Annotated in this window: 90 protein-coding genes, 1 tRNA gene and 6 pseudogenes (1 of these 97 running past the window's edge); 44 read left to right on the top strand and 53 right to left on the bottom strand. The window is 70.7% G+C overall.

Annotated features, from left to right (window positions below; all coding sequences use genetic code 11):
• The first annotated feature begins 258 nt into the window (after window positions 1–258).
• A complete protein-coding gene (locus ACRAS8_RS07415) occupies window positions 259–2,694 on the top strand; it encodes an MFS transporter (RefSeq protein ID WP_438485016.1) in 2,436 nt (811 codons plus the stop codon).
• Between the two features lie 98 nt (window positions 2,695–2,792).
• On the opposite strand, the gene ACRAS8_RS07410 is transcribed toward ACRAS8_RS07415, so the two are convergent.
• Window positions 2,793–3,533, bottom strand: a complete 741-nt coding sequence (locus tag ACRAS8_RS07410; protein WP_438485014.1) for a Clp protease N-terminal domain-containing protein — start codon at window positions 3,531–3,533, stop codon at window positions 2,793–2,795.
• Between the two features lie 118 nt (window positions 3,534–3,651).
• Window positions 3,652–5,334, bottom strand: a complete 1,683-nt coding sequence (locus ACRAS8_RS07405; RefSeq protein ID WP_438485013.1) for a glycoside hydrolase family 13 protein — start codon at window positions 5,332–5,334, stop codon at window positions 3,652–3,654.
• 339 nt (window positions 5,335–5,673) lie between these two features.
• Between ACRAS8_RS07405 and ACRAS8_RS07400 the strand changes: the two genes are divergently transcribed.
• The 4 genes from ACRAS8_RS07400 (at window position 5,674) to ACRAS8_RS07385 (ending at window position 10,649) form a co-directional block, all read left to right on the top strand.
• A complete protein-coding gene (locus ACRAS8_RS07400; protein ID WP_438485012.1) occupies window positions 5,674–6,180 on the top strand; it encodes a PadR family transcriptional regulator in 507 nt (168 codons plus the stop codon).
• 220 nt (window positions 6,181–6,400) lie between these two features.
• Window positions 6,401–7,234, top strand: a complete 834-nt coding sequence (locus ACRAS8_RS07395; RefSeq protein WP_438485010.1) for a M55 family metallopeptidase — start codon at window positions 6,401–6,403, stop codon at window positions 7,232–7,234.
• The gene (locus tag ACRAS8_RS07390; protein WP_438485008.1) at window positions 7,227–8,618 is read left to right on the top strand and encodes a M20/M25/M40 family metallo-hydrolase; all 1,392 of its coding nucleotides are present in this window, start codon (window positions 7,227–7,229) and stop codon (window positions 8,616–8,618) included. Before ACRAS8_RS07395 ends, ACRAS8_RS07390 begins: the two co-directional genes overlap by 8 nt.
• A 237-nt stretch (window positions 8,619–8,855) precedes the next feature.
• Window positions 8,856–10,649, top strand: coding sequence for a CocE/NonD family hydrolase (locus ACRAS8_RS07385; protein WP_438490371.1), 1,794 nt, complete (start codon window positions 8,856–8,858; stop codon window positions 10,647–10,649).
• A gap of 132 nt (window positions 10,650–10,781) precedes the next feature.
• Here the strand turns inward: ACRAS8_RS07385 and ACRAS8_RS07380 are convergent, their stop codons facing one another.
• The 3 genes from ACRAS8_RS07380 to ACRAS8_RS07370 form a co-directional block, all read right to left on the bottom strand.
• Window positions 10,782–10,976, bottom strand: coding sequence for a ferredoxin (locus ACRAS8_RS07380; RefSeq protein WP_438485007.1), 195 nt, complete (start codon window positions 10,974–10,976; stop codon window positions 10,782–10,784).
• Between the two features lie 50 nt (window positions 10,977–11,026).
• Window positions 11,027–12,214, bottom strand: a complete 1,188-nt coding sequence (locus tag ACRAS8_RS07375) for a cytochrome P450 (RefSeq protein WP_438485005.1) — start codon at window positions 12,212–12,214, stop codon at window positions 11,027–11,029.
• Window positions 12,215–12,391: 177 nt separating this feature from the next.
• The gene (locus ACRAS8_RS07370) at window positions 12,392–13,072 is read right to left on the bottom strand and encodes a TetR/AcrR family transcriptional regulator (protein ID WP_438485003.1); all 681 of its coding nucleotides are present in this window, start codon (window positions 13,070–13,072) and stop codon (window positions 12,392–12,394) included.
• Between the two features lie 46 nt (window positions 13,073–13,118).
• Here ACRAS8_RS07370 and ACRAS8_RS07365 point away from each other — a divergent pair, with 46 nt between their 5' ends.
• The 4 genes from ACRAS8_RS07365 (at window position 13,119) to ACRAS8_RS07350 (ending at window position 16,692) form a co-directional block, all read left to right on the top strand.
• Window positions 13,119–14,027 carry a DUF2867 domain-containing protein gene (locus ACRAS8_RS07365; RefSeq protein ID WP_438485001.1) on the top strand — a complete coding sequence of 303 codons (909 nt, stop codon included), beginning with the start codon at window positions 13,119–13,121 and terminating at the stop codon, window positions 14,025–14,027.
• A 59-nt stretch (window positions 14,028–14,086) separates the two neighbouring features.
• Complete coding sequence (locus ACRAS8_RS07360) at window positions 14,087–15,529, top strand: CoA transferase (RefSeq protein ID WP_438484999.1); 1,443 nt, start codon at window positions 14,087–14,089, stop codon at window positions 15,527–15,529.
• A 147-nt stretch (window positions 15,530–15,676) separates the two neighbouring features.
• A complete protein-coding gene (locus ACRAS8_RS07355) occupies window positions 15,677–16,291 on the top strand; it encodes a GNAT family N-acetyltransferase (protein ID WP_438484997.1) in 615 nt (204 codons plus the stop codon).
• Complete coding sequence (locus ACRAS8_RS07350; RefSeq protein ID WP_438484996.1) at window positions 16,288–16,692, top strand: glyoxalase superfamily protein; 405 nt, start codon at window positions 16,288–16,290, stop codon at window positions 16,690–16,692. Before ACRAS8_RS07355 ends, ACRAS8_RS07350 begins: the two co-directional genes overlap by 4 nt.
• A gap of 21 nt (window positions 16,693–16,713) precedes the next feature.
• Here ACRAS8_RS07350 and ACRAS8_RS07345 read toward each other — a convergent pair whose 3' ends face one another.
• A complete protein-coding gene (locus ACRAS8_RS07345; RefSeq protein WP_438484994.1) occupies window positions 16,714–17,049 on the bottom strand; it encodes a DUF6204 family protein in 336 nt (111 codons plus the stop codon).
• 139 nt (window positions 17,050–17,188) lie between these two features.
• Here ACRAS8_RS07345 and ACRAS8_RS07340 point away from each other — a divergent pair, with 139 nt between their 5' ends.
• The 3 genes from ACRAS8_RS07340 (at window position 17,189) to ACRAS8_RS07330 (ending at window position 21,305) form a co-directional block, all read left to right on the top strand.
• Window positions 17,189–18,094 carry an arginase family protein gene (locus tag ACRAS8_RS07340; protein ID WP_438484992.1) on the top strand — a complete coding sequence of 302 codons (906 nt, stop codon included), beginning with the start codon at window positions 17,189–17,191 and terminating at the stop codon, window positions 18,092–18,094.
• A gap of 108 nt (window positions 18,095–18,202) precedes the next feature.
• Window positions 18,203–20,245: a DUF5107 domain-containing protein gene (locus ACRAS8_RS07335; protein ID WP_438484990.1), complete on the top strand. Its 2,043-nt coding sequence runs from the start codon at window positions 18,203–18,205 to the stop codon at window positions 20,243–20,245.
• A gap of 139 nt (window positions 20,246–20,384) precedes the next feature.
• Complete coding sequence (locus ACRAS8_RS07330) at window positions 20,385–21,305, top strand: NADP-dependent oxidoreductase (RefSeq protein ID WP_438484989.1); 921 nt, start codon at window positions 20,385–20,387, stop codon at window positions 21,303–21,305.
• A 201-nt stretch (window positions 21,306–21,506) separates the two neighbouring features.
• Here the strand turns inward: ACRAS8_RS07330 and ACRAS8_RS07325 are convergent, their stop codons facing one another.
• The 3 genes and pseudogenes from ACRAS8_RS07325 to ACRAS8_RS07315 all read right to left on the bottom strand — a co-directional run.
• The gene (locus ACRAS8_RS07325) at window positions 21,507–21,860 is read right to left on the bottom strand and encodes a VOC family protein (protein ID WP_438484988.1); all 354 of its coding nucleotides are present in this window, start codon (window positions 21,858–21,860) and stop codon (window positions 21,507–21,509) included.
• A gap of 119 nt (window positions 21,861–21,979) precedes the next feature.
• Window positions 21,980–22,795, bottom strand: a complete 816-nt coding sequence (locus ACRAS8_RS07320; RefSeq protein ID WP_438490370.1) for a methyltransferase domain-containing protein — start codon at window positions 22,793–22,795, stop codon at window positions 21,980–21,982.
• A 702-nt stretch (window positions 22,796–23,497) separates the two neighbouring features.
• Window positions 23,498–24,055, bottom strand: a pseudogene (locus ACRAS8_RS07315) (phosphatase PAP2 family protein); the annotation flags it as partial.
• A gap of 349 nt (window positions 24,056–24,404) precedes the next feature.
• On the opposite strand from ACRAS8_RS07315, the gene ACRAS8_RS07310 reads away from it, so the two are divergent.
• From ACRAS8_RS07310 to ACRAS8_RS07285, 6 genes are all read left to right on the top strand, one after another.
• Window positions 24,405–24,953, top strand: coding sequence for a GNAT family N-acetyltransferase (locus ACRAS8_RS07310; RefSeq protein WP_438484987.1), 549 nt, complete (start codon window positions 24,405–24,407; stop codon window positions 24,951–24,953).
• 232 nt (window positions 24,954–25,185) lie between these two features.
• Window positions 25,186–26,586 carry an aminotransferase class I/II-fold pyridoxal phosphate-dependent enzyme gene (locus ACRAS8_RS07305; RefSeq protein ID WP_438484986.1) on the top strand — a complete coding sequence of 467 codons (1,401 nt, stop codon included), beginning with the start codon at window positions 25,186–25,188 and terminating at the stop codon, window positions 26,584–26,586.
• Window positions 26,587–27,191: 605 nt separating this feature from the next.
• Window positions 27,192–28,232: an MBL fold metallo-hydrolase gene (locus ACRAS8_RS07300; RefSeq protein WP_438484984.1), complete on the top strand. Its 1,041-nt coding sequence runs from the start codon at window positions 27,192–27,194 to the stop codon at window positions 28,230–28,232.
• A 448-nt stretch (window positions 28,233–28,680) separates the two neighbouring features.
• Window positions 28,681–30,063: an amino acid permease gene (locus ACRAS8_RS07295; RefSeq protein ID WP_438490369.1), complete on the top strand. Its 1,383-nt coding sequence runs from the start codon at window positions 28,681–28,683 to the stop codon at window positions 30,061–30,063.
• Between the two features lie 457 nt (window positions 30,064–30,520).
• A complete protein-coding gene (locus ACRAS8_RS07290; RefSeq protein ID WP_438484982.1) occupies window positions 30,521–30,961 on the top strand; it encodes a hypothetical protein in 441 nt (146 codons plus the stop codon).
• 898 nt (window positions 30,962–31,859) lie between these two features.
• Window positions 31,860–32,261, top strand: coding sequence for a nuclear transport factor 2 family protein (locus ACRAS8_RS07285; RefSeq protein ID WP_438484980.1), 402 nt, complete (start codon window positions 31,860–31,862; stop codon window positions 32,259–32,261).
• A 45-nt stretch (window positions 32,262–32,306) separates the two neighbouring features.
• Here the strand turns inward: ACRAS8_RS07285 and ACRAS8_RS07280 are convergent, their stop codons facing one another.
• A complete protein-coding gene (locus ACRAS8_RS07280; RefSeq protein WP_438484978.1) occupies window positions 32,307–33,128 on the bottom strand; it encodes a helix-turn-helix domain-containing protein in 822 nt (273 codons plus the stop codon).
• A gap of 225 nt (window positions 33,129–33,353) precedes the next feature.
• Here ACRAS8_RS07280 and ACRAS8_RS07275 point away from each other — a divergent pair, with 225 nt between their 5' ends.
• Window positions 33,354–33,665: a 4a-hydroxytetrahydrobiopterin dehydratase gene (locus tag ACRAS8_RS07275; RefSeq protein ID WP_438484976.1), complete on the top strand. Its 312-nt coding sequence runs from the start codon at window positions 33,354–33,356 to the stop codon at window positions 33,663–33,665.
• 67 nt (window positions 33,666–33,732) lie between these two features.
• Here the strand turns inward: ACRAS8_RS07275 and ACRAS8_RS07270 are convergent, their stop codons facing one another.
• Window positions 33,733–34,653, bottom strand: coding sequence for a YihY/virulence factor BrkB family protein (locus ACRAS8_RS07270; protein WP_438484975.1), 921 nt, complete (start codon window positions 34,651–34,653; stop codon window positions 33,733–33,735).
• A 188-nt stretch (window positions 34,654–34,841) separates the two neighbouring features.
• On the bottom strand, window positions 34,842–35,918 hold the full coding sequence (locus ACRAS8_RS07265) for a DUF1266 domain-containing protein (RefSeq protein ID WP_438484973.1): 1,077 nt from the start codon (window positions 35,916–35,918) through the stop codon (window positions 34,842–34,844).
• A 131-nt stretch (window positions 35,919–36,049) separates the two neighbouring features.
• Here ACRAS8_RS07265 and ACRAS8_RS07260 point away from each other — a divergent pair, with 131 nt between their 5' ends.
• Entirely contained in the window at window positions 36,050–37,012 is a 963-nt protein-coding gene (locus tag ACRAS8_RS07260; RefSeq protein WP_438484971.1) for a class I SAM-dependent methyltransferase, read from the top strand.
• Between the two features lie 30 nt (window positions 37,013–37,042).
• On the opposite strand, the gene ACRAS8_RS07255 is transcribed toward ACRAS8_RS07260, so the two are convergent.
• The 4 genes from ACRAS8_RS07255 to ACRAS8_RS07240 form a co-directional block, all read right to left on the bottom strand.
• Window positions 37,043–37,828 (bottom strand): VOC family protein, encoded by a 786-nt coding sequence (locus tag ACRAS8_RS07255; RefSeq protein ID WP_438484969.1) that lies wholly within the window; start codon window positions 37,826–37,828, stop codon window positions 37,043–37,045.
• Between the two features lie 254 nt (window positions 37,829–38,082).
• Entirely contained in the window at window positions 38,083–38,916 is an 834-nt protein-coding gene (locus tag ACRAS8_RS07250) for an aldo/keto reductase (protein ID WP_438484967.1), read from the bottom strand.
• Window positions 38,917–39,016: 100 nt separating this feature from the next.
• Window positions 39,017–40,843: an AMP-dependent synthetase/ligase gene (locus tag ACRAS8_RS07245; protein WP_438484965.1), complete on the bottom strand. Its 1,827-nt coding sequence runs from the start codon at window positions 40,841–40,843 to the stop codon at window positions 39,017–39,019.
• A gap of 343 nt (window positions 40,844–41,186) precedes the next feature.
• Complete coding sequence (locus ACRAS8_RS07240; protein WP_438484964.1) at window positions 41,187–42,050, bottom strand: LysR family transcriptional regulator; 864 nt, start codon at window positions 42,048–42,050, stop codon at window positions 41,187–41,189.
• Window positions 42,051–42,207: 157 nt separating this feature from the next.
• On the opposite strand from ACRAS8_RS07240, the gene ACRAS8_RS07235 reads away from it, so the two are divergent.
• Complete coding sequence (locus tag ACRAS8_RS07235; protein WP_438484962.1) at window positions 42,208–43,293, top strand: bile acid:sodium symporter family protein; 1,086 nt, start codon at window positions 42,208–42,210, stop codon at window positions 43,291–43,293.
• On the opposite strand, the gene ACRAS8_RS07230 is transcribed toward ACRAS8_RS07235, so the two are convergent.
• Window positions 43,234–45,171, bottom strand: coding sequence for an exo-alpha-sialidase (locus ACRAS8_RS07230; protein ID WP_438484960.1), 1,938 nt, complete (start codon window positions 45,169–45,171; stop codon window positions 43,234–43,236). The two genes, ACRAS8_RS07235 and ACRAS8_RS07230, sit on opposite strands and share 60 nt — an antisense overlap.
• Before the next feature lie 201 nt (window positions 45,172–45,372).
• A complete protein-coding gene (locus ACRAS8_RS07225) occupies window positions 45,373–46,314 on the bottom strand; it encodes a quinone oxidoreductase family protein (RefSeq protein WP_438484959.1) in 942 nt (313 codons plus the stop codon).
• Window positions 46,315–46,464: 150 nt separating this feature from the next.
• Between ACRAS8_RS07225 and ACRAS8_RS07220 the strand changes: the two genes are divergently transcribed.
• Window positions 46,465–46,908, top strand: a complete 444-nt coding sequence (locus ACRAS8_RS07220) for a MarR family winged helix-turn-helix transcriptional regulator (protein ID WP_438484958.1) — start codon at window positions 46,465–46,467, stop codon at window positions 46,906–46,908.
• 36 nt (window positions 46,909–46,944) lie between these two features.
• On the opposite strand, the gene fdhD is transcribed toward ACRAS8_RS07220, so the two are convergent.
• Window positions 46,945–47,799 (bottom strand): formate dehydrogenase accessory sulfurtransferase FdhD, encoded by an 855-nt coding sequence (fdhD, locus tag ACRAS8_RS07215; RefSeq protein ID WP_438484956.1) that lies wholly within the window; start codon window positions 47,797–47,799, stop codon window positions 46,945–46,947.
• A gap of 168 nt (window positions 47,800–47,967) precedes the next feature.
• Between fdhD and ACRAS8_RS07210 the strand changes: the two genes are divergently transcribed.
• Complete coding sequence (locus ACRAS8_RS07210) at window positions 47,968–48,651, top strand: GntR family transcriptional regulator (RefSeq protein ID WP_438484955.1); 684 nt, start codon at window positions 47,968–47,970, stop codon at window positions 48,649–48,651.
• A gap of 172 nt (window positions 48,652–48,823) precedes the next feature.
• A complete protein-coding gene (locus ACRAS8_RS07205; RefSeq protein WP_438484954.1) occupies window positions 48,824–49,189 on the top strand; it encodes a chorismate mutase in 366 nt (121 codons plus the stop codon).
• Between the two features lie 143 nt (window positions 49,190–49,332).
• Here ACRAS8_RS07205 and ACRAS8_RS07200 read toward each other — a convergent pair whose 3' ends face one another.
• The 6 genes and pseudogenes from ACRAS8_RS07200 to ACRAS8_RS07175 all read right to left on the bottom strand — a co-directional run bounded on the left by ACRAS8_RS07200 (window position 49,333) and on the right by ACRAS8_RS07175 (window position 55,478).
• Window positions 49,333–49,617, bottom strand: coding sequence for a hypothetical protein (locus ACRAS8_RS07200; protein ID WP_438484952.1), 285 nt, complete (start codon window positions 49,615–49,617; stop codon window positions 49,333–49,335).
• 184 nt (window positions 49,618–49,801) lie between these two features.
• On the bottom strand, window positions 49,802–51,259 hold the full coding sequence (locus ACRAS8_RS07195) for an OFA family MFS transporter (protein WP_438484951.1): 1,458 nt from the start codon (window positions 51,257–51,259) through the stop codon (window positions 49,802–49,804).
• Window positions 51,260–51,375: 116 nt separating this feature from the next.
• Window positions 51,376–52,029 (bottom strand): annotated as a pseudogene (locus tag ACRAS8_RS07190) (acetate--CoA ligase family protein); the annotation flags it as partial.
• A complete protein-coding gene (locus ACRAS8_RS07185; RefSeq protein WP_438490368.1) occupies window positions 51,945–52,316 on the bottom strand; it encodes an acetate--CoA ligase family protein in 372 nt (123 codons plus the stop codon). The gene ACRAS8_RS07185 and the pseudogene ACRAS8_RS07190, both read right to left, overlap by 85 nt.
• A gap of 11 nt (window positions 52,317–52,327) precedes the next feature.
• Complete coding sequence (gene frc / locus ACRAS8_RS07180; RefSeq protein WP_438490367.1) at window positions 52,328–53,566, bottom strand: formyl-CoA transferase; 1,239 nt, start codon at window positions 53,564–53,566, stop codon at window positions 52,328–52,330.
• Between the two features lie 37 nt (window positions 53,567–53,603).
• Window positions 53,604–55,478 carry a thiamine pyrophosphate-binding protein gene (locus ACRAS8_RS07175; protein WP_438484949.1) on the bottom strand — a complete coding sequence of 625 codons (1,875 nt, stop codon included), beginning with the start codon at window positions 55,476–55,478 and terminating at the stop codon, window positions 53,604–53,606.
• A gap of 403 nt (window positions 55,479–55,881) precedes the next feature.
• Between ACRAS8_RS07175 and ACRAS8_RS07170 the strand changes: the two genes are divergently transcribed.
• Window positions 55,882–55,966 (top strand) — tRNA-Leu (locus ACRAS8_RS07170).
• A gap of 140 nt (window positions 55,967–56,106) precedes the next feature.
• Here ACRAS8_RS07170 and ACRAS8_RS07165 read toward each other — a convergent pair.
• Complete coding sequence (locus tag ACRAS8_RS07165; RefSeq protein ID WP_438484947.1) at window positions 56,107–57,621, bottom strand: recombinase family protein; 1,515 nt, start codon at window positions 57,619–57,621, stop codon at window positions 56,107–56,109.
• A 666-nt stretch (window positions 57,622–58,287) separates the two neighbouring features.
• On the opposite strand from ACRAS8_RS07165, the gene ACRAS8_RS07160 reads away from it, so the two are divergent.
• Genes ACRAS8_RS07160 through ACRAS8_RS07150 form a run of 3 tightly spaced genes read left to right on the top strand, consistent with a single transcriptional unit; the run spans window position 58,288 to window position 63,388 of the window.
• Window positions 58,288–59,022, top strand: coding sequence for a WXG100 family type VII secretion target (locus ACRAS8_RS07160; protein ID WP_438484945.1), 735 nt, complete (start codon window positions 58,288–58,290; stop codon window positions 59,020–59,022).
• A complete protein-coding gene (locus ACRAS8_RS07155) occupies window positions 59,019–62,867 on the top strand; it encodes a DUF6531 domain-containing protein (RefSeq protein WP_438484944.1) in 3,849 nt (1,282 codons plus the stop codon). The genes ACRAS8_RS07160 and ACRAS8_RS07155 overlap by 4 nt, the downstream gene beginning before the upstream one ends.
• Before the next feature lie 29 nt (window positions 62,868–62,896).
• On the top strand, window positions 62,897–63,388 hold the full coding sequence (locus ACRAS8_RS07150; protein WP_438484942.1) for a hypothetical protein: 492 nt from the start codon (window positions 62,897–62,899) through the stop codon (window positions 63,386–63,388).
• A gap of 126 nt (window positions 63,389–63,514) precedes the next feature.
• Here ACRAS8_RS07150 and ACRAS8_RS07145 read toward each other — a convergent pair whose 3' ends face one another.
• Together ACRAS8_RS07145 and ACRAS8_RS07140 are read right to left on the bottom strand one after the other, a co-directional pair.
• A complete protein-coding gene (locus tag ACRAS8_RS07145; protein ID WP_438484940.1) occupies window positions 63,515–64,894 on the bottom strand; it encodes a recombinase family protein in 1,380 nt (459 codons plus the stop codon).
• A pseudogene (locus tag ACRAS8_RS07140) lies at window positions 64,810–65,211 on the bottom strand (recombinase family protein); the annotation flags it as partial. The gene ACRAS8_RS07145 and the pseudogene ACRAS8_RS07140, both read right to left, overlap by 85 nt.
• A 290-nt stretch (window positions 65,212–65,501) precedes the next feature.
• Between ACRAS8_RS07140 and ACRAS8_RS07135 the strand changes: the two are divergent.
• Window positions 65,502–66,320 (top strand): hypothetical protein, encoded by an 819-nt coding sequence (locus ACRAS8_RS07135; protein ID WP_438484938.1) that lies wholly within the window; start codon window positions 65,502–65,504, stop codon window positions 66,318–66,320.
• A 116-nt stretch (window positions 66,321–66,436) separates the two neighbouring features.
• Here the strand turns inward: ACRAS8_RS07135 and ACRAS8_RS07130 are convergent, their stop codons facing one another.
• Genes ACRAS8_RS07130 through ACRAS8_RS07120 form a run of 3 tightly spaced genes read right to left on the bottom strand, consistent with a single transcriptional unit; the run spans window position 66,437 to window position 71,248 of the window.
• Window positions 66,437–68,539 carry a hypothetical protein gene (locus ACRAS8_RS07130; RefSeq protein ID WP_438484936.1) on the bottom strand — a complete coding sequence of 701 codons (2,103 nt, stop codon included), beginning with the start codon at window positions 68,537–68,539 and terminating at the stop codon, window positions 66,437–66,439.
• 31 nt (window positions 68,540–68,570) lie between these two features.
• On the bottom strand, window positions 68,571–70,541 hold the full coding sequence (locus ACRAS8_RS07125) for a hypothetical protein (protein ID WP_438484934.1): 1,971 nt from the start codon (window positions 70,539–70,541) through the stop codon (window positions 68,571–68,573).
• A complete protein-coding gene (locus tag ACRAS8_RS07120; protein WP_438484932.1) occupies window positions 70,538–71,248 on the bottom strand; it encodes a hypothetical protein in 711 nt (236 codons plus the stop codon). The genes ACRAS8_RS07125 and ACRAS8_RS07120 overlap by 4 nt, the downstream gene beginning before the upstream one ends.
• A gap of 1,375 nt (window positions 71,249–72,623) precedes the next feature.
• Between ACRAS8_RS07120 and ACRAS8_RS07115 the strand changes: the two genes are divergently transcribed.
• Window positions 72,624–74,489, top strand: a complete 1,866-nt coding sequence (locus tag ACRAS8_RS07115; protein ID WP_438484930.1) for an NAD-binding protein — start codon at window positions 72,624–72,626, stop codon at window positions 74,487–74,489.
• 39 nt (window positions 74,490–74,528) lie between these two features.
• On the opposite strand, the gene ACRAS8_RS07110 is transcribed toward ACRAS8_RS07115, so the two are convergent.
• The 7 genes from ACRAS8_RS07110 to ACRAS8_RS07080 all read right to left on the bottom strand — a co-directional run bounded on the left by ACRAS8_RS07110 (window position 74,529) and on the right by ACRAS8_RS07080 (window position 83,199).
• Window positions 74,529–77,075, bottom strand: a complete 2,547-nt coding sequence (locus ACRAS8_RS07110) for an ATP-binding protein (protein ID WP_438484928.1) — start codon at window positions 77,073–77,075, stop codon at window positions 74,529–74,531.
• Window positions 77,076–77,123: 48 nt separating this feature from the next.
• Window positions 77,124–77,807 carry a response regulator gene (locus ACRAS8_RS07105; protein ID WP_438484926.1) on the bottom strand — a complete coding sequence of 228 codons (684 nt, stop codon included), beginning with the start codon at window positions 77,805–77,807 and terminating at the stop codon, window positions 77,124–77,126.
• 78 nt (window positions 77,808–77,885) lie between these two features.
• On the bottom strand, window positions 77,886–78,497 hold the full coding sequence (gene kdpC / locus ACRAS8_RS07100) for a potassium-transporting ATPase subunit KdpC (protein ID WP_438484924.1): 612 nt from the start codon (window positions 78,495–78,497) through the stop codon (window positions 77,886–77,888).
• Window positions 78,498–78,502: 5 nt separating this feature from the next.
• A complete protein-coding gene (kdpB, locus tag ACRAS8_RS07095; protein ID WP_438484922.1) occupies window positions 78,503–80,656 on the bottom strand; it encodes a potassium-transporting ATPase subunit KdpB in 2,154 nt (717 codons plus the stop codon).
• Complete coding sequence (kdpA, locus tag ACRAS8_RS07090; RefSeq protein WP_438484921.1) at window positions 80,653–82,317, bottom strand: potassium-transporting ATPase subunit KdpA; 1,665 nt, start codon at window positions 82,315–82,317, stop codon at window positions 80,653–80,655. The genes kdpB (ACRAS8_RS07095) and kdpA (ACRAS8_RS07090) overlap by 4 nt, the downstream gene beginning before the upstream one ends.
• A gap of 9 nt (window positions 82,318–82,326) precedes the next feature.
• The gene (gene kdpF, locus ACRAS8_RS07085; protein ID WP_018542562.1) at window positions 82,327–82,416 is read right to left on the bottom strand and encodes a K(+)-transporting ATPase subunit F; all 90 of its coding nucleotides are present in this window, start codon (window positions 82,414–82,416) and stop codon (window positions 82,327–82,329) included.
• Between the two features lie 453 nt (window positions 82,417–82,869).
• Complete coding sequence (locus ACRAS8_RS07080) at window positions 82,870–83,199, bottom strand: universal stress protein (protein WP_438484918.1); 330 nt, start codon at window positions 83,197–83,199, stop codon at window positions 82,870–82,872.
• A gap of 623 nt (window positions 83,200–83,822) precedes the next feature.
• Here ACRAS8_RS07080 and ACRAS8_RS07075 point away from each other — a divergent pair.
• The gene (locus tag ACRAS8_RS07075; RefSeq protein ID WP_438490366.1) at window positions 83,823–86,393 is read left to right on the top strand and encodes an ATP-binding protein; all 2,571 of its coding nucleotides are present in this window, start codon (window positions 83,823–83,825) and stop codon (window positions 86,391–86,393) included.
• A gap of 175 nt (window positions 86,394–86,568) precedes the next feature.
• Here ACRAS8_RS07075 and ACRAS8_RS07070 read toward each other — a convergent pair whose 3' ends face one another.
• The 4 genes from ACRAS8_RS07070 to ACRAS8_RS07055 form a co-directional block, all read right to left on the bottom strand.
• Window positions 86,569–87,396 carry an alpha/beta fold hydrolase gene (locus ACRAS8_RS07070; RefSeq protein ID WP_438484916.1) on the bottom strand — a complete coding sequence of 276 codons (828 nt, stop codon included), beginning with the start codon at window positions 87,394–87,396 and terminating at the stop codon, window positions 86,569–86,571.
• Window positions 87,397–87,626: 230 nt separating this feature from the next.
• The gene (locus ACRAS8_RS07065) at window positions 87,627–88,862 is read right to left on the bottom strand and encodes a serine hydrolase domain-containing protein (protein ID WP_438484914.1); all 1,236 of its coding nucleotides are present in this window, start codon (window positions 88,860–88,862) and stop codon (window positions 87,627–87,629) included.
• Between the two features lie 409 nt (window positions 88,863–89,271).
• The gene (locus tag ACRAS8_RS07060; protein WP_438484913.1) at window positions 89,272–89,631 is read right to left on the bottom strand and encodes a DUF1048 domain-containing protein; all 360 of its coding nucleotides are present in this window, start codon (window positions 89,629–89,631) and stop codon (window positions 89,272–89,274) included.
• 1 nt (window position 89,632) lies between these two features.
• On the bottom strand, window positions 89,633–89,962 hold the full coding sequence (locus ACRAS8_RS07055; RefSeq protein ID WP_438484912.1) for a PadR family transcriptional regulator: 330 nt from the start codon (window positions 89,960–89,962) through the stop codon (window positions 89,633–89,635).
• A gap of 717 nt (window positions 89,963–90,679) precedes the next feature.
• Here ACRAS8_RS07055 and ACRAS8_RS07050 point away from each other — a divergent pair.
• The gene (locus tag ACRAS8_RS07050; RefSeq protein ID WP_438484910.1) at window positions 90,680–91,003 is read left to right on the top strand and encodes a hypothetical protein; all 324 of its coding nucleotides are present in this window, start codon (window positions 90,680–90,682) and stop codon (window positions 91,001–91,003) included.
• 12 nt (window positions 91,004–91,015) lie between these two features.
• Window positions 91,016–91,195: pseudogene (locus ACRAS8_RS07045) on the top strand (GNAT family N-acetyltransferase); the annotation flags it as partial.
• Window positions 91,196–91,312: 117 nt separating this feature from the next.
• Here the strand turns inward: ACRAS8_RS07045 and ACRAS8_RS07040 are convergent.
• From ACRAS8_RS07040 to ACRAS8_RS07020, 5 genes are all read right to left on the bottom strand, one after another.
• Entirely contained in the window at window positions 91,313–92,089 is a 777-nt protein-coding gene (locus ACRAS8_RS07040; protein ID WP_438484909.1) for a GNAT family N-acetyltransferase, read from the bottom strand.
• Between the two features lie 211 nt (window positions 92,090–92,300).
• Window positions 92,301–93,110, bottom strand: coding sequence for an SDR family NAD(P)-dependent oxidoreductase (locus ACRAS8_RS07035; protein WP_438484907.1), 810 nt, complete (start codon window positions 93,108–93,110; stop codon window positions 92,301–92,303).
• Window positions 93,111–93,684: 574 nt separating this feature from the next.
• A complete protein-coding gene (locus tag ACRAS8_RS07030; RefSeq protein WP_438484906.1) occupies window positions 93,685–94,380 on the bottom strand; it encodes a hypothetical protein in 696 nt (231 codons plus the stop codon).
• A 63-nt stretch (window positions 94,381–94,443) separates the two neighbouring features.
• Window positions 94,444–94,650, bottom strand: a complete 207-nt coding sequence (locus tag ACRAS8_RS07025; protein ID WP_438484905.1) for a hypothetical protein — start codon at window positions 94,648–94,650, stop codon at window positions 94,444–94,446.
• 885 nt (window positions 94,651–95,535) lie between these two features.
• A complete protein-coding gene (locus ACRAS8_RS07020) occupies window positions 95,536–96,459 on the bottom strand; it encodes a hypothetical protein (RefSeq protein WP_438484904.1) in 924 nt (307 codons plus the stop codon).
• 398 nt (window positions 96,460–96,857) lie between these two features.
• On the opposite strand from ACRAS8_RS07020, the gene ACRAS8_RS07015 reads away from it, so the two are divergent.
• The 6 genes from ACRAS8_RS07015 to kdpC (ACRAS8_RS06990) all read left to right on the top strand — a co-directional run bounded on the left by ACRAS8_RS07015 (window position 96,858) and on the right by kdpC (ACRAS8_RS06990) (window position 104,539).
• Window positions 96,858–97,154, top strand: a complete 297-nt coding sequence (locus ACRAS8_RS07015; protein WP_438484903.1) for a hypothetical protein — start codon at window positions 96,858–96,860, stop codon at window positions 97,152–97,154.
• Between the two features lie 18 nt (window positions 97,155–97,172).
• Window positions 97,173–99,692: a DUF4118 domain-containing protein gene (locus tag ACRAS8_RS07010; RefSeq protein WP_438484902.1), complete on the top strand. Its 2,520-nt coding sequence runs from the start codon at window positions 97,173–97,175 to the stop codon at window positions 99,690–99,692.
• Window positions 99,693–99,945: 253 nt separating this feature from the next.
• Entirely contained in the window at window positions 99,946–100,035 is a 90-nt protein-coding gene (gene kdpF, locus ACRAS8_RS07005; RefSeq protein ID WP_397803476.1) for a K(+)-transporting ATPase subunit F, read from the top strand.
• Window positions 100,036–100,047: 12 nt separating this feature from the next.
• Window positions 100,048–101,712, top strand: a complete 1,665-nt coding sequence (gene kdpA / locus ACRAS8_RS07000) for a potassium-transporting ATPase subunit KdpA (protein ID WP_438484901.1) — start codon at window positions 100,048–100,050, stop codon at window positions 101,710–101,712.
• Window positions 101,712–103,838, top strand: coding sequence for a potassium-transporting ATPase subunit KdpB (kdpB, locus tag ACRAS8_RS06995; protein WP_438484900.1), 2,127 nt, complete (start codon window positions 101,712–101,714; stop codon window positions 103,836–103,838). Before kdpA (ACRAS8_RS07000) ends, kdpB (ACRAS8_RS06995) begins: the two co-directional genes overlap by 1 nt.
• Before the next feature lie 35 nt (window positions 103,839–103,873).
• Window positions 103,874–104,539: a potassium-transporting ATPase subunit KdpC gene (kdpC, locus tag ACRAS8_RS06990; protein ID WP_438484899.1), complete on the top strand. Its 666-nt coding sequence runs from the start codon at window positions 103,874–103,876 to the stop codon at window positions 104,537–104,539.
• A gap of 2 nt (window positions 104,540–104,541) precedes the next feature.
• Here kdpC (ACRAS8_RS06990) and ACRAS8_RS06985 read toward each other — a convergent pair.
• Window positions 104,542–104,836 (bottom strand): annotated as a pseudogene (locus ACRAS8_RS06985) (transposase); the annotation flags it as partial.
• Between ACRAS8_RS06985 and ACRAS8_RS06980 the strand changes: the two are divergent.
• Window positions 104,835–105,029, top strand: coding sequence for a hypothetical protein (locus ACRAS8_RS06980; RefSeq protein WP_438490365.1), 195 nt, complete (start codon window positions 104,835–104,837; stop codon window positions 105,027–105,029). The pseudogene ACRAS8_RS06985 and the gene ACRAS8_RS06980 sit on opposite strands and share 2 nt — an antisense overlap.
• A gap of 37 nt (window positions 105,030–105,066) precedes the next feature.
• Here the strand turns inward: ACRAS8_RS06980 and ACRAS8_RS06975 are convergent, their stop codons facing one another.
• Both ACRAS8_RS06975 and ACRAS8_RS06970 read right to left on the bottom strand, forming a co-directional pair.
• Window positions 105,067–105,969 (bottom strand): serine hydrolase, encoded by a 903-nt coding sequence (locus ACRAS8_RS06975; protein WP_438484898.1) that lies wholly within the window; start codon window positions 105,967–105,969, stop codon window positions 105,067–105,069.
• Entirely contained in the window at window positions 105,966–106,877 is a 912-nt protein-coding gene (locus tag ACRAS8_RS06970) for a LysR family transcriptional regulator (RefSeq protein ID WP_438484897.1), read from the bottom strand. Before ACRAS8_RS06970 ends, ACRAS8_RS06975 begins: the two co-directional genes overlap by 4 nt.
• 169 nt (window positions 106,878–107,046) lie before the next feature.
• Between ACRAS8_RS06970 and bla the strand changes: the two genes are divergently transcribed.
• From bla to ACRAS8_RS06955, 3 genes are all read left to right on the top strand, one after another.
• Window positions 107,047–107,976 (top strand): class A beta-lactamase, encoded by a 930-nt coding sequence (gene bla / locus ACRAS8_RS06965; RefSeq protein ID WP_438484896.1) that lies wholly within the window; start codon window positions 107,047–107,049, stop codon window positions 107,974–107,976.
• A 137-nt stretch (window positions 107,977–108,113) separates the two neighbouring features.
• Window positions 108,114–109,358 carry a sensor histidine kinase gene (locus ACRAS8_RS06960; RefSeq protein ID WP_438484895.1) on the top strand — a complete coding sequence of 415 codons (1,245 nt, stop codon included), beginning with the start codon at window positions 108,114–108,116 and terminating at the stop codon, window positions 109,356–109,358.
• On the top strand, window positions 109,355–110,011 hold the full coding sequence (locus ACRAS8_RS06955; RefSeq protein WP_438484894.1) for a response regulator: 657 nt from the start codon (window positions 109,355–109,357) through the stop codon (window positions 110,009–110,011). The genes ACRAS8_RS06960 and ACRAS8_RS06955 overlap by 4 nt, the downstream gene beginning before the upstream one ends.
• A gap of 89 nt (window positions 110,012–110,100) precedes the next feature.
• Here the strand turns inward: ACRAS8_RS06955 and ACRAS8_RS06950 are convergent, their stop codons facing one another.
• The 3 genes from ACRAS8_RS06950 to ACRAS8_RS06940 all read right to left on the bottom strand — a co-directional run bounded on the left by ACRAS8_RS06950 (window position 110,101) and on the right by ACRAS8_RS06940 (window position 112,549).
• Complete coding sequence (locus ACRAS8_RS06950; RefSeq protein ID WP_438484893.1) at window positions 110,101–110,361, bottom strand: hypothetical protein; 261 nt, start codon at window positions 110,359–110,361, stop codon at window positions 110,101–110,103.
• Between the two features lie 354 nt (window positions 110,362–110,715).
• Window positions 110,716–111,537 carry an ABC transporter permease gene (locus tag ACRAS8_RS06945; RefSeq protein WP_438484892.1) on the bottom strand — a complete coding sequence of 274 codons (822 nt, stop codon included), beginning with the start codon at window positions 111,535–111,537 and terminating at the stop codon, window positions 110,716–110,718.
• A gap of 94 nt (window positions 111,538–111,631) precedes the next feature.
• A complete protein-coding gene (locus ACRAS8_RS06940; protein ID WP_438490364.1) occupies window positions 111,632–112,549 on the bottom strand; it encodes an ABC transporter ATP-binding protein in 918 nt (305 codons plus the stop codon).
• A 711-nt stretch (window positions 112,550–113,260) separates the two neighbouring features.
• Here ACRAS8_RS06940 and ACRAS8_RS06935 point away from each other — a divergent pair.
• A pseudogene (locus tag ACRAS8_RS06935) lies at window positions 113,261–115,343 on the top strand (bifunctional polysaccharide deacetylase/glycosyltransferase family 2 protein); it runs 141 nt beyond the window's last position.

Raw genomic sequence — 115,343 nt, 5'->3', positions numbered from 1 at the left:
AGTGAGAAAGGGGCGTCCCGTAAACCGGGCGGGGTGCTTTCATGCTCACCGGATCGGGTGGTTTTCCTCGCGCGGAGCCGTCCGGCCTCCGGGCGGCCCGCCGGCCGGAAACCCCTGATGGGAGCCCAAGAGCCGCCCCGCGTAAGGCACTTGACGTCCGTTCCCGCCCACCCTGCGCCGATCCTCCTTGGTTGATCGCTGTTGTCGCCCAGTGCGAGAAATGGGCGCCCGCAGCAGCGTGACGAAGGGGAGCAGGACGTGGGCGGGACCACCCTGAGCGAACGCGACCGGCCCACCGAGGCGCCCGCCGTCGAAGCGGCCACGGCCCCGGATGCCGCTGTCGAGGCGACCGCGGTCCCGGATCACGAGCCGGAGCCGGCCGGACCGCCACCCCACGACGACCCGCCGGCTCCACCCGGCCCCCGCCCGGTACGGCCGGCCCGGCCCGTCCTGCTGGCGGCACTGCTGCCCGCGGCCCTCGGCCAGACCGCCGTCGTCCCCGCCCTCCCGGCGATCGCCGGAGAACTCTCCGGCGGCCCCGCGGCGACCTGGGTGGTTGCCGTCCACATCCTGGCGTCGGCCCTCGGACTGCCGCTCAACGGGAAGCTCGCCGACCACCTCGGCCGGAAGGCCGGTTTCCTCCTCGCGCTCCTGGTATTCACCGCCGGCTCCGCACTGGCCGGCACCGCGCACTCCATGTCCGCGCTGGTCGCCTACCGGGCCGTCCAGGGCTTCGGTGCCGGCGGACTGATGGCCTGCGTCCACGCGATCCTCGCCGAGACCGCCCCGCCCGGGGCGCGCGCCCGCCGCACGGCCGCGGCCGGCGTCACGTACGCGGCGGGCCTCCTGGCCGGCCCCCTGGTGGGCGGCTACTGCGCCGACCACGGTGCCTGGCGCTGGTGCCTCACCCTCAACGTCCCGATCGGGCTCCTGCTCCTCTTCGTGGCCGCGGTCGCAGTCCGGCTGCCCCGCCCCGCCGCCCGCCCCCGGCCGGACCTCGCCGCCGCACCACTGATCCCGCCGCACCTCCTCCGCGCCACGTTTGCCGGCCCCACCGGCCTCGTAGGCGCCGCCCTCGCCCTCGCTCTCTACGGGGCGGTGCGCCACCTCCCGTCCTTCCTCCAGGCGGCCGGCGGCACCACGGCCACCGCGTCCGGGCTGCTGATGCTGCCCCTGACGGGCGCGCTGGTGGCGGCCGCGCTCACCACCGGCCCGCTCGTCCGCTGCACCGGTCACGGCACAGTCCTGCCGATCCTGGGCTGCGCGGCGGCCGCGGCGGGCCTGTGGCGCCTGGGCGAGCTGCGCCCGGACGCCGCGCGCCCGGCCCTCGGCCTCTGGACCGGCGTCCTCGGGCTGGGCCTCGGACTGGTGCTGCCGGTGCTGGTGCTCGCCGTCCGCACCGCCGTACCCGACCCGGACCCGGCCGGCGCGGTCGCCTGCCTGCGGCGACTCGCCGGCACCGTCGGCGCCGGCCTCGCCGCCGCGCTGCTCGCCGGCCACCTCGTCGCCCGGCTGCCGGCCTCCGCGCCGCTCCTCCCGGTGGCAGCGGCCCTGCCCACCGCGCTGCGGGACGGCTACGCCGCCGCCGCGACGGCCGTGCCGCGGAGTTCCCTCTTCCTCGCGCCGGTCCTCGTCCTGGGCTTCCTGCTCGCCCTCTTCCGGCTCGCCCTTTTGTGGAAACGGGGCCCCCTGATGCCCCACGCTCGACAGGCCCCGCAGGCCCCGCCACCGCCGTACGACGCCCCCGCAGCCGCCGCGGTGCCACCGGCCCGCTCCGCCGCCGACACCACGGCCGGCAGCACCGACGGCGGCACCGTGGACGCCACCGCCGGCATCACCCTCGACTCTGCCGTTCCCGGCGGGAGTTGGGCCACCGGCCGGGCCGCCCACGCCACGTCGTCCGCGGCCGCCGCGCCCAACGGGCCCGCCGCGTCCGGCGTCCCGGTGTGCGGCACCGTCCGGCACCACGACGGCAGCGTCGTGCCGCGCGCCGCGCTCACCCTCATCGACGCCGCCGGACGGCAGGTCGGCCGCGGCGCCACCGGGGAGGACGGCCGGTACGCGCTGAGCACCCCCGGGGCCGGCGGCTACGTCCTGATCGCGGCGGCCGGCGGGCACCAGCCGCAGGCCGTCGCGGTGGCCGTCGGCGAACGCCCGGTGGAGCTGGACGTGGTCCTCGGCGGCGCCGGGCGGCTCGCCGGCACGGTCACCACCGCCGGCGGCGCGCCGGTCCGCGAGGCCGCAGTCACCCTCACCGACGTCCGCGGCGAGGTCGTCGCCAGCACCCGCAGCGGACGCGAAGGAACCTATGTCCTCGGGGAGTTGGTGGCCGGCGAGTACACCCTCGCCGCCAGCGCCCCCGCGTTCCGGCCGGCCGCGCTGTCGGTCACCGTCCAGGCGTCCCGCGAGACCCGCCAGGACGTCGAGCTCGCCGGCGGCGCGGTGCTGCGCGGCACCGTGCGGGCCGGCGGCGGGCGCCCCGTCGAGGATGCCCGGGTCACCCTCCTCGACGCCGGAGGCAGCGTCGTCGACACCGCGACCACCGGCACCGACGGGCTCTTCCGCTTCGTGGACCTCTCGGCCGGCGAGTACACGGTGATCGCGGCCGGATATCCGCCGGTCGCCACCGTCCTGCGGTTGGCGGGCGGCGGACGGACCGAACGGGATCTGCAACTGGGACAGGACGACGACTGACGGGCCGTCAGTCCTGAGGTGTAAAAGAGGCGTAGAAGAGGAGTGGGGGCTCCACAGTTCCCACCGCAGAGCCCCCCCGGACTACCTGGACGGTACGGCTACTGCTCCTTACGGGCGGCGAGGATCGCGGCCAGCTCCTTGGTGATGAACGCCTCGGCGGCTGCCTTGTCGATGCCCAGGCCGTTGAGCGGACCGGAGCCGTTCTCCTGCTCCAGCAGGGCCAGCAGGAGGTGTTCGGTGCCGATGTAGTTGTGGCCCAGTCGCAGGGCCTCCCGATAGGTGAGCTCCAGGGCCTTCCGGGACTGGGGGTCGAACGGGGTGAGGGCGGGCAGGGTGTCGGCCGCGGGCGGCAGCGCGGCGGTCATCGCCTCGCGGAGCGCCTCCCCGGTCACGCCCTGGGCGGCGATGGCCCGCATGGCGAGCGCCTCCGGCTCGCGGAGCAGGCCGAGCGCCAGGTGCTCGGGGCGGATCTCGTCGTTGTGCGCCGCGTGGGCCTCGTTCTGCGCCGCCACCACGACGTTCCGGGCCCGCTCGGTGAACCGGCTGAAGCCCTGGCCGGGACTGAGGTCCGACCCGCCGGCCGGGTCCTTCGGGACGAAGCGCTTCTGGGCGGCCTGTTTGGTGACGCCCATGCTCTTGCCGATGTCGGTCCAGGACGCGCCCGAGCGCCGGGCCTGGTCCACGAAGTGCCCGATGAGGTGGTCGGCCACCTCGCCGAGGTGGTCCGCGGCGATCACGGCGTCGGAGAGCTGCTCCAGTACGTCCGAGCGGTTGTTCTTGATGGCCTCGATCAGGTCGTCGAGGCGGAGTGGATGCGTCGTACGGACGGGTTCTGTCATGCGTCAACCATAGGTTGACGATCTCCTGGACGTCAACCGTTAGTTGACGATGAGGTGTCATGCTGTGCACCCGCCGGCCCCGGCGCCACACCGCGCCGGGGCCTGAACTGCCGTGGCCCTACGGCAGCAACGGCCGGACCGGGGCCATCCACCACGCGGCCGTGGCCCCGGGGAGCGTCCCGGCCGGGCAGTCCCCACTGGCCAGCAGCGGCACGCCGGGCACCGGGGCGGGCACCGGGGCGGTGTCGAAGTTCACCGCGCACACCAGGCCGTCGCCGCGTTCGAACGCCAACACCTGCGGCGCCGACTCCATCCAGCGCAGCGTGCCGTCGCCGAGCTGGGGAAGGCCCCGGCGCAGCTGGAGCGCCTCGCGGTAGAGATGCCAGAAGGACCCGGTGTCGGCCACCGCACGCTCCGCGGTGTGCGCGGCGAACGACGTGGGCTGCGGCAGCCACGTCCGCGCCGCCGTGCCCGCGCTGAAGCCGTACGGGGCGGTCTCGCCCGACCAGGGCAGCGGCACCCGGCAGCCGTCCCGGATGTGCTGCCGGCTGCCCGTGCGGTGGAAGATCGGGTCGGTGAGCACCTCGTCGGGCAGGTCGTCGACCTCGGGCAGGCCCAACTCCTCGCCCTGGTAGACGTACGCGGCCCCGGGGAGGGCCAGCATCAGCAGCGCCGCGGCACGGGCCCGGGCCGGTCCCGACGCGGCCTCTACGGTGCCCGGTTCGCCGGCGTAGCGGGTGACGGTCCGTACCTGGTCGTGGTTGTTGAGGACCCAGGTGACGGTGGAACCGGTGTCCGCGATGTCGGTCAGCGCCTCGGAGATCACCCTGCGGAAGAGGCCGGCGTCCCAGCGCGCGGTCAACAGGTGGAAGAAGAACGCCTGGTGCAGCTCGTCGGGCCGGACGTACGCGGCCTGCTCGCCCGGGGTGCGCACCGAGACCTCGCCCACCAGCAGCCGGTCGTGGCCGTCCCGGGCGGTGTACTCCTCGCACAGCGCCCGCCAGTCGCGCCACACCTGGTGCACCTCGGGCTGGTTCCAGGCCAGCGGATTGACCGAGTCGCGGGTGCGCTCGTCGGCCGCCGGGTCGGGGGAGTCGGGGAGCTCGGGGTGCTTGAAGAGCCCGGCGGCCACGTCGATGCGGAAGCCGTCCACCCCGCGGTCCAGCCAGAAGCGCAGCACCTTGTCGAAGTCGGCCGCGACATCGGGGTTGCGCCAGTTCAGGTCGGGCTGCTCGGGCGTGAACATGTGGAGGTACCACTGGCCGGGAGTGCCGTCCTCCTCGGTGACGCGGGACCAGGCGGGCCCGCCGAACATCGCCCGCCAGTTGTTGGGCGGCAGTTCACCGCTCTCCCCGAGGCCGTCCGCGAAGTGGAAGAGCGCACGGGACGGGCCGCCCGGTCCCTCCTCCAACGCCGCCTGGAACCACGGGTGTTCGCTGGAGCAGTGGTTGGGGACGATATCCAGCAGTACCTTCAGGCCGAGTCGGTGGGCGTCGGTCACCAGGTGGTCGAACTCGTCGAGATCGCCGTAGGCCGGGTCCACCTCGCGGTAGTCCGCCACGTCGTAGCCGTGGTCGTGCTGCGGGGACGGGAAGAACGGGCTCAGCCAAATCCCGTCCACGCCGAGCTTCTTGAGGTAGGGGAGGCCGCCGCGGACCCCGGCGAGGTCTCCGGTACCGTCTCCGGTGGTGTCGCGGAAGCTGCGCACGTAGACCTGGTAGATGACCGCATCGCGCCACCAGCGCTGAGCCGTGTCCTGGGCGGGGGTCGGTTGGCCGCGTTCTGCGGTGGCTGTGAACATCTGCCGGTTCCACTTCGTACGGCGCAAGTCGGCGTGGCGCCTTGCGAGTTGCTGTTATGCATGCATGTTAGGTAGCCGCATCTTTTCGGTGTCAACTGAATGACGAAAGTCGAACGATACGTGCCCGGATTTGTGGGGTATGACATCGGGATTCTGCACCGAACGGCCCCGGTTTCTTTCTCGCTTTCCCCTGCTCACGACCTCAACTCCCGTACGTGGCAAGCGAGTACGGGAGTGTGCCGGCTCCATGGACGCGACGATGTATAGCCGTTGGCCATGCAGGGGAGAGGGACAACGGGCATGGACAACAGGCGACGACGGCACAGGGAGAGGGAAGGCGTGCGGTTGCCACTCCTGGCGCTGCTGGTCAGCGGACCCGCGCACGGCTATGAACTCAAACAGGCCCTGGAGGCACTCCTGGGCACGGCCTACCCCCGGCCCAACGTAGGGCAGGTATACGTCACCCTGGGGCGGTTGGAGAAGGCGGGCCTCATCGAGGGCGAGGAGGTCGAGCAGCCGGACCGCCCGAACAAGCGGACCTACCGGATCACCGCGGCCGGCCGGGAGACGGTGGCCGTGTGGTTCAAGGAGGCCACCGTCGCACCACGGGTCCGCGACGAGTTCTTCATGAAGCTGGCGCTCGCCACCCGCGCCGGGGCCGCCGACCGGACCTCCCTCATCGACAGACAGCGCCGGCACTACCTCAAGAGCCTGCGGGAGCTCTCCCGGATGGCGGCGTCCGAGGACCGGGACAACCGGGTCGCGCACCTGCTCATAGAGGGCGCGATGCTGCACCTCCAGGCGGACCTGGAGTGGCTGGAGCGGTGCCAGGAGGAACTGGAGTGAGGAAAAAGGCACTTGTGGTGCGGTGGGGCGGGGCGCGCGGTACAGGGGCGCCCACGTGGTCGGGTGTGGCCTGAAGCGTACGGCCGTGTGCCGTGGATGATCTCCAGTGGTCTGGTCCGGTGGAGTTTTCCACAGCCCTGGCAGGGGGCGTCGGGCGCCGCGTAGCGTGATCGGTCGAGGGCCGCGCCAAGCCCTCTCACCTGCGAGGGGACTGATAGCTGTGAAGATCCTCATCTCCGCGGACATGGAAGGTGCCACGGGCGTGACATGGCCCGCCGACGTCCTGCCGGGCACCCCGCAGTGGGAGCGCTGCCGCCATATGTTCACCTCCGACGTGAACGCGGCCGTCGCCGGTTTCTTCGCCGGCGGAGCGGACGAGGTGCTGGTCAACGAAGCCCACTGGACGATGCGCAACCTCCTGCTGGAACAGCTCGACGAGCGCGCCGAGATGCTGACCGGGCGTCACAAGGCCCTGAGCATGGTCGAGGGCGTCCAGCACGGAGACGTCGACGGCATCGCCTTCGTCGGCTACCACACCGGAGCCGGCACGGAGGGCGTACTGGCACACACCTATCTGGCCAACACCCTCACCGGCGTCTGGGTGAACGGCACGCGCGCCGGCGAGGGCTATCTGAACTCCCTCGTCGTGGCCGAGTACGGCGTGCCCGTGGTGCTGGTCACGGGCGACGACCGGACCTGCGAGGACGCGCAGGGGTACGCCCCGCGGGCGCCCGCCGTGGCAGTCAAGGACCATGTCTCCCGCTATGCAGCGGTGTGCCGCCCACCGGCCCGTACGGCGGCCGAGATCCGGGACGCGGCCCGCGAGGGCGCCGCGCTCGCGGTGCGTCACGAGCCGGTCCGCGGTGGCCCGTTCCGGTTCGAGTTGGAGTTCGACGCCGAGCATCTGGTGGGCGCCGCGACATGCGTGCCCGGCGTGGAGCGCCGCGGCGAGCGCCGCGTCGCGTATACCAGTCAGGAGATGTACGACGCCATCCGGTGTTTCAAGGCGGTCACCACGGTCGTCTCGTCCGCCGTGGAGGAACAGTATGGCTGAGATCGCATGTGCAGAGCACCCGTCCGCCCCGGAGACCGGGACGGTCGATCAGCAGGCGCTCGACGAGGTGGTGCGGTTCACCTCGGAGCTGATTCGTATCGACACCGCAAACGCCGGCGACGGCACCTGCCGGGAGCGCCCGGCCGCCGAGTACGTCGCCGAGCGGCTGGCCGACGTGGGCGTCGAGCCGGTCCTGCTGGAGCGCACCCCGGGGCGCACCAACGTCGTCGCCCGCATCGAGGGCACCGACCCGTCCGCCGACGCCCTGCTGGTGCACGGGCATCTGGACGTGGTCCCCGCCGAGCCCGCCGACTGGCAGGTCCACCCCTTCTCGGGGGAGGTCCGCGACGGCGTGGTCTGGGGCCGCGGCGCCGTCGACATGAAGAACATGGACGCGATGATGCTCGCCACCGTCCGGCAGTGGGCCCGCAGCGGAGTGCGTCCCCGGCGCGACGTGGTGCTGGCGTTCACCGCCGACGAGGAGGCCAGCGCCGCCGACGGCTCGGGATTCCTGGCCGACCAGCACGCCGCCCTCTTCGAGGGCTGCACCGAGGGCATCAGCGAGTCGGGCGCCTTCACGTTCCATGCCGGCGGTGGAATGCGGATCTATCCGATCGCGGCCGGGGAGCGCGGCACCGCCTGGCTGAAGCTCACGGCCCGGGGCCGGGCCGGGCACGGCTCGAAGGTCAACCGCGACAACGCGGTCAGCCGGCTGGCCGACGCGGTGTCACGGATCGGCGCGCACGACTGGCCGGTGCGGCTCACCCCCACCGTCCGGGCCGCGCTGCGCGAGCTCGCCGCGCTGCACGGCATCGACATCGACCCCGAGCGGCCCGACGTCGACGTCGACACCCTGCTGGAGAAGCTGGGCCCGTCCGCCAAGCTGGTCGAGTCCACGGTGCGCAACAGCGCCAACCCCACCATGCTGACGGCCGGTTACAAGGTCAATGTGATCCCGGGATCCGCCGTGGCGCATGTGGACGGCAGGGTCGTCCCCGGCGGCGAGGCGGAGTTCCGTACGACCCTGGACGCGCTGACCGGGCCCCATGTCACCTGGGACTACGAGCACGGGGAGGTCGCGCTGCAGGCCCCCGTCGACTCATCGTCGTTCGCCGCGATGCGGGCCGCGATCGAGCGCTTCGACCCGGACGGCCGCACCGTCCCGTACTGCATGTCCGGGGGGACGGACGCCAAGCAGTTCTCCCGGCTGGGCATCGTCGGCTACGGCTTCTCCCCGCTGAAGCTGCCCGAGGGGTTCGACTACCAGGTGCTCTTCCACGGCGTGGACGAGCGGGTGCCGGTGGAGGGCCTGCACTTCGGCGTGCGGGTGCTCGACCACTTCCTGCGGACCGTGCCGGGGCGCGGCCGGCACTCCGCGGGCTGACGCCGGGCGCGTGGAAGGACGCCCGTCAGCGGCCGTTCGAACGGGTTCTTCGTCCACGTTTTCCCACGGACGACCGTGAACTGACGTCCTATCAGCGACGCGTGTCAAGAGCGTTGACATGTCCGTTACGCGTGTCATTAACATGAACGCGCCGTTACCGACTGGTTGGTACGACGTGTTCTGTGGAGGTCTTGCGTGCCCAGCGTGTCCCGACTCGCATCCCGCCCCGTACTCCGCATGTCACTCGCCCTGCTGACCGGCACCGCCCTGACCGCTCCCCTCGTCCTGAACGCCCCCGCCCCCGCCGCCGCCACGGAAGACGCCGATCCGTACACGGTCACCGCGCTGAAGGCGACCGTACGAGCCGGCTCGTACAAGTGCACCGTGGACGCGGACCTCTACCGCCCGCGGGGCGTCGACTCCGCGCACCCGGCGCCCGCCGTGCTGACCACCAACGGCTTCGGCGGCAGCAAGGCGGACGGCTCGACCGACGCCATCGCCCGGACGTTCGCCGCCCGCGGCTATGTCGCGCTCGCCTACTCGGGCCTGGGCTTCGGCAAGACCGGCTGCCCCATCTCGCTCGACGACCCCGGGATCGACGGACGGGCGGCGAGCCAGCTGGTCGACCTGCTCGCTGGGACACGGAGCGACGACGACGGCACCCGGGTCGACTTCGTGGCCAAGGACGGGCCCGGCGACCCCAGCGTCGGTATGATCGGCGGGTCCTACGGCGGGGCGGTCCAGATGGCCACTGCCGCGGTCGACCACCGCGTCGACGCACTGGTCCCGCTGATCACCTGGAACGACCTCTCGTACTCCCTCACCCCGAACAACGCCGACCGCCCGCACGGCGTCAGCGGCCCCGTCCCGGGGGCGTACAAGCACCAGTGGACGAACGGGTTCTTCCTCATCGGCGAGGCGCAGGGGCTGCTGCACCCGGGCCTCGACCCGTCGCGGCTCGGCGGCGCCGGCTGCCTGCACTTCGTCGCACCGGCCTGCCGCACCAAGCGGCTGCTGGACTCCCGCAGTTACCCGGCCGACGAGACCCGGGAGATGCTGCAGTACGCACGGAGCGTCTCGCCGGTGTCCTATCTGAAGTCCGTGAAGGCGCCCACCCTGCTCGTCCAGGGCCAGGCCGACACCCTCTTCAACCTCAACGAGGCCGCGGCCACCTACCGCACGCTCGCAGCCCAGGGCACGCCGGTCAGGATGATCTGGCAGTCCTGGGGCCACAGCGGCGGGATGAAGAACCCGGAGCCGGGCGAACTCGACCTGGCCAAGGGAAACTTGGAGAGCAGCTATGTGGGGCAGCGGATCCTCGCCTGGTTCGACCGCTATCTGCGGCACCGGACGACCACCGCCACCGGACCGGCCTTCGCCTACTACCGCGACTGGGTGACCAGCGGCCCCACCTACGCCACCTCGTCCGCCTTCCCCGCGGCCGACAGCCGCCGGCTCTATCTCTCCGGGGACGGCACGCTCGTCGACGACCGCGCCGGCGTCGCCCGCGGCAGCCGTACGTACCGCAATCTGCGGCTGCCCACCAGCCATTCGGAGAGCTCGCTGGCCGGCCTGGTCGGACTGCCCGACCCGCATGCGTACGACATCCGGGGCACCTGTCTCGACTGGACCTCGGCGCCGGTGGCGGGCGGACCGCTGGACGTGGTGGGCGCGCCCACGGTGACCCTGAGGGTGGTCTCGCCGCAGGCCGAGGAGGACCAGCACTCCTCGGACGCGGCCGACAAGCTGGTGCTTTTCGCCAAGCTCTACGACGTCGCGCCGGACGGGGGCGAGACGCTGGTGCACCGGCTGGTGGCCCCGGCCAGGGTGCCCGATGTGACCCGTCGGTTCACCGTGGAACTCCCGGGCATCGTGCACCGCTTCCAGCCGGGGCACCGGCTGCGGCTGGTGATCGCCGCGAGCGACTCCGCGTATGCGGGAAATCGCGGGGTGAAGCGGGTGACGGTCACCAGCGCGCCCGAGGACACCGGGGTCCTCGAACTCCCCGTCACTCAGGGGGTTGTGCCGTAGCGGGCGGGGTGGATGCCGTAGGTGGGGAAGTCAGGGGCGGTACGTACCGAGGCGCCGCGGTCGCCCGGTGCCGGTTGGCCGGCCGGGGGCGGGCGTCGTCCGTGACGTCCCGCGAGCGGAGCCGTTCCGGCGTCAGTCCTCGGTGACCGCGATGGCCTGTACGGGGCAGGCGCGGACCGCCTCGGGCACCATCGGGTCGCCGCCGCCGTCCTCGCGGCCCGGCAGCAGGGCGCTGAAGCCGTCGTCGTCCTGGGTGAAGACCGACGGGGCCGTCAGCGCGCACTGGCCGGAACCGATACAGAGCTTTGTGTCAATGGTGATCCGCATCTCGGGACCCCTTTCGTTGGCGGTGCCGCCTCCGGTGGTGCCGATCGGCGCTACCAGGCCAGCGGCAGTTCGATCATTCCCTGGAGAGTGTCTCCCGGCTTGAACGGAATCTCGGCAGCCGGCACGGCGAGTCGCAGATCAGGGATGCGCCCGAAGAGCGACCGTAGCGCGATCTCCATCTCGGCACGGGCCAGATTCTGGCCGAGGCACTGGTGGATCCCGAAGCCGAACGCGACGTGATGGCGGGCCGAGCGGCCGACGTCCAGCTGGTCCGGTGCCGGATAGGCCGCCTCGTCGCGGTTGATCAGCGAGGTCGGGAACACCACGCCGTCCCCGGCGCGGATGGTGCGGCCGCCGATCTCGATGTCATCGGTCGCCACCCGCAGCATGCCGTCGGCTATGGACAGGAACCGCAGCAGTTCCTCGACCGCGGCCGGCATCAGGCTCTCGTCGGTTCTCAACTGCGCCAGCTGATCGGGGTGTTGGAGCAGGGTGAAGGTGCCGAGCGAGATCATGTTGGCGGTGGTCTCGTGGCCGGCGACGAGCAGGATCATGGCCAGCCGGACCAGTTCCTCGCGCCGCAGCGCGCCGCTCCGGAGCCGCTCGGCGATCAGCTCGTCCAACAGGCCGTCGCCGGGCTCCGTCTCCTTACGGGAGATCAGTTCCCCGAGATATCCCTCCAGTTCGAGCCGGGAAGCCTCGCTCTCCTGCGCCGAACGCCCGCGGAGCATGCGGCGGGAGCAGTCCTCGAAGAACTCGTGGTCCGCGTACGGGACGCCGAGCAGCAGACAGATCACCATCGAGGGGACGGGCAGGGCGAAGGCGGAGACCAGTTCGGCGGGCGGGCCCTGGGCCAGCATCCGGTCCAGGAGTTCGTCGACGATCCGCTGGATCCGCGGCCGGAGGGCGGCGGTCCGCTTGAGGCTGAAGCTGGGGATCAGCATCCGCCGCTGGGCGTTGTGCTCGGGATCGTCCACGCCGAGCAGTGGGGTCCGCACCCGACGGACGGTCTCGAAACGCTTCAGCGTGATGGGGAATGCCGGATTCTGCCGGTCGGACGACAGGCGCTGGTCGACCAGCAGGGCCCGCGCCGCGGCGTGGCCGGTCACCGCCCATATCGTGCGGCCGTCGTAGAGGGAGACGTGGGAGAGCGGGCCGGACTCGCGCAGCGGCCGGTAGTTCGCCGGGGGGTGATAGGGGCAGCTGCGGTCCTGGGGGAAGGAGATGGTGTGGGTCACGGTTCCTCCCGTGCGGGTGGCGTGAGGTACTCGTCACCGGGACGTCACCGGGGTCCGCCGTGTGACATGCCTGGGCGAGCGGGGTGTGCCGCGCTGATCTCCGTGGGGGGCGGTGGGCCGGGCGCCGCTCCGGCGCCTGCGGTCAACGCGGTGCGACGGCGGTCCCGTTGGGTGCGCTCACCTCCCCTCGACGGCGGTTTCCGCCGCTCGGTGCGGCGGGTTCGCTTGTCGAACGTCCGGACCCGCGCCGGGTGTTCCCGCCGGGCGCAGGAGAGTTTCCAGCACTCCGTCCACGTGCCGTTCGCGGGCCGGGCCGGCCGGCAGGGAGCGCGGGACCGAGTGGCTGAGCTGGGTGTGGCCCAGATAGGCGGTGTACGCGAGCAGGCCGCGGTGGCGGGCCTCGTCCTCCGGGAAGCCCAACTCGACGAAGAGGTCGGCGATATGGCCGATCCGGCGGTCGGTGACCCGGGCGAGCGCGGCGGCCACCCGCGGATCCGTCGCGGAGGCCAGCAGCGAGACCTCCAGGGGATCCTCGGCGGCCCGGCGGGTGGCGCGCCGGAAGAGCAGGCGGAGCCGTTCGCCGGGGTCGGGCTCGTCCGCGAGCTCGTCGATCACGGCTTCGGTGCGGGACTCCGCCCAGCGGTCCAGGGCGGCCTCGATCAGTGCGTCGCGGTTGGCGAAGTGCCAGTAGAAGCTGCCCTTGGTGGTGCCCAGGCGGGCCGCCAGCGGTTCCACGGCGACCGCCGCGAGGCCGCCCTCGCCCATGGCGGCCAGGGCCGCCTCGGCCCAGTCCTGCACGGTCAGCCGCTGCCGCGCACCACCGCCGGTCTCCTTCGTCCGCTCTCGCGCCATGACCATACGCTACCGTACGGTAAAAACATACGCCACCGTATGGAGGTGTCCTGTGCACACGGTCCGCGACGTCCACACCCGCACCATCCAGGCCCCGGCGGAAGCAGTTGGGGCCCTGATCGACCGGCTCGGCGGCGAGCCCGACCCGCTCTTCCCGACGCCCGTCTGGCCGCCCCTGCGCCTCGACCGCCCCCTGGGCGTCGGCGCCGACGGCGGCCACGGATGCGTCCGCTACCACGTCGCCGCCTACGAGCCGGGCCGCCGCATCCGCTTCGCCTTCACTCCGGACCCCTCCGGGGACGGCCCCGGCTACCACGAGTTCACCGTCCACCCCCTGGGAGCGGACCGCTGCCGCGTCGAGCACGTCCTGGAGTCCCGGCTCCCGCTCGCCCGCCGGATCGTCTGGCACCTGGCCGTCCACGCCGTCCACGGGACTGTCGTCGAGGAGCTCTTCGACAACCTCGAACGGGCGGCCACCGGAAGCCTCCGCACCCCCGTCCGCCGGTCCCCCCGGGTGCGGCTGCTCAACCGCCTCCTGTGGGACCGGCCGACGGCCGTCGCCCTCCCGGAGGCCGCACTCCTGGCACGCGGTGCCTTTCCCGGTACGGATTTCCAGGACGCCTGGCAGCTGGCGCTGCGGCCCGGTATGCCGCGCGAACCGGAAGCCTGGGAACGGGCGTTGCGCGCCGCCCCGATTCCGGTGCTCGCCCGGCGTGGCGGGGAGATCCTGCTGGGCAAGGACGCCGGGCACCTGGATTTCCGCGCGTCGCTCCTGGTCGCCGACGACCGGGTGACGCTCGGCACGGTCGTCCGCACCCACCACCTGGGCGGGCGCCTCTACTTGGCCGCCGTCCGCCGCATACACCCCTTGATGGTCCGCGCCGTGCTGCGCAGGGTCCACCGCGCGATGGCCCTGGCGGCGCCCGGAGCGGCGGAGCGGTGGCAGCACGCCGCCCCGTAGGGAGGCCGGGAAACCCCGAACCGCTGGCTATGGATGGCACTCAGCGCCACACTCGGTGCATGGTGCAACGAGACGACACCGGCCAGCGGCAGACCCTCGGCACGGACCGGGCATGGGCAGCCCTCGGCGGCGATCCCGGGCTCACCCGGCGGATCTCCTACGGCGGCCCGCCCGGCCTGTTGGCCGCCCGCCTTCCGGTCATGGCCCTGGCCCGCGCCACAGTGGCCGTTTGCGGGCTCGCCGCGGCCGAGCTGACCGCCCAGCGAGACGGCGGCCCGCTGCCCGCCGTACGGGTCGACGACGGCGCGGTGGCCACCGCCTTCGGCAGTGAACGCCACCTGCGGATCGACGGCCGCGCCCCGTCGAACTTCGCGCCGCTGTCCCGCTTCTGGCGGACCGCCGACGGCTGGCTGCGCACCCACGCCAACTACCCGCACCACCGCGCCCGCCTGCTCGACGCGCTGGGCCTCCCGGACACCGCCGGCCCCGAGCAGGCCGAGACCGTGATCGCCGCACGGGGCGCCGAGGAACTCCAGGAAGCCGTCCACGCGGCGGGCGGACTGGCCGTCGCCGTCCGCACCCCCGAGGAATGGTCCGCGCACGCACAGGGCGCCACCGTCGCCCGGCACCCGCTGCTGACCCGGGAACTCCTGGCCGCCGGCGCCCCGCCGCGCCGGCTGCCGCCCCGCGCCGGCCACCCGGTGCTGCCCGCTGCCGGACTGCGCGTCCTGGACCTGACCCGGGTACTCGCCGGCCCCGTCGCCACCCGTACGCTCGCCCTCCTCGGCGCCGACGTCCTGCGCATCGACGCCCCTCAGCTCCCGGAGACCCAGGACACCCACAGCGACACCGGATTCGGCAAGCGCTCCACCGCGCTGGACCTCGGGTCGGCCGCCGGCCGCGCGTCCTTCGAGGCGCTGCTCGCGGAGGCGGATGTGGTGGTGACCGGCTACCGCCCCGGCGCCCTCGACCGCTTCGGACTCGCCCCCGAGGCCCTCGCGGAACGCCGCCCCGGGCTGATCGTGGCCCGGATCTCCGCCTGGGGCGACGACGGCCCCTGGGGCGGCCGGCGCGGCTTCGACAGCCTCGTCCAGGCCGCGACGGGTATCGCCGCCGTGGAGGCGCACGCCGACGGCACCCCGGGCGCACTGCCCGCCCAGGCACTGGACCACGGCAGCGGATACCTGCTCGCCGCCGCGGTGCTGCGGGCCCTCACCGAGCAGGCCCGGACGGGCGGTTCGCATCTGGCGACACTGGCGCTGGCTCGTACGGCCCGCTGGTTGGTGCACGACCTCGGGAACAAGCCCGAACCGCACGCGCCCGAGGACACATCGGACCCCGCGGCCCCAACGGGCTACAACCCCGCGCACCACCTCCGCGAAACCGACAGCCCCGCAGGACGGCTGCGCTACGCCCTGCCCCCGGTGTCCTTCGAGGGCGGCCCGGTGAACTGGGCGACGCCGCCGGGACTTTGGGGCACCGACGCACCCACATGGCGCTGAACGGGCCCGCGGGGCCACCCCCTCGTACGGGGTCGGCCCCGCGGGCCCCGGGCCGGTCAACCCCGCACCCGGCGCGTCCCAGGGCGACATACCACGCGCACACAGGGACGGTTGGCCCACCGCACCCGCCCCTCGTACGATCTGCTGATGACGAGCACCGAGCGTTATCTCGCGCGTGGCCCCCGGGTGGGCATCCGGCACTTCACCGCCGACGACCGGCAGGAATTCACCGCCCTCGCCCGAAAGAGCGCCGAACTGCACCGACCCTGGCTCTTCCCTCCGGATACCGACGACGCGTTCGACGGCTATCTGGCGCGACTTGGGGAACCGCTCCGTGAGGGCTTCCTGATCTGCGAGCACGACAGCGGCCGGATCGCGGGCTACCTCTCCATCAACAACATCGTGCACGGCGCCTTCCTCAGCGGCGCCATCGGCTACGGCGTCTTCGCACACGCCGCCGGACGGGGCCTGATGAGCGAGGGGCTGCGGCTGGTGCTCCGCCACGCCTTCGGCCCCCTGGGTCTGCACCGCCTGGAGGCCAACATCCAGCCCGCCAACAAGCAGTCGATCTCCCTGGTCGAGCGCGCGGGCTTCCGCCTGGAGGGCTTCTCCCCGGACTTCCTCTTCGTCGACGGAGCCTGGCGCGACCACGAACGGTGGGCCATCACCCGCGAGATGCTCCCGGAGGACGAGGACGACCCGGCGGACCAGGAGGACGACGGCGCGGCCCCGGACGCCCGGAGAGGTGGCGAGACGCGGTGAGCGCCACCGAGGAGCGGGGAGATGTCGTCGTCCGGCGCGCGGTACCGATCTTCCGGATCTTCGACGTGGCCACGGCACACGCCTTCTACGTCGACTACCTCGGCTGCACCGTCGACTGGGAACACCGCTTCGAGCCCGGTATGCCGCTCTACACCCAGGTCTCCCGCAGCGGCCTGGTCCTGCACCTCTCGGAGCACCACGGGGACGCCACCCCCGGCTCCACGGTGTACGTCGAGCTGACCGGGGTGCGCGCCCTGCACGCCGAACTGGCCGCCAAGGACTACCCGTACCTGCGCCCCGGCCTGGAGGAGGACGAGTTCGGCACCTGCCTCACCCTGACCGATCCCTTCGGCAACCGGATCCGCTTCAACGAGCCTCTCCCGGAGGGAAAGAGAAACTAGCGCACGCCAACTGGAGGGCCACTACCGGCCCTTCCGGTTGATCTTCATGGTGTCCATGTCGGTTGCGGTGGCCCGCAGCTCGCGGTAGCCCAGGCCCGCCGCCCGCAGCGCCTCCTCCGCCTTCTCCTCCCCGAGCGCGGCGGCCATCTCCTCGCCGTACTCCGCGTCCGAGACGATGACGTAGCGGTAGCTGAAGGCGTGCAGCGCGGTGTCGTAGGCCAGCGAGCCCTCGGCGGTGAACCGCATCCGGGCGAGCCCGTGCTCGTCGGCCTCCGCGAGCAGCGTCGCCCGGGCCTCCTCGGTGAGGTTGTCCCACTTGCCGCGGACGATCACTCGGTAGGTGTGCTGCGTGGCCATCTCCACCGCTCCCGTTCTGCCATGCCGTTGTGGTGTGCAGCAGTAGAGGCTATGCGCCCGTGCCCCCGGCCGCCCGGGCATTTTCGTGCAACCCCCTGCAACCACGGGCTGTTTGCGCACCGCCCGATAAGATCGTCGTATGCGCCGGAACGTGCTGATCGATGCCCCGTCCAACCTGGGACTGCGGCCGCCCGCCCCGGGTGCGGTGCCCGGTTGCTACAAACTCGCCGGAGCACTGCGGGAGCAGGGGCTGCTGCGGCGGCTCGGAGCACTGGAGGGCGGCGTGGTGGTGCCGCCCCGTTACGGCCTGGGGGACTGGCGCGAGGGAGACGGGGACTTCCACGCCACGGCGATCGCCGGATACACCGTGCGGCTCGCCCGCCGGGTGCAGGGCCACGTACGCAGCGGTGACTTCCCCGTCGTCCTCGGCGGCGACTGCAGCATCCTGCTCGGCGCGGTGCTCGCGCTGCGACGCCTGGGACGGTACGGGGTGGCCTGTCTGGACGGGCACACCGACTTCCGGCACCCGGGGAACACCGAGGTGTGCGGCCCCGTCGGCGCCGCGGCAGGAGAGGGCATCGCCCAGATCACCGGCCGCGGTCAGGCCGATCTGACGGACATCGAGGGGCTCCGCCCGTATATCCGCGACGAGGACGTAAGCCTCCTCGGGGCCCGCGAAGCGGAAGCGGGCCAGGAGGAGTTGGCCCGACTGGGCATCAGCTGCGCCAACGTGGCGGAGATCCGTCGGCGCGGCCCGGAGACGGTCGCCCGGGCGGCCCTCCGGCACCTCCAGAACTCCCCGCTGGACGGCTTCTGGATCCATCTGGACGCCGATGTGCTGGACCCGTCCGTGATGCCCGCGGTGGACAGCCCCGACCCCGGCGGCCTGTTCACCGACGAACTGCGGGCGCTGCTCGCCCCGTTGGCCGCCTCCCCGCGCTGTGTGGGCATCACCGTGGCGATCTACGACCCGGACCGTGACCTCGACGGATCCGGGGCGGTCCTGCTGGCCGATCTCCTCGAAGGCGTCTTTGCGCGACCCTGACCCCACCTGGCCGACAGGAGCCCTGTTCAGACGGGCGATCGCGTTGTTCCATGGTCAACAGGGGGCCGCCGCAGCCGAGGGGGTCCGGTCCGAACCTGCGAGGCAACCGTGGCCACGAGTGTGCGACGCACCACCCTGACCCTGCCCCTGGCCGCCCTCGGCCCCGACAACCCGCTGCCCGCACTTCAGGCCCCCGGGGACGTGCACCGCGTCGAGATCCCCGGGGACGCCGAGCTCCCCGCCGACATGGCGCGGCAGATCGGCCGGCAGCCGCTGTGCTCGCTCCTCCCGGTCCGGATGCGGGACGGTTACGGCCGGGACCGCCACAGCACCGACCTCGACGCACTGGTCATCGAGAACGACCGGCTGCGCGCCACCGTCCTGCCCGGCCTCGGCGGCCGGGTCCACTCCCTCCACCACAAGCCCACCGGTCGCGAACTGCTCTACCGCAACCCGGTGGTGCAACCCGCCGCCTTCGCCCTCAACGGGGCGTGGTTCTCCGGCGGCATCGAGTGGAACATCGGCGCCACCGGGCACACCACTCTCGCCTGCGCCCCTCTGCACGCCGCCCGGGTCCCGGCCCCCGACGGCGGCGAGATGCTCCGCCTGTGGGAGTGGGAGCGGCTGCGCGACCTGCCCTTCCAGGTGGACCTGTGGCTGCCCGACGGCGCCGACTTCCTCTACGTGGGCGTGCGGATCCGCAACCCGCACCACCACACCGTCCCGGTGTACTGGTGGTCCAACACCGCCGTCCCCGAGGACGAGCGCACCCGCGTACTGGCCCCGGCCGACGCCGCCTGGCACTTCGGATACGAGCGCACCTTGCGGCGGGTCCCGGTGCCGGAGTCCGACGGGGCAGACCGCACCTACCCGTTGGAGAGCGAGTTCCCCGCGGACTACTTCTACGAGCTGCCCGAGGGCGCCCGCCCCTGGATCGCCTCCCTCGACCGCGACGGCCGCGGCCTGGTGCAGACCTCCACCGCCACTCTCAGCGGCCGCAAGCTGTTCGTGTGGGGCGCCGGGCGGGCCGGACGGCGCTGGCAGCGCTGGCTCACCGAACCGGGCACCGACGGCTACGCCGAGATCCAGGCCGGGCTGTCCCGCACTCAGCTGGAGCACGTCCCGCTCGACGCCGGTGGGGAGTTCGCCTGGCTGGAGGCGTACGGGCCACTGGCCGCCGATCCCGCGACCGTGCACGGCGCGGACTGGGCGGCGGCCCGCGCCGCCGTGGAGACAGACCTGGCGGCGGCGCTGCCCCGGGACGATGTCGACGCCGCGTACGCGGCCTGGCTCCCGTATGCCGACGTGGAACCGAAGGAGAAACTGGCCACCGGCTCCGGCTGGGGCGCCCTCGAAGTGGCCCGCGCCGGCCTGGAACTCCCCGGGACGCCGTTCGACCCCGGCACCATGGGCGCCGAGCAGCAGCCCTGGCTGGCACTGCTCAGGACGGGGCAACTGCCGGCCGCCGGCCCCGTCCCCGGACCGGCGCCGGTCGCCCCGGCCTGGCGCGACCTCCTGGAATCCGCCCGTCCAGGGCCGGCCGTCGAGTACCACCTCGGGCTCGCCCAGTGGCACGTGGGAGACCGCGCGCAGGCCGTGCGCAGCTGGGAGCGGGCGCTCTCGCACGGCGCCGGGTGCCTGCCGCTGTACTGCCTGGCCGTCGCCGAGTCCGTCGCGGGCGAGACCGCGCACGCCGCCGACCGGTTCACCGAGGCGTTCGACTGCGCCACCCGGTCGGCCGGCTCCGACGACCCGGCCGCCGCCCGCGCCGGGCGGGACGTGCTGCCCGCCCTCGCCCGGGAGGCGGTGCCCGCGCTGCTCGCGGCGGGCCGGGCCGAGACCGCCGCCGGGATGCTGACGGCGCTGTCCCTCGCCGAACGCGCCGGCGGCCGCTTCCGTTTGCTGACGGCACAGGTCCTGCTGGCCCAGGGGCAGCCGCGGGCGGCGCGCGAGATCTTCGACGAGGGTTTCGAGATTGCCGATCTCCGGGAGGGCGACGAGACGTTGAGCGATACCTGGTACGCCATTGCCGCGCGGCTGCTGGCGGGGGACGGCCCGGTCACCGCGGAGACCGCAGCGCGGGCCCGCGCGGAGCATCCGCTGCCGGAGCGCTACGAGTTCCGGATGCGACCGACGGAGGGCGGCACCTAGCGGGTTCGGTGCCGACCGGGCGGCGCGGATGCACCGCCGGCGACACCCCGTGACACGCCCCGAGTGATCTGGCATATGCCACTTCGAAAAGATCGCCGGACCGCGGAATCACCGTCGACCGTCACGCGTTGTGACGGCCATGAAAGCAATTACCACGAACAGTTATGGCGGTCCCGAGGTTCTCACCTACTCCGACCAACCCGATCCCAAGGTGGGACCGGACTCGGTGCTGATCCGGGTGAAGGCCGCCGGAGTCAATCCGGTCGACTGGAAGATCGTCGCGGGCTATCTCGACGGCGTGATGCACGCCCACTTCCCGCTCATCCCAGGATGGGACGTGGCAGGAGTGGTCGAGGCAGTCGGCGCCGACGCCCCCGAATACGCGGTGGGCGACGAAGTCATCGGCTACGTCCGCAAGGACGAGGTGCAGCACGGCACCTACGCCGAACTGGTCGCCGCCCCGGTGCGCACCCTGGCACGCAAGCCCGAGGCGCTCAGCTGGCAGCAGGCCGCCGGACTTCCGCTCGCTGGGCTGACGGCCTATCAGTCACTCAAGAGGGTCCGGGCCAAGGCCGGTGACCTGGTACTGGTGCACGCCGCCGCCGGCGGAGTCGGCTCGCTGGCCGTCCAGATCGCGGTCGCCGAAGGAGCCCGCGTGATCGGCACGGCCAGCGAGCGCAACCACGATTTCCTGCGGTCCCTGGGCGCCGAACCGGTGACCTACGGCGACGGGCTCACGGACCGAGTGCGAGCCCTGGCGCCCGAAGGCGTCGATGCCGCCCTGGACTTCGTCGGCGGCGGCGCGGTGGAACTCTCGCAGGAGGTGCTCAAGGACCGCAGCCGGGTGGCGTCGATCGCCGACGGCGAAGCGCGCGCGAAGGGCGGTCACATGGTGTGGGTCAGACCGGACGCCGCCGACCTGACCGCACTGGCCATCCTCGCGGACGCGGGCAAGCTCAACGTCCCGGTCGACACGACCCTCCCCCTCCGGGAGGCCGCCGAGGCGTTCCGGCTCAGCATGGCCGGCCGGACCCGCGGCAAGATCGTCCTGGAGGTGTGACGGAGGAGAGGACAGGGAGGCGGGGCGGCCAGAGATGCGGGAAGGGAGACGGCAAGGCGGAATGGAAGGCAGGCGGGGAGGCGGAAAGGAGGGAAGAGGGGAAGGTGGAAGGAGGGAAGGCGGAATGGAGAGACGAGGAGGGCGTAAGGCGGGCGGCGAGGCGGTGAGTGGAACGCGGCGATGCCCTGGGATCCTGAAGACCTAAGAGCTTTGGGTGCGGTCGACGTACTCGAAGACCGAGCCGTCGGGGTGACGGGCGATCAGGTTGCGACCGATGGGGGTGGGCAGCGGCCCGGCGATGATGTCCGCGCCGACCGCGGTGAGATCGGCCACCGCCTCATCGACATCCTTCACGGCGAGCGTCGCGGTGATCTTCCGCAGCACCGACAGCTCCGCCTCGGGGCCGCTCATCAGGAAGAAGCACCCGACCGCAGCGACCGCCACCCCGCCCCGTTGGAAGCGAATCGCCTCGGCGCCGGTCAGCCGTTCATAGACCGTGACCGCGGCATCGAGGTCGCCGACACATACCCGAAGAGAGGTCCCCAGAATGTCCATATGAAACAGCCTAGTTGGGCTGCCTGTGGCTGCGCGAACCCTGAGCGCGATGTGATCGCGGTGTGCCGAGACGGTGGAAGCGGGGTGGCGGAAGCGTCGCGGGTGGAGCTGATGCTACGTCAGGCCCGACACAGGATTTCACCGTGCAGCATGGCGAACCAGCCGTCTTGCTGGGCGCCCCACTCCCGCCAGGCCGCGGCGATACGGGTCAGGTCCTCCTCGGTGGTGTGGCCGCCGTCGATCGCGATCCTGGCGTAGGAGGAGGCCACCGTGCGCTCCGCCCACAGATCGGACCACCAGGCCCGCTCCTCGGGAGTCTGGTAGCACCAGGTGCCCGCGGTCGCGGTGATGCTCTCCTGTGGGAAGCCTGCCTGGCGCGCCCAGGCGTGCAGTCGGCGCCCGGCGTCCGGCACGCCGCCGTTGGCGCGGGCCACCCGGCGGTACAGGTCCAGCCAGTCGTCCATGCCTGCCACCTCCGGATACCAGGTGAAGGTGGCGTAATCCGCATCGCGGGCGGCGACGATACCGCCCGGCTTGGTGACGCGGCGCATCTCGCGCAGCGCCTGCACCGGATCGCCTACGTGCTGCAGGACTTGATGGGCGTGCGTCACGCAGAAGGTGTCGTCCGGGAAGTCCAGGGCGTGGACATCGCCCGTCGTGAAGTGGACGTTCTCCACTCCGCGGTCGGCGGCCGTGGCGCGGGCCTGGTCCAGGATGCCGGGAGCGTGGTCCAGGCCGGTGACCTGACCGTCCGGCACCAGGGCCGCCAGGTCGGCGGTGATGGTGCCGGGGCCGCAGCCGATGTCCAGTATCCGCATGTCAGGCAGGAGTGAATCCAGCAGATATCCCGCCGAGTTGGCGGCAGTGCGCCAGGTGTGCGAGCGCAGTACGGACTCGTGGTGGCCGTGGGTGTAGACGGCGGATTCCTGCGGCATGGGTGGCTCCTTCGGCGACATCGGGGGCTCCCGTGCACAAGGCCATGGCGAACCGCGGCCGAGGTACGGGCGCCCTGCGGCGTACTGCTTCATACGGTACGCGGGTGTCTCGTATCGCGAGAGATGCGTCTTGTGATGTGGACGCCGAGGGGGTGGAGTGGGTGGTGGGAAGAGGTGGGTGGGGAGGTGGTGGGAGGGGCGGGGGAGGGGCAGGGGGGAAGGGGGGTGCGTCAGGCGGTGTTCGTCGAGTTGGGTGTTGGGCTGGTCAGTTGGGGAGGAGGCGGTAGATGGTGTTAGGGCTTCGTTTTTTTCCAGGGTCAACTCGCCTGGGGAGGTGGTTACTTCGCCGTCGTAGGCGAGTGGGGTGTCGTCCGGCAGGCCGCCGATGCGCGGGCGGGGGAGTCGGGCCTGACTGAGGACCGGGGAGCTGACGAACAGCAGCCAGACGGCGCGGCGTTCGCCGTTGATCTCTAGGCCCAGTGGTGTGGCCGAGCGCAGCGCCTCCCAGGCGGCCAGGATCCCGGCGGGCCAGGCACCGATCCGGTGGGCCCACCGCTCCCGGAGCCGTACCAGTTCGGGGTATGCGCCGATGGAGAAGGTGTTGTCGAAGTACTGGCCCTCCTGGTGCGGTCCGGAACGGAAGCGTGCCAGGTCCACGGTCACGGCCTCGCCGCTCTCCACGGCGCGCGCCGCGTCCGTGTGCGCCTCGATGCCCGGGTCGTAAGCGAAGTGGTTGAGGGCGCCGCCCGGGAGGACGGCGAGCGGGAGGCCGTGCCGCATCGCGACCGGGGCCGCCGCGTTGACGGTGCCGTCGCCGCCGAGCACGCCCAGCGCGCCGCCCGGACCGCCGGAGACCAATCTTGGCATGCGGCGCCACTCCGTGGACTTCCGCGACGTGATCCGGGCGTGGTCCCGAGCGCTGTCCGTAGCCCGCGTTTGCGGCCGCGAACAGTCCGCGTCCGCCGGGTAGCGCGGGCGCCTCGGCGCGCGGCCGGGCCGGCGGGGCCAGTTGGGTGCGGGTCGTGCGATGCCGCGGACCGCGAAGGCCGCGCCCACGCCGAGTGCGGCGCCCGCTCGCACATCGCCCGGACAGTGCACACCCGTATAGATCCGCGAGAACGCAACGGAGACGGCGAGCGGGGCGACGGCCAGGCCCCACCACTTGTCCTCGAAGGCGACGCCGGTGGCGAACGCCGCCGCCGAGGCCGCGTGCCCGGAGGGGAAGGAGGAGGTGAAGGGCTGGCGGCTGAGCCGGCGCATATCGGCACGGCGTCCAGTAGCGGCCGGGCGCGGCGTACGGAGCGCTTGCCGAGGGTGTTCACCGTGGCGGAGGCCAGGGCCAGCGGCGCCACACCGCGCAGGGCGGCCCGGCGGGCGGGCCGGCCGGCCAGAGCCGCCGCTCCGGCCGCGACGCCGAACCACAGCAGCCCGTGATTGGCGCTGCGGGTCAGCCGGGGCAGGTGGGGGAGAAGCTGATGGGCTTTCGGGGCGGTTTGCCGCCCTGGCGGCGTGGCGGCGGTGTTGTTCTGCTTCGGGCCGGAGCACGGGTCTGGGTGGGATGCTGCGTGCGCGGGCTGTGTGGAGTTACGGGAGGGTGGAGGAGCGGAGGGTGGAGGCGCGGATGTCGTGGGTGGTTCGGCGGCGGCACGATGATGATCTTGATGCCTGTGTGGCGGTGCTCGGCGAGGTCCACGCGCACAGCGGCTACCCCCATTACTGGCCCGGCGATCCGGTGCGATGGCTCACCCCCGAGGGGCTGACGGGCGCCTGGGTCGCCGAGTCGGGTGGGGCGGTGTTCGGCCATGCCGCGTTGTGCGGACGTGAGGTCAGCCGGCTTTACGTTGCGCCCGGTGCCCGGGGGCACGGCGTCGGGGCGCGGTTGATGGCCGTCGTCGAGGCGGAGGCGGCGGCTCGTGGACTGCGGCTCGTGCTGGAGGTGAAGACGTCCGACACGTCGGCTGTTGCGCTGTACGAGCGCCGGGGGTGGGTGCGGCGCGGTACCGAGCGGCAGGAGTGGGGCGTGGCGGGGTCGGCGGCGGAAGTGGTGGAGGCGGTCGAGGTGCATCGGTATGAGGCGCCGAGCGGTGGGCGGGGAGCGGAGGTCCAGCGGCCTGGCGGTCTGGTGGTCCAGCGGCGTGAGGGCCTGGCGGCGTGGTGATCTGGAGGTCTCGCGGTCTGGCGGGGGAGGGGCCAACGATGCTCCATTCGGTCATGGCCGGGGCGTTGGGTTGTGCTCGGTCGGGGTGGGCTCCGTTCGCCTCGGGGGCGGTGGTCACCCTCCGCTGACGTGTCGTCCCCCGTCGCCACCACCCTGATCTGCGAAGGTGGTCGGGGCCGTTCATCATGTGATGGGCCCACGATCGACCGGCCGCCGTCGAGTGGAGGTACGGATGCAGCGGACCGCACCGGATCCGCGGCGGGAGCCGGATCCGGCCCCGCCGGTGGGCTTGCCGGTCCTCCCGGAACTCGCCGCGCACCTCTCCGCGGCGGCCGACCGCACCGCCCCCGAGCCTCCCGGCGGCTCCCTCTCCCTGCGCACCGCCGCCTGCGGCTACTGGGAGCGCCGCGGACTGTTCACCCCCGCCGACCGGGTGCTCGCCGCCCCTGGGGCGGCCGCTCTGCTCCTCGCCCTGTATGCCGCGACGGAGGGCGCGGTGCTGCTGACGCGGCCGTGCGCCGAGTGGTACGCGCCGCCCGCCCGGTTGCTCGGGCGGGCGGTCCATGTGACGCCGGTGCCGGCGGAGTCGGGCGGGCTGCCTGATCCGTTCGCGCTGCTGGAGACCGTACGGCGGGCCCGGATGCACGGCGATACGCCGCGTCTCCTCGTACTGTCGGTCGCCGACGACCCGACCGGCACCTGCCCGCCGCCGGAGCAGCTGCACGAGGTGTGCGAGGCGGCCGCCGAGGAGGGGTTGTGGGTCGTCAGCGACGAATCGCGACGGGATCTGCTGCATGATCCGCATGACACGGTGGTGCTCAGCCCGGCCGAGATGCTGCCCGGCGAGGTTGTGGTGCTGACCGATCTGCGGGCCGCGCTGCTGCCCGCCTCCTGGCCCGCCGCGCTGGCCCGTTTTCCGGGCACCCGACGGGGTGCCCTTCTACGGGACGCGGTGTGCCAGACGTTGGCCCGTTTGCACACCCCACTCGCCGGGCCGGTGGCCCATGCGGTCACCCATGCGCTCGGCGAACCGGACGCCGTACGGGAGCGGACCGCGACCGCGGCCCGGGTGTACGGGGCGCTCACGAGAGCTCTGCACCACACGCTCACCGGGGCGGGGGCGCTCTGCCGCCCACCCCATGCGGGCAGCCATCTCTACGCCGACCTCGAACCGTTGCGACGTCCGCTCGGGGCCCGTGGCATCGCCGGATCGGCCGCGTTGGAGGGGGAGTTGGCGCGTTGGGCGGCCCGTGGAGGTCACCGTTTCGAGGACGATCCGGACGCACTGCGGGTGCGGCTGGGGGCGGACGCACTGCTGGGCGCCGACATGGGGCTGCGGCGGCGGGTGTTGGAAGCGGCGGATCCGCTCGAACTGCCGCATGTGCGGGATGGGTTGAGAGAACTGGGGCGGGCGTTGGCCGAACTGGGCGGCAGTGCTTCCGGCCCGGTGGACGGGCCGGGGGATGGTGAGGGCGGGGGATGCGCGGCGGGAGCGGGCGCGGCTTCGGGGGCGGGCACTGCGCCGGACGCGGCGCCGGGGGTGGGGGCGGATGGCGAGGACGGGGTCTGGCCGGATGGGGGGCCGCTCGTGGGTGGTGGGGGACCGGATGCGGAGGGGAGGGCGGGGAACTGATGTGCTGTCAGAGTGCGGGTGCGGGTGCGGGTGCGGGTGTGTGCGTGTGCTGTCGTTCGTTTTTCCGTGCCTCCGTTCCTGGCCTTTCGCCGCTGCTCGGGCTCGCGTTCGGCGGCTCGTGGCCTGGCTTCCGTCCCCCGCCTCCGCTTCCGCTTCCGCTTCTGCCTCCGCCTTCACCTTCACCTTCTCCTCCTCCTTCTCCTTCGCCGTTCCGGACTTCGGCGCGTTCCCGTCTACCCCTTCCTGCCACAGGCACGACGCACCCGATCGCCTCGTGACTCCGGTTCCGCCCGGCCATCGAATGGAGCTCCTGGATGACCGAACAGACCGAGCGCTCTCCAGCGGGGCGCTCCCTCGACGAAACCTCCCGTGGGGGCACCTCGCGTGCCGAACCCTCCAGCGCTGAACGGGGTCCGCATGCCGACGACCGTCACGAAGGGGACCGTCGGGATGGGCCCCGTCAGGATATTGATCGTCCCGATGGCGACTGCCGTGCCGTTGCCCGGGATGGCGCTGACCGGGACGGGGCTGCTCGGGAAGGGGTCGGCCGCCGGGACGGCACCGCTTGGGAGGGCGCTGCCCCGGACGGCGTCGGTGGCGTATCCGTGGGGGCGGCGGCTGCGCAGGCCGTCACCGCCGCGCTTCCCGGGACCGCGCCGCCCCCACTCGCCGAGCCGCGCCCCCTAGGGGAGCCCCGCACCTGGCCCCGGGACTTCACCGATCGGCTGACCGCGCCACTGCCCGGTGTCCGAGCGCTGGCCCGGATCGCGCGGGAGGGCAAGCTCCGCCCGGCACCCGAGACGCTCGAACAGATCCAGCAACTCCCTTTCGAGCCCGGCCCGATGCCGGACGCCGTTCCCTCGACCATCGCGCTGACCTGGGTCGGGCACGCCAGCTGGGTTATCCGGATCGGTGGGCTGACCGTCCTCACCGATCCGGTGTGGTCCCGCAAGATCCTCGGAACGCCGGCCCGGGTCACCCCCGTAGGGGTTCGCTGGGAGGACCTGCCGCCGGTCGACGCCGTCGTCATCAGCCACAACCACTACGACCACCTGGACGCGCCGACGCTGAAGCGGCTGCCGCGCGACGTTCCCTTGCTGCTCCCCGCGGGAGTGGGCACCTGGGCCAGACGGCGCGGGTTCATGCAGGTCACCGACCTGGACTGGTGGGAGGCGGTGGAACTGGCCGGGCCCGGCGGCCCGGTGCGGTTCGACTTCGTTCCGGCGCACCACTGGAGCAAGCGGACGCTCACCGACACCTGCCGCTCCCTTTGGGGCGGCTGGGTGCTCACCGCCCCCGACGGACGGCGGATCCACTTCGCGGGGGACACCGGTTACGGCCACTGGTTCGAGGAGATCGGGCGCCGCTACCGGGACATCGACCTGGTGCTGGTGCCCATCGGGGCGTACGACCCGCGCTGGATGCTGCGGCCGGTGCACACCGACCCGGAGGAGGCCGTACGGGCCTGTCAGGACCTGGGAGCGCGGATTCTGGTGCCGATGCACTGGTCGACGTTCCTGCTCTCCGCCGAACCACCGTTGGAGCCGCTGCACCGCATCCGGGCGGCCTGGGCGGCGACCGGCCGCCCGCGGTCGGACCTGTGGGACCTTCCGGTGGGGGCGTCCCGGGTGCTGGAGGAGAGCTGACGGCCATGTGTGGCTGGCCCAGTCGCTCGGTTACCGCCGACGAAGCGCCGCGGCGACATCGCGGGAAGCAGGCACGGGAAGCAGACAGGCGAGCATGATCGGGATGCGGTCGGCCGGTATCAGGCCGTACCGGCTGGTATCAGGCCGTAGGGGAGCCGTCGCCCATCGTGCGCCAGCCAGCCGTAGCGCGCGGCCGGTCAGCGAGGGTGCGACGGCCGCGGACGGACCGTCGTCCGACGGCGCAGACGCACACCCATACGCACACGCAGGCGCTCGGACCGGCGGCGGACGACCTGCGGTGCCAGGCCGGACCGTCCGAAGGTTTTTCCGGTCGCCACCCCCTGCACGGGACAAAACCCGGTGATTTTGCGGCGGCCCTCCCTTCGCCGACCATGGCTGGGCCCGGTAATCCCGGATGAACAGCGCACGACGAGAGGCCCACCACGCCATGCACGACCGGCACACCCGCCGTTTCGGTCTGGGGACCGCTACCGCCCTGGTGATGGGCAACATCATCGGTGGCGGCATCTTCCTGCTGCCGGCTTCGGTCGCCCCCTTCGGCACCGTCAGCCTGGTCGCCTTCGGTGTCCTCACGCTCGGGGCGATCGCCCTGGCCCTGGTCTTCGGACGGCTCGCGCAGCGCCATCCGGACACCGGCGGACCCTACGTCTACGCGCGCGAGGCGTTCGGCGACTTCGCCGGGTTCCTCTCCGCCTGGTCGTACTGGACGATGACCTGGGTCAGCAACGCCGCGCTGGCGGTCGCCGCCGTCGGCTACGTCCATGTGCTCGTTCCCGGCCACGCCTCCCGGGGCATGGACCTGATGGTGGCGCTGGGCGCGCTGTGGCTGCCGGCCCTGGCCAACTTCGCGGGCACCCGGTACGTCGGCGCGGTGCAGCTGGTCTCCACGGTCCTGAAGTTCGTGCCGCTGCTGTTCATCGCGATCGTGGGGATGTTCTTCTTCGACCCGCACAAGCTCGGGTCGTTCCACGAGGGCGGCGGCAGCACCCTCGGCGGGCTGTCCGCGGCGGCTGCGATCCTGCTCTACAGCTATGTGGGCGTGGAGTCGGCCGCGATGAGCGCCGGCGAGGTCCGCGACCCCGAGCGCAACGTCGGCCGGGCCACCGTCCTGGGCACCATCGGCGCCGCCGTGGTCTACCTCCTGGGCACCCTGTCGGTCTTCGGCACCGTCGCCCACGACAAGCTGGTCGCGTCCAAGGCGCCGTTCTCCGACGCGGTGGACGCGATGTTCGGCGGCCAGTGGGGCGGCACGGTCATCGCGGGCGCCGCGGTGATCTCCATCGTCGGCGCGCTCAACGGCTGGACGCTGATGAGCGCCCAGTCCCCGTATGCCGCCGCCAAGGACGGCCTCTTCCCGGCGGCGTTCCTCACCAAGCGGCGCGGGGTGCCGACGTTCGGCGTGCTGGCCGCCGCGGTGCTGGCCAGCGCCCTGACCGTGATCAACTACTTCATCGGCAGCGGCGGCGTCTTCGAGATCCTGGTCCTGATCACCACCTTCTCGGCGACCGTCCCCTACCTCCTCGCCGCCGGCGCGCAGATCTACTTCCTGCTCACCGGCCGCCGCGACAAGGTCCGCCCGGCCCGCTTCGCCCGCGACCTGACGCTCGCGGTGGTCGCCTTCGGCTTCACCTTCTGGCTGGTGGCCGGCGCCGGCTACGCGGCGATCTACCAGGGCGTGCTGTTCCTCTTCGCCGGCATCCTGGTGTACGCGGTGATGGCCGCCCGGCGCTCGGCGGGCCGCGAACGCCGGCAGGACACGGCCGAAGAGGCGGCCAAGGAGGCGGCGGAGCCCGCCCCGGTCGTGGGCTGACCACCCTGCTCCACCCCGCCGACCGGACCCGATGCCCCTGGGTCTGCCGGACCCGATGCCCCTGGCCGCACGCCTGCGACCAGGGGCATTACCTTGCGTGTAAACGAGGCTGCGGCGGGGCGAGTTCGTGGGCTGAGGACAAGTGGCGCCCTGCCCGTGGGAGTCCGCGGAAGTCCACTTCGGTTCGCTGCCGGTGGCTCCCTCTCTGGCTCCCAGGACGCCGCTTCGGTCTGCTGTGACAGCCTGCCCTGCCATCGGCGTTGGGGGCTCAAGCGTCTATAAGGGTTGTCCCATACGTCCATCGTCCCCGGCCGGTCCTGCCCATCCACGCGGGCGGTTGAGCCAAGCGACTGAATATGGCCCGCGAGCGTTGGCTTGCTGCGGGTTGTCGGCATTCTGCACGAGCGGCCGCAGAAAGATACCTCTCGATCGACAGGCCAATCAGTCAAGGAGCGTCGTGAAAAGACTAGTGCAGGCGGGACTGGTGCAGGCGGGAACCCTCGTCGGGGCATGCGGTCTGGTGCTGTTCGGCACCGGAATCACGCAGGCCCAGAACCCACCGGGCAACTCGGAAGGATCCCTCCTCAACGCCTCGGCGGGTGGCGATGTCGCCCCCATCACGGCAATGCTGACCGGTGTTCTGTGCGACAACCGCCTGCCCGACTTCGATTACAAGTCGCCCAAGATCAAGTCGCCTCATCATTGCAGCGGTGGGCCGATCAAGAGCGGCAACAGCATGCACAGCAACATTTTCATCGACCACGGAAACCCGGTGAACAGCGGCAACATCCAAAACGCGGCCGGCACCACCAACACCCTCAACTCTGCCGGCGGTTCCGAGTCGGGCAGCAAGAACAACATCTCCGTCTCCCCGCTGCTCAAGCCCCTCCTCTCCTGACCCTGATCCGACAGCGTACGGAAGACCACCCGATTCAGCGGGACGGCCTTTTCTTGGCTGTATGAGCAAGCGTTGGCACTCCGGTCCCCGACCCTCGTCGGGGCCGGCCGCGGGCGGTGAGACCGCGGTTGGGTCCGCGAGGCGCACCAGGTCGTGGGTGCTGTCCTGGCCTGCACAGGCTCCAGGACGCCGAGCCCGAAGTTCGCACGTATCGCCGCTGACTGCGCCGCGTACCTGCGGCCTCCGTGGTCCATAGGCGGTCTCCCCGCCTATGCCTCGGGGATCGCGGAGGCAGGAAGACCACACCGGAGAAGGTTGCGTACGCAACCAGTTTTACGGAGGTGATGCGTTCGGCATCTTTGAACACCGCCCTTGTCGGGCGTCTGGGCGCAGGGGAGGCGGTGTGGCGGGTTCCCCTGACCGGTGTGCCAGGCGTCGCCGGGCAGTCTGATCCGTCCCTGTGAGGAGTCCGAGCTGTGCGCGATGTCCCCGAGCCGGCGGATGCGGGGATGCCGAGGACCGCGTTGCAGAGACCGCCGTCGAAGCCGTTGCCGTCCAGCAGGGGTTGCTCCAGGGAAGGTCGAGCCGGAAGAAGTCGGCCTTGTGGACATCGATGGCGGCCAGGGCGGTTTCGATGTGGTCGACGTAGTTGCCACAGGCGTTGGCCGGCTGGGTGCATGCTCCGACGAGGTTGGCCATCAGCGGCTCGTCCGGATGCCCTTGCGCGGGCGGGGCGCTGGTTCCGATGCACGGCTTGAAGTGGTCCAGAAGCCCGGTGGGACACAGGCCCTGGCTGGGGCTCCTATTACCTTGCGCGTAATCGCCTCCTGCGCGTCGCTCCGGCAGAGTTCAGGCCACGGCACGAACACCACGACACGGCTGACACCAGGAGTTCGCGATGACGCAGAACGTGCAGCAGGGCGCCCCCGAGCAGGCCATCGACCACGCGGCCGCCGCCGAGCGGTACCTGGCGGCGTGGAACGCCACCGAGGCGGACGAGCGGGCCGAGGCGGTCGCCGCGGCGTTCACCGAGCACGCCACCTACACCGACCCGCTGGCCGAGGTCGCCGGGCACGACGGGCTCGCGGCGGCGATCGCCGGGGCGCACCGGCAGTTCCCGGGCTTCGTCTTCCGGCCGCTGGGCGCGGTGGACGGCCACCACGACATCGCGCGGTTCGGCTGGGAGCTGGTCGGGCCCGACGGCGCGGCGCCGGTCGCCGGGTTCGACGTGGTGCGGCTGGCCGCGGACGGCCGGATCCGGTCGGTGAGCGGCTTCCTGGACCGCGTACCGGCGATGTGAACCCGCGCCCTGGCGGTGTGAACCGCACTCTCCCCGCCACCGCGCTCACCCCGCCACATTGCGCAGATGCTCGGCCGTTTCGGGGTCGGCGGGCAGGAACGCCTCCAGCGCCAGCTCCGAAACGGTCACATCCATCGGCGTGTTGAAGGTGGCGATGGTGGAGAGGAACGACAGCGTCCTGCCGCGGTGCTCGATGACCAGCGGCAGGGCGAACGGCGGATGGTCGCCGCCGGCCGCGGTCTCCCGCCCGCCGTCCGGCAGCGGGTAGGAGCGCAGCTCGTCGTGGAGCGCCCGCAGCGGCGCGGACCGCAGCAGCGCCAACTGCCGGTCCAGCTGGGCGAAGAGGTGCTCCCGCCACTCCAGGAAGTTGCGGATGCGGGGGGCCATGCCGCGCGGGTGGAGGGTGATCCGCATGGCGTTCAACGGCGGTTCGAGCAGTTCCGGATCGACGCCTTCCAGCAGCACGCCGACGCCCTGGTTGGCCGCCTGTACGTGGTACATGCCGTCGACCACCAGGGCGGGATACGGGTCGTAGCCGGCCAGCAGCCGCTCCATCCCGGCCCGCAGCGCGGACATCGACGGGTCGTCCAGGGGTGTCTCCGGGAAGGCCGGGGCGTAACCGGCCGAGATCAGCAGGGCGTTGCGCTCCCGGACCGGGATGTCGAGGTGTTCGGCCAGCCGCAGCACCATCTCCTGGCTGGGGCGGGCGCGGCCGGTCTCGATGAAGCTGATGTGGCGGGCGGAGGAGTCGGCGCGCAGGGCCAGTTCCAGCTGGCTGATCCGGCGCCGGTCGCGCCATTCCCGCAACAGGGTGCCCACACCCGTCGTCTGCGGCGCGGACGCCGTGGCTGCCGTGGCTGTCGTCATGGGGGGAAGGTAGTCGAACGACTGAAGTTACCGATGGTAACTTCCGGGTGTGGGCGGGCCGGAGCGGACCGCCCACACCCGGAAGCCCGCCCGCCTGTCCGTCCCTGTTCGTTCGCCCGTCCCCGTCCGCCCGTCGTGGACGGGCGCGAAACCGCCCCCGACATGACAGGCTGGAACCGCCGCACCCCAGCGGCGGCGCACGGCACCCGGCGGAAGGCGAGCACGATGAGCGCACAGGTGACACCTCTCGACGAGGCGGAGATCCAGGACCGTCTCCGCGAACTCCCCGGCTGGACCGCCGACGGCGACCGCCTGCACCGCCGCTACCGCTTCGACCGGCACTTCCAGGCCGCCGCGATGGTCATGCACATCGCCCAGATCCAGGAGGAGTTGGGCCACCACGCCGAGCTGACCCTGGGCTACAACCACCTCGCCGTCGCGGTCAACACCCACAGCGCCGGCGGCCGGATCACCCACCTCGACTTCGGTCTGGCCCGCCGCATCGAGGAGATCGCCGCGGGGCACGGCGCCCACTGAGCGGCCGGCCGCCGGCGGCCCGGTCCGCTCCCGGCGGCGGTCCGGTCGCGCCCGCCGGCGGCCGCCGTCAGCTCGGACCGCGCTGCCGTACGACCCGCCCGGCCCGCGCCAGCTCCACGTTGAACTGCGCCCCCGACAGCAGCGACAGGTTGGAGAACCACAGCCAGATCAGGAACACCACCGGCCCGGCCAGCGACCCGTACAGCCGGTTGAAGGTGCCGACGTACGAGGCGTAGAACGCGAAGCCCGCCGACGACACCAGCCACAGCAGCACCGCCAGCACCCCGCCCGGAACGGCCCGCCGCACCCCGCGGGAACTCGGCGGCCCGGAGCGGAACAGCACCATCGCCAGCACGGTCGCCAGCACCAGCAGCAGCGGCCACTGGAGCACGTTCCACAGCGCCTCGCCCGCCTCGCCCAACCCCAGGGCCTGGCCCAGCGCCGTCGCCACCGGCCCGCTCACCAGTAGCGCCACCGCACTGCAGATCAGCAGCGCCATCAGCAGCAGCGCCGTCACCAGGATCCGCGGGGCCTTCCGCCACGGCGGGCGGTCGTCCTTCGTCCGGTGCATGGCGTGCAGCGCCCGCCGGAACACCGCCAGATAACTGCACGACGACCACAGCGCACTGGCCGCCGCGCCGCCTACCACCACCCAGGCCGCGGTGCGCTGATGCGCCATCACCACCAGCGCGTGCCGGACCGTCGCCCCCGACTCGGCCGGCGCGATCGAGCTGAGGTGGTTGATCAGCTGCTCGGTGCCGGCCGGATCGGCGAGGCCGATCAGCGAGATGGTGACGATCGCCGACGGCAGCAGCGCCAGCACCGAGTAGTACGTCAGGCTCGCCGCGTAGTCCGTCAGGTCGTCGTGCCAGACGGACAGCGGCGTGCGGCGCAGCGCCGTGCGGTACCGCCGCCAGGCCGGCCGGCGGGCCGGGCGCCTGGCGGCGGTCCGTGCCGGGGCCGTGGACGGCGCGGTCTCAGCCCCCATACCGGACCTCCGACGCCCCGGTCCGTCGCCGCGCGACGTCCCGCATTCCGCTCCCGCCCATGTCGTATCCGTCCTCTGTGCCGTGCCGGCCCGCATCGTCCGGGCCCCGGCCTGCATCATCCCCCGGCGCGGCGACCACCCGCGAGGGGCGGGTGCCCGGGCGCCCGGCGGCCGGTGCGCCGGCTCCGTCAGCCGAAGGGCAGCCCCCGCCACGGGGACGCCGGATCCTGCGTCAGCACTCGGTGGAGGTGCGCCGTCTCGGCGTACGCCGGCCCGAACCAGCCGTTGTCGAACGCCAGCACCCGCCCCAGCGCATGGCCCGCGGCGAACTCCTCCCACGACCCGTAGACCTCCGCGGCCCGGGCCGCCACCTGCTGCACCGCCTGCTCGGCCTGCGGCGGTGCGCACAGCCGGGCGCCCAGGCCCCAGCGGACCAGGCCCACCGCGTGTGCCAGGTCCAGCGCGGCCAGCGAGACCACCCGCCCGTCGGGCGGCAGCAGCCCGTCGGTCCGGAACCGCTCCTCGTAACGCTCCACCAGCTCCGGGACCGCGGCCGCCGCACCACCGTCGGGCTTCCCATCGGACGTCACATCAGACTCCGCGCCCGACTCCGCACCCGATCCCGCGGCACGGGCGCGCAGCGCCGCCTCCGTCTCCGCCGGTACGAACCGCCCGTCGAGCAGCTGGTCGAACCGCTGCTGCCAGCTCGCCGGATCCCCCACCGACCACTGCGCACGCAGCGTCTCCGCATCCGTCGAGTAGTCCAGGAACGCCGTGCCCAACTCGTTCCACGGCACGCTGTGGTGCACCGCGAGCGGCGCGCCGCACGCCAGCCCCTGCGCCACCGGACCGTGCAGCGGCCCTCCGAAGTGGGTGACCAGCAGCCCGCCCGGCCGCACCCCGACCTGTGCCCGGACCCGCAGCCAGCCGGTGCGGTGGGCGGGCGTGGCGAGCAGGTACGCGGCGAACGGGGTGCCCGGGTTGACGGCCAGCCGCCACTTGTCGTTGGGCCAGTCCTGGGCCAGCTCCTCGATCGAGACCCGGTCGAAAAACCGCTGCGGTTCCCACGCCGGCAGCATGCCGCGCGTCAGCACGGGAATGCACTTACCGCCCGCCACCGGATCGTCGTAGACGGGCAGCGGTTCCTGCCCCTGCTGCGGCACCGCCAGATACAGATCCTCACCGGCGATCGCCGCGACCTGTCCGTCCCCGTCCCCACGTGCCGTTGCCTCATACAGCCGCCGCTCGGTCTCCGTCGGCGGCATCCATCCCGGAGTACCCACAGGCCAAGACCCTACGGTGAGCTCGTCCGTGGCCGGAACCAGGGGCCGCGGAAGGACCGCAGGACCGGCCCGGCCGTTTGCCGGGGCCCATCCCGTATCGGAGGCTCGATGCCATGAGCAGTGACGACCGCCCCGCGCCCGGGCACCTGCCGCACGCCGGCACCGACCAGGACGGCGCCGCCGTCGACTGGGAGGTCCTCGGTCCGCTCCTCGAACGCGGCGCCGAGGTCCAGACCCCGCTCTACGAGCAGGCCGCCGCCTGGCTCCGCGCGCTGCTCGCCGCCGACGGCCCCGGCGCGGCGACCGCCGCGCCCGGCCCGCCGCTCCGGCCGGTGACCGTCCGCCGCGTCCTGGACGTCGGCAGCGGACCCGGCGTCGTCAGCTGCCTCCTCGCGCGGGCGTTCCCGGACGCCGAGGTGTGCGCGGTGGACGCCACCGAGGCGCTGCTGGACCGGGCGCGGGCCCGCGCCGCGCGGCTCGGCCTGGCCGACCGGATCCACACCCACTGCGCCGAGGTCCCGCACGGCCTGGACGCGCTCGGCGGCGCCGACCTCATCTGGTCCAGCAAGGCGCTGCACCACGTCGGGGACCAGCGCGGCGCGGTGGCCGCCCTCGCCGCCCACCTGCGCCCCGGCGGACTGCTCGCGATCGCCGAGGGCGGTCTCGCCCCGCGCTTCCTGCCGCGCGACCTCGGCATCGGCCGCCCGGGACTGCAGGCCCGGCTGGACGCGGCCGCCGAGGACTGGTTCACCGCGATGCGGGCCGCCCTGCCCGACGCCACCGACACCCTGGAGGACTGGCCCGCTTTCCTGGCCAACGCCGGCCTGCGCACCCCGCTCACCCGCAGCTTCCTGCTGGACCTGCCGGCCCCGCTGTCCGAGGACGCCCGCCGCTACCTCCAGGCCAACCTCACCCGGGCCGTGGAGCACTACCGCGACCAGCTGGATCCCGACGACGTCAGCACCCTCACCCGCCTCACCGACCCCCACGACCCCGCCGGCATCACCCGCCGCCCGGACGTCTTCCTGCTCTCCGCCCAGACCATCCACACCGCCCGCGCGCCGCAGCAGCCGTAGCCCGGGGCGACCGGCCCCCGCTCTCGTCCCTCAGCCCATCGGCTTCGGGTGGATCATCGCGAAGACCGCGCCCTGCGGGTCGGTCACCACGGCCATCCGGCCGGCGATCATGTCGAACGGTTCCAGGATCACGCCGCCGCCGGCCGCGTTGACCTTGGCGACCGCCGCATCGGTGTCCGCCACCGCGAAGTACGTCAGCCAGTGCGACGGCGTGTCGGCCGGCAGGTGCTCCGGCATCGGCTGCATACCGCCCACCGGACGGCCGTCCACCTGGAGCGCGTCGTAGTGTTCGACGCCCTCGATCGCCGCCGGCTCGATGCCGAAGGCCGCCCGGTAGAAGGCGGAGGCCGCGGACCGGTCGGTGGTGTTCAGCTCGTTCCAGACCAGCGCGCCGGTCTCGTTGACGACCCCGGCGCCCGGGAAGTCGACCGGCTGCCAGACACCGAAGACCGCCCCGGTCGGGTCGGCGGCGATGAACATCCGGCCCAGGGACATCACGTCCATCACGGGCATCAGCACGGTGCCGCCGGCGGACTCCACCGCCCGCTGACTGGCCTCCGCGTCGGCGCTGGTCAGATAGGTGGTCCAGACGGTCGGCGGGGCGGGCTGGTCGCCCATGGCGACCGCGGCCATGATGCCGGCGACGGGCTTCCCGTTCAGCCGGCAGACCGCATAACCGCCCGTCTCCGGAGGGCCGACCTCACCGGTCCAGCCGAGGAGGCCGGAGTAGAAGTCGATGGCGGCCTTCTGGTCGGGGGCCGCGAGATCGACCCAACAGGGCGTCCCGGGCGCGTAGGGAGTGGTGACGTCGGGCATCGGTGCCTCCTCGGAGCGGAGTGGTAGCCGCCCAGCGGCCACCGTCCGTGCGGCCGGCGCCGCTGCGGCCGTCCCTTCTCCACATTTGCCGCCGCCCGCCGACCCCGCCACTCGGAGCCGCCGCCGGTCGCTCCGCCCGGCGGAACGCTCCGCGCAGAAACCCGGTACACGGCCTGGCGCCGCCCGCCCCCACGGGACGAACGGCGCCAGGCCGTCCGGAGGGAGCACACAGGCCCGCCCCCTCCACCGAGCCCTCAGGCCATGTCGAACGTGGCCGGGTCCGGGCCTAGGCGGTTGCCGGCGTCCAGGCCGGCCAGGGCCGACAGGTCGTCGCCGTCCAGCTCGAAGCCGAAGACGTCGAAGTTCTCCCGGATCCGCGACGGGGTGGCGGACTTGGGGATGACGACGTTGCCGAGCTGGAGGTGCCAGCGCAGGACGACCTGGGCCGGGGTCCTGCCGTGCTTCTCGGCGATCCCGGCGACCGTGGCGTCCGCCAGCAGGCCCTTGCCCTGGCCCAGCGGCGACCAGGCTTCGGTCGCGATGCCGTGCCGGGCGTGGAAGGCCCGGGACTCGGCCTGCTGCAGCTGCGGGTGCAGCTCGATCTGGTTGACCGCCGGGACGACGGAGGTCTCGCCGAGCAGCCGCTCCAGGTGCTCGGGCAGGAAGTTGGAGACGCCGATGGCCTTGGCGCGGCCTTCCGCGTAGATCTTCTCGAACGCCTTGTACGTGTCCACGTAGGTGTCGCGGGCGGGCAGCGGCCAGTGGATGAGGTACAGGTCGACGTACTCCAGGCCCAGCTTGGCGAGCGAGGCGTCGAACGCGCGGAGGGCGGAGTCGTAGCCCTGCTCGGAGTTCCAGAGCTTGGTGGTGACGAAGAGTTCCTCACGGGGGAGGCCGGAGGCGGCGAGGGCCTTGCCGGTGCCCTCTTCGTTGCCGTAGATCGCCGCGGTGTCGATGCTGCGGTACCCGGCTTCGAGTGCGTGGCCGACGGCGGTGAAGGCCTCGTCATCGGGGATCTGCCAGACGCCGTAGCCGAGCTGCGGCATCGTGACGTTGTTGTTGAGCGTGATGGACGGAACCGTGCTCACGAGGGGTCGATCCTTACGTCGGCTTTCGTTGTACGGGGGCGTCAACGATCATCCGTCTCCGGACATTCCCGCGCACCCGGACACATTCCACCCGGGTCCCTCACCCCCGGTACAACGCGTCCACCTCCGCCGCGTACGCCGTCTCGATCGCCTTGCGCCTGAGCTTCAGCGACGGCGTCAGCAGGCCGTGCTCCTCGGTGAACTGGTTGGCCAGTATCCGGAAGGTGCGGATCGACTCGGCCTGTGAGACCAGTGTGTTGGCGGCGACCACGGCGCGCCGGATCTCGGTCTCCAGATCGGGGTCGTGCACCAGGTCGCGCGGCGGCATCTCCGGCTTGCCGCGCATCATCAGCCAGTGCGCGACCGCCTCCGGGTCCAGCGTGACCAGCGCCGCGATGAACGGGCGGTCGTTGCCGACGACGATGCACTGGCCGACGAGCGGATGCGCCCGTACCCGTTCCTCCAGCGGCACCGGCGAGACCGACTTGCCGCCGGAGGTGACCAGGATCTCCTTCTTCCGGCCGGTGATCGTCAGATAGCCGTCCTCGTCCAGGGCGCCCAGGTCCCCGGTGGCGAACCAGCCGTCGTGCAGCACCGCGTCGGTCGACTTGGGGTCCTTGTGGTAGCCCTGGAAGACCTGGCCCCCGTACAGCCAGACCTCGCCGTCCTCGGCGATGTGGACGGTGGTGCCGGGGACCGGCGTGCCGACGGTGCCGAACCGGGTCCGCTCCGGCGGGTTGGCGGTGGCCGCCGCGGTGCTCTCCGTCAGGCCGTAGCCCTCGAAGATCCGCACGCCCGCGCCGGCGAAGAACAGCCCCAGCCGGCGTTCCATGGCCGAGCCGCCGGACATCGCGTGCCGCACCCGGCCGCCCAGCGCCTCGCGGACCTTGCTGTAGACCAGCTTGTCGAAGACCTGGTGCTGCATCCGCAGCGAGGCGCCGGGGCCGGGGCCGGTGCCGAAAGCTTTGTGCTCCATCCCCTCCGCGTAGCGGACCGCGATGTCGACGGCCTTGTCGAACGGTCCCGCCTTGCCCTCGGATTCCGCCCGCCGCCGGGCGGCGGCGAACACCTTCTCGAAGATGTAGGGCACCGCCAGGATGAACGTGGGGCGGAACGTCTGGAGGTCCGGGAGCAGGGCGCGGGCCGAGAGCTCGGGCTGGTGGCCGAGCTTGACCCGGCCGCGGACCGCCGCGACCTGCACCATCCGGCCGAAGACGTGCGCCAGCGGCAGGAAGAGCAGGGTGGCTGCCTCGTCGCCGGGCTTGGAGCGGAAGACCTTGTCGTACCGCAGCACGATGTTGTCGGCCTCGGCCATGAAGTTGGCGTGGCTGATCACACAGCCCTTGGGGCGGCCGGTGGTGCCGGAGGTGTAGATGACCGTCGCGACGGCCTCCGGGGTGACGGCCATCCGGTGCCGGTGCACCACCTCGTCGTCGAGGTGCGCGCCGGCCGCGGTCAGTTCGGCCACCGGGTCGGCGTCCAGCTGCCACAGCTTCCGCAGCTGGGGGAGCCGGCCGACGACCGAGCCGATGGTCATCGCGTGGTCCTCGTGCTCCACCAGGCAGGCCGAGACGTCGGCGTTGTGCAGCATCCAGAAGACCTGCTCCGCCGACGAGGTGGGGTACAGCGGCACGGACTGGGCGCCGATCGACCACAGCGCATAGTCGAAGAGGGTCCACTCGTAGCGGGTGCGGGACATGATGCCGACCCGGTCGCCGAACCGGACGCCCTGGGCCAGCAGGCCCTTGGCGAGCCCGACGACCTCGTTGCGGAACTGCTCGGCGCTGATGTCCTGCCACTGCCCGGCGGCGTCCTTACGCGCCAGCGCGGTCCGTCCGGGATCGGATTCCGCGTTGTCGTACACCGAGTCGGCCAGCCCGCCGACCCGGGGCGCGGTCGCCAACGGAGGGACGGTGAACTCGCGCAATGACCCAGCTCCTCGTGGTGCTTCTCACAAGGCCGCGACCGTACCCCACGGGAACGGCCGGGGGGAGTGTGCTATCACGCTGCGCGGAAGAGTCAGCCGGAAACGGCCAGGCCGGGAAATCGGCTTACTTCGGGTAACGCTGGACATTCTCCAGTCGGTGCGTGGCCGGACGAACACCGGGCCGGGACCGGATCTGCACCAAATCTCTGCATCTGTCGCGGCGTCAGAGCACGTCGGAGCACGTCGGAGGCATATTCCGGGAAACCGCGGCGATCCGTCGGAGGTTCCCGGGCACGTAGGCGACCGCCGGACCGGGCCGCCCACGGGAGGTGCAGCCGCCCCGCTACGGGAGGTGCAGCCGGTCGCCGCCCGCCAGGATCGCCTCGGCCAGCGCCTCCGCCGGACCGCGCGCCGCCCCCGCCCGCTCCCCGGACAGCAGCGCGAAGTCCACCCCGCCCAGCTCCGGCAGCCCGGCCCGGGACGGTATCCGCACCAGGCCCGGCGGGATCATCCCGCGCGTGTGCGCCATCACGCCCAGACCCGCCCGGGTCGCCGCGATCAGGCCGTTCAGGCTCCCGCTGGTGCAGGCGATCCGCCACTCCCGGCCCTGCCCCTCCAGCGCCTCCAGGGCCCGCGCCCGGGTCACCGCCGGCGGCGGGAACACCACCAGCGGCACCGGCCGCCGCGGATCCAGCCGCAGCCGCTCACCGCCCACCCACACCAGCCGGTCCCGCCACACCAGCCGCCCCTGCGGGCCCGCCGGGCGCCGCTTGGCCAGGACGAGATCGAGCCGGCCCGCCGCCAGCAGTTCGTGCAGGGTGCCGGACAGCTCCACGGTCAGCTCCAGATCGACCTCCGGATGGTCCCGCCGGAACTCCTCCAGCACCTCCGGCATCCGGGTCAGCACGAAGTCCTCGGACGCCCCGAACCGCAGCCGCCCGCGCAGCCGGGTCCCGGTGAAGAAGCTCGCCGCCCGTTCGTTGGCCTCCAGGATGGTGCGCGCGAACCCCAGCATCGCCTCGCCGTCCTCGGTGAGGTCCACGGCATGGGTGTCCCGGACGAACAGCCGCCGCCCCGCGGCCTCCTCCAGCTTGCGCACATGCTGGCTCACCGTGGACTGGCGCAGCCCCAGCCGGTGCGCGGCCTGCGTGAAACTCAGCGTCTGCGCCACCGCGAGAAAGGTGCGCAGCTGCACGGGCTCGAACACGGACACCTCCTGCTCCCCGGATGTCATCGCCTCCATCATCGCCATTCGTGATGACAGTCACCATGGTAAGAGGGGTTCCCGATCGCAGGCCGACCCGGCAGGCTGGAGCGGGCACCGTCCGTGCCGCCGTCCGCGACCGTCGAACCGAAGAGAGACCATGCGCCGCCCTGTGTTCCGCCTGCCCTCCTGGTTCCCCGTGGACGGTTACCTCCTCGCCCTGCTCGGCACGGTCGGGCTGGCGGCCCTGCTGCCCGCCCGGGGCGCGGCCGCCGGCGTCGCGGACGGCGCCTCCACCGGGGCCGTCGCCCTGCTCTTCTTCCTCTACGGGGCCCGGCTCTCCACCCGGGAGGCGATGGACGGGGTGCGCCACTGGCGCCTCCATCTGACCACTCTGGCCTGCACGTTCCTGGTCTTCCCGGTGCTCGGCCTGGCCGCCCGCGCCCTGGTGCCCACTGTGCTGCCGCCCGCCCTGTACACCGGTCTGCTGTTCCTGTGCCTGGTGCCCTCGACGGTGCAGTCCTCCATCGCGTTCACCTCCATCGCCCGTGGCAACGTGGCGGCGGCGATCTGCGCCGGCTCGTTCTCCAGCATCGCGGGGATCGTCGTCACCCCGCTGCTGGCGGGCCTGGTGCTGGGCGGCGGCGGTGGCTTCTCCGCGCACTCCCTGGTCTCGATCGTCTGCCAGCTGCTGCTCCCGTTCCTCGCCGGACAACTGCTGCGGCGCTGGGTGGCCGGATTCCTCACGCGGCACAAGAAGGTCCTCGGTTACGTCGACCGTGGCTCGATCCTGCTGGTGGTGTACGCCGCGTTCAGCGCCGGCATGGTGCAGGGCATCTGGCACCAGGTCTCCCCGCTGCGGCTGCTGTGCCTGCTGGGCGTGGAGGCGGTGCTGCTGGCGACGATGCTGACGCTCACCACGTACGGCTCGCGGAAGCTCGGCTTCCGGCGCGCCGACCGGATCGCGATCACCTTCGCCGGTTCGAAGAAGAGCCTGGCGGCCGGGCTCCCGATGGCCAGCGTGCTCTTCGGCGCCCAGGCCGGGCTGGCGGTGCTGCCGCTGATGCTGTTCCACCAGATGCAGTTGATGGTGTGCGCGGTGCTCGCCAAGCGGTACGCGGCGCGGGCGGCCGCCGAGCAGCGGCCGGCGGCCGGGCCCGGCGGCGACGGACCAGGCCGGGAGCGGTCAGCGGCCGCCGTCCACCCGGTCCAGCGGGAGCCCGAGCACCAGCGGGCCGGCCACTGAAGCGTTGCGCTCGCGCACGCCGGAGAGTTCGGCGTCGGTGAGGACCCGGCGGTAGACCCGGACCTGGGCCAGGTCGCCGGTGAACTGCGCCCGGCCGTCCGGCTTCTGGCCCAGGTGGACGCCGAACACCGAGGTGCGGCTGACCGATCCGGGGACGCCGGCGGCGGAGGCGGTCGCGGTGCCGTCCACGGTCAGCAGCAGCCGCCCGTCGGCCCGGCGCAGCGCGAGGTGGTGCCAGTCGCCGTCGTCGAAGGCGCCGCGGGTCGCGACCTGGGCGCTGGCGGGCGGCCGGGCGCCGTCGACGGCGGTGAGGTGCGCGGTGATCCGGCCGTGTGCCGGGTCGCCCTCGATCGCGACCTGCGGGGAGGCGCCGCCCACCCCGCCCATCCACAGCAGCGGCTGCTCGCCGCGGGTGGCGCGGTAGCGGAACCACAGCGAGCAGGTGAAGTCCCGGCTGCCCAGCGGGAGCGAGTCGCGGTAGGGGAGGCGTACCGCGTCGTCGGTGCCGTCGAAGGACAGCGCGCGCCCGAACGGGCCGTCGGTGAGCCGGGCGCCACCGAGTACCAGGGCCGGCCGGGCGCCGCGGGCCCGGTCCGGAGTGGTCGGGTCCGGGCCGCGGCGCGGGCCGAGCCACTCCTCGGTGAAGCGGGCGAAGCGGATCTCGTCCCGGGCGTTCGCGGCCCCGCCCTCGTAGAGCAGGCCGGTGACGGTGGGGGAGACGGCGACCAGGTCGGAGTAGCCGGACCAGTCGGCGGTGACCCGCGCGCCGCGGTCCACGCCCTCCCAGGTGCGGCCCTCGTCGTACGAGGAGCGGATGGTCATGGTGCGGCGGCGGTCCGGATCGGCGGGGGCGGCGAGCAGGGTGCGGCTGCCGCCGGTGGACGAGCGCGGCAGCCGCAGCGCGGACGCCTGCACCATCGGGGCGGAGAGGTCGGGGATGCTGCGGAACGGGGCGGTGAAGGAGTCGCCGCCGTCCCGGCTGACCGCGGCGGTGCGGTTGCCGAGGTCGGTGCCGTCCTGTTCGCGGCCGTTGACGTAGATGGAGCCGTCGGAGCGCTCCAGCAGGGTCATCTCGGACGGCTTCTGGCGGAAGGTGCCGTCCGCCGCGATCGGCCAGGAGTCCAGCGCGCCCACCTTCCAGGTGGTGCCGCCGTCGTCGCTGTGGACGAGGGCGGCGTGGTTGGCGGTGATGCGGTGGCCCGCGTAGCTCTCGGCGTTGACGCCGAGGACCAGCCGCCCCGCGTGCCGTCCGCGGGTGAGCTGGATGCCGTGCACCGGCCCGGTGGCGTACCAGGAGTTCCACCGCCGGGGGCGGATGCTGCCGGTCAGGTCGCGGGGCGCGGACCAGGTGGCGCCGTCGTCGTCGCTGTACTGGAGGTGCGGGGTGCGGTCGCAGGGGACATCGCAACTGAGGCCGTCGGTACGGCCCTTGTTGTAGGTCTCGGCGAGCAGGATCCGGCCGGTGCGGCGGTCCACCAGGGGCGCCGGGTTGCCGTGGGTGTCCCCGTCGCCGTGGTTGACGACCTTCAGGGGGCCCCAGGTCCGGCCGCCGTCGGTGGACCGCCGCAGGACGAGGTCGATGTCGCCGGCGTCCCCGCAGTCGTGCACCCGGCCCTCGGCGAAGGCGAGCAGGGTGCCGCGGACGGTCCGCACGATGGCGGGTATACGGAAGCAGGAGTAGCCCTTCTCGTAGGCCGCCTTGAAGAGGACCTGCTGGTCGAAGCCGCCTGACGGAGCGTCAGTGGCGGCCCGCGCCGGGGCGGTCGCCAGTACGGCGAGCGCGAGGGCGGTCAGTGCGACGGTGGCGGCCGGGACACGGTGCTGCCGGGATCCGCGGCGGGGGCGGGGGCGAGGGTGCGCGCGGAGATCTGACGTCATGGTCCGGCCTGCCCTTCGAGGCTTCGGGTCGGGTCGTCAGGACATCCAACGTCCTATGTGCAGAGGTGACGGAAGCTACTGCCATGGGGGAGGGGCGACAAGGAGCCCGCGTCGGTTCTCCGCGCCCGGCCCGGATTTCACTCTCCAGGGCCGGGCGCACTGCGCCGAGTGCGCCACCAGGGACGGCCCTCGGGGCGCGCCTCACGGCCGCAGCACCACCTTGCCGAGATTGGCCCGCGCCTCGATGATCTCGTGCGCCTTCGCCGCGTCGGCCAGCGGCAGTTCGGCGTTGACCGCGGCCCGCAGCCGGCCGGTTCCGGCCAGCTCCCACAGCTGCGCCCGGTGCCGCGAGTACCGCTCCCGGTGGACGGTGGCAAAGCGCCGCATGGTCAGCCCGGTGATGGTCTTCGAGCCGGCCAGCAGCTCGTACGCCGGGACCGTGCCGCCGCCGGAGTTGAAGAAGACCAGCCGCCCGCCGGGCGCGACGGCGGCCAGGGCGCGCGGCAGCAGCTCCCCGCCGACCCCGTCGAGCACGATGTCCACCGGCTCGCCCCAGGACTCCTGGTCGTAGGTCACCACCTCGTCGGCGCCCAGCCCGTACAGGAACGCGGCCTTGGTCGGCGAACTGACCGCGGCCACCACCCGCGGTACGCCCTGGAGCTTGGCGAGTTGGACGGCGAGGTGCCCGGTGCCGCCGGCCGCACCGGTGATCAGCACCGACTCGCCGCCGGCCGGTGCCGCGGTGCTCAGCGCGGCCAGCGCGACATGCCCGCCGCGCACCAGCGCCACCGCCTCCACCGCGCTCGCCCCGTCGGGGATGCGGCCGGCCAGGGAGGCGGGGGCGAGGGCGAGTTCGCAGTAGGAGCCGGTGAAGGTGATCGAGGTGACCCGGTCGCCGACCGCGAAGTCGGTGACGTCCGGGCCCAGTGCGATCACCTCGCCCGCGATCTCGCCGCCGAGGACGCCCGGCAGGGGGTCGCCGCCGCCCTTGCCGTCACCGCGCACCCGGCGCACCGCCGGCAGGCTGACCCCGATCGCCTCGGTGCGGACGAGGAGTTCGCCCGGGCCGGGCGTCGGGTCCTCGGCCTCCTCCAGGCGCAGGACCTCGGGACCGCCGTAGGCATGGAATCGGACGCGGCGCATGGGCCGTCACCTCCGTGGGAACGAGCCGCGGGGCGCGGCCGGTTTCATTGGGCGACCCAACGATAACCAGAAACCATTGGGGCTGCCAATGGTTTTCGTTGGGGATGCCTACGTTGGGTGCCCCTACGGTTTTCCGGGTACCGTGCTCCCATGGCCGACACCCCCTACGCCCCCCGCCGCATCCGCGCCCTCCCCAGCTGGCTGCTGGGCCGCGCCGCCGCCCGCGGCCACCGCCTCGTCGCCGAGGCCCTCGCCACCGAGGGCATGCGGATGACGCATCACGCCGTGCTCAGCGCCGTCGCCGAACTCGGCCCGGTCTCCCAGGCGGAGCTCGGCCGGACCGTCGGCATCGACCCCAAGGACATCGTCGCGATCGTCAACGACCTCCAGAAGGACGGGCTGGTCAGTCGCACGCCCGACCCGAAGGACCGGCGGAAGAACGCCATCGGGATCTCGGCCGACGGCAAGCGCCGACTGCGCCGCACCGAGCGGCTCGGCGACGCCGCCAACGCCGAGCTGACCGCCGCGCTCAGCGACGAGGAGCGCGCGCAACTGATCGCGCTGCTGACCCGGATCGTGGCGCCGGCCGAGTGACCCGGACCGCGGCGCCGGCGACGTGAGAAGCGGGCCTCAGCCCGCGGAGCCCGCCGCGTCCAGGGCGAGCCGGTGCGCGCCGGCGTAGACGTTCATCGACCGCCCGCGCAGAAAGCCGACCAGCGTCAGCCCCGACTCGGCGGCGAGATCGACGGCCAGCGAGGACGGCGCGGAGACCGCGGCCAGCACCGGGATGCCGGCCATCACCGCCTTCTGCGCCAGCTCGAACGAGGCCCGTCCGGAGACCATCAGCACCGCGGACGACAGCGGCAGCCGGCCGCCCTGCAGCGCCCGCCCGACGACCTTGTCCACCGCGTTGTGCCGCCCCACGTCCTCGCGGACGTCGAGCAGTTCGCCGTCCGCCGAGAAGAGCGCCGCCGCGTGCAGACCGCCGGTCCGGTCGAAAACCCGCTGGGCGGACCGCAGCCGGTCGGGGAGGGCGGCCAGCGTCTCCGGGGATATCCGGAGCGCGGGACCGGGGGCGGTGTCCAGCGGCCAGCGGGTGGTGGTCCGCACCGCGTCCAGGCTCGCCTTGCCGCACAGCCCGCAGGACGAGGTGGTGTAGAAGTTGCGCTCCAGCGTCAGGTCCGGGACGGCGACCCCGTCCGCCAGCCGCACGTCCACGACGTTGTACGTGTTGCCGCCATCCGCCGTGGCGCCCGCGCAGTAGACGATGTTCGCCAGCTCCTCCGCGCTCGCCAGGACGCCCTCGCTGACCAGGAAGCCCGCCGCCAGCGCGAAGTCGTCACCGGGGGTGCGCATGGTGATCGCCAGCGGCTTGCCGTTCAGCCGGATCTCCAGCGGCTCCTCGGCGACCAGGGTGTCCGGCCGGCTGCTCACCGCGCCGTCGCGGATCCGGATGACGCGGCGTCGCTCGGTGACCCGTCCCATGTCTGATCAGCCCCGGTTCTGTCTGCGGTGATGGCCCGTCCATTGTCCGGTACGGGCGGTCGTCCGGCGCCGCCGGTGCCCGGCGGCCGCGGATCGTCGCGGCGGCCTGTGGGGGAGCGGATGTGCTCGGTAGACTGTAGACGATAGCCAATTGAGGAGGGGGACGCGATGCTGTCCAGAGGCTTGCCGCAGGGCACCGTGCCCAAGCTCGAACGCCCCGGCCCGCTGCGCGAGCGCGTCTACGAGGCGCTGCTCGAACTGATCACCACCCGCGCCCTCCGCCCCGGCCAGCACCTGGTCGAGAGCGAGCTGGCGGGCCACCTCGGGGTCTCCCGCCAGCCGGTCCGTGAAGCCCTCCAGCGGCTCGCCACCGACGGCTGGGTCGATCTCCGCCCCGCCCAGGGCGCCTTCGTCCACGAGCCCACCGAGGAGGAGGCCGACCAGCTGCTGACGGTGCGCACGCTGCTGGAGGCCGAGGCCGCCCGGCTCGCCGCCGCGCACACCGACAAGGCCGGCGTCGCCGAGCTGGAGCGTCTCTGCGACCAGGGCGAACGAGCCGTCCAGGACGACGACGTGGAGACCGCGGTGGCGCTCAACGCCGCCTTTCACACCAAGGTGACCGAACTGGCCGGCAACGCCGTCCTCGCCGAGCTGGCCGCGCAGGTCGGGCGGCGGGTGCGCTGGTACTACACCCCGGTCGCCCGCAGGCGCGGCAAGCGGTCCTGGGCCGAGCACCGCGAACTGATCGCGGCCATCGCCGACGGCGACGAGACCCGCGCCGCCACCGTCATGCGCACCCACACCGAGCACACCCGGCGCACGTACCACGAGCGCGCCGGCGAGGACGCCTGACGCCGGGGCGAGGACCGCCGATGGCCGGTCCTCGCCCCTGCCCGCCCGCACCCCGTCCGATCCGCGAGACCAGCGGCGATAACCGGCCCGCCGCCGGGTAGGGTGCAGGCGATCACGCACTACCTGATCAGCGACGAACCATCTCGAACCCGACCAGAACGGCGAGACGTACATGAGCGAAGGGACAGCACCGGCGGCCGGCGACGCGTCCTCCGTCGCCGACGAGGCGGCCCGCGAGCGGCTGCTCTACCTGCGCAGCAGCATCGACAACCTCGATGCGGCGCTGGTGCACCTGCTCGCCGAGCGGTTCAAGTGCACCCAGCAGGTCGGCGAACTCAAGGCCCGGCACAGCCTGCCGCCCGCCGACCCGGCCCGCGAGGCCGCCCAGATCGACCGCCTGCGCCGCCTGGCCGAAGACGCCCGGCTGGACCCGGCGTTCGCGGAGAAGTTCCTCAACTTCATCATCGGCGAAGTGGTCCGCCACCACCGCGCCATCGCCGACCGGGCCGTGACCAACGGCGAGGCCAAGCCCGAGTAGCCCCACCCGCCGGCCGGCGCGGACGCGCCCCCGTTCCCCGCGCCCGCCACAGAAAGACGCCCCGCCCCTGCCACAGCAGGGGCGGGGCGTCTTTCTGTGCCGTTCCCGGACCGCTGTGCGGCGGCCGTACGGCGGAGCCGTCGTCAGTGGTGCGAACGGGCGTGCTTGCCGAGCGTGGCCTTGCCGACCGCGGACTTGGTGGCGCCCTGCGGCGACTTCAGCCGGTCCGCGGTCCGGGCGACGGCGTTGACGACCGCACCGACGTTGACCGGGGGCTTCTTGACGACGTTCTTGGCGATCGGGCTGCTGTCGATCAGGTTCTTCGCGTCTGCCGCGACCCCCCGGTGGCCGTCGGCGAACGCGGGGGCGGCGACGCCCAGGGCCATTACCGCGCCGGCAACAACCGCAGCGGCCTTGGAATACGTCATGGTGGACAGTCCCTTTCTGCTTCGGAAAACAAGCGGCGTCTACCGCCGGCTCGACGGACGTCCCGCGAGCACTCTGCCGCCCGCGGCACGTCTCCGTCGGCACACACCCAAACGGCCCCGTCGCCCCCAGGACACGGCAGCCGGTCCCCGCCGGTGCGGAATGCACCCGAACGTGTCGTATCGCTCAGATCGTTTCCCGGCTGAGGGGGCGGGGGTCGGGCGTCGCCTCGCATAAGCGTCTCCGGCCCGGCTGGCGCAGCAGCAAGGTGAACGCCGCCGCCACCAGGGACACGCCGCCGGCCAGCAGATATGCGCCGTTGTAGCCCCAGGCGCCGACCACCGCCGAGCCCAGTCCGCCGCCGAACAGGCCGCTGACGAGCTTCCCGCTGTAGACCAGGCCGTAGTTGGTGGCGTTGTGGTTCTCGCCGAAGTAGTCGGGGGTGAGGGCCGCGAAGAGCGGATAGAAGGCCCCGCCGCCGAAACCGGACAGAAAGGCGAAGAACAGGAACAGCCACTGGCTGCGCAGGTCCCCGGCCCAGAGCACCCCGAACTGCGCCAGCCCCAGCGCCACGATCACGAGGACCAGGGTGTTCTTCCGGCCCCACAGGTCCGACAGCCAGCCGACCACGGCCCGTCCGACGCCGTTGACGACCGACATCACCCCCATCGACGAGGCCGCCACCAGCGGGCCGAACCCCACGTCCTTGGCGAAGTCCACCTGGAACGAGATCCCGAAGACCGAGACGCCGGCGGTCAGCACCACGCACACCCATATCAGCGGGAGCATGCCGCTGCGGATCGCCTCCCCGGGCGTGAACTGCCGCACCGCCGGCGGATTCCTCGCCAGCGACACCGCGCTTTTCCCGCTCCCTTCAGAGTGCGGCCGTTCGCCCGCTCCCGGCCGTTCGCCGGTGTTCGGCCGCCCATCGCTGTGCAGTGGATCGACCTCGGCGGGCCACCAGTTCTTCGGCGGATCCTTGAAGAACCAGGCACAGCCCGCCACCACGATCAGCACATACACCCCGATGCCGTCCAGGACCTCCTTGAAATCACCGCTGTCGAAGGCGTAGTTGAAGACGAAGATGAACGGCAGCGCGCCATAGGCGAAGCCGCCGTTGACGAATCCGGTCTTCGCGCCGCGCCGCTCCGGAAACCATTTGCCCACCATGTTGATGCAGGTGGCATAGACGAGTCCGGAGCCGATCCCGCCGATGACCCCGAAACCGCAGATCGCCCCCGGTACCTGGTCGACATGGCCCAGGGCGAGGAAACCCAGCAGGGTCAGCACCGCCCCGGCGAACATCGCCCGCCGCGCGGTCAACAAGCCGCGCTCCCGTAACCAGCCCGCCGGAAAGGCGATTCCGGCCTGGCAGAAGACCCAGACGCTCAGAATCCAGAAGGTGTCGCCCTGCGTCCAGCCGTGTGCGTGCGACAGCGTGCCCTCGGCCGATCCGTAGGCGTATTCGGAGACGCTGATGGCCATCATCGCGACCCACGGCAGATACACCATCAGTTTCCGCGAGCGGCCGCCGAGCAGGTCCCGGTCGCTTTCGCCGACCCGGTACACCCGCCCCTTTCCGTCGATGATTTCCTGAAATGTCGTTGCCGTTTTTTCCGTACCGTCCCGCCCGCTGCGGTCCATACTCCTCACCTTGAAACCCTCGAAACTCTTGAAATCCTCGGAATCGACAGAAACCGGTCGGTAGAACCCGGTCGGCGCGGCGCCGGCCGCTCCGTCGTCCCGCCCGGCGAACGCCCTCAGGAGCGCAGCAGCCCCGCGGCCCGCGCCCAGCGGTACTTCGCGCCGAGCACCGCCACCGGCTGCTCGGTCGTGTACGGGTACGCGACCACCCCGCGCTCGAAGAGCCGCGCGGCCGCCTCCTCGACCTCGGTGTCCCCGACCAGCGACGCCACCACCGGCTTCTCGACTCCCTGCGCCCGGAACTCCTCGACCACCCGCCCCGTCAGCTCCGCGAAGACCGCCGGCGGGGTGACGAGGGTGTGCCAGTAGCCCAGCACCAGCGCATGGATCCGCGGATCCGAAAGGCCCAGCCGGAGCGCCGCCTCGTAGGTGGCGGGTGGCTCGCCGCAGGTGATGTCGATCGGGTCGCCCGCGGAGCCGAACGGCGGGATCAGACGGCGGAACGCGGCATCGAGATCGGCCGGGATGCCCATCAGCCGCAGCCCGTTGTCGACCAGCGCGTCCGACAGCAGCACCCCGGAACCGCCGGCACCGGTGATGACCACCACGTTGTCGCCCCGCGGGACGGGCAGCACCGGCAGCGCCCGGGCGTACTCCAGCAGGTCGGCGAGGCCCGGCGCCCGGATCACCCCCACCTGCCGCAGGATGTCGTCGTAGACCGCGTCATCGCCCGCCAGCGCACCGGTGTGCGAGCCGGCGCCCCGCGCACCTCGGCCGCCGAGGCGAGACCGGTCCGCACCCCGCCCGCCTCGGTCTTGTGCGGGAGGTCCGGCGAGACGATCTTGAGCGCCACCGGAAAGCCGATCCGGCCGGCGAGCGCCACCGCGTCCTCGGCGCTCACCGCCACCCCCTCGGCCGGCACCGGAATCCCGTACGCCTCCGCGATCACCCTGCCCTCGGGCGCGGTGAGCACGTCCCGCCCCTGCCTACGAGTCTCGTCCAAAACGCCCTGTACGGCCGCCTTCTGACGCTCAGTCGCCTTGAAATGATCCGCCATCAGGTCGGCCATCAGATCACCCCCTCCGCCTGCAACACCCGCAGCTCCTCCTCGTCCAGTCCCAGCTCCGCGCCGTACACCTCGGCGTTGTGCTCGCCCAGCAGCGGTGAGCGACGGACCTCGACGGGGGAGTCGGAGAGCTTCAGCGGCGAGCCGACCGTGGTGAAGGTGCCGCGCTGCGGATGCTCGACCTCGACCACCATCCCGTCGGCGGCCAGCGACGGATCCTCGATGATCTCCTTGGTCGAGAGGATCGGCCCGCATGGAATGTCGTGCGCGGTCAGCCGGGCCAGCACCTCCCACTTGGGCAGCGTGCTGCTCCACTCCTCGATGAACCGGAACATCTTCGACAGCTTGGGCAGCCGGGCCTCCGGCGTCGCCCAGTCCGGGTCCACGGCCAGTTCCGGCCGCCCGATCAGCTCGGTGAGCGGCCGCCAGCCGGCCGGCTGCACGATCACATAGACGTAGTCGTTGGGCCCGCCGGGCGCGCACCGCACCGCCCACCCCGGCTGCCCGCCGCCACTGGCGTTGCCGCTGCGCGGCACCTCGTCGCCGAAGTCCTCGTTCGGATACTCCGCCAACGGCCCGTGCGCCAGCCGCTGTTGGTCCCGAAGCTTGACCCGGCACAGATTCAGCACCGCGTGCTGCATGGCCACGTTGACCCGCTGGCCGCGACCGGTCCGGGTGCGCTGGAACAGCGCGGCGAGAATACCCGCGACGCAGTGCACCCCGGTCCCCGAGTCCCCGATCTGCGCACCGGTCGCCAGCGGCGGCCCGTCCTCGAACCCGGTGGTGGCCATCGCCCCGCCCATCGCCTGCGCCACCACCTCGTACGCCTTGAACCCGGTGTACGGTCCCTCTCCGAAGCCCTTGATGCTGGCGTAGACGATCCGCGGATTGATCTTCTGGATCCGCTCCCACGTGAACCCCATCCGGTCGACCGCCCCCGGCCCGAAGTTCTCCACCAACACATCGCTCCGCGCGATGAGCTGCGCCAACAACTCCTTCCCACGCCCTGACTTGACGTTGAGGGTGACACTGCGCTTGTTGCAGTTGAGCATCGTGAAGTAGAGCGAGTCGGCGTCGGGGACGTCCCGCAACTGACGACGCGTGATGTCGCCGGTCACCGCCTCCACCTTGACCACATCGGCACCCAGCCAGGCAAGCAACTGCGTTGCGGAGGGCCCGGATTGAACATGCGTCATATCCAGCACCCGAATCCCGTCAAGCGCCTTCGACGCGTTCGGCACATTCGACACGTTCGACACGACGGACTCCTCCCGCTCCCTACTTGTACATGGTCTGGTTCATCGTTCCGGGGGCGTACACGTCCGGATCGATCCACACATTGATCAGCGAGGGCTTGCCGGACTCCCGCGCCCGCCGCAGCGCGGGCCCGATGTCCGCCGGATCCCGCACCTCCTCGCCGTAACCCCCGAGAATCTGCGCGAACTTGTCGTAGGGCACGTCACCGAGGGTGTTGCCGACCCGCTCCCGCGCCGCGCCGTACCTGGCCCGCTGGCCGTAACGGATCTGGTTCATCGAGGAGTTGTTGCCGACGACGCCGACGAACGGCAGGTCGTAGCGGACCAGCGTCTCGAAATCCCACCCCGTCAGACTGAACGCACCGTCCCCGAAGAGCGCGACCACCTCCTTCTCCGGCCGGGCCTGCTTGGCGGCGAGCACGAAGGGGATGCCGACGCCGAGCGTGCCGAGCGGCCCGGGATCCATCCAGTGCCCGGGCGACCGGGGCTGCACCACCTGACCGGAGAACGTGACAACGTCCCCACCATCCCCCACGAAAATGGAATCGTCAGTCAGAAAGTCATTGATCTCACTCACCAGCCGATAGGGATGGATGGGCGAGGCATCCGACCGCAACTGCGGCAACCGCTTGTCCAACGCCGCCTGCTCCACGGCGCGCAGCTCGTCCAGCCACTCCTTGCGCCGCGCGGCACCACCGTCGATCCGCCCGGACGCGGCCTCCGCGACTGCCCCGAGCACCAGTCCGGCATCCCCCACGATCCCGAGATCGACGTCCCGGTTCCGGCCCACCGTCCGGTAGTCCAGATCGATCTGGACCACCGTCGCCTCGGCCGACAACCGCTTGCCGTACCCCATCCGGAAGTCGAACGGCGTCCCCACGATCACGAGGACATCGGCGTTGGCGAACGCGTACCGCCGCGACAGCTGGAAGTGGTGCGGATCGCCGGGCGGCAGCGTCCCGCGCCCGGCCCCGTTCATATACGCCGGGATGTTCAGCGCGCGCACCAGCTCCACCGCGGCATCCGTCCCGCGCGTCGTCCAGACCTGACTGCCCAGCAGGATCGCCGGCTTCTCCGCCCGGACCAGCAGATCGGCCAGCCGCTGCACGTCCTCCGGATCACCGGCCGAACGGGTCGAGGCTCGGTAGTGCCCGGCCCGCGGCACCCGCGCCGTTTCGGCCGGCACCCTCGCGTCCAGCACATCACGCGGAATCTCCAGGAACGACGGCCCCGGCGCACCGTGGAAGCACTCCCGGAACGCCATCGAGACCATGTCCGCGACCCGCGCGGTGTCCGGCACGGTCGCCGCGAACTTGGTGATCGGCGTCATCATCTCGACGTGCGGCAGGTCCTGGAGCGCTCCCATCTTGTGCTGACTCCGCGCCCCCTGGCCCCCGATCAACAACATCGGCGACTCGGCCCGCAACGCATTGGCGACGCCGGTCACCGCGTCCGTCGTCCCGGGCCCAGCCGTGACCACCGCACACCCCGGCCGCCCAGTCAACCGCGCATACCCATCCGCCGCATGCGCAGCCACCTGCTCATGCCGCACATCCACCACCGCGATCCCCTCATCCACACACCCGTCGTAGACATCGACGATGTGCCCCCCACACAGCGTGTAGACCACCTCGACCCCTTCGCTCTTCAGCGCCCGAGCAACCAAATGCCCACCGGAGACGAGGCGCCGGGTATCCGCGCCCCCGTCCTCCGGCTCCTGAACCACCCGGCCGCCCAGAGCGGCCCGGACGCCCTGCGCGTCTCGGCTGTCTCGGGTGTCTTGGCAGCCTTGCCTGTCCTGGCTGCCTTGGGTCTCCCGTCTGTCTCGGGTGCCTTGCCTGCCTCGGCCGTCCTGAGTCGCGGGGGTGCTCTCGGCATCTCGCCTGTCTCGGGACATGTGCATCGCTTCCCTTCGGGGTGCTGTCGCTGTGCCTTCGGCCGGGGCCTGGGGTGGCGACTGGCTGTTCTCCGGGCCAGGGACCTGGACGCTGTGAACTGTATACAGTCGCCCGTCGACGAATACTGTATGAACCGTTATCTCTCACCGCTCGCCCGTTGTCCAGGGGAAGCGCGGGCAACCACGCTGATCCCGCCATCCGGGCGCCTGCGGCTGCCGCGAGGCGACGGCCTGCGGGACGGCGAGAAGCGGGTGTCATCCGCCCGCCCGCTGCTCCACGGCTTGCCCCCGACGCCCATAAGCAGCACCTATGCCCAGCGTGGATACGCAGGTGAAGGCCACTCCGAAACCTTGGTATTGTTGTCCATGTCGCCGCGGGGAACGCCCTGCGGAGATCACCTAAGTCCGGGTGGCGGAATGGCAGACGCGCTAGCTTGAGGTGCTAGTGCCCTTTATCGGGCGTGGGGGTTCAAGTCCCCCCTCGGACACACCTACCGCACACGGTGCCCGCTTCGCGGGCAGGCGTAACTGGCACCCGCCTCGGGCTTCCGCCCGGGAGCGGGCGCTTGTTGTTTCAGCTCCTCCTGTTCTCCTCCCTTCGGTTTCTCGTGCAGGTTGCGGGTTGCATTCAGCCGATGGTGATCCTTTCTGCTCGTGGAGTGTCGGCAGCCAGTGTTCTGGTTGCTGGGTCGAAGGTCAGCGTGAGTGCCTTCGCCCGGAGCCACTCGGCAGCATCGGCTTCGGTGGACGGGGCGCTGCTGCCCGGTTGCGGGAGTTTTCCGTCCGGGGCGGTGGCGGTGAGCCGGATGAGCAGGGCGGGCAGGTGCGGCAGGATGTGATCCTCGCGCACATACGCATTCCGAGGCCGGTCAAGGTCGGGTGGGGTGGCGCTGGTGTGTCCGTGGCGGCAGCGATAGGCGGGCCGGTGGTTCGACCAGCAGGAATCCATCCGTCGGCCGCACACCCCGCAGCGCAGCAGCCCTGCTAGCAGGTAGGTCCGGCCTGGTGCTGTCTCCCTGGCCGCTCGGGTGTGCTGTGCGGTGACGAATTCGGCTTCGCTGACCAGCGCCGGGTGTGCGGGCTTGGTGGAGATGACCCAAGCCTCGGGGGCGTTCCAGCGCATGACGTCGCGATGCCCGAGCCCGGTGTTGTCCGGGTCGAGCAGCTCGTGGTCGGTGTGCTGGCGGGTCCACACCTGTCGGCCGGTGTAGCGGGGGTTGCCGAGGATGGCCCGCACCGAGGTCAGGCTCCATCGTTGACCCGAGAGGTGCGGGTTGCGCTCGGGGTCGGCCGCGGACGGGCAGGGGATGCCTGCGTCATTCAGGGCCCGCGTGATGCGGGCGACGCTGTGCCGGGCAAGCCGTTGAGCGAAGATCCACCTGACGATCCGGCCGCACTCCGGATCGATGTCCAGGCGCCGGATCCGGACCCCACGGCGAGCGAAGGAGCGGTTGGGGTGCGGGCCGGCATCCACCAGTCGGTACCCGTAGGGTGGATGTCCGCCCAGATAGCGGCCTTGGTCGCGGGCTTGCACGGTCATTGCGCTGCGTACCCGGATCCTTGCGCGGGCGATCTCCCGCTTGGACAGGATTCCCAGGAGGATCATCAGTTCCTCGTGGCCGACCAGAGCCGGGTCGATGGCACCGCCCAGCTCTGGTACCCACAGCGCCACGCCGTAGTGCTCGAAGAGTGGCGCCATCGTTGCGAACTGGTTGCCGTAGAAGGCGCGCTCACAGGAACCGATGACGATCGCGTCGAAATCCCGGTCGGGGTCGGCCATCGCCGCGAGCAAGGCAGCGGCTTCCGGGCGGCGCGCCCACGGCAGCACCCGGCTGTGGCCAATGTCAAAGAACTCCGCCACCACCTGCCCGTACCCGGACGTCACCGACTGCGCCTGCAGCAGCTGCCAGGACCGCGAGGTAGCGGGATCCTGGTGGTCTTCGGTGGAGACCCGGCCGTAGAACGCGAACCGCAGCTGCCCCGCAGGGGCCTGCATCATCGTGGCAGATCGTGACCGTCCATGGTCGCGAGCCCAACCCGCCAGTGGGCTGTGCGCAACCGGGGTGTTGGGGGTGGGACCGGTGGCTGAAGCCTCCAACGCCATGCGCGCCACCTCTCTACAGGTGTGCCACTTCGTCCGCATCTGGGCGACAGTCCGTAACAGACCACATCCAGACGCCGTTTCCGCTTGCGCGGTCAGTTGCCCCTTCACGATGGAGCTGAGGAGCGCCAACACCAGCTGGAGCGCCCTTCCAGCTATGAGGCCGGATACCCAGTAAGCGACGGGGTATCACCAGCGCACAGGTGCACGAACGTGGTGAAATCTCGTCGGGGCGAGCTGGTGTGGGTCGAGGGCACCCGCTGCCCAGCCTGGGTGCATTTCGGGAACCTTGCCCCAGCGCGGAAGCCCGTGTACGTGTTCACGGTGGACCGATCCTGCAAGTGGAGCGTTAGTAGTCGCGAAACCCAACGGTGTGCGACGCCCCTGAGGCTCGTGCTCGCGTCATACGGGACGGACTGCGGCACGTTCGGGGACGCGGCCGCTGTCCAGGAACGCCCGTCCGGCCCATGGTGCACTCAACGGCCTCGTGGCAGGCCGGCGCAGAGAAGGCGGCGGGCGCATTCAGTACCCTCGTTCTCGATCAGCAGCGGCACCGCGTATCCGCCGACGAGGGCTCGCCGCCTGACCTGTCGATGGGGCTATCCGTGACATTTCATGGCTATCTCGTTGCCATCTCTTGGTGCAAGTCTGATGCCCTGTAGGCGGCACGTTCCACCAAGGGGGATGTAAGTGGCAGGGGGATTCCGAATGGCGATTGAGCTGCCGGATGAGGTGGTGTCGTTCCTTCAGTTCATCGGGGTGAACTGGCCGAACATCAACGAGGACAAGGTCCGCGAATTCGCCACCCATGTAAGGGACTTCGCGCAGAAGCTGGACGACACCCACAAGGACTCGACCTCGACCATCCACCAGTTGGCCGAGGTGTATCAGGGGGCGTCGTACGAGGCGTTGCTGGCCAAGTGGGGGCAGCTGTCCGACGGGCACATGACGGAGCTGGTCAATGCCTGCCACACGGTGGCCACCGCGCTGGACGTCGCGGCTGACACGATCGTGGCGATGAAGGTCGAGGCGATCGGTGAGCTGATCGTGCTGGCCATCACATTCGTGGCCGACCAGGCGGCGGCGGTGGCCACGCTGGGGATCGCGGAGGCGGCCGAGGCGCTGGTCATCGCCGCCGGCAGGAAGCTCATCAAGTTCCTTGAGGACCAGTTGGAGCAGTACATCATCGGCCAGGTCGTCGAGGCGGCGATCAATCCGTTGGTGGAGGTGGTCGGCAAGGCGGTGAGCGGCATGGTCTTCCAGGCCGCCGAATCCGCGCTTGGCGTCTCCGGCGGTGGGGGCGGGGGTGGTGTGGGGGCGAGTTTCTCCATCCATCCGGAGGAGCTGCACAAGCGCGCCGAGGTGTTGCGCGGGCATGCGCGGACGGTGGCGTCGCATGCCGCTGAGTTCGAGTCGAAGGCCGCGGGGGTGAGCTTCGAGTGAGCAACCGGATCGTCAAGGCGCTGGAGCACGGCGCGGAGAAGCTGGGCAAGGCCCTTGCCAAGGATGCGAGCAAGGCCGTCCAGGACCTGTACCACGATGCCGGGGGCCGGCTGAAGAAGGTCGCCACCAACCACGCCGAGAACGACGCCAAGCACGCCCGGGAACTTGAGAATCTCCTCAAGGGGCGCAAGGAAGACATGCCGCACGCGCCCCGCGGCGCGAGCGGCGGTGGTCGGCCGTCCAGCGGTGGCCGGGCCGGTGCCGGCTCCTCGACGGGCGGCACCAGCCGTCCCGGCCAGGCTTCGGAGGGCAACGGCAGCTGCCGGACCGGCGGCGACCCGGTGGACGTGGTGTCCGGCCAGATGATCACCTCGAAGACCGATGTGGACCTGCCGGGCCTGCTGCCCCTGGTGCTGCGCCGCTCGTACGCCTCCGGATACCAGGCGGGGAGGCTGTTCGGTCCCGGCTGGTCCTCGACGCTCGACGTACGGGTGGAGGTCGACGCCCGTGGCATCCAATACGTGGGGGACGACGCCGAGATCCTGCACTACCCGCGTCCGGTGGCCGCGGACGAGCCTGTGTTTCCCGAGCACGGTGCCCGATGGCCGCTGTTCTGGGACGAGGCGAGCGACACCCTCCGGGTCGAGGACCCGGAAACCGGCTGGACGCGGCATTTTGACGCCGTCCCGGACGGAAGCGCGGTGCGGCCGCTGACCGCGCTGACCGACCGCAACGGGCACCGCATCAGCTGCCTCCATGACGATGACGGCTTCCCGACCGGCATCGAGCACAGCGGCGGCTACCGCGTCGCCGTCGACATCGTGCACACCCCAGCAGGCATACGCGTCGAGGCCCTGAGGCTTCTTGACGGTACCCACGCCCTGCAGGGCACGACCCTCATGACGTATGCCTACGACGTCCACGGCCGGCTCACGGATGTCATCAACGCCTCAGGCCGACCGCTGGTCTACGCCTACGACTCCGCTGACCGGATCACGTCGTGGACTGACCGCAACGGCTACAGCTACACCTACGCATACGACCCGCAGACCGGGCGCGTATCAGCGGGCATCGGTCCCGACAACCGGCTCTCCGCGACATTCGGCTATGACACGGTGCAGCGGATCACCACCGTCACCGACAGCCTGGGGCAGCGCACCGCGTACCACTACGATCAGCACGATCACGTGGTGCGCACGGTGAACCCAGCGGGGAACAGTGTCCACACCACCTACGACCCGTATGGCCGCCTCACCTCGCACACCGACGAGTTGGGCAACACCACCCACTACACCCGCGATGCGCACGGTGAGCCGTTGCGCATCGACTGGCCGGACGGCACGGCTGTGTCGATCGACTACAACGAGCTGCGGCTGCCCGTACGGGTGGAGAACCGCGACGGAACGGTGTGGAGGTACGCCTACGACGCCCGGGGCAACCTCACCGACTCCACCGATCCAGCCGGCGCGGTGACCAGGTTTGCCTACGACGAGCAGGGCCGCCGCGTGTCCCGGACCGACGCTCTGGGCGCCACCACGCGCTACCAGCCGAACGCCGCCGGGCTGCCACTGCGGATCACAGCCGCCGGCGGCGGCACCGTCAGCCTGGAACGGGATGCCTGGGGACGGGTGGTCACCGCCACCGACGCGGTGGGCGGGACCGTGCGGCAGGGATGGACCACAGAGGGAGACCTGGCGTGGCGGGTCGCCGCCGACGGATCGCGTGAGGAGTGGGAGTACGACCCGGAGGGCAACCTCACCGCGCACCGCGACCCTGCGGGCGGAACGACCGCCTACGCCTATGGTGCGTTCGACATGCCCAGCCAGCGGATCGACCCCGACGGTTCCCGCTACCTCTTCGACCACGACAGCGAACTGCGCCTGGTCGCCGTGACCAACCCCGCCGGCCTCACCTGGTCGTACACCTACGACGAGACGGGCTGCCTGACCACCGAGACGGACTTCAACAACCGCACCCTGCGCTATGGCAGCGACGCCGCCGGACGCCTGACCGAGCGGGTCAACGGGGCCGGCCAGAGCGTGCGGTACCTCCGTGACGCGGTCGGCCGAGTGGTCAGCAGCACCACCGGTGACGGGGCGACCACCACCTACGCGTACGACCGCGCGGCCCGGCTGATCCGCGCCACCACACCCGACTGCGCGTTGGAGTACACCTACGACGTCCTGGGACGGCCGCTGACGGAAAGCATCGACGGCCGCGTCCTGACCAACAGCTACGACGCGGCAGGCCGCCGGACCCGCCGGGTGACGCCGACCGGCGTCCCATCGGAGTGGACGTACGATGCGGCCGGGCTGCCGGCCACGCTGGCCACCCTGGGCGGCAACCTGACCTTCCGCTACGACGCCGCCGGGCGCGAGACCACCCGCTTCTTCGGCACCGCCGCCGCCCTCACCCAGAGCTGGGACAGCGCACACCAGCTCGCCGGCCAGGCCATCTGGGCCGTGGATCCCACAACGGCGGGCAACGGGGCGGCCCCGGAGCATCGCAAGGTGCAGAGCCGCTCCTACACCTATCGCGCGGACGGCCTGCCCACCGAGATCGTCGACGACCTGGACGGCACCCGAAGCTTCTCGCTCGACGCGGCCGGCCGGGTCACCGCCCTACGCGCAGCGACCTGGACGGAGTCCTACGCCTACGACAGCCTGGGAAACCTGGCCCAGGCGGCATACCCCGCCGCGGACGACGCCGTGCAGGGCACACGCGAGCACACCGGGACCCTGGTGCGCGCCGCCGGGCGCACGACCTACCAGCACGACGCCCAGGGACGCCTCGTACGGGCAACGCGACGCACCCTCTCCGGACAGGAACGGGACTGGCAGTACACCTGGGACGCCGAGGACCGGCTCATCCGGGCAGTCACTCCGGACGGAGCGACCTGGTCCTACGGCTACGACGCGCTCGGCCGCCGGGTGAGCAAGACCCGCACGGACCGGGACGGCGGCGTCACGGAGCGGGTGTTCTTCAGCTGGGACGGCGTCAACCTGGCGGAACAGCTCACCGTGGTCCCGAACCAGGCATCGTCCCGGACCTGGGACTGGGACCCGGGCACGCACCGGGCCGCCACCCAACTCGACAGGGTGTGGGAGACCAAGGACGAGCTTCCGCAATCGGAAGTCAACCGCCGCTTCCACGCCATCGTCACCGACCTGATCGGGACCCCGCGTGAGCTGGTCACCCTCAGCGGCGAGATCGCATGGCGCGCGTCCGCCACCCTCTGGGGCCACTCCACGACCCACGGAACGAGCCGGCACGGCCTGGACTGTCCCCTGCGGTTCCCGGGCCAGTTCTTCGACGCCGAGACCGGGCTGCACTACAACCTCGCCCGCTACTACGACCCCGACTCCGCCCGCTACCTCTCGCCCGACCCACTCGGTCTGGAACCGGCCCCCAACCATCACGCGTACGTGGACAATCCACTGCGATGGATGGACCCGCTGGGCCTGGCCAAGAAGATCACGCGTATCTATGACGACTCGACCTACAAGAAGCACGGTTCATCAGCGAGCTCTTCGCGGGGGCGGGAGATAGGCCGGGCGCCCGCAGACGGTCAAGCTGCGCTTGACCGGTCCATTGACCTTGACCCGAACAACCCCAAGGTCACACGCCGACTAGGCGTCGACCACAAGAACAACGAGATCGTCGTCCTGGACCGGCACGAGATGATGGAACACAAAGACGGCAGCATCACCGAGACCTACCACGGCCATGTCCAGTCGAAATATCCCTCCGACAGTGTCTCGGAGGGCGATCTCACCAAGTTGAAGCGGGCTGGAATGATCAACAACCTCAAGAAGCAGCGAGTGCTGCCACCGCCCTGTGAATGACGGACATGAAGAGGAGAAGAGGAGTCGACGTGTCGGACGACCTGGACTGGGAGACCGGTGCCGGATTGATCGGGATCCGTGATCCGGCTGAGGTCGACGCGGCCTTCGACCGAGGCGAGAAGCGTGTGGGTACGGCCGTGGTCGGGCTGGTGCTGAACTCTGATGACGTCGACGTGGTAGCACCACGAGTACTACGCGCCTTGCGCTCATCGGATCCCGCAGTGCGCAGCCTGGGTTTCGTGGCCACAGGCGACATGGCCCGGCTATTCGGCACCCTTACCCTGGAAATCTACGCGGAACTACGCGCCGAAGGACTCGGTGGTGTAGCAGACACCGCTGTCAAGGACGCGATGACCTTCATTCCCTTCTGGGAGTTGCCGGGATGGCTGCGCTGGACGTGCCTACGGCTGCGCCTCCGCAACCGCGTTGAAGGGCGGCTGCTGGCGCTTCAAGATCTCGCTGAGCGGGCGGCGGACGCTGTAAAGGCGGTATTTGGGAAGATCCGCAAGAAGAAGAACTAGTGAACGGGCCCCAGCTCCCGTGAGCTGGGGCGTAACGCGGTGTGGGCGTCTTGCCGGTCGCCCTGCAGGCGTTCGAGGGTTTGCGGGCCTTCGCTCTGGCCTCGATTGCCCTACGGCAGCAGCAATTCACCCCGCATCACCGGCATGTGCGTATCGTTCCAGTCCCCTCGGACACGTTCTTAGATACACGGATGAAGCGGGTTGTGACTCAACGGTCACAACCCGCTTCTTCGCGTTGTAGGTCAGCTCAAGCCCGAACTCTTCGTAGATCGGGACCTTGCTGCCGGTGTCGGCGGCTAGGAGTCGGTCGGTGAGGTCGCCGAGGGCTTTGATCATGTGGGTGATCTGCTCGTCGGTCAGGACCGTTCGCCGTGCGGCTCGGGCTGTGGCCAGCTGGTGCTGCGCGGCGGCTTTGTCGGTCTCGGCCTGGCTGATCCAGCCGGCGACGATGGTGGGGGTGGCGTCGGCGTCGAGGGCGGCCCGGTACTGGGCGAGGCGCCGGTCACATTCCGCGATGGCCCGCCGGGCTACGCCGAGGTCGGGCTCGGCTGCGACGTGGGCTCGTTGGGACTGTTGCATGGCCTGCAACGTGGCCTTCAAGCGGCCCGGGGCGAAGAGCGTCGCGATCCACTTGTCGAGCTCGCCCAGGATGGGAGCCTCCCGGACGTACACGGCCAGCGGGTGGTCGAAGGCTTCGCTATTCGCGTACTCGGAGGGGTAGCGGCAGCGGTAGTGGGGGTGACCGTGATTGAAGGTGCCCTGCATCTTGCGCTGGCACAGGGAGCAGCGGATGCGGACGCGTAGGGCGTCGGGGCGGGTGGTGGTGCGGGGGCCGCTTTCGGCTGTGCGGTCTTGGCTGCGCTTGTGCCGCCGGGCTTGGGCGCGAGTGAAGGTCTCCATGGTGACGAGGGGTTCGTGGGCGGGGTGGGTGGACCAGATCCACTGGTCGGGGGTGTTCCAGGTGAGTTTGGAGCGGTGGCCGAGGGTGACGTCGTCGATGTCGAGGAGGACTTCGTCCTTGCGCTGTTTGTTCCAGACTTTGTGGCCGGTGTAGCGGGGGTTGATGAGGATGGCCCGGACGGCGCTCTTGGACCACGCGTGTCCGTCGCGGTGCGAGTTGCGGGCGCGGTCGTGGGCGGAGGGGCAGAGGATGCCGTGGCGGGTGAGTCCTTCGGCGATGGCGTAGTCGCCCTTGCCGCGGAGGTATTCGGTGAAGATGCGGACGACGACCGGGGCGGTCTCGGGATCAGGTTCAAGGCGGTGGAGGCGTTTGCCGTCGGCGGCCTTGGCCGGGTTGGGGTGTGGGCCGGCGTCGGCGATCCAGTAGCCGTAGGGGGGTCTGCCGCCGAGGTAGTGGCCTTCGATTTTGCCTGGGAGGCCATGGCCGTGTGCACGCGGATCTTGATGCGGTTGCGTTCGCCCTTGCTCATGCCGCCGAAGACCGACATGACCAGGTCGTGGGCCTCGTTTTTCGGATCGATCGGCCCGCCGACTTCCGGGACCCACAGGGGGACGTCGAAGTGGACGAAGAGGGGGCAGGTGTCGCTGAACTGGTTGCCGTAGAAGGTGCGCTGGGGTTCGCCGATGACGACGGCATCGAAGCCTCGGTGCGGGTCGCGGAGGGCCGACAGGAGGGCGGCTGCTTGGGGGCGGCGTTGCCAGGGCAGGGCACGGGAGTGGCCGGCGTCGAAGTACTCGGCGACGATGTCGCCGCCGGTGGGTTCGATGAGGGTGCGGGCGCGGGTGAGCTGCCAGTTGCGGGACGTCTTGGGGTCTTGGAGGTCCTCGGTGGAGCAGCGACCGGCGAAAGCGAATCGGGTCATGGACGGGTTCCGGGTGGGGTGCGGCGGGCACGGCAGATGACGGTGGTCCGTGGTACCTCCGGCTCTGCTCAGAGGGCCAGTCGTCCGCCGTGCCCGCTCGGATCAGGGGCGGTGAGTTTTTGTCGCGTCCGTCAGGCGGTTGTACTCGGTGATGAGGAAGCGCAGCAGGGCTGCCGCCGAGCCATCGGTGCAGCGCGCGGTTTGGTGGTGGTTACTGTGAGAGGGCCTCCCGGGTGCATCGCCCGGGAGCCAGCGGATCGTGACCGATTGAGTGACGTGGGGAGCGGGGCGTGGGCCGACTGCCTTCAAACAAGTACGCGGCGGTGTGCGCGGCCGGGCACTGTGAGGTGTACGTACAGGCAGGCGCCGGTGTTCGCGTCCGTCGGGGGGACCGGTGGCTGGTTTACTGCCCGGCCGATGCTCCGCAAGAAGGCGGGGCCGCCGCCGTGCAGCCGGCCGACGCCGCGACGGGGGGCTCCGCGGCCAATCGCTTTGCGGGCTTGTGCATGGAGTGTTCGGTTCAGGTGGAGGCCGGGGCTGGTGTCCTGGTTCCCGATGACGACGGCAAGCGGGGTGTCCAGTGCCCGGTGTGCCAGGTTGTCGCGTTTCGGTATGAACGCTGGGACGACAGCGACCAGTTCGGCACGGACCCCTGGATCCCGGATGTGGTGCCGCCCGGATGCGCCCCGGCTATTTCCTTGCGGATTCTGGCGCTCAGCCGGGAGTGCTGGAAGTGCAAGGAGAGCACCGTGTGTGTGGTGGGGCTGTATCCGTCGCGTCCTGCCCGGACTGACCGCTGGGCCCGTTGGGTGGACGAGGACGCCCGGGCCTGGGTCAAGCCGCTGCTGGCGGGCGCACGGTTCGAGAAGATCGCCGAGTCCATCAAGCCGCGGTGGAGTTCCACCGCGAATGGGCGCTACCTGAGCAACGGTTGCCAGCGCTGCGACGCTCTGCAGGGCGACTTCCCCGTGGAGGAGGAGGCGTCCGATCTGGTCCGTGAGGACGGTGTGGACGCGCTGGACACTCTTCTGGTGGTGACGGTGCCCGCGGCGGTGTGGCAGCGTGTGGTCCATGGCGAGCGGGGATCCGGCAGTGCTCTGCTGATGTAGAAGCGATTGCCCCCACGTGGTCTCGCCGGGACAGGTCCAGGGCCTCGGGGCCCGGATGAGTCCGGGCCGTCGGCGGAGGATGCGCGAGGCACCCGAGAGGTCTGGCCAACCTCGCCCTATGAGAAGTCGCTTGGGGTAAAGCGGTTCCCGGTGACAATGCCTGCGACAACGGCGCGATCAACGGAGGCGCCTGGCGGCCGGTGCGAGGTCACCCAGGCGAGCTCGTCCACGCGAAGGCTGCCGGCTTTGGTCTTCTCCGTCAGGTCGAGCACCAGCAGCTGTCCGAACGGGACGTTGGTGTTGCTGTACTCGGCTGCCTGCGCCAGGTATTTCCCTTCCAGGTCGTCCCGATCACTGGTCGTGTGGTTCTTCTTGACCTCTGTGAGGTATTGGAGGGGTCCGAAGCTGACGAGGACATCGGCTCGGCCGAGTGCTTGGTTGATGGGCTCGACCTGGGCCAAAGCGCCCAGCTGCCCGGTGAGCAGCCAGTGGAAGAAGTGCTGTTGGAGGTCGTTCTCCACGGGTACCGCATCGCCGTCGGCTTTGTTGTAGCGGCGCCGGTAATCCCGGATCCTGATCTTCTTGTTGTTGGTGTCGAAGCGGCCCTCGCCGAACGCGGTAGCGGTATCCAGATCGGCTGCCGCTTTGAGGAACAGCAAGGTCTGCTCGACCAGAAGAGAGAAGGTGCGCCGTGTCTCGCCGGTGAAGTCGGGGAAGACGCTCAACTGTGTCAGGAACCGGTTGAGCAAGGGCACCACGACGGGATCGGAGTTGCGCAGCCGGGCGAGGTCCTCGGTGTGGGTGAGGCCGTCGATCGTCACCAGGGCCTCATCGCTGATGTTGTGCGCGAGGGCGGAGGCGAAGTCGATTCCGAGCTTTCTGACGGTGGTGGGCGCAAACCGGTGCGCGCGGTCTACGTCGTTCTCGGAGGGGCTGCTCTCATCTGCGCCGTCCCCAGCAGATGTGTGGGCTTCGCGGCCGGCCTGCGCCTTCGCGGAGGCACTACGGCGATCGATGTTGGCCACCAGGACCGCGGCAGTGGGGTGGTCGAAGCCGGTACCGGGGTGCTGTTCCGGTGCTGACGCGGCTCGGCGCAGCTGAGCCAGCAGCGCCTGGCGCCGCAAGAAGGAATCCTCCACTGCCGGCTCAACCAGCAGGGCGAGTCCTGGCCCGTCTTGACTGCCCAGGGGACGCACCGTGCGGGTCGCGCTGTAGGCGCTCAGGACGTCGTCCAAGGCTGTCCACGGCTCCATCCAGACGTCGTCCTGCAGGAGTTCCGCGGCACGGTGCAGGCGCAGGACGAGCCGCCCCCAGGCCACTTCCGCTGCGAGTTGGGGCTGCAGCCATGCGGGTTGATGCATGCCCCAGTGCCCCGCGTCCCTGCGTTGCAGCGCTGTTTCCAGGCGCGCCGCCGCGGCGGCGACTGCCGTCGCGTTCCCGGCGGCGAAGGCGAGGACGGCGTCGCAGACGGCGGCGTAGGCCTGGGCGTCATGGCGGGCCTCCTCTGCGGCCTCAGCCGCGTTGAACCATTCCCGGGCGGTGCTGATGTGCTCACTGACCTCGTCCAACGACTGCGCGGACAGAGCGGATCGCAGGTGGTCACAGCCGAGTTCTACGAAGGCGTCAACGTCGCTGGCTTCGTCGGCGGCGAGTCGTGTGAGCAGAGAGCGCACGGTCTCCGTGATGAGCTGTTCGTCCTGGGACCAGCAGTCCAGGGCGAGACCGAGAATGCGCGGAAGACGCTCGAGGAAGTCCTCCGGGCTTTGTATGTCCAGCTCTTCGAGGGCGCCCCACACCTTTATGGGGCTCACCATCTTGGAAACGGCGAGCCGGACCGCTCCCTCTAGCCGCGCGGCCGCCAGGAGCGGCACGGACTGGACTGCCTCGTACAGGCCGGTCAGGAGAGCTCCGTTGAGGGGTTTGGCCAGGGCCTTCGCTGTGTTCGTACTGCCGAGCAGTGTCTCCAGAGCCGAGGTCAGATGCAGGACGCTGAGCTGCCTGGCAAAGCCTGCGGAGAACTGTGCCGCCGCCTGGTCCCATACGCGATCGCCATGGTCGAAGGCGTGGGTGATGGCCTCAGCGAGCAGTGGCGCGTAGGGGCCGGACGCCACCTCTGCGACTTCACCGTGCACCACGGTTTCGGGCAGACCCACAGCTTCGAAGGTGATCATCTGGCCGGAGCCCGCCAGATCGCTCAATCGCCCGGCGAGCTGCGTCATGTCCAACCTCCCTCCAGCGGCATGTTCACCGTCACCACAATGGTTTGCCGGCTGCGGCTTCCAAGATGTGATCGTCCCGGAGCACGTCGTGGGCCAACGCCGAGTCTGCCGTAGTGATCAGTACCTGGAGATCGGATTCCGCCGCCAGGATGAACAGCTCCCGCAGCAGGGTGTGGGCATCCAGGTCCTGGACCTCCTCGGCCTTCGGGCTGTCGATCAGGAGCAGACCAGGATGCGTGGAGATCCCGTGCCTGGCGCCTACCCGCAGCAGCGCAATCACGACAGCGATGCGCAGTCGCAGCCGCTCACCCGCGCTCTGCTTGCCGAACCAGTCCTTGACGCCGCCGTCCTTAACGACCCTCAGCCGGGCCGAACGGTCGATCTCCACAGCTTCCAGAGAGGTGATGTCGAACCTGCGTCCGAGCTGCAGAATCTCCTTGTTGACCTCTGCGAAGAGGATGGAAGCTGCGCTCTTGCTGTCACCTTCGAGTACCTGGGTGCCGGCCCCCAGGACCTTGATCGTCGTTGCCTCGACAGGGTCTTCGGCCACCGCCGGAAGCTGCGGGAACACCGACAGCGCACCCTCCAGCCGCAACACCGCTTCCTGCGCCATCAGCCGCTCCGGCAGTTGCGTGACGGCGCGGGCGCTTCGCAGCCGCTCCTCGACGGCCTCCAGGTCGTGGGTGAGGCGGGCAAGGGCTGCCTCCGCCTCCTCCAGTGCCTCGTGTGCTTCGTCCTCCGCGATGACGGACTCGGACAGCCGCTGGCTGGCCTCGGCGGTGACTTCCTCGGGTATCTCGTCGTCCCCCGCGACAGGGCGCAAACACACGGCACACGCGTGAGAGTCCCGCTCATCGGACTTGCGGTCTTCAGCGATCTCCTGATCGCACCGAGGACACGCCTTGGGGTCCAATCCGTGAAAGAGCAGGCGTGCCGTGGCGCTCTCGGTGACATCGTTGAGGGTCTTTGCATCGCGCTGCCGCTGCTTGCGGGCCCTGCGGTGCGCCTGCATCAACTCCTGCCACGATTCCTGGGAGTCGGCGACCTGGCGCGCCAGTGTGGCCGCCTGCGCGGCCAGTTCGGCGAGCGATGCGCCGTCGTCCGCCGGGCCAAGGGCCGCAAGGCGCGCGCGAGCCGCGCCCAGGTCTGCTTCGACTTGTTCCCGCTCGGCCTGGCGTGCGCTCACCGCCTCTTCCGCCGCAGTGCGACGGTTCTGGTACGCGGCGGTGCGCACGTCGTAGGCAGTCTTGACGCGGGTCAGGGTCGCCGCAGCCGGCAGATCCAGGAATACCTGCAAGAGCCGGCCCGGCAGACCGCTCATGGCCTGGTCCCCCAACAGCACCTTGTCCCCGCCTGTGGGCAGGTAGATCGATCCGTAGTACGACGGCCAGCCATGAGTCTGGGTGCCGGTCTCGTTGAAACTGTTGACCAGGGGCTGCAGATCGAGCCGGTCCATCATGAGGGCCTGGACCTGGCTGGCGAAGCTGTCCGAACTGTTGGCCCTGACCGCGGGTATGATGTCGCGCGCCGGGTCGGGTGTGCGCACGGCCTCCAGTGCTTGGACATCCGGGGACGTCAGAACGACAGCGGAAGTGATCTCCCCGTCCATGAGGTCGAGTCGGAAGCCCATCGGGTGCCTCGCGACAACCACGTCGAGATCCAACTCGGTCAGCCAGTGCCGCACTCCGGCCTGCAGGCCCCGGGGGACACCGCGCAGGCACCAGGTGATCAGCTCCAGGACACTGGTCTTGCCCTTCAGGTTCGCGGCCACCAGGGCAGTGAGCCCCGAGGAGAAGCGCAAGGTCGTGTCAAAGGGACCGGGATCGAGGCTTCCTGTGCGCACGCCGGACACCCGCAGCCGATGCAGTCGAAGCCCCCGCAGCCGGGCCGGAGTGTTCACCAGCGGAAGACCGTACGTGTTGAAGACGTCTCGGACATTCTCGACGGTCATACCCGAAGCAACGGCGATCCTGGATTCCAGCGACGCCTCGGTGCCCTTCACGATTCTCCCGCCTCCACGCTGTTCATCTCTGCCTGAGCTCGCAACCTGTCCAGTCGTTCCCGCGCCTGTGTGCTCACGGAACCGATCCGTGTGCCACGCGCCGTCTCGGCGTACTCTCGCTGCAGGTACTGCCGGGCTTTCAAGTCGCTGCCCCCCAGGCCATCGGCGAGTGCGATGACCAGGGCAACCCTGTCGACGTAGTACCTGAATTCGGGCGCCGCGCTGACGATGTCGTGTACTACCTGCCGGCCGGCGTCCAGCAGGTAGTAGTCGTGCTGGCGGACGCGGTTGACGGTGCCCCGGCGCCGACGGACCACGAGACCAGCACTGCGCAGGACGGCGAGGGCGTCGTCCAGTGGCTCGTACGCGCCGAAGTGGTGGCGCAGCATGGGGTAGCGGCGGACCTCCGGCTCCTCGGAGTCCAGAATCCTGCCGGCCCACCGCAAGAGACCTGGTTCCTGGCTGCTCTCGTAGTCGGTGAGCAGCTCATCGGCCAGGTAGTCCGGATTGCGGAGCCAAAAGTCGAGCTTCTGCAGCCTGACCTGCGTCCGGACGACGCCTACCGCGTCCGTGAGCCCCGGGTCGGCAAGGTCGGCTCCGGTCGGAGTCTCGCTCGCGCCGTTGATCAGGAGCAGGATCCGCACGGCGTCCTGCTCCCGGCTCGTGACGGGGACGTCGTCCTGCGATGCAGCTGCCACATGGTTCACCGGACCAAGGTATCTGCCGCCGGTCGATCAGGAAGCCCCTCGTGCCTTCGTGGACGGTTCCCCGACCCTGTGTCGCGTCTGCCGCCCTCCGATGCCCTGGTCTGAGGCGCGTTCTTCCTCGCCTGCGAGGCGGACTCCTCCTGCGGGTCCGGCGTCCGGGCCGGGCTTGCAGGGGCCCACGTGTCACTGCATGTGCGCCGAGAGGAAGGCGTACACGATGGTGGCCGTCGCGATCCCCAGCCCCAGGCCGGACTCCGATACTCGACCACTCCCGCCGCCGTCGCGAGGCCGTCCCGCATGGGCGCCGGTGCTGGACCCACCAAGCCTCGTGCCACCAACAGCGGCCCGCCCGCCGCAGCAACAGCGCCACCGGAGCCAGCTCACCGATCACCAAAGCGTGGTCCCGGCCGACGCAGGGGGTGAGCCGCGTTCCGCGTCCCAGACGGCGTCTTCGCCGCCGTCCTCCCCGCCGACATGGCGCGACCAATCCTCGCTTTGGTGTCTGGTGCTGGGGCGTGGTGGCAGGGGTGTTGTCCGTGGTGCGCAGACGGATCGGCCAGGAGGGGCCAGCGGTCGCGTTTCTGATCTCCCTGTTCAGCCATGGTTGGCTGACGGAGCCTCGGAGCGGCCCGCCCGAGGCACGAGCGTTCACTTGGACGGTTGATTTACGAGTCTCCTGCAGAGAAGTAACTTGCAGTAAAGAGAGGGGATTCCTGCACGGCGCGCCATAGGTGCGTGTCGGTCGTATGTGGCTACGGCAATTGCAATTCGCCCCGCATCACCGGCGTGTACGTATGGTTCAAGTCCCCTCGGACACGCAATTACGCACATGTCGGCGGGTTGTGACCGTACGGTCACAACCCGCCGATCTGCATCTGAGAGTCCACAGGCCGCCGATCGTCGGAAACGGGCGTGCAGGCTTGTGGCGGACGGGTCTGCTGAGCTGTGGTTTCTCCCGGGTTCCGGTGTGGGTTCAGGCCGGCGGGACACGAGTCGGATTCGCTCTTGCCCCACTCGGCTCCCTGCCGGCCCTGACCGCCCCGTAGCGACATCGGGAAACGCCGGCCGATGAGCCACCACCGGCTCGCACCGGCAGCCGCACTCTGTCTCGTCCCGAGCGCCGCCGGCAGCGATCCCGGGGCCCCGGCCAAGCTCGCCACGGCTGTTCTCCGCCCGCCCGCGGTGGGCATGGCGTGGTGAAGGTGCCGGTCGCGGCCCCGTTGATCTTGCCGGGAGAGGCCGCCGTTCCCGCCCATACGGAACCTTGATGGCGAACTCATGTGCGTCATGGAACCGTATGTCATACACCGACGATCTTGCTGTTGTGACATCAACTCTCCAACTGCGCATGCCCTTTGGGCAACGTTCTCAGCACATGGTGATCTGTGGGGACGACGGGCTCGCGCATCGGCTCGCGGTGACCTTGGACGCGGTCTGTGGTGAGGCGGTCACCGTCGTGCTGCCCTCCCGGCGCGAGGGGCACGCGCCGGAGATCGCCGCGCTGCACCGGGATCCGCAGTCACCCGTCGAGCTGCTGGTGGCCGCCCGTCCGGACGAGCAGACGCTGCGATCGGCGGGCGTGGAGCGGGCGGCCGCGCTCGCCCTCGCCTACCGCGACGACCAGGTCAACCTCGCCGCCGCATTGCTGGCCCGCAGCATCAACCCCACGATTCGCCTGGTCATCCGCATGTACAACCGACAGCGCGGTGAGCATCTCGAGCGGCTCCTGGACCGGGCCGTGTCGGCGCTCGGCCGGAGCGACGACATCGCGCTCGACATGTCCACCACCGTGCTGTCCGACACCGACACCGCGGTCCCCGAGCTGGTGGCCGCCGCCGCGGTCGGGCAGGGGGACACGTTGCAGGTGGACGGCCAGGTTTTCCGCGGGGTCGTGCGCCCCGCCAGTACTCCGTCGCAGTCCGCCGATCTGGCCACCCTCGCGGTGCTGTCCGGTGCGCACCAGGACGACCCGGCGAGCGAGGACAGTCCGGAGACGCCGGGGGCGGAGGGCACCCAGCTGCTGCCCGACACGTTCACGTCCTACCACCGGCAGTTCACCCACGGCCGGCTCATGCTGGAGGAGGTCACCCATCACCATCGGCCCGAGGCCCCATCGCGCGACCGGCGGCGTTACGGCGGATGGCTGCGCAGGCGGCTGGCGCATCTGCCGTGGAAGGTCTTCCTCTCCCGCGAGGTCCTTTCGGTCTTCGGTGCGCTGACCGCGATCGTGCTGGCGCTGTCCGTGGCCACGGCACTGGCTGAGCCCGGCCCGCTGTGGAAGTCGGTGTATCTGCCGCTGCTGGACATCTTCACCATGGGCGACCCGGCCACCGATGAGTCGCCGGCTCGGCGCGTGCTCCAACTCGTCGCCGGATTCGTCGGTTTGGCGGTTCTGCCGCTGGTGGTCGCCGCGACCCTGAACGCCACCGAGGCGTTTCGTGAGCGGGCCGTGGGACATCCGCCTGCCATCGACCTGAGCGACCACATCGTGTTGGTCGGACTGGGCAAGATCGGCACTCGGGTGCTGGCGCAACTGCGCACCACCGCAAACCAGGTAGTGGTCATAGAACGGGATCCGCATGCGCGAGGCGTCCCGCTGGCTCGCGAACTCGGTGTGCCGCTGCTGCTGGAGGATGCCAGCGCTCCCGGCGTCCTGGACCGGGCGCGCATCCGCCAGAGCAAGTCCCTGCTGGTGCTCACCCGCGAGGACGGCGAGAATCTCGACATCGTGATGGCGGCGCGCGAGAGCAACCCCCGGGTACGGGTGGTGATGCGGCTCTATGACGACGACTTCGCGGCCACCGTCTCGCGTACGATGCGCGCCTCGTACCCCGACGCCACCACCCGCAGTCGCAGCGTTTCGGCGCTCGCCGCGCTTCCCTTCGCGGCGGCCATGATGGGCCGTCATGTGCTGGGCATCATGCCGGTCGAACGCGGCTCCCTCCTCTTCACCGCGATGGACGTCGCCGGCCACCCGGAGCTGGAGGGGTGCTCCGTTCACCAGGCATTCCGGAAGAACGAATGGCGCGTCCTGGCTGTGGGCGCCGCCGTCGAGGCCGCCTCTCCCGGACCGACGGACATGCTCGGCGGCCTGCCTCTCGACCGGCCGGGCTTCGACTGGCGTCCCGCGCACGGCAGGATCCTGCGCGCCGGTGACCGGGTCGTGGTGGTCTCGACCCGGCGCGGTCTGGACTTCCTGATGACGGGGGTCCAGCCACACCCGACGGCCCCCCGTGCGTAAAGAGGTGCCGGCCCCTCTGCCGGGTGCCCGTGCCGCCGGCTACGACGTGACCGCGTCCGGGAGGTCGGGCGCGGCCGGCGGGTGGCCGGCAGCGGTGGGCACGGTGAGGACCATGGTCATGCCGCCGCCGGGGGTCTCTTCGGCGGTGAGGGTGGCGCCGATGGCTTCGGCGAAGCCGCGGGCGACGGCCAGGCCGAGGCCGACGCCCGCGCCGCGCGGGGCGTCGCCGTAGCGCTGGAAGGGTTCGAAGATGCGGTCCTTGGCGTCGTCGGGGACGCCGGGGCCGCGGTCGGCGACGCGGATTTCGACGCGGTCGCCCAGCGTGCTGGCCGAGACGCGGACGGGTTCGCCGTCGGGGCTGTACTTGACCGCGTTCTCGACGATGTTGGCGACCGAGCGCTCCAGCAGGCCCGGATCGACGGCGATCATCGGCAGTGCCTCGGGGATGTCGAGGACGACGCTTTCCTGTGGCACCCCGACGAGGGCCATCGGCACGACCTCGTCTAGGTCGACCTCGCGGATCAGCGGTGTGACGGTGCCGGTCTGGAGCCGGGACATGTCCAGGAGGTTGCCGACGAGGTGGTCGAGGCGGTCGGCGCCCTCCTCGATGCCGGCGAGGAGCTCGGCCCGGTCCTCGTCGGACCATTCGACGTCGTTGGAGCGCAGGGAGGTGACCGAAGCCTTGATACCGGCCAGGGGAGTCCGCAGATCGTGACTGACGGCGGCGAGCAGGGCGGTGCGGATGCGGTTCCCCTCGGCGAGTTTGCGGGTGTGGTCGGCCTGGGACTGCAGGCGCTGGCGGTCAAGGATGACGGCGGCTTGGGCGGCGAAGGCCGCCAGGACGCGGCGGTCCTCGGCGGGCAGCACGCGGCCGCAGAGCGCGAGTGTCATGTGGTCGCCGACGGGCATGTCGACGTCCGCGTCCTCGGGGCGTACGAGCGGGCCGGCCTCGCCCACGCTGCCGGAGCAGGTCCAGGGGGCCGTCTCGGACTTCCGCTCCAGCAGCGCCACGGCGTCCATGGCGAAGGTCTCGCGGACCCGTTCCAGGAGGGCGTCGAGGGTGGTTTCGCCGCGCAGGACGCTGCCCGCCAGGAAGGAGAGGACCTCCGACTCGGCACGCAGGCGGGCGGCCTGGTGGGTGCGCCGGGCGGCGACGTCGACGACGGAGGCCACCGAGACGGCCACCAGCACGAAGATGACCAACGCCAGGATGTTCCTGGGGTCCGCGATGGTCAGTTCGCCCACCGGCGGGGTGAAGAACCAGTTCAGCAGGAGGGATCCCACCACGGCCGACGCCAGTGCGGGAAGCAGGCCGCCGAGCAGTGCCGCCGCCACGGTCAGCGTCAGGAACAGCAGTACGTCGTTGGCGAGACCGAGTCCCGTTTCCCCCTTCAACAGCAGCAGCGTCATCAGCGCCGGCCCCATGACTCCGGTCAGCCAGCCCCAGATGATCCGCGACCGGCCCAGCCGCGCGGTGCGGGTGACGGGGAGCCCGCGTCCCTTGGCGGCTTCCTCGTGGGTGACGATGTGGACGTCCAGGTCGGGTCCGGAGTCGCGGGCGACGGTGGCGCCGACACCGGGGCCGAAGACGTACTGCCACGCCTTGCGGCGGGAGGATCCCAGGACTATCTGGGTGGCATTGACGCCCCGCGCGAATTCCAGCAGCGCGGAGGAGACGTCCTCCCCCAGAACATGGTGGAAGGTGCCGCCGAGGTCTTCGACGAGGGTGCGCTGGACGGCGAGTTCCTTGGGCGATCCGGAGCTCAGGCCGTCACTGCGAGCGATGTGGACGGCGAGCACCTCGCCGCCCGCGCCCTTCTCGGCGAGGCGGGCGGCGCGCCGGATGAGCGTACGGCCTTCACCGCCGCCCGTCAGGCCGACGACGATGCGCTCACGCGAGCCCCAGATCCTCGAAACCCGGTGTTCGCTGCGGTACTCCTGAAGGTATTCGTCGACCCGGTCGGCCACCCACAGCAGCGCCAGCTCACGCAGCGCGGTGAGGTTTCCGGGCCGGAAGTAGTTCGACAGCGCCGCATCGACCTTGTTCGGCTGGTAGATGTTGCCGTGCGCCATGCGGCGGCGCAGCGCGTGGGGGGACATGTCGACCAGTTCGATCTGGTCGGCGCGGCGCACCACCTCGTCGGGGACGGTCTCCTTCTGCCGTATCCCGGTGATCGACTCGACGATGTCGCCGAGGGACTCCAGGTGCTGGATGTTCACCGTCGAGACCACATGGATCCCGGCTTCCAGCAGCTCCTCGATGTCCTGCCAGCGTTTGGTGTTGCGCGAGCCGGGGACGTTGGTGTGCGCCAATTCGTCCACCAGCGCCACGGCCGGTCTGCGGGCGAGGACGGCGTCGACGTCCATCTCGGTGAAGGTGGTGCCCCGGTACTCCATTTCCTTGCGCGGGATCTGTTCCAGACCGTGGAGCATCACCTCGGTGCGCGGCCGGTCGTGGTGCTCGACGAAGGCCACCACGCAGTCCGTGCCGCGCTCCACGCGGCGATGCGCCTCGGAGAGCATCGCGTAGGTCTTGCCGACGCCCGGTGCCGCGCCGAGGTATATCCGAAGCTTGCCGCGTCCCACGTGGTCCCGCCTTTGAGTCGTTCTGTTCAGGGCACAAAGCCCAGGCCGTCAGGGGTCGAAGCGGTAGCCCATGCCGGGCGCGGTGGAAAAGTGCCGGGGACGGGCCGGCTCGGCTTCCAGTTTGCGCCTGAGCTGTGCCATGTAGACCCGGAGGTAGTTCGTCTGCGTGCTGGAGGAAGGGCCCCATACCTCCTCCAGCAACCGCTGCTGGCTGACGAGCCGGCCGCTGTTGCGCACCAACACCTCCACCAGATGCCATTCGGTCGGGGTGAGCCGGACATCGCGTTCGCCGCGCTGGGCCTTCTTGGCCGCGAGGTCGAGGGTGAAGGTTTCCGTCACGATCATGGCGAGCTCGGCGGACGACTGCGCCGTATCGATTCTGCGCGCCGCCGCCCGCAGCCGGGCCAGCAGTTCGTCCATGCTGAAGGGCTTGGTGATGTAGTCGTCGGCGCCCGCGTCGAGGGCGGCGATCTTCTCCTCGGAGGTCCGGCGTGCCGAGACCACGAGGATGGAGGCCCGGCTCCACCCTCGCAGCCCCGTGATCACGTCGATGCCGTCCATGTCCGGCAGGCCGAGGTCGAGCAGGACCACGTCCGGTGGGCTTTGGGCGGCCAAGCGCAGGGCCTGTGCTCCGTCGGGCGCGCTCTCCACGTCGTAGCCGCGCGCCTTGAGATTGATCTCCAGAGCCCGTACGAGTGGTGGTTCGTCCTCGACCACCAGCACCCGGGTCATCGGTTTCCCCCTTCTGTTGTGCACGGGAGTGCCGCGGGTGGCCGCCCTCCCCTGGCATGCCACCCACGACACGGCTTCTCACTTCTTTGCGAGTTCCCTGACCGCGATGTTCAGCTTGAGGACGTTCACCGCCGGCTCGCCGAGGAATCCGGCGGTCCGGCCGGTGATGTTGTCCTGCACCAGCTTCTCGACCTGCGCGACGCTGAGTCCGTTGTGCTGGGCCACGCGCTTGACCTGGATCTCGGCGTAGGCGGGCGAGATGCCGGGGTCGATGGCGGAGGCCGAGCCGGTGACCGCGTCCTTGGGAACCTCGGACTGTGGCACGCCGTTGAACTCGGCGACCTGCTTCTTGGCCGCCTTGACGTTCTTGACCAGCTTGGGGTCGCTGGCGCCGAGCTGGCTGGAGCCGGTGGCCATCGGGTCGTAGTCGCTGTTGGAGGGGCGGCCCTGGAACCACTTGGGGTCGGGGTTCTTGGTGCCCTTGATGTTCCAGCTCTGGCCGATGAGTTCGGAGCCGACGACCTTGCCGTCGACCGTCACCTCGGAGCCGTTGGCCTTGTCGTGGAAGAGCCCCTGCGCGATGCCTGTGACGACCAGCGGGTAGATGACGCCGCACACGACCGTGAGGACCAGCAGCATGCGCACAGCGGCCCACGTCAACCGGGCGGTGCTACGTACGGAGTTGTTCACGGCGGTCACCCGATTCCGGGGATCAGAGAGATGAGCAGGTCGATGAGTTTGATGCCGATGAAGGGTGCGATGAGGCCGCCGAGTCCGTAGAGGGCGAGGTTGCGTCGCAGCATCTTGTCGGCGCTCATCGGCCGGTACTGCACGCCCTTCAGGGCGAGCGGGACCAGCGCGATGATGATCAGCGCGTTGAAGATGACCGCGGAGAGGATCGCCGACTGGGACGAGGCCAGGCCCATGATGTTGAGCTTGTCCAGGCCCGGGTAGGCCACCGAGAACATCGCGGGGATGATCGCGAAGTACTTGGCGACGTCGTTGGCGATCGAGAACGTCGTCAACGCGCCCCGGGTGATGAGGAGTTGCTTGCCGATCTCGACGATCTCGATGAGCTTGGTCGGGTTGGAGTCGAGGTCGACCATGTTGCCGGCCTCCTTGGCGGCCGACGTGCCGGTGTTCATCGCCACGCCCACGTCGGCCTGGGCCAGCGCCGGGGCGTCGTTCGTCCCGTCACCGGTCATCGCGACGAGCTTGCCGCCGGCCTGCTCGCGCTTGATGAGCGCCATCTTGTCCTCGGGCGTGGCCTCGGCGAGGAAGTCGTCGACGCCGGCCTCCTCGGCGATGGCCTTGGCGGTCAGCGGGTTGTCACCCGTGATCATGACCGTCTTGATGCCCATCTTGCGCAGCTCTTCGAAGCGTTCGCGCATGCCCTCCTTGACGACGTCCTTGAGGTGGATGACGCCGAGGACCCGGGGGCCCTTGTCGTCCTCGACGGCCACCAGCAGCGGCGTGCCGCCGGCCTGCGAGATGGCGTTGCTCAGCGTGTCGGCGTCCTCGGTCACCGAGCCGCCGCGCTCTTGGACCCAGGCCAGGACGGAACCGGTCGCACCCTTGCGGACCTTGCGGCCGTCCACGTCCACGCCCGACATACGGGTCTGGGCGGTGAAGGCGATCCACTCGGCGTCGGCCAGTTCGCCCTGGTGCCGCTCGCGCAGCCCGTACTTCTCCTTGGCCAGGACGACGATCGAGCGGCCTTCGGGAGTCTCGTCGGCCAGCGAGGAGAGCTGGGCGGCGTCGGCGACCTCGGCCTCCGTCGTCCCGCGCACAGGCACGAACTCCGCGGCCTGGCGGTTGCCCAGGGTGATGGTGCCGGTCTTGTCGAGCAGCAGCGTCGAGACGTCGCCGGCGGCCTCGACCGCCCGTCCCGACATGGCCAGGACGTTGCGCTGGACCAGGCGGTCCATGCCCGCGATGCCGATCGCCGAGAGCAGTGCGCCGATCGTCGTGGGGATCAGGCAGACCAGCAGGGCGGTCAGCACGATCATGGAGGTCTGCTTGTCGGCGCCCGCGTAGAGGGCGAACGGCTTGAGCGTGACGACGGCCAGCAGGAAGACGATGGTGAGGGACGCGAGGAGGATGTTCAGCGCGATCTCGTTGGGCGTCTTCTGACGGGCGGCACCCTCGACGAGGTTGATCATCCGGTCGATGAAGGTCTCGCCGGGCTTCGTCGTGATCTTGATGACGATGCGGTCGGAGAGGACCTTCGTGCCACCGGTGACGGCGCAGCGGTCGCCGCCGGACTCCCGGATGACAGGCGCCGATTCACCGGTGATGGCGGACTCGTCGACGGAGGCGACGCCCTCGACGACGTCGCCGTCGCCGGGGATGATGTCGCCGGCCTCGCAGACCACCAGGTCATCCACGCGCAGCTCGGTGCCGGGGACCTGCTCCTCCACGTCGCCGTTCAGCCGGCGGGCGACGGTGTCGGTCTTGGCCTTGCGCAGGGTGTCGGCCTGCGCCTTGCCGCGGCCCTCGGCGACCGCCTCCGCCAGGTTGGCGAAGATCGTGGTCAGCCACAGCCAGACGGCGATCGCCCAGCCGAACCAGTCACCCGGATCCGTGACGGCCAGTGCGGTGGTGACCACCGAGCCGATCAACACCACGAACATGACCGGGGACTTGACCATCACCCGGGGGTCGAGCTTGCGGAAGGCGTCCGGCAGCGACTTCAGCAACTGCCTGGGCTCGAAGAGACCCGCGCCGACCCGGCCTTCGTCCTTGTGGCCGGTCGGCACATCGCTGTGCGGCGCCCGGGTCGGGGAACCCGTTGAGCTGGCGGCCATGTCGTCCTCGTGCTTCTGTGTCTGGTCTGTCTTGGTGGTCATGACGTCAGCCCTTCGGCGAGCGGGCCCAGCGCGAGGGCCGGGAAGAACGTCAGACCGGTGATGATCAGGATCGTGCCGGTCAGCAGCCCGGTGAAGAGCGGCTTCTCGGTACGCAGGGTGCCCGCGGTCTCCGGGACCGGCTGCTGCTCGGCGAGCGAGCCGGCCAGCGCCAGGACGAACACCATCGGCAGGAACCGGCCCAGCAGCATGCACAGACCGAGCGTGGTGTTGAAGAACGGCGTGTTGGCACCGAAACCGGCGAAGGCGGAGCCGTTGTTGTTCGAGGCCGAGGTGTAGGCGTACAGCACCTCGGAGAAGCCGTGGGGACCGATGTTGGTCATGGCTTCCTTGCCGTCCGGCAGGGCGATCGCCACAGCCGTGCCGATCAGGCACAGCGCCGGGGTGATCAGGATGTAGCAGGCGGCGAGCTTGATCTCGCGCGTGCTGATCTTCTTGCCCAGGTACTCCGGCGTGCGGCCGACCATCAGGCCGGCGATGAACACCGCGATGATCGCCATCACCAGCATGCCGTACAGGCCCGACCCCACACCGCCGGGAGAGATCTCGCCGAGCATCATGCCCAGCAGCAGCACACCGCCGGACAGACCGCTGAACGAGTCGTGGAAGGAGTTGACCGACCCCGTGGAGGTCATCGTCGTGGAGACGGAGAAGAGGGACGAGGCGCCCTCTCCGAACCGCTGCTCCTTGCCCTCCATCGCGCCGCCCGCGAGCTGCGAGGCGGTGCCCGGGTGCGCGTACTCCAGCCACGTCACGGCGATCACGGCACCGAACCAGATCAGGCCCATGGCCGCGACGATCGCGTAGCCCTGCTTGACCGAGCCGACGATCCTGCCGAAGGTGCGCGGCAGCGAGAACGGGATCACCAGCAGCAGGAAGATCTCCAGCAGGTTGGAGAGCCCGTTGGGATTCTCGAAGGGGTGCGCGGAGTTGGCGTTGAAGTAACCGCCACCGTTGGTGCCCAGGTCCTTGATGGCTTCCTGGGAGGCCACGGCACCCGGGCTGAGGGCCTGCCGGTCACCGGTGAGCGTGCTGAGGTGGTGGATGTCGCCGAAGTTCTGGATCGCACCGCACGCCACCAGGATGACCGCGGCGACGGCGGCGAGCGGGATCAGGACCCTGATCGTGCCGCGCACCAGGTCGGCCCAGAAGTTGCCCAACTCGCCGCTGCGTGAACGGGCGAAGCCGCGCACGAGCGCTATGGCGACGGCCATGCCGACGGCGGCCGAGACGAAGTTCTGCACCGCCAGACCGGCGGTCTGGGTGACATGGCCCATGGCCACTTCACCCGAGTACGACTGCCAGTTGGTGTTGGAGACGAACGAGGCGGCGGTGTTGAATGCCTGGTCCGGAGTGATCGCCTTGAAGCCGAGCGACAGCGGCAGCTTGTCCTGCACGCGCTGAAGCAGGTACAGGAACAGCACGCTGACCGCGGAGAATATGAGGACGCCGCGCAGGTACGCGGGCCAGCGCATCTCCGCATCCGGGTTGGCGCCGACGCTGCGATAGATCCACTTCTCCACGCGCAGGTGCTTGTTGGAGGAGTAGACGGCGGCCATGTAGTCGCCGAGCGGGCGGTGCACCAGGGCCAGCGCGACGATCAGCGCGGAGACCTGGAGCACATCAGCAAGAACGGGGCTCATGTTTGCGGCTCAGAACCTCTCCGGGAACACAAGGGCGAGGACGAGATAGCCCAGCAGGGCGACGGCCACGATCAGGCCGATCAGATTCTCGGCAGTCACAGCTTCGTCACCCCCCTGGCGACAAGGGCCACCAGCGCGAACAGCGCGATCGTGGCGACCACGAAAGCCACATCGGCCACGTGAACTCCTGAGGAGAGGTTCGGGTGAACGGACCAGGAGAGGGAATCGCGAAGATGGCTCGATTGTGTCCTTCGTTGACACGGCCTTTATGGCCAAGGGCGCGGCCTTGATGCATCCCTAACGCACGCGAGGGCAACCCGGGAGGGGCACGCGACAAGCGCAGTGCCCGGCGGTGAGAAACCGGAACCGCAGGCCGGCGGTGACCAGCCGCTCGGCCCTGTTCGACCGGTCAGCCGAGCCGTCCGATTTCCTGCCGTTCGGGCCCCTCGGTCACGCCACCGCACCGATTCGGCCGCGCCGGGATGCCCGTCAGGAGTCCACCCGCTCCGACGGGGCGGGCGACAGGGCCCCGGCGAACCGCGGGCGGGACGGTCAGATCGTCAACCCCCGGGTGGTGAGCGGAAGTTTCCACATGTTGCGGCGGTGTACGGCGGTGAGGGTGCCGTGCAGGGAAGTAGGGGGGACGGCCAGTACGGTGCAGCAGGCACGTGCCACGCAGTACCGGGAGACGGAGGGCCGCACCGCGCGACGCAGCCTGCCGCGGGCGCCGGCACCGATCACCAGAAGGTCGTCGCCTCGGTCGGCGGCCGCCAGCAGCACTCTGCCGGGTTTGCCGGGCGCGACCAGGCGCTCGAGCGGGACCCCCGGCCCGTCGCTGCCGAAGGCGGTGTCCAGCGCGTCCATGAGCTGTTCGCTCGCCATGCGATGCCACTTGGCGGCCAGCGACGGGGGGATGCCCCGCCGCGGCTGGGGATGTCGCCACCTGGCGGTTCCCAGGCCAGTACGGCCCACAGTGCCGCACCCCGCATGCGGGCTTCGGCGGCGGCCCGGTGCAGCGCCGTCAGGCTCCCCAGCGAACCACTCACGCCGGCCACCACCCGCCGACCGAGGGGTTCGGCCATGGGCCACGCTCCTTCTCCTGTGCCGCCCTCGCGTGACCCGAGCCGCGATTCCGTGCCGCGTCCGCATCCCGCGTGTCCGTCCCGTTCATCGAAGCGTCGCCGATGGAGCGGTCGCCTCTCGTTGGCGCTTCCCTTACGCGGGCGCGCGAGACCCTGACGGCGCCATGACGGCAGCCGGGCCGCCCAGGAGAGCCGGGGCAGGCGGCGGTACGCGGACGCGTGCCCTTCGCCGGGTGGGGCACGGCATGGGCGAAGGGGTCAGGGATGCGTCAACGTCTTCGAACTTTTCCGCGATGTTTGCCGCAGCGAAGTGACGATGCTCTCCAAACCTCGCACGCCGTCGGACGCCATGCCGTGAGCAGTCCTCCGCCATGCCGCCCGGCGTGCGGCTTTCCTGAAGAGGGGTACGTGGAGGAGTACGCGATGGCGCGGGGCGGCGATGCGACCGATGAGCCGGGGACGCGTCCCGGCCGGCTCAAGGTCTTTCTGGGGGCTGCTCCAGGGGTGGGCAAGACGTACCGGATGCTGGACGAGGCGCGTCGCCGGGCTGCGCGCGGAACCCGTGTGGTGGTGGCCTTCGCAGAGTGCCACGGCCGTCCGCACACCGAGGCGATGCTCGACGGGCTGGACGTCCTTCCGCCGGTGCAGCGCAGGCATCGGGGTGCCGACTTCGCCGAGGCCGACCTGGACCGGGTGTGGGAACTGCGGCCACAGGTGGTGCTCATCGACGAACTCGCCCACACCAACGCACCGGGCGGCCGCAACACCAAGCGGTGGCAGGACGTCGAGGAACTGCTCGGCGCCGGGATCGACGTCGTTACCACCCTCAACATCCAGCACCTGGACTCCCTCAGCGACGTCGTCGAGAAGATCACCGGGGTGCCGCAGTACGAGACCGTCCCCGACGAGTTCGTCCGCCGGGCCGACCAGGTCGAACTCGTCGACCTGCCGGCCGAGGGCCTGCGGCGCCGTATGGCCCACGGCAACATCCACCCGCCGGAGAAGGTCGACGCGGCACTGTCGCGCTACTTCCGGCTCGGGAACCTCACCGCGTTGCGGGAGCTGGCGCTGCTGTGGGTGGCGGGCCGGGTGGACGACACACTGTGCAAGTACCGGCACGAGCACCACATCAGCCCGGTCTGGGAGACCCGCGAGCGGGTGGTGGTGGCCCTCACCGGCGGGCCCGAGGGCGCTACGCTGATCCGCCGCGCCGCCCGCATCGTGGACCGTTCGTCCAGCGGCGCCCTGCTGGCCGTCCACATCACCCGCAGTCACAACTTGGCCGGCTCATCGCCCGCCGCGCTCGCCGAACAGCGGCAACTCGTCGAGAGCCTCGGGGGCAGCTACCACGCGGTGGTGGGCGACGACGTGCCCGCCGCCCTCCTGGACTTCGCGCGGTCGCAGAACGCGACCCAACTGGTCATCGGCGCCAGCCGACGAGGCCGATTGCGGCGTGTCCTGATCCCCCGGGGAGTGGGGGAGACCGTGGTCGAACTCTCCGGTGACATCGACGTGCACACCGTGACGCATGAACGTGCCGGCGCAGGACGGAGATGGGTCGCGCCGGGAAGCGGTCTGCCGCGTTCCCGGCGGGTGGCCGGACCGGTGGCCGGCCTCGTGCTTCCCCTGCTGCTGACCCAGTTACTGCGCGTCGTCTCCGGCCCGTTGTCGCTCAACCTGACCAGCGAGGCGCTGCTCTTCCTGCTCACGGTGCTGGGCGTGGCCTGTATCGGTGGCGTGGTCTCCGCTCTGCTTGCCTCGGTGACGACCTCCCTGCTGCTGAACTACTACTTCGTCCCACCCATCGGCCAATTCACCTTCGGTGGTACCAACATGGCGGTCGCCCAGGCCGCCTTGACGACCGTCGCCGTCACCGTCGCCGCCATCGTCGACCGTTCGATGCGGCTGAGTCGTCGGGCCGCGCGGGCGACCGCCGAAGCGGAGACCCTCATCTCGTTGGCGGGCGGCATCCTGCGCGGGGAGCGGGCGGTGTCCGTCCTCCTGGAACGGACCCGGGAGACCTTCGGCATGGACGGCGTCGAACTGCGTCGGCGACGAAGGGAAACGGATTCCGGTGTCATGGGCGCCTCGTCGCCCGATCGCGGTGGCGAGGGTGACGATCACGAAACCAGAGTTGCGATAGGGGACGACAGCGTCCTGGTGCTCAGCGGACGCCGGCTGCCGGCCGCCGAGCACCGCGTCCTCACGGCCTTCGCGGCGCATCTGACCGCGGCAGTGGAACGCGCCCGGCTTGCCGAGGCCGCCGCAGAGGTCGAACCGGTCAAGGCGGCCAACCGCATGCGCACCGCACTCCTCGCCGCGGTCGGCCACGACCTGCGTACGCCGCTGGCCGGCTGCTGGGCCGCGATCAGTTCACTGCGCAGCCGTGAGGTCGACTTCTCTCCCGAGGACCGCGAGGAACTCCTGGCCACCGCCGAGGAATCCCTGGCCAAGCTCAGCCGCCTGGTCGACAACCTGCTCGACATGAGCAGACTCCAGGCCGGGGCGCTGACCCTGCACCTGGAGCCGGTCGCGCTCGCCGACGTACTCCCGGCAGCGCTGGACACCCTGCCCGGCTCACCCCCGCACGCGGTCGTGAACGTGGTGCCCCAGGGGTTGGACGACGTTCCTGATGTGCTCGCGGACGCACCACTGCTGGAGCGCGTCATCGCCAACCTGGTGTCCAACGCGGTACGGCACTCGCCCACCGGGTGCCCGGTGACGATCGGCGCCAGCGCGCTGGCCGGGTGGGTGGAGCTGAGGGTCGTCGATCGTGGACCGGGAATCCAACTGCCCGACCGGGAGCGGGCGTTCGAGCCCTTCCAGCGGCTCGGCGACACCGACAACACCACCGGCCTCGGGCTCGGTCTCGCACTCTCCCGGGGGCTCACCGAGGCGATGGACGGCACTCTCACGCCCGAGGAGACACCTGGTGGCGGGTTGACGATGGTCGTCTCCCTGCCCGCCGTAGCAGCTGCGTCCGTAGGTCGCTGAGCGCACGAGCCGGTTCCGCGCCGTCATGCATCCGGGATGCCTCGTCCCCCACCGGCTACCTGCGGTCGGGGCAGTGGGACAGCGCCGGTTGGCGGACGGCGAACTACCGGTGGTGCCGCGTGGCCTGCTCCGTGACGCCGGTGCAGGCCGCTGCCTGGCCAACCGCCAGTCCCGGTCAGGACTTGCGGGCCCTGGTGTGGTTGGGGGCGGCGACCTGGCGTACAGCCGCGGCGACGGCGCGGAAGTCCTTTTTCAGGATCGAAGCGTGGGTGCTGGCGACCTTCGGGTGGATGGTGATGTTCGGGTTGCGGGCGGCCACCGCGGGGAGGGTGGCGCGGTGCCGTTCCTGCTCGTCACCCTTGCTTCCGAAGGACTTCCCCGAGGCGACCACGTACCGGGTCGGGACGGTGATGTTGTCCAGTACGGGGCCCAGGTTGCGCGCACGGGCGATCACCCCGGCCTCGATGTTGCTGTCCGCGACCTGTGCGGCGGTCATCCGCGGGGTCAGGCCCGTCGGGCGCAGCAGCAGCAGGATCGGGCTCAGCCGTCGGAACAGCTTCCGGATCCGCTGCTCCATGGCCGCATCCAGCCAGTCGTCCGGTTGCGCGCCCTCGACCAGGACCGCGCCCACGGTACGGCCGGGATTCCGGCTGGCCCAGTGCGCCGCGAGGAACGCTCCGTAGGACCAGCCCACCACCAGCGCCCGGTCCACGCCCCTGGCCGCGAGAACGGCATCGACGTCCCGCAGGTGCGTCTCGAACGAATTGGGGTCCGCCGAGCGCTTCGACTTGCCGCGGGCCCGCATGTCGTAGGTGATGTGCCGCCACCCCGGCCCCAGTTCGGCGAGGACCCGCCGCCAGTATCCCTGAGTGGCGACGTGGCCGTTGAGGTAGACGATGGGGATGCCGGGGCCGCCGGTGTCGGTGACGGCCAGGGCCGTGTCGTCCACCGGCAGCATGCCGGTCCACGGTGAACGGGCCGCGGAAGTGCCGTGCTTCGTCATGTGTTGTTCCCCCTTGGTTGGTTGAGGTGGGGTGGGGTGTGTGATGTCGGCGGGACTTCTTTGAGTCCCGCATGTGGGGCGCGGGCCTGGGCCTGGTCGGCGGTCATTGCGCGGAGGGGTCGCTTCCGCGCCCTCGTTGTTGTGGGGGGGGCTCGGCGTTGTGGCGCCGAGCCCCCTTGAAGGTGCTGTTTGCGACTGTGCTGAGTCGGTCGCAGTGTTCAGCGCCGGTGTCAGTCGTCGAGGGCCTGGTAGAGGGTGGTCCAGAAGTCGGTGATGGCCTGTGTCGAGTCCGGGGTGGACGTCCCGGTCTGGGTGAGGAGGATGCCGATGAGTTGGTTGTGCGGGTCGGCGTAGGTGGTGGTGCCGCTTCCGCCGTCCCAGCCGAACTGGCCGATGGGTGCGTAGTCACCGCGGTAGGTTCGGGTGGCCATGCCGAAGCCCCAACCGCCCTGCTGTCCCTGGCCGTAGGACAGATGGACGAGGTTGCGGGCCAGGGTTTCTCGGGCGGCCAGTTGCTCGGCGGGGAGGCGGTTGGTGGTCATCAGCTCGACGGCGGCCCGGGACAGGATCCGCTCGCCTGCGTGCATCCCGCCGTTGAGCAGCATCCGGAAGTAGGCGTGGTAGTCGTCGGCGGTGGAGTCCAGTCCGCCACCGCCCGAGGCGAAGGCCGGGGGCTTGCTGTGGTGTCCCCCTTCGGCCGGGTCCTCCACCTTGAACTGTCCGGTCTGCGGGTCGGGGGCGTACAGGGGCGGCAGCCGGTCGATCTTGTCGGCGGGCACGTGGAAGCCGGTGTCCTTCATGCCCAGCGGGGCGAAGATGCGCTCGCGCAGGAACGTCTCGAAGGACTGGCCGGTGACCCTGGCCACCAGCACGCCGAGCACGTCGTTGCTGATGTTGTACTGCCACCGCTGGCCGGGCTGGTACATCAGCGGCAGTGTGCCCAGGCGGCGCATCCACTCGTCCGGCTCGACCGCCGGCAGCAGCCATCCGTTCTCGCCGTAGACCCTGCGCTCGAAGAGCGCGCCCATCATCGGGGAGCCCATCGCCGTCATATCCAGTCCGAGCCCGAACGTGGAGGTGAGCAGGTCCCGTACGGTGATCGGGCGTCGCGCCGGCTCGGTGTCGTCCAGCGGGCCGTCGGGCCGCTTGAGCACCTGCCGGTCGGCCAGTTCCGGCAGCCACGGGTCTACCGGGTCGTCCAGCCGCAGCCGGCACTCGTCCAGCAGGACCATCGCCGCCGCGACCGCGACCGGCTTGGTCGTCGAGGCCATCCGGAAGATCGTGTCCCGGCGCATCGGCGCGCCACCGTCATGGCGCATCGTCCCGATCGCCTCGACGTGCGTCTGCTCGCCCCGGCTGACCAGGGCGACCAGCCCGGGAATCTTCCCGGACTCGACGTGCCGTGCCAGTACCTCGCGCAGTCTGCGCAGCCCGGCTTCGGAGAAGCTGCTGTTGCCTTGTCCCATGATGAATCTCCTCACGTGCAACGTTCGATGTGTGCGGTGTTCGGATACGTGCGGTGCTCGATCTGCAGGACGGTCACGTCCCGGTGTGGCGCTCCGGGGCAGCCCTGGGCGCGGCACGAGGTGGGTTCGGCGTGGCCAGGTTCGCGGCCCGAGGCGCGCGCGATTGAGTCGTTCATGACATACGCAGCGTCGATTGCGCTGCTATCGGCTGTCGCCGTCCTGATGCCGCTACTGACAAGTGCGGCGTGAACTCGCCGGCCAGGCGGGCATGCCGCGTGGCCGCGTCGTCGCCGACCCTGCAGGTCGCGCAGACCGTGCAGAGGTCGCGATCGTGCAGAGGGTTGAGAAAGTAGTGCCCGGCCCGGGCGCGATGTGCCGTGCCCGGCGTCGTGCGGTCTTTTCCGATGGCCTAGCCGGCGACGCGCTCCATGACCTCGGCCAGCCGCTTCCGCGCACGGGCGGGGACGTAGCCGCCCGTCGTGTAGTTCTGCGCGAACTCCTCGACGAACTCCGCCGGGTCGTCCCCGACGACATCACGGATCGCCGTGCCGTCTGCCGCGGCTTGCTCGAACAGGTCGGCAAGGTCCTCGAACGCGGAGGACGCGCTGTCGTCGTCCGTCGGCACGAAGTGCATGAGGTACCGCTCGATCGCGTCGACCGCCGTGCGGTAGTTCTCGGGAAGCTCCTTGACGCGCGCCTTGTACGCCCACCAACGCCTCTTGGGCCCGATCACCTTGGAGAGAAAGCCGTGCTCTTCTGCGTCGGACATGTCATCCGCCCCCTTCACGGAGCTGTTCCAGTCGTTCTGCGAGGAAGCCCCAGGTCCTCCAGAACTCATCGAGATACTCACGTCCCTGAGTGTTCAGGGAATACACCTTGCGCGGCGGCCCCTTCTCGGAAGGGACCTTCTCCACGTCGACCAGGCCGCGCTTTTCGATCCTGACGAGCAGCGCGTAGATGGTGCCCTCGGCGATGTCGGAGAACCCCTGCTCCCGCAGTCGTGCCGTGATCTCGTAGCCGTACGCGGGGCGGCCGGACAGGATCGCCAGGACGATGCCCTCCAGTGTCCCCTTGAGCATCTCTGTCATCTGCTTGCTCATGGGATCCCTCTTCAGCTACTTGTTGCTGCTGACTACTGCTATACAGTAACGCTATCTACCGGTACTTAGCAACACTGAATCACTGAAGGTCGGTCGGGCCGCAAACGCGTGGGGTGCGGATGGCTGACCTCGGCTCGCGAGCGACGCCACCAGAGACTTCGTTTCTCGGCCTCGCCCCGCGGATGCGGTGGGCTACCGGAGACCACGCGGGCATTCCTGACCGTCCATCGGTAGGTGCGATGGACACGAGCTCAGCGTCACCGGCCCCGTTTCCACGGGCCAAGCGATCCCCTTCATCCACTCAGCAGCTGAGAACGGCGCCCCGCGGGACATCCCAGCCCGAACAGGGGACAGACCCCTGTGGGCTCGAGCCTGCGCGGGGCCGGATGGCCCGGTGGCCGGGATACATGGACACCGGGGCTCTTGTGTCAACCGGTCTCAGGCGGCAACGTCGACGGATGCCTGCCGCCACCGGACTCGACATGCCGACAGCACGCCTTCGGCCTCATGACCCGGCAGCACGCGCCTCGGCTGATCAGTGGGCCCGGAACCGGACTACCGTGTCGCCCCGTGAACACGGGCACAGCACAGCAGTTGCCGGATCTCGCCAGGGCATGGGTGGCGGGTTGGACCGTCTCCCGGCGAACACCCCCGCCGGTGGAGAAAACCTGGGGCCTCCGCGTCGATGTCGGCCTCCCGAACCACACAACCCGCCACGTGCTGATTGACACCGACGGGGTGACCGTCCGCACCGTGGCCCGCAGCACCGGCGCACCCGGCACCCGAATAAAGGCGTTGATGCCCTTGGAGACGCTGGTCTCGTGGATCGGCGCGGACTGGGTACCGGACAGCCGGAACCCCGCCTTCCTGCTGGCTGCCGATCTGCAACCAGGCACGGCACAACCTCCTTGCGGCTACCGTGTCACGACCGAAACGCACGAGGCCGTCACCTGTGTACGCGTCCTCAGCCACGACGGGGACCCCGCCGCACGCGGACAGATCGCGGCCACCGGCGAGACCGCGGTCGTCGACCGGGTCTAGACCGATCCCGCCCACCGGCGCCGGGGGCTGGGCACACTGGTGATGCACACGCTGGCGAACGCCGCGACGGCGCGCGGCGCCACGGTGGGCGTTCTCGCAGCGAGCATGGACGGCCGGGCGCTGTACGAGGCCCTGGGATGGACCGTTCACTCCCCGCTCGCCGGAGTGATCTACAGGCCGGTCCGCACCTGACGCACAGCGCCCGGGAACCGGGACAGTTCGTGGCCGCCATTGAGGACCTTCGCCGACGCGAGGGTGGTGAGGGGGGTGCAGCGTGTCTTCAAGAGGACTCCTCGACGTCGGGGGTGTTCAGGCGGCGAGCCCTGCGACGGGGCGGGCGGGCCGCCCGGTGCGGTAGTGGACGTACTCGTGCTCCAGGCGGAAGCCGGCGGTCCAGGCGAGGAGCCGGCTGGGGCGGTTATCGCGGGAACAGGTCCAGGTGGGGGTGTGGCCGCGGGCGGCGATGTCCTGGCACAGGGCAGCGACGCAGGCCAGTGCGAGGCGCTGGCGGCGGTGTTCGGGGGCGGTGAGGCAGGCGATGTCCTCGTATGCGCTGCCGCGGAAGTACGTGCAGGCCACCGCGAGCACACGGTCCTTCTCGAAAGCCGCCCAGCCGTGACCGGAAGCGGCGAGCCCGGCCGATCCGCCCCAACTGGCATGAAGCCAGGCCGACTCGGGCCCCAACGCGGCAACCGCGGGAGCATCCGCGGGTGTCAGCCGACGCACCGTCACTCCGCGGGGCGGGCGCGGCGGCAATACGGGAACGCGGTGGACGTGTCCCATGCGCTCCCACGGCACGATGAGGTCGAACGCGCTGCCCAGCAGGGGGAGGAAGCGGGCCGGTGCCTGGACGTAGTGCGCAGCGAACGGGGCGAGCGCGAGCGGGGCGAGGGCGGTTGGGTCGCCGCGGAGCAGCAGGTGGTCGGCGCAAGCCACCGCGACGGCTCGGGGAGCGACGGGGCGGTCGGCCCACCAGTGACCGGCTCCCGGGGTCAGCGCGTGTTCGGCAAGGGCCTTCGTCCCAGGGGGCCCGGCAGCGAACCAGTGGGCCACTGAGGTGGCTTGTGTGGGAGACAGCTCGATCACGGGGGCTCCTTGTGACGCTCGCAGGGTGCACGGGTGGGGCGACCGAACGCCGCCCCGCCCGGTGCTTCAGCTCTGGCCGGCCTTGCTGCCGTGGTTGGCCTTCTTCTTGCGACGAGCCTTCTTCTTGCGGGCGCGCTTGGACATGGGACGCGTATGTGCCTTTCGTTTTACGGGAGGCTGCCTGATGGCCCCTCAGTTAGTGGTACGTGGCTCAGGCGTGCCGGCCGACGAGTTGGTCGGCGAGCTTGCTGAGGCGCCTGACGGTGCGGTCCCCCGTGGCGGTGGGCGCCGGCTCGACGCGCTTGTCGCGGTCGTAGTAGGCGCCGTTGATGACGTCGATGGCCGGGTCGCACAGCCGGACCACATGGGCCGCGCCCTGTGCCGCGGTGCCGCCCTCGATGCCGTAGAGGGAGAGCAGGTCCGTCTCACAGACGCCCGGGTGGACGGAGACCGCGGTGACCCGGGGGTCGGCGGCGAAGACGGTGAGTGCCAGCTGTGACTGGGCGTAGGCGGCGAGCCGGGAGTAGCGGCGGGCGCGCTGGGGGTCGTTCCACTGGATGGAGGCGGTGCGGTGCAGCGAGGAGGAGACGTTGACGACGCGTCCGCCGGGCTGGCTGGTGAGGGCCGGCTCCAGCAGGCAGGTCAGCAGGTAGTGGGCGAGGAAGTTGACCTGGAGGGCGATCTCGTTGCCGTCGGGGGTGAGGGTGTGGCGTTCGGGCGCTGCGGTGGCGGCGTTGTTGACCAGGACGTCCAGCCGCGGGTGCTCGGTGAGGACGCGGTGCGCCATCGTCTCGACCTCCTCCAGACGCGTGAAGTCCGCGGAGAACGCGTGCAGTTGTTCGGCGTCGATGCCCGCGGCGGCGACGAGCCGGTCGGCGGCTGCCTGCGCTGCCTCGGCGGTGCGGCCGTGCACGAGGACGGTGGCCCCGCGTTCGGCGAGGTGGCGGGCGGTTTCGTAGCCGATGCCGGAGGTGGCGCCGGTCACCAGGACGGTACGGGAGGAAAGGTCGAAGACGGACATGATCCATTCGCGGGAAGAGAACAAAAAGGGTCGAGTGCTCTGTACTGGCCGCTCAGGGCCATGACGTACGGGTGCACAAAGAGGCGGGGCGCCCGATGGGGTCAGGGCGCCCCGTCCGAATGCGGGAGAGGGCTCAGCGTGCGGCGGACGTCTCCGGGCAGCGCGGCGCACGACACGGGACCCCCGGATGAGGAGGACGGTCGAGAAGGAGCCAGGCGCTGTTCACAGCTCCATCAAATTCCGCCCGGCAGCCGCCTTCAAGAGGGCCGCAATGCTTTTGACGCACCCCTGATGAGCCGGGGTTCCCCGACGCCCTCACCGCCCCGCCCGGGTGCTCAGTTCACGGGCGTGCGCCGGTCGCGCATCGCGGCCGCCACCGTCACAGCGGTCCCGGCGAGGAGCGGCAGAAGCATCGCGGCGAATCGCCCGGTGGCGTTCGCGACGCAGCTCGCTGTCGGTGTGGCTGCCGGTGGGGTCGGTAGTGGCGAGGTTCTCGGCGTTGTCGCCGGCTGCCCAGACAACGACAGGCCGGGTGAGGTCATGGCGTGTGTCGCGGAGGGCGACGAACCGTCCGTCAGGGGCCGGTGGTTCGGGTGGCCGCACGGCTGCGGGATACGAGGCGGACGACGGCGCCGACGGCGACCGCGGAAGCCGAGACGGTCAGCAAAGCGGCCTCCCACCCGGCGGCGAGCCCGACCTCGGCCCGGGAAGCACGCACCCGCCCGTCGAATTCCGGTGCGACCAGTTCCCCAGGGTCCCGCACCACCTTCACGTGGTCGCCCACCCGGTCGTCGTCACCGCAGCCGACGGCGTCGGTCGCCGCCTTGGCGGAACTCCCGTAGCGGACCGTGCAGTCGTACGTGGTCGACTTCACGTGATGAACCGTGATCCGTGTGATGACGGCCGGCCGCGACACGCCCCGTGCCTGTAGGACGAGCGCCCGGGACGCGTCCATGGCGCACAGCGGCGCGGCGAACATCGGGGCGATCATCAACACCATGGCCACCACCCGCAGCACACGGGAGGGGCACAGCGACAGCACCGCCCACGCCAGCCAGATGGCGCCGCCCATCATCAGGGCAACCGCGGGCACCACCATCCCGCTCAACGGTCCCAACACCCCACCGACGAACGACAGTAGTGCGGCCACCGGGACCGACAGCGCGGTCAGCACCGGACGGCGCGGGTACTCCGGATCGCTCTCCCGCTGCTCCCTACCCGACCGCTTCACGCCCGTCATCACGCCCCCAACACCGGCCGCCATGGCCATGTCGCGATCATTGTCCGACAGGGCCGGAACAGACCGCACGGCGGGACGCTCGTCGCTCGCCCCTCACCCCTCGTCGGCCGGACCGGGACCGTCGGTAGCCGCGGCCGAGCGGGCGGCATCGCGGCGCAAGACCACTCCCAAGACCAGCACCAACTCCGCGAGGAACACCAACACGATCTCGCTCACCAAGGCGAGAACCGCGTGGAACCGATAGGCCCCCTTCTCCTGGGCGAAGTCCGGCTCGACCAGCCCACCCGGATCCCGCACCACCGCCACCTCCTCGCCGACCCGGTCGGACGCGCCGCAATCGAGGCGGCCGGGCGCCCCGGTGGCACCGCCGTAGCGGATGGTGCACTCGCACCAGGTGACCTTCCCGCGCTGCTCGGTGACCCGCGCGACTGAACCACACCCCGCACCTCCAGGAAGAACTCCTGTGACGCAAGCGCGGCCAGCTTCCCGGCAGCCAACATCACAAAGAACAGCAGCACCGCGACCAGCGGGAACAACGCCCCATCAGGCAACAGCCGGGTCGCCGACGCGACCAGCCAGAAGCCGCCGACCACACACAGTACGAACGAGGGCACCGGCATCCAGCTGAGCGACCACAGTGCCCCGCCCACGAGGACGAGCAGCGCGGCGACCGGAATCAGCAGCGCGTCCCGTACCGGATCGGCCGGGCGCCGGGACATTTGGGCGGCCTTGCTCACGGGCGTATGCGTGCGGATCGGGCGCGGCGGTCGCAGCGCCGCCCCGCCACGTCGATGCCGCCCCGCCTGCACCATCTCCCGGCTGTCGGCCGCCCCGTCCCCCGGTTCCCCTCTGCCATCACTCCCCTCCCCGACCTCCGAACCAACATCAACTCCCCCCGCACATCAAGTCGATTGCGGTGGCGGTGACGGTGGCGCAGATGACATCGGAGGCGCGGACTACGCCGATCAGCCGGAACGCCTGGTCCGTGTTTGAGAGGCATCGGGCGGCCCCGCGCGGCGGCGCAGATCGCGCTCATCCACTGCTACCGCGCGGCGAGCGGAGCCCCGCCACAACCGAACCGGCGGTGAGTCCGGCCGCAACCTGGCTCACCTCCGTCGCCTCGCGGCCTTCGCCCCGGACATGGCAGGCGTCCCTCAGCGGCGTATGCCGTACCGGGCGTTCCAGTCACCTTCGTCCTGCGCCACCCTCTGGGGCACGCGCCTGCTGCCCATGACCGCGAAGGCGAGCATGGCCGCCCTCAGGGGCTCGGGGGCGGCGGGCGCAGACCGCGGACCGGCGGCTGGGTTCCAGGACGACAAGGCCGACGGTCTCGCCGAGCGGACCTACGGCCTCGTGCGCACCCGCCCAGGAGCCTTTGGCGGGACGGAGAACGCCCAGCTGGATCCCCTGGCCGTCGAAGATGTCCACGTGGGTTGCCCGGCCGTCCGTCTTACTGAGCACGGCGAGGGGCACCGTAGGCATCGCCCCGGGGGCGAAGACCACCGTGTCCACGGGCACCCGGAGGGTGAGGCCGCGCTGCAGCCGGTACCGGAGCCCGTTCGGCTCCACCACATCGGTGACCAGCGCCGAGGGGTGGAATCCCGGGCCCGGATGGCCACTGCGCAGGACAGCCCGGGTAGCGCCGTCCCCGTCGGTCAGCGCCGTGTCCGACACCAGCTGCGTGCCCGGTGCGGCAGTCCTCAGGAGCCGCAGCCTGACCTGGCGGCGCCACAGCCGCCCCAGCAGCATCCGGGCGCCAGGCACCACCATCGCCGGCAGAGTCAGCACACCGGGTAGGAAGGCAATGGCCGGCGGATTCCCGGGACGGTCGTCGATGACGCCCCCGGCACCGGCCCGTACGGGGATGCGCTCTCCCTCCGTGTCAGTCCGGCCCACCTCAATCCCGCCGCTGCCCCGGCGACCGTCGGCCAGGACCCAGTTGGCCCGGCACATCTGGGTCCCCTTGGAGATATGACAGCGCGCCAGGGTCGCGGTAGCCCGGTCGCCGCCGAAATAGGTCCCCAGCCGGAATCCGGCATAGATGTTGAGCCCCAGCGCCAGCAGCACCACAAACGCCGACCAGCAGCCGAGACGCCATATCCCCCGCACGCCCCCACTCTACGGAGCCCACAGCGGGACAGTCGGACGTCCGCCCGGCGCCTGACGGAACCCTGATGGCCCGCGCAGCCCAAGAGAGCACTGTCGCAGTCAGGTCGGCAGCTCATCAAGAGGTGCATCAAGAGCCATGGAGGACGTCTTGCAGCCGCGAGTGGCCGTGCATCTGATGGTGACGTGAACAGCAACTGGCTTCTGCTCGGCCCTCCGCCTCATCCGGCGGCTCCGTGTCGTGCGCCGCGTCCTCCGGAGAGATCCGCCTCCGGCTGATCCGTCTCCCGCATCCCCACGGGGCGCTGTGACCTGACCCCGCGCCCCGTTTGTGCACCTCCGCATGGCCGGCCCTGCGAGGGCCGTTGGCATGCCCGTCTCCGCCCTACCCGGATTGGGCCATGTCCATCGTCGACCTTTCCTCCCGCACCGTCCTGGTGACCGGCGCCACCTCCGGCAGCGGCTTCGAGACTGCCTGTCGGCCCGCCGAGCGCGGTGCCACCGGCTTCGTCCACGGCCGTACCGCCGAAGACGTACAGGCCGCCACCGGCAGGCTGATCGCCACGGCGGGCATCGGCGCGTCCCAACTCTGCGGCCTCAGGGTGTTGCCTTCGGTGGCGGTGCCACGGCTGGGGGCCGAGATACGGGTGGTACGCGTCGTCGGGGCGCACCATGGAAGGCGACGAAATGTTGAGTGACCTGGCAGGAGCCCGCCGGTGGCACGTGGACGGTTGCGGATCTACCTCGGGGCCGCCCCCGGGGTGGGGAAGACCTACGCCATGCTCGAAGAGGGGCAGCGTCTGCGTTCGCTCGGCACGGACGTGGTCGTGGGCTTCGTCGAGCCGCACGGGCGGCGGCCGACCGCCGTCATGGCCGAAGGCATGGAAACCCTTCCCCGTCGCACCCTGACCCATCGCGGTGCTGCCTTCACCGAGATGGATCTCGACGCGGTGCTGACCCGCCGTCCCCAGGTCGCGCTGGTCGACGAGCTGGCGCATTCCAACGTGCCGGGGACCCGCAACGCCAAGCGGTGGCAGGACGTCGAGGAGCTGCTGGCCGCCGGTATCGACGTCGTCACCACGCTCAACGTCCAGCACCTGGAATCCCTCAACGACGTGGTCCGGCAGATCACCGGGGTCGGGCAGCGCGAGACCCTGCCCGACGAGGTGGCCCGCCGCGCGGACCAGATCGAACTGGTCGACCTGCCCCCCGAGGTCCTGCGCCGCCGCATGGTGCACGGTGACATCTATCCGCCGGATCGCATCGAATCCGCTCTGACCCACTACTTCCGCGTCGGCAACCTCACCGCGCTGCGCGAACTGGCTCTGCTGTGGCTGGCCGACCGTGTGGAGGAGGGCCTTCAGCGCTACCGCGCCGAGCACGGCATCTCCGTTCCCTGGGAGACCCGGGAGCGCATCCTGGTGGCCCTCAGCGGCGGCCCGGAGGGCGAGACCCTCATCCGCCGCGCCGCACGGATCAGCGCCCGGACCCCGGGCACCGACCTGCTGGCCCTCCATGTGGTCCCGGAGGACGGGCTGACCCGCGTCGACCCGGCGGTGCTGGACACCCAGCGCACCCTCTTGGAGTCGCTCGGCGGCAGCTACCACCAGACCACCGGCGAGGACGTCGTCGATGCCCTGCTCCAGTTCGCCGAGGCGGAGAACGTCACCCAGATCGTGCTGGGGGCGAGCCGGCACGGCCGTCTCGCCTCGCTCCTGCGGGCAGGCACGGGAGAGCGGACGATCAAGGGCTCGGGCCCCATCGACGTGCACATCGTCACCCATAAGGAAGCCGCCGGGGCTGCTGCGCTGAGGCTTCCGCATCCGAGCCGCGGCATCGGCCCGAGGCGCTACTGGTCCGCCCTGGCCGGCACCGTGGTCCTGCTGCCGTTGCTGACGCTTCTGCTGGCCGCACTGCGTGGCCACCTCGGGCTCTCCAGCGATCTGGTCGTCTATCTGCTCGCCGTCGTCCTGGTCGCTCTCGTCGGCGGGATCTACCCCGCCCTGCTCGCTGCCGTCGCTGCGGCCCTGCTCGCCGACTACTACTTCACCGCGCCCGTGCACTCGTTCGGCGTCGCGCGCCCCGACGAGATCATCGCGCTCGTGGTCTTCATCGCCACGGCCGCGCTCGTCGGTACGGCTGCGGGATCGGCTGCGCAGCGTACGCACCAGGCCGTACGTGCCACGTCGGAAGCGCGGGCGCTGAGTCGCCTGGCGGTCGGCATGATGCACGGTCAGGACCTGCCGGCACTCATCGAGCAGATCCGCGAGAACTTCGGCCTGGCATCGGTCAGCCTGCTCGAACGGGACCCGGAAGCATCCCCGGAACCGCGTTGGTACGTGGTCGCCAGCGCCGGGGAGCAGCCACCGGAAAAGCCCTACGAGGCGGATGTGGAGAGCCCGGTCGACGACGATCTCACCCTGGCCGCCCGCGGCTCGGGGCTGAGCACGGAGGACCAACGCGTGCTGGCCGCATGTGCCGCCGAACTGGGCCTGGCCCACGCGCGGGGGCGGATCGCCGGGCGGCTCGGTCGCACGGACACCCTCGCCACCGCCGAACGCACCCGGGCATCTCTCCTCCTGGCGGCGGGCCGTGATCTGCGCGCTCCGCTGCACACTGCCGAAGAAGCGCTCGCGCACCTTCGGCGCCGACGCACCGGGGGTCTGGCCCCGGAAGAAGCGCGCCTCTTGGGCACTGCCCGCTCGGCGGTGCACCGCGCGGCGCAGCTCGTCACCGACCTCGACGATCTGGGCCGCCTGCACGCCGGGGCACTCGACCTCTACCTTCGCCCGGTCGACCTCAACGAGGTGCTGGGCGCCGCTCTGGACGACCTCGGGCCGGGCGGACACTCCATCGTGCTGCGCCTGCCGGAGCAGCTGCCCGACGTGATTGCCGACGCCGCCCTCCTCACCCGCGCCCTGACTGCCCTCGCAGCCGATGCGCTGCGCCATAGTCCGCAGGACCGTCCCCCCGTCGTCACCGCCGAGGCACGGGACGGCTGGCTGCGGATCCGGGTGCGGGACGGCGTGTCCGACCTGGGCCCCGAACCGAGCACGGGGCCCTCCCGGGCTTCGGGTGGCAGGGCCGGCAGCCTGGCCGTGCGGCTTGCACGTGACCTGGCTGAGGCAATGGACGGGACGCTGGAGACGACCACCAAGGGGGCCGCCTTCACGGTGACGCTCACTCTTGCCGGCTCCGCGCCAGGCGGCGGCCCGGCATCCAGCCGCGCCAAGTGAATCTCCGCACCTGCCATCTCCGCACCGCTCATCTCTGCACGTCGGCGTCACCCCAACAGCCAGCCGGGCTTCGCGTTGCCCACAACCAGAGCTGATATAGCGTCAGATTCTGACTCGGCACACGGGAGGGACGGACTGTCCCGCCCCTGATGACTCTGCGGGGTGCCTCGCCCATGTCGGACGTCGCCTACATCGGCCTCACGTTCGTCGTGTTCGTCCTCATCGGCTTGGTGGCCAAGGGGGTCGGGCGACTGTGAGCGTGGAAAACGTCGTCGGCCTGATCGTGGCGGCGTGCCTCGTGATCTATCTGGTCGTCTGCCTGATCTTCCCCGAGAAGTTCTAGGAGAGGGCCCGGGTGAACGACACGCTCGCGGGCTGGCTTCAGATCCTCACCCTCGTGGCCGCGCTGGTCCTCTCCTTCCGCCCGCTGGGCGACTACATGGCACACATCCTCACCACCGCTCGCCACCGGCGGTCGGAACGCCTGATCTACAAGGCGGGCGGGGTGAACGGCGACGCCGATCAGAAGTGGTCGGTGTATCTCCGCAGCGCCCTGGCGTTCTCGCTCGTCTCGGTGCTGTTCCTGTACGCGTTCCTGCGTCTGCAGAGTCATCTCCTGCTGTCCCTCGGCGTGAAGCCCATCACCCCGGACCAGTCGTTCAACACTGCCGCTTCGTTCGTCACCAACACCAACTGGCAGTGGTATGCGGGCGAGTCGACGATGGGCCACCTGGTGCAGATGGCCGGCCTCGCGGTGCAGAACTTCGTCTCCGCCGCCGTCGGCATCGCCGTCGTCGCCGCTCTCATCCGCGGCTTCACCCGGAACCAGACCGACCAGGTCGGGAACTTCTGGGTGGATCTGACCAGGATCGTGGTGCGTCTGCTGTTGCCCATCTCGTTGGTCTTCGCGATCCTCCTGGTCGCAGCCGGCGTCATCGAGAATTTCCACGGCTTCCACGACATCACCACGATCGCGGGCAACCATCAGCGCATTCCCGGCGGTCCCGTCGCCTCCCAAGAAGCGATCAAGGAACTGGGCACCAACGGCGGCGGCTTCTACAACGCGAACTCCGCCCATCCCTTCGAAAATCCCAACGCGCTCACCAACCTGATCGAGATCTACCTGATGCTGGTGATCTCGTTCTCCCTTCCCCGCGCCTTCGGGAAGATGGTCGGCGACAACCGCCAGGGCTACGCGATCGTCGCCGTCATGGCGCTGATCTGGGCGGCCTCGGTCGCCATCACCACCGCCAACGAGCTGCACAGCGTCAGCAGCGCGGCCGGCCACGCCGCCGGCGGAATGATGGAGGGCAAGGAGCAGCGGTTCGGCATCTGGGCCTCGGTGCTGTTCGCGGTCTCCACCACGTTGACGTCGTGCGGGGCGGTCGACTCGTTCCACGACTCATACACGCCGGGCGGCGGCGGGATGACGATCTTCAACATGATGCTGGGGGAGATCGCCCCCGGCGGCACCGGTTCCGGGCTCTACGGGATCCTGATCCTGGCGATCGTCGCGGTCTTCGTCGCCGGACTGATGGTCGGCCGCACGCCGGAGTACCTGGGGAAGAAGCTCCGCGGCCAGGAGATGAAGTACGCCTCCCTCTACATCCTGACCACGCCCGCGGTCGTGCTGGTCGGCGCGGGGCTGGCGATGGCCTTCCCGGGCGAGCGGGCGGCCATGCTCAACTCCGGGGCGCACGGCTTCTCCGAGGTGCTGTACGCCTTCGCATCCGCGGCGAACAACAACGGCTCGGCGTTCGCGGGACTGAGCGTGAACACCGTCTGGTACAACACCGCGCTCGGCGTCGCAATGATCATCGGCCGCTTCCTGCCAATGGTGTTCGTGCTGGCGCTCGCCGGATCGCTCGCCCGGCAACGGCCCGTTCCGGTCACCGCGGGCACGCTGCCCACCCACCGGCCGCAGTTCGTCGGACTGCTGACCGGCGTGATCCTCATCGTCGTCGGTCTGACGTACTTCCCCGCCCTTGCGCTGGGCCCGCTGGCGGAAGGTCTGCACTGATGCCCAAGACCGCCTTCCCCGCCCCCGCCCCGCCCTCCGCCGGCCCGCAGCACCGGGTCTCGGGCGGCCTGCTCGACCCCCACCAGCTGCTCACGTCGTTCCCCGACGCCCTGCACAAGCTCGATCCGCGCGCGATGGTCCGCAACCCGGTCATGTTCGTCGTCGAGGTCGGCGCCGTCCTGACCACGCTGTCGGCGATCAAGACCCCCAGTGTCTTCGCCTGGGTGATCACGGCATGGCTCTGGCTGACATCGGTCTTCGCCAACCTGGCCGAGGCGGTGGCCGAGGGCCGCGGCAAGGCACAGGCGGAGACCCTGCGACGGACCAAGACCACGACCCTGGCCAGGCGACTCACCGGCTGGCGGCCCGGCGCGACCGACGCCGTGGAGGAGGAAGTCCCCGGCATCGACCTCCGGCTGGGCGATCACGTGGTCGTCGAGGCCGGGCAGATCATCCCGGGTGACGGCGATGTGGTCGAGGGCGTCGCGAGCGTCGACGAATCGGCCATCACCGGCGAGTCGGCACCGGTGATCCGCGAGTCGGGCGGGGACCGGTCGGCGGTCACCGGTGGCACGAAGGTGCTCTCGGACCGCATCGTCGTCAAGATCACCTCCAGGCCGGGAGAGACCTTCATTGACCGGATGATCGCGCTGGTCGAAGGTGCCGCCCGGCAGAAGACGCCGAACGAGATCGCCCTCAACATCCTGCTCGCCTCCCTCACGATCGTCTTCCTGATCGCCGTGGTGACCCTGCAGCCCTTCGCCCTCTTCGCGGGCGCCGAGCAGACCATCGTCATCCTCGTCGCCCTCGTCGTCGCCCTGATCCCCACCACCATCGGCGCCCTGCTGTCGGCCATTGGCATCGCGGGCATGGACCGCCTCGTGCAACGCAACGTGCTGGCCATGTCAGGGCGAGCGGTGGAGGCCGCGGGCGACGTCAACACTCTCCTGCTCGACAAGACCGGCACCATCACCCTCGGCAACCGCCAGGCCGCCGAATTCCTGCCGGTCGACGGGGTGGGCGTCGAGGAACTCGCGGACGCCTCCCAGCTGTCCTCGATTGCCGACGAGACACCCGAGGGCCGCTCGATCGTCGTCCTCGCCAAACAGCGGTTCGCGCTGCGCGGACGCAGTGAAGGCGAGCTGGCTCAGGCGCAGTTCGTACCCTTCACCGCCCAGAGCCGGATGAGCGGCGTCGACCTCAACGCCCCCCAGGAACAGCGTTCACTGCGCAAGGGCGCCGCGACGGCGGTGATGCGCTGGGTCCGCGACAACGGCGGCCACCCCACGGCAGAGGTCGGCTCCATCGTCGACGGCATCTCCGCCAGCGGCGGCACCCCGCTGGTCGTCGGCGAGGTGACCCGGCACGACGGCGCACCCGCCGCCCGCGTCCTGGGCGTCATCCACCTCAAGGACGTCGTCAAGGAAGGCATGCGCGAACGCTTCGACGAACTGCGCCGCATGGGTATCAAGACCATCATGATCACCGGGGACAACCCACTGACGGCACGCGCCATCGCGCAGGAGGCGGGGGTGGACGACTTCCTCGCCGAGGCCACCCCCGAGGACAAGATGGCTCTCATCCGGCGCGAGCAGGAGGGCGGCAAGCTCGTCGCGATGACGGGGGACGGTACGAACGACGCGCCGGCCCTCGCCCAGGCGGACGTCGGCGTGGCGATGAACACCGGCACCTCGGCCGCCAAGGAAGCCGGGAACATGGTCGACCTCGACTCCAACCCGACCAAACTCATCGAGATCGTCGAGATCGGCAAGCAACTCCTCATCACCCGGGGCGCCTTGACGACCTTCTCGATCGCCAACGACGTCGCCAAATACTTCGCGATCATCCCTGCGATGTTCGCAAGCGTCTATCCGGGCCTGGACGAGCTCAACATCATGCGCCTGCACAGCCCGACCTCGGCGATCTCCTCCGCGATCGTCTTCAACGCGCTGATCATCGTCGCGCTGATCCCGCTGGCACTGCGCGGCGTGCGCTACCGGCCGTCCTCGGCCGCCGCACTGCTGAGCCGCAACATCTGGCTCTACGGCCTCGGCGGCCTGGTCCTGCCCTTCGCCGGCATCAAGGTGCTCGACCTGGTGATCCAGTTCATCCCCGGCCTGCGCTGACAGACAGCCGAACGAGAGAAGGAGGCGACCCCACCATGAGCACTCACCTCCCTCCCGTGCTCCGGCAACACGTGGCGGCCCTGCGGATGTTGCTCGTGTTCACCGTGATCACCGGCATCGCCTATCCGCTGGTCGTCACCGGCATCGCCCAAGCAGCCTTCCCCCACCAGGCCAACGGTTCCATGGTGACCACGAACGGCAAGCCCGTGGCCTCCAACCTGATCGGCCAGACCTTCGACCTGCCGAAGAAAAACCCCAACAACCCCAAAGAGGTAGCGCGGCCCGACCCCACATGGTTCCAGCCCCGCCCGTCCGCCGGTGGGTACGACCCCGCGAACTCCGGTGCCTCCAACCTCGGCCCGAACAACCCTGATCTGGTGAAGGCCATCACCGCACGCCGTGTTGCCGTGGCGGCGTTCGACGCGGTCCCGCCCGCCTCCGTCCCCACTGGCGCGGTGACCGCCAGCGGCTCCGGGCTCGACCCGGAGATCTCCCCGGCCTACGCGTACGAGCAGGTCAAGCGTGTGGCGAAGGCGCGCGGCCTCGCCCCCGCCACGGTCGGGAAGCTGGTCGCCGACCACGTCCACGGACGTGTCCTCGGCTTCCTGGGGCAAGAACGCGTCAACGTCATCGAGCTCAACCGTGCCCTCGCCGGGCTGGGCGGCTCCGCGAACCGCCGACTCAGGGCCGCGCGCGGCTGACGGTTCGTCCACCACCCACACCTCAGGCCGCACCACGGCAACCGCCCGCCGGGCCAGGTGGGCCCGTACCTGGTCGACCGGCCAGGTTGAGGACGTCATGAACTGCTGCAACTGCTGGTGGTCGACGCCCAGCCGCTGAGCCATCGGCTGCATCGGCTTCCGCCGCCCCTCCAGCAGCAATCCCCGCAGATACAGCCCGCCCTTGGCCCGCTGATCACGCCGCACCAACGGCGCGAACACATCGCTGGCGAACTCCTCCAACCGACCCCGACACGCAGCAATTTCCCCAGCCCTCATACAACCAGCGAACTACCGAACACCCACCACGACAAGACCACCTAACAAAGCACTACTAGGGGACCGGGTCTCACACGACCGGTACGGCCTGGGCAAGATCATCGGTGTCGAGTGCGAGACCGCGATGCTCGTCGACTTCGGCTCGCACGAAGTCCGAATCGTCAGCCCGTACACGGGACTTCACAAACCATGACCTCGTGAGCTGGCTTGTCTCCGGCTCGCGGCACTGGCTAGAGCTGCCGAAGGTGGTCCCGGAGTCTGCGGGCGGCGTGGGCCATGAGGGCTTCGGCGCCGGGCTGGGTGACTGCCGGGACGCGTGACTCGGTGAGGACGGCGATGGCGAAGGTCTGACCGTCGGCGTGCTCGACGACACCGATTTCGTGGCGGAGGTTGAGGAGCGTGCCGGTCTTGGAGGACCAGGTGGTGGCGTCGGAACTGAAGTCCGGGGCGAGTCGGTGCCGGAGCAGGTTGTGGGCCATGAGGCCGCGCACCCGCGCCGCCACGTCAGGGTGGATCGCCGCGGGTGTCCAGAGGGCTTGCAGCAGGTCGACCCAGGCACGTGCGCTGCCGGCGCTGGCCCGGGTGGCGTCGAGTTGTGGCACGCGGTGTCCGCGGCCGCTGGTGCCGGCGTCTATGGCCAGGGCATGGGCGAGATGTGCCTGGGCGGCGTCGAAGCGTTCCGCGGGGGTGTCGGACAGCTCGCGGATGGTGTGCCGCACGGTGATGCCGTGGAGGGCGAACTGGTGGAGGATTGCGGTGACTTGGGCGGGTGGGGTGAGGTCGAACAGTGCGTCGGCGGCCGTTCCGTCGCTTACACAGGTGCTGAGGTACAGCAGGTCGTCGATCGCGATCCGGGCGGGGTGGTGGAATCGGCTCAGGCCGGTGGGGCCGGGTGTGGTGATGCGCCCGGGTTGCACGTCGAGCATCGTGGCTCCGTCGAGCTCGCCCCGTCGGATGCGCTCCGCCGTTGCCAGCGCGAGCGGGATCTTGACCAGGGAAGCCGAAGGCAGCTGGGTGTCCGGGTCGATCCCCAGCTCGTCCCCGGTGTGGAGGTCCCGTACGAGCAGGCAGCCGTGCAGTCCGCCGTCGTGCAGCTGCCGGCGCAGGTCGCGAAGGACTGCCTCGGTGTTCACGCCGCCGTCCCTTCCGTGGTGCCTGCCTGGGTGCCCGCGTCGGGGCAGCCGAGGCAGCGGGCGAGGGCGTCGCCCAGGCGTGCTTCGATGCGCTGGGGATTACCGTCCGCGGCGGCGGCGAGGGCGAAGCCCCGGCTGAGCGTGGTCTCGCCGATGGGCCGCCAGTTCAGGGCGAGTTCCTCGGCCTGTGCGGGAGAGCACAGCAACAGGTCGCGGGTGCAGAGGACTTCTGCGGCGGCGGTTGTCAGGTCGGCCCCGGCGGCGACCTGCGCGGGCCGCAGGCCGACGGCGTCGCGCAGTCGCGTCAGTAGGTCGCGGATGTGCGGCACGTCGTCCTCCGGCTGGATCCAGACACGGCGGGCCGGGCCGGTGGCGGCGCGGCCCATCCGCAGCGTTTCGAGGTAGACGCGCTGCACGCCGGGATCCTGGGCACCGGCGAGCCCGAGCGGCACGGACCAGGTCGCCTGGTCCGGCGGTACCGCGAGCAGGGCGGCACGCACCTGCTGCGCGTGGAGGAGCTCCAGGCGCTGTGCCGGTGCCGCGACGCGGAGATCGAGGGTGACGCCGTGCCCTCGGGCATCGGCGACGAGGCGTGCGAGGCCGACGGTGGAGCAGATGCCTGGAACTGCGAGCCGCCACGGCTTGCGTTTGGCGGCTTCCGCCTCGTCCAGCAGCACATCGGCCGCCTGCACGAGTTGCCTGGCCGCCGGGAGCATGTCCCGGCCGAAGGGGGTGAGGACGGCTCGCCGCGACGTGCGCTCGAACAGCTGCTCACCGAAGTGTTCCTCCAGGGCGGCCACGCGACGGCTGGCCACCGGCTGGGACATCCGGGCAGCGGCCGCTCCGTCGGTGAAGCTGCCGTGCTTGCTGACATTGACGAACGCGCGACACGCTCCCACCAGATCCACAGTCCGAACCCTATGCCAGATCGGCATGGAACAGCGCACAGGCGTATTGGACTGTATGGCGATGGGCGATGAGGGTGGTCCCGGCACTCATGACCACACACCGGGATGGAGCCGTGTCGCTCCCTCCCTTGTCGCGCCCTGCGTGCGGGGCGCCCAGGAGGTTTGGACCATGCAGCACACCCGTGCCCGACGCGCCGTTCTCGGTGCCCTTGCCACGCTCGCCGTCGTCCCGCTCGTGGCCTGCGGACCGGGCACCTCCGCGGCCTCGGCGTCTCCGTCCGCCGCGGCGACGACGAGGCCGAGCACGGCCGCTCGGCCGTTCGCCGGTGAGTTCAAGAAGCTTGAGCGCAAGTTCGACGCGCGGCTGGGTGTCTACGCCATCGACACCGGCACCGGACGCGAGGTGGCCTACAACGACGGCGAGCGGTTCGCCCATGCCTCCACGTTCAAGGCGCTGGCCGCCGGCGCCGTGCTGCGCAAGTACGCGCCGAGCGGGATGGACAAGGTGATCAAGTACTCCAAGGACGACCTGGTCGACTACTCACCCGTGACCGAAAAGCACGTCGAGACCGGAATGACCCTGCGCGAACTGTGCGACGCCGCCGTCCGCTACAGCGACAACACCGCCGCCAACCTGCTGTTCGACGCGCTCGGCGGGCCCAAGGGCCTCAACGCCACACTCAAGGAGATCGGCGACGACGTGACCCGGATGGAGCGCCGCGAGCCCGAGCTGAACCGCTGGGCCCCGGGCGAGCAGCGGGACACCAGCACGCCGCGGGCGCTGGCCAAGGACCTGCGCGCGTTCGTCCTCGGAAACGTTCTCGGCAAGGGCGAACGCGCCCAGCTCGCCAAGTGGCTGCAGACCAACACCACCGGAGCCGAGCTCATCAGGGCCGGGATGCCCAAGGACTGGAAGGTCGGCGACAAGACCGGCGCGGGCAGCACCTACGGCACCCGCAACGACATCGCCGTGGTGTGGCGCCCCGATGCCGCCCCCATCGTCGTGGCGATCATGTCGAACCGCAGCACCGAAGACGCGCACTACGACAACAAACTGATCGCGGAGGCGGCATCCGTGGTCGCCCACACGCTGTCGTAGCGGCCCATACCCGAGCGAGTTCCCGGGGAGGTCCGCTCATCGATCGCCGTCTGCGCCGATCATGAGACGTGCTGCACACTGGGTGATTCGGTCGCCAGTCGACCAGATCCCGTCGGACGAGCACGAGGAACGACCAGGTGCAGACAGGCAGGGCCACCGCGGCCGACCAGGGCCGGAGAAGCGGGCGGTGGAATTCCGACCACCCTCTGTGGTGGGACAGTCGCGCCAGCATGCTCTTCGACGTCCTGGTCGCGCTCGGCTGCCTGCTGGCTCTGGCGATGTTCACGGGGTCTCCGAATGGGAACCCTCCGGGGCTGTCGGCGCTGGCCGGGCTCGCCGGCTGCGTCCTCCTGTCGCTGGCGACGGTGGTGCGCCGCCGCTGGCCAACCGCGCTGGGACTGGCCGCCGCCGTGGGGGTCCCCTCGCTCGGCTTCCAGCCCCTGCTCGTCGTGTGTCTGTACTCCTGGGCCCGGTACTCCCGGAGTCGTCGCGGCCTGGTCGTGCTGTGCGCCGCGGCGGTGGCCCTCCGTACGGCGGCCTACGCGGCCCTGTACGAGCCCGGCCTCACCGTTGACACGGTCGTCGGCCACCTGCTCTACGAGGGGGTCTCCGTCGTCGGGCCGGTCCTTCTGGGCGTGTACATGCGGTCGCGCCGGCTGGTGTTGGAGAACCTCCGGGACGAGGCCGAGCGTCTGGAGCGCGAGCAACGCCTGCTGGCCTGGCGAACCCGCATGGAAGAGCGGACGCGGATCGCCCGGGAGATGCACGATGTGGTTGCCCACCGGGTGAGCCTGATGTCGATCCACGCCGGCGCTGTGGAGGTCACCGACGGGGTTCCCGCGCAGGCCGCCGAGAGCGCGCGACTGGTGGGCGAGATCGGCCGGCAGGCCCTGGACGAGTTGCGCCAGATCCTCGCCGTGCTGCGGACCGAGGAGGAAGCGGAAGCCGCGCCGCGCACCCCCCAGCCCAGCCTGGAAGACCTGCCGACGCTGGTCGAGCAGTCGCGTACGGCGGGCGTGCCGGTGGATCTGGCGGTGTCCGGCTCCCGCCGGCCGCTGGACCCTGGCTGTGAGCGCACCGCCTACCGCCTGGTCCAGGAGGCGCTGACCAATGTGCTCAAACACGCGGGGAGCGCAGCCACCCGCGTCCACCTGCGGTACCAGCCGGATGCGCTGTGCCTCGTGGTGGACAACGAGAGCCCCGTCACGCCGGCCTCCACGCGTCTGCCCAGCGGCGGCCACGGCCTGGCGGGACTGCGGGAACGGGTCACCGTCCTGGGCGGCACCTTCGAGGCCGGACCACGGGCGGACGGCGGATTCCGGGTGTCCGCCGTTCTCCCCACGAGATCCGCCGCCCTCCCCACGAAAGAGGCTGCATCATGACCGTGCGCGTTCTGCTGGCCGATGACGAAGACCTGGTCAGGTCCGGGATGAGCATGATCCTTGAGGCCGATCCGGAGATCTGTGTGATCGCCGAGGCTGCCGACGGCGCGGAGGCGGTCAGGCTGGCCCGGACCCATCGCCCCGACGTGGTGCTGATGGACATCCGGATGCCGGTCAAGGACGGGCTCGCCGCGACCGCCGAGATCACCCAGCTGCCCGACGCGCCCAAAGTCGTCGTGCTCACCACCTTCGACCTGGACGAATACGTGCACGCGGCGCTTCAGGCCGGGGCGATGGGCTTCCTGCTGAAGAACACCCCGCCCCGCGAGCTCCCGCGCGCGGTCAAGACCGTCCACGCCGGTGATGCGATGCTCGCCCCCTCGGTGACCCGCCGCCTGATCGCCGACTTCGCCCTCCGTGACACCTCACGGACGGCGAACGCCCGCAGCCGGCTGGCGGCTCTGACCGAACGCGAGCGCCAGGTGCTGCGACTGGTCGCGGAGGGCAAGTCCAATGCCGACATCGGCACGTGCCTGTACATGGGCGAGACCACCGTGAAGACCCACGTCAGCAGGCTGCTGGCGAAGCTGGAGTGCGCCAACCGCGTCCAGGCGGCGATCATCGCCCACGACGCGGGCCTGCTTGAGGTCTAGCACCAGACCGCGAAGCGGCGAAGTGACGAATCGGCGAAGCGATGTGCGGCATCGCCCTGCCGCAGCTGCCCTTCGGCGTTCCGGACGGATCAGCCGCGGGCCCGGGGCTTGATGACGGAGAAGGACTGCGTCGTTCCGTCGTGTTGGACGATGACTGTGACCGTAGATATGGCCTGGTCCATCGTGTAAGTCCAGGTGTGGCCCTCGCCTGCGGAGTCGCTCGTGACCGGTCCGGGCCTGTCGGCGGTGAGCACGCCGATCACGCCGCCGTACGGATCCGTGAGCGTGGCCGTCGCGGCGCTCCGGACCATCCTGAGCGTGTCGCCGTTGGCCAGCCTCACGGTACGCACGTCGGGTGGGTCTCCAACTGCCGTTTGGGCGAAGGTGCTTGTGGGCGTGGTCGAGGTGTCGCGTTCGGCAAGGGCAGCGGCGGCGGGGAGGGCCAGGGCCACGGCGGCACCGGCTACCGCAGTGCAAACGGCGGTCGGCAGCCCCGCGCGCCTGCCGGGCCGGACAGTGTTCGGCGGCTTGCTGTTCATGGGTGGTTGCCGGGCTTTCTGCTGTGTCCTCAAGGCGTCCGCAACGGTCCCCGGCCTGGCCGGGACCGGGGGCGCGTCGGGGGACTGACGTGGTGTTGGGCGCCTGGACGTAGACCCGGCCGCCGAGGGCGTCGCGTCACCGTCACGCGTCGCGGTGACGCGTCATCACGCGTCGCGCCTGTCCAGCAGATACGCGGCCACGGCCATGCCCGCGGCCACCCAGGCGCACAGGACGGCGAAGCCTGCCCACGGCGCCAGACCATTGAGCATCGGCCCGGGCTGCATGATCGCCCAGCCGGCATTGCCGGGGAAGAGGCCCGAGGGCAGGAACCGCAGCAGGCCGTCGAAGCCGGGCACGCCCATCGACATGATCGGGATCACGAAGGACATCGCGGACACCACGACGATGCCGCCGACGGAACTGCGCATCACTGTGGCCACGGCGAACGCGAGCAGCGCCAGCCCGGCCAGGTACGGTCCGCCGCCGAGCACCGCGCGCACCACCTCGGGGTGCATGACCGGGCCCGAGACGGCGGGTGTGATCGCGTAGAGGAGGGCGAACGCGGCCGCACTCAGCAGCACTCCGGCCACCAGAGCGACCGCGGCCACCACCAGAGCCTTCGCCGCGAGCCACCGCTTCCGCCACGGCACGGCGGTCAACGAGGTACTGATCAGGCCCGTGCCGTACTCGCCGCCGATACTCCTCGCGGCCAGAACCACCACCGCCAACTGCCCAAGGCTCAGGCCGATGTGACTGCGTATCACCAATTGCCCGACGGGGAGGGGGCCCAACTGATCCGCGTGCGCGTTTCGGTTCGCCACGGCCAGGAAGCCGATCCCGATCACGGCGGCTGTGAGGACGAGCAGACACCACAGCGTCGAGCGGACGGTCCGGATCTTGATCCATTCCGACTGGACCAGGTGGACGAAGGACGGCTCGGTGTGCGCGGTGCACCGGTGCTCGGTCGTGGCGGCTGAGATGGCCATGGAGATACCTGTCTGCTGGTGGTACGTCGGGTCTTCGGTACTGGGTGGTCGCTGCACGTGTCTGCTGGTGCAGCACATGCCGTGCGCGCCGGCGTCAGTCGTGTCCGGCAGGGCCTGCGTGATAGTCGACGGCGTGTCCGGTGAGTTCCATGAACGCGGACTCCAACGAGACCCGCTGGACGGACAGCTCGTGCAGCACGGCCCCGCACTCGGAGGCGATGGCCGCGATCCGTTCGGCGTCCAGGCCGGTGACCACGAGCGTGCCGTCGTCCTCCGTGGTGATCCGACCGCCGGCGCCGTAGATCCGCTCGACAAGCGGGATGGCGTGCGGCGAGCGCACCCGGACCGCGTTGTGCGAGCTCCTGGCGATCAACTCGCTCATGCTCGTGTCGGCGATCAGCCGGCCGCGCCCGATCACGACGAGGTGGTCGGCGGTCACCTCCATCTCGCTCATCAGATGACTGGAGACGAAGACCGTGCGCCCCTCGGCGGCCAGCCTCTTCACCAGCGTGCGCACCCAGCGGACCCCCTCCGGGTCGAGCCCGTTGAGCGGCTCGTCAAGGAGCAGCACCTGTGGATCTCCCAGCAGCGCGGCGGCGATTCCCAGCCGCTGGCTCATGCCCAGCGAGAACGCGCCGACCCGTCGGCCTGCCACGTCGGTGAGACCGGTGATCTCCAGTACCTCGTCCACCCGGCTACGGGCGATCGCGTTGCTGCTCGCGAGAGCCAGCAGGTGCCCGTACGCCGTCCGCCCTGGGTGGGCGGTCTTCGCATCGAGCACCGCACCCACCTCACGCATGGGGTGACGCAGCTGAGGGAAAGACATGCCGTTGACGAGCGCGCTGCCGGAGTCCGGGCGGACCAGGCCGAGCAGCATCCGCATGGTCGTGGTCTTGCCTGCTCCGTTAGGCCCCAGGAAGCCCGTCACCCGGCCCGCACACACCGTGAACGACAGCCCGTCCACCACGGCCTTTCCGCCGTAGCGCTTGGTCAGGTCCCTGACCTCCAGCACGCCCGCACTCACCAATGGCCCCTTCCGTAATCGCCGTCTCTCGGCATCCCCGTCACCGTAGGAAGGCGGGCCCCTCCGCCGGGACACCCGAGAGGCCGCAGCTCACCCGCCGACCGTCCCGACCTCAGGGCCTGGTCGTCCGACGATCGGAGGACGGACACCCAGCCGATCGTCGGACCCGGAGATCAGGACGAGGCCCGGCGCGCGGGGACTGCGTGGAGGCAGCGGGTGCGCACGGTCGGCACAAGCGGTGGATCCGCTTCCAGCATCCACGGGCGGGTGGGCGATGCCGGCCCGCTGGTCGATCCCGGGGAATATGTGGGTGGGGATGACCCACCGTCCCGCCGCCGGACGGTGCCGCTCCCGAACACGAAGAACCCGGCTCTCGGATACCCCGGCAGCAAGGCGGTGCGGCCCGTCTTCGTCGACTCATCAGGGCGGCGGCAGCGCCGTGTGCGACGAGCCGTCAGGCTGTTGGTGATCGCTGCCTGCGGCTACCTCGCCCTACTGGTCAGCACGGTGCTGGGAGGCCCCACGCTCGGCTCCCCGCCCATCGCGCCGACGAACCCACACCACCCGACGGCCCGCCCCACTGCGCCCGGAAGACCACCACGCGGACGGCGCCTGCCGCGACTCCGGCGGCAGCGTCCGCGCGCACAGCGGTGACCAGCACCACCGTGCCCCCGCCGGCAGCCAGGGACCACGTACCCGATGCGACCCGCGGACCTCAGACGTGACCCCGGAGGCCCTTCCGTGACCGACCCCCACCAGCGCAGCGCCTCCCGTCGTCGCCAGGCCCGCACTCGTGAGATCACGCCTCGCACCCACTGGCTGCTGTCGGGCGTTCTCGCGGCGGCACTGTCCGTAGCACTGCTGCTCCAGGGCTACACCCACCACCTGTTCGGCACCACACCGGACGGAACACCCGGCGCTCGGGGCCCCAGCAGCGCGGTGCCCGCGGACGTCGCCAACGGCGGTCCGGTGATCACCAACGCCGACGTCTCCGCGCGCACCGCCGCAGTGAAGCCACGCACCATGGCGCTCACCTTCGACGACGGCCCCGACCCGGTCTGGACCCCGCGAATCCTGGACGTGCTGCGCCGTAACCACGTGCACGCGACCTTCTTCGTGGTCGGCACCAAGGCCGCCGCCCACCCCGAGCTGGTCCGCCGGATCGTCGCCGACGGCCACCAGATCGGCATTCACACCTTCACCCACGCCAACCTGGGCAAGCTCGCCCCCTGGCAACGCTCCCTGGAGCTGCGCGAGGCCCAACTGGCCGTGGCCGGCGCGGCAGGAGTCACCACCACGTTGTTGCGCCCCCGTACTCCTCGGGGAACAAAGCGCTGAACGACTCCGACTGGACAGCCGTCAAGCAAACGGCCAAAGACGGCTATGCGACGGTTCTCACCACCCAGGACTCCGAGGACTGGAAACGCCCCGGAGTGGACCGCATCCTCGCCCACGCCACTCCGCACGGCGACAGGGGGCAGATCCTGCTGATGCACGACGCCGGCGGCGACCGGGCACAGACCGTCGCCGCACTCGGCACCCTGCTGCCACGGCTCAAGGCCCAGGGCTTCGACTTTACGGCGGTCAGTGACGCGGTCGGCATGCCCGCCCCTGTCCAGCCCGCCGGGACCCTCGACCACATCTAGGGCACGGCGTTCAACCGGGCTCTCCAAGGCGGGGACTGGGTCGTGTGGCTGCTGGGTCTGCTGATGTACGCGACGGGGGCGATCAGCGTGCTGCGTGCCGTCGCCGTACTGGTCGCGGCCCGTCGGCACCGACGCGCCAGGGACCGGCGCAGGGGCCGGTCATCGGGGCCGCCGGTGACCCAGCCGGTCAGCGTCATCGTCCCCGCCTACAACGAGAGCGCCGGGATCGAGGCGGCCGTGCGCTCACTGCTCGCCTCGGACCACCCGGTCGAGATCATCGTGGTGGACGACGGATCCACCGACGGCACCGCCGACCTCGTGGAGTCCCTGGGACTGCCGGTGCGGGTGATCCGGCAACAGAACGCGGGCAAGCCCGCCGCGCTCAACACCGGCCTCACCGCCGCCTCTCACGATCTGGTGATCATGGTCGACGGCGACACGGTCTTCGAACCCGGCACCGTCCGGACGCTCGTCCAACCTTCGCCGACCCCCGCGTCGGCGCCGTCTCCGGCAACGCCAAGGTCGTCAACCGCGGCGGCCTGCTAGGGCGTTGGCAGCACATCGAGTACGTCGTCGGCTTCAACCTCGACCGCCGCCTGTTCGACCTCGCCGAGTGCATGCCGACGGTGCCCGGCGCGGTCGGCGCGTTCCGCCGCCAGGCGCTGCTGGACCTCGGCGGCGTCAGCGACGTCACCCTCGCCGAGGACACCGACCTCACCATGGCCCTGTGCGGCGCCGGCTGGCGCGTGGTCTACGAGGAGAGTGCGATCGCGTGGACGGAGGCGCCGGCTTCCCTCAAAGCCCTGTGGCGCCAGCGCTACCGCTGGTGCTACGGCACACTCCAGGCAATGTGGCAGCACCGCAGGGCGCTCACGCAGCGCGGTGCGGCCGGAAAGCTGGGCCGCCGGGGCCTGGTTTACCTGCTCCTTTTCCAGGTGCTGCTACCGCTGTTCGCACCCGTCGTGGACATCTTCGCCCTCTACGGGCTGGTCTTCCTCGACCCGGTCCGGATCATCGGCCTGTGGCTGGCCTTCCTGCTGGTCCAACTCCTCATGGGGCTGTACGCGTTCCGCCTGGACGGCGAACGCCCCGGCCCACTGTGGAGCCTGCCACTACAGCAGTTCGTCTACCGGCAG

Source organism: Streptomyces sp. S186 (assembly GCF_051603415.1).
GTDB lineage: Bacteria > Actinomycetota > Actinomycetes > Streptomycetales > Streptomycetaceae > Streptomyces.
This window is presented reverse-complemented; position numbering and strand designations above follow the sequence as displayed.

Bases quoted from the DNA above. Each gene is read 5' to 3' on its own strand.
- fdhD (WP_438484956.1), bottom strand. From the start codon at position 47,799: ATGGGACGGGTCACCGAGCGACGCCGCGTCATCCGGATCCGCGACGGC.
- ACRAS8_RS07015 (WP_438484903.1), top strand. From the start codon at position 96,858: ATGTCCATCGTCGACCTTTCCTCCCGCACCGTCCTGGTGACCGGCGCC.
- ACRAS8_RS07280 (WP_438484978.1), bottom strand. From the start codon at position 33,128: ATGACGACAGCCACGGCAGCCACGGCGTCCGCGCCGCAGACGACGGGT.
- ACRAS8_RS07160 (WP_438484945.1), top strand. From the start codon at position 58,288: ATGGCGATTGAGCTGCCGGATGAGGTGGTGTCGTTCCTTCAGTTCATC.
- ACRAS8_RS07165 (WP_438484947.1), bottom strand. From the start codon at position 57,621: ATGCGGACGAAGTGGCACACCTGTAGAGAGGTGGCGCGCATGGCGTTG.
- ACRAS8_RS07285 (WP_438484980.1), top strand. From the start codon at position 31,860: ATGACGCAGAACGTGCAGCAGGGCGCCCCCGAGCAGGCCATCGACCAC.
- ACRAS8_RS07070 (WP_438484916.1), bottom strand. From the start codon at position 87,396: ATGACGAAGCACGGCACTTCCGCGGCCCGTTCACCGTGGACCGGCATG.
- ACRAS8_RS07225 (WP_438484959.1), bottom strand. From the start codon at position 46,314: ATGCGCCGCGTCCGATTCCATGCCTACGGCGGTCCCGAGGTCCTGCGC.
- ACRAS8_RS07065 (WP_438484914.1), bottom strand. From the start codon at position 88,862: ATGGGACAAGGCAACAGCAGCTTCTCCGAAGCCGGGCTGCGCAGACTG.
- ACRAS8_RS07340 (WP_438484992.1), top strand. From the start codon at position 17,189: ATGCGCCGGAACGTGCTGATCGATGCCCCGTCCAACCTGGGACTGCGG.
- ACRAS8_RS07105 (WP_438484926.1), bottom strand. From the start codon at position 77,807: ATGACCCGGGTGCTGGTGGTCGAGGACGAACCACCACTCGTACGGGCT.
- ACRAS8_RS07275 (WP_438484976.1), top strand. From the start codon at position 33,354: ATGAGCGCACAGGTGACACCTCTCGACGAGGCGGAGATCCAGGACCGT.
- ACRAS8_RS07055 (WP_438484912.1), bottom strand. From the start codon at position 89,962: ATGAGCAAGCAGATGACAGAGATGCTCAAGGGGACACTGGAGGGCATC.
- ACRAS8_RS07295 (WP_438490369.1), top strand. From the start codon at position 28,681: ATGCACGACCGGCACACCCGCCGTTTCGGTCTGGGGACCGCTACCGCC.
- ACRAS8_RS07080 (WP_438484918.1), bottom strand. From the start codon at position 83,199: ATGGCGAGCGAACAGCTCATGGACGCGCTGGACACCGCCTTCGGCAGC.
- ACRAS8_RS07305 (WP_438484986.1), top strand. From the start codon at position 25,186: ATGCAGCGGACCGCACCGGATCCGCGGCGGGAGCCGGATCCGGCCCCG.
- ACRAS8_RS07325 (WP_438484988.1), bottom strand. From the start codon at position 21,860: ATGGACATTCTGGGGACCTCTCTTCGGGTATGTGTCGGCGACCTCGAT.
- bla (WP_438484896.1), top strand. From the start codon at position 107,047: ATGCAGCACACCCGTGCCCGACGCGCCGTTCTCGGTGCCCTTGCCACG.
- ACRAS8_RS07410 (WP_438485014.1), bottom strand. From the start codon at position 3,533: ATGACAGAACCCGTCCGTACGACGCATCCACTCCGCCTCGACGACCTG.
- ACRAS8_RS07200 (WP_438484952.1), bottom strand. From the start codon at position 49,617: ATGACGTATTCCAAGGCCGCTGCGGTTGTTGCCGGCGCGGTAATGGCC.
- ACRAS8_RS07030 (WP_438484906.1), bottom strand. From the start codon at position 94,380: ATGGCCATGGCGGCCGGTGTTGGGGGCGTGATGACGGGCGTGAAGCGG.
- ACRAS8_RS07035 (WP_438484907.1), bottom strand. From the start codon at position 93,110: ATGTCCGTCTTCGACCTTTCCTCCCGTACCGTCCTGGTGACCGGCGCC.
- ACRAS8_RS07385 (WP_438490371.1), top strand. From the start codon at position 8,856: ATGTCACTCGCCCTGCTGACCGGCACCGCCCTGACCGCTCCCCTCGTC.
- ACRAS8_RS07220 (WP_438484958.1), top strand. From the start codon at position 46,465: ATGGCCGACACCCCCTACGCCCCCCGCCGCATCCGCGCCCTCCCCAGC.
- ACRAS8_RS07205 (WP_438484954.1), top strand. From the start codon at position 48,824: ATGAGCGAAGGGACAGCACCGGCGGCCGGCGACGCGTCCTCCGTCGCC.
- ACRAS8_RS07130 (WP_438484936.1), bottom strand. From the start codon at position 68,539: ATGACGCAGCTCGCCGGGCGATTGAGCGATCTGGCGGGCTCCGGCCAG.
- ACRAS8_RS07345 (WP_438484994.1), bottom strand. From the start codon at position 17,049: ATGGCCACGCAGCACACCTACCGAGTGATCGTCCGCGGCAAGTGGGAC.
- ACRAS8_RS07330 (WP_438484989.1), top strand. From the start codon at position 20,385: ATGAAAGCAATTACCACGAACAGTTATGGCGGTCCCGAGGTTCTCACC.
- ACRAS8_RS07075 (WP_438490366.1), top strand. From the start codon at position 83,823: ATGGCGCGGGGCGGCGATGCGACCGATGAGCCGGGGACGCGTCCCGGC.
- ACRAS8_RS07265 (WP_438484973.1), bottom strand. From the start codon at position 35,918: ATGCCGCCGACGGAGACCGAGCGGCGGCTGTATGAGGCAACGGCACGT.
- ACRAS8_RS07360 (WP_438484999.1), top strand. From the start codon at position 14,087: ATGGTGCAACGAGACGACACCGGCCAGCGGCAGACCCTCGGCACGGAC.
- ACRAS8_RS07235 (WP_438484962.1), top strand. From the start codon at position 42,208: ATGCGCCGCCCTGTGTTCCGCCTGCCCTCCTGGTTCCCCGTGGACGGT.
- ACRAS8_RS07405 (WP_438485013.1), bottom strand. From the start codon at position 5,334: ATGTTCACAGCCACCGCAGAACGCGGCCAACCGACCCCCGCCCAGGAC.
- kdpB (WP_438484922.1), bottom strand. From the start codon at position 80,656: ATGACCACCAAGACAGACCAGACACAGAAGCACGAGGACGACATGGCC.
- ACRAS8_RS06945 (WP_438484892.1), bottom strand. From the start codon at position 111,537: ATGGCCATCTCAGCCGCCACGACCGAGCACCGGTGCACCGCGCACACC.
- ACRAS8_RS07390 (WP_438485008.1), top strand. From the start codon at position 7,227: ATGGCTGAGATCGCATGTGCAGAGCACCCGTCCGCCCCGGAGACCGGG.
- ACRAS8_RS07185 (WP_438490368.1), bottom strand. From the start codon at position 52,316: ATGGCGGATCATTTCAAGGCGACTGAGCGTCAGAAGGCGGCCGTACAG.
- ACRAS8_RS07380 (WP_438485007.1), bottom strand. From the start codon at position 10,976: ATGCGGATCACCATTGACACAAAGCTCTGTATCGGTTCCGGCCAGTGC.
- kdpA (WP_438484921.1), bottom strand. From the start codon at position 82,317: ATGAGCCCCGTTCTTGCTGATGTGCTCCAGGTCTCCGCGCTGATCGTC.
- ACRAS8_RS06955 (WP_438484894.1), top strand. From the start codon at position 109,355: ATGACCGTGCGCGTTCTGCTGGCCGATGACGAAGACCTGGTCAGGTCC.
- ACRAS8_RS07320 (WP_438490370.1), bottom strand. From the start codon at position 22,795: ATGCCGCAGGAATCCGCCGTCTACACCCACGGCCACCACGAGTCCGTA.
- ACRAS8_RS07115 (WP_438484930.1), top strand. From the start codon at position 72,624: ATGGTGATCTGTGGGGACGACGGGCTCGCGCATCGGCTCGCGGTGACC.
- ACRAS8_RS07210 (WP_438484955.1), top strand. From the start codon at position 47,968: ATGCTGTCCAGAGGCTTGCCGCAGGGCACCGTGCCCAAGCTCGAACGC.
- kdpC (WP_438484899.1), top strand. From the start codon at position 103,874: ATGAGCACTCACCTCCCTCCCGTGCTCCGGCAACACGTGGCGGCCCTG.
- ACRAS8_RS07060 (WP_438484913.1), bottom strand. From the start codon at position 89,631: ATGTCCGACGCAGAAGAGCACGGCTTTCTCTCCAAGGTGATCGGGCCC.
- ACRAS8_RS07230 (WP_438484960.1), bottom strand. From the start codon at position 45,171: ATGACGTCAGATCTCCGCGCGCACCCTCGCCCCCGCCCCCGCCGCGGA.
- ACRAS8_RS07355 (WP_438484997.1), top strand. From the start codon at position 15,677: ATGACGAGCACCGAGCGTTATCTCGCGCGTGGCCCCCGGGTGGGCATC.
- ACRAS8_RS07370 (WP_438485003.1), bottom strand. From the start codon at position 13,072: ATGGTCATGGCGCGAGAGCGGACGAAGGAGACCGGCGGTGGTGCGCGG.
- ACRAS8_RS07195 (WP_438484951.1), bottom strand. From the start codon at position 51,259: ATGGACCGCAGCGGGCGGGACGGTACGGAAAAAACGGCAACGACATTT.
- ACRAS8_RS07175 (WP_438484949.1), bottom strand. From the start codon at position 55,478: ATGTCCCGAGACAGGCGAGATGCCGAGAGCACCCCCGCGACTCAGGAC.
- ACRAS8_RS07270 (WP_438484975.1), bottom strand. From the start codon at position 34,653: ATGGGGGCTGAGACCGCGCCGTCCACGGCCCCGGCACGGACCGCCGCC.
- kdpB (WP_438484900.1), top strand. From the start codon at position 101,712: ATGCCCAAGACCGCCTTCCCCGCCCCCGCCCCGCCCTCCGCCGGCCCG.
- ACRAS8_RS07255 (WP_438484969.1), bottom strand. From the start codon at position 37,828: ATGCCCGACGTCACCACTCCCTACGCGCCCGGGACGCCCTGTTGGGTC.
- ACRAS8_RS07260 (WP_438484971.1), top strand. From the start codon at position 36,050: ATGAGCAGTGACGACCGCCCCGCGCCCGGGCACCTGCCGCACGCCGGC.